This is a genomic window from Microbacterium hibisci (assembly GCF_015278255.1).
Lineage (GTDB): Bacteria > Actinomycetota > Actinomycetes > Actinomycetales > Microbacteriaceae > Microbacterium > Microbacterium hibisci.
The window spans coordinates 1-113,829 of sequence record NZ_JADIJC010000003.1 but is presented as its reverse complement, the minus strand read 5'-3'; the positions used below and the strand labels follow the sequence as shown (position 1 = coordinate 113,829).

The window sequence follows — 113,829 nt, the reverse complement described above, 5'->3', positions numbered from 1 at the left end:
ACGTTCGAATGGGTCGCGGCCTCCCGCTTCCTCGCCGGCCTGCCGCACGGTGCGTACTTCGGCATCGGCGCGCTGGTCGCCGCCGACGTGCTGGGCCCCGGCATGCGGGCGAAGGGCGTCGCGTTCGTGCTGACCGGTCTGACCGTCGCGAACGTCGTCGGAGTGCCGTTGGGGACCTACCTCGGTCAGCAGCTGGGCTGGCGCGCCGCGTTCATGGTCGTGGCGGCGATCTTCGCCGCGGCGACCGTGCTCATCGCGTTCTTCGTCCCCGAGCACCCGGGCGATCCGAGTCGCACCCTGCGGGCCGAGCTCAAGGTCTTCCGCATCGGCCAGGTGTGGCTCGCGCTCGGCGTGGGCGCGATCGGCTTCGGCGGCTTCTTCGCCGTCTACAGCTACATCGCGCCTCTGGTCACCGAGGTCGCCGGGTCTCCGGCGTGGGTGGTGCCGATCGTGCTCGTCGTCATGGGGCTGGGCATGACCGTCGGCAATCTCGTCGGCGGCCACCTGGCCGACGTCGACCTCAAGCGCACGCTCGTCGGCGGCCTGATCGCCCTCGCCGCCGTCCTCGCGCTCCTGGCTGTGACGGCGCAGTGGATCTGGGCCCTCGGCTTCTTCGTCTTCGCCACCGGGCTCGTGGCCTCGGCGCTGAGCCCGACCATTCAGACCCGGCTCATGGACGTCGCGCAGGACAACCAGTCGATCGCGGCAGCGCTCAACCACTCGGCGCTCAACATCGGCAACAGCCTCGGGGCCTTCCTGGGTGGGCTCGTCATCGCGGCGGGACTCGGTTTCCGCGCCCCGGCCTGGGTCGGCGTCGTCCTCGCCGCGGCCGGCCTGGCGCTCGCAGCCGCAAGCCTGCTCGCCGAGCGGCGTCGCGCTGCGGTCGGCGTGTAGCCCCGGCATCCGTCCGATCCTCGCGGGACGATCGCACGCGGCCCGCACCCGCCGCCGCGGATAGAGTGGGCGCGTGTCACCGCCGACGCCGTCCGATCGCGCCCTGCCCGCCGATCGCGCCCTGCCCGCAGATCGCGCCCTGCGCGCCGTCGCGGACTCCGTCGCCGAGTCGCGGACGCGGCGGCCCGAGGACGCGCGCGACCCCGGCATCCCCGTCGCGGCGACGGCCGTGCTGCTGCGGGATGCGGCCGGCGCGCTCGAGGTGCTGATGATCGAGAGGCCCGACCGCGGCTCGTTCGCCGGGGCGTGGGTGTTCCCGGGCGGCAAGCTCGAGGCCGGCGACCGCCGCGCGGGCGACGAGCCCGAAGCCGAGACGGCTCGGCGCGCGGCGGTGCGGGAGACGCAGGAGGAGACGGGCCTCGACCTCGACGCGGACGATCTCGTGACCCTGTCGTGCTGGGACCCGCCCCCGGGGATCGCGCTGCGCATCCGCACGTGGTTCTTCCTCGCGCGCGTCGCGCGCGGAACGCTCGCCCTGGCGCCGGGCGAGGCGGTGGCTGCGGAGTGGTTGCGGCCGTCCGAGGCCCTCGCGCGGCACGGCCGCGGCGAGCTGACCCTGTACCCGCCCACGTGGGTCACCCTCCACGCCCTGGCCGTCCATGCCGACGCGGGGTCGGCCGTCGACGCCGCGCGCCTGGCCGGCGTGCAGCGCTTCGAGACGGTCGCGCGCCGCGGCGGCGACGGACCGATGCTGCTGTGGGAGGGGGACGACGACTACGATCCGGATGCCGCAGCCGCGGCATCCGGATCGCGTCATCGCCTCGAGATCGGCGCCCTGCCCTGGTGCTACCAGCGCACGGGCTGAGCGGCGCTCACGGCTCGATGACCTTCGCCACGCGCACGAGGTCCGCGAACGTGAACTCGCCCGCCGTGTCGCCCATCGTCGGCGCGAACGCGACGTTGAGCATCGACAGCGCGTCACGGCGCAGCATGCGCACGAAGGTGTCGGCGACGATCTTCGCGCCGAGCGGGCCGAGGTGCTCGCCGTCGGCGGCGACCATCGCCTCGCGCAGCACGTAGTACCACAGCGGCGTCTTCTCGAGCAGGAGGCCGTCCGCCTGCTCGAGGACGGCGATCTCGTCGGCGGGCAGGCCGTCGGTCAGCTGTGCGCTGGTGAGCACCGGGACGCCGAGGGCCGCTGCCGTCGCCTGCCCGCTGGGCAGGCCCAGGACCAGTCCTCGCTGGAGGTTCCGCGCCGCGAGCACGCTCATGAGCGCGGTCGTCGTGCCCTTGCCGTCGAGATCCTCCAGGGCACTGGCGAGCACGCTGTCGATCTTGCGGGCGCTGTTGAAGACGGGCACCGGGATGCCCGTCTCGAAGAACGCGTTGAAGTCGACCACCCAGTTGGACCGCACCGGCAGGTGCGGCTCGTGGATGAAGGCGAAGACGTCCGTCATCGGCTTCGTGCGCAGCTCGAAGTTCAGCCAGTAGTCGTCGCGGATCATGCTGTGCCCGAAGCGGTACGCCGCCACGGAGAACTCCACCGGCATCTCGAACCCGCTGCCGATGGGTGCCACGACGTTCGCCACGGCGTCGTCGACGGCCGCCTGCCCGCAGATGCGCGGCAGGAAGTCGTGCACCACCGCCCACTGGTAGTGCAGCGTCGCCTGTCGCTTGGCCTCGACGAACACGTCGCCGCCGAAGCCGTCCGCGACGAGCTTGTCGACGATCGCGTTGTGGAACTTCAGCATCGAGAAGTGCAGCTGCGACACGATGAGGTTCTCGTTGTTGCGCGGGTCGCCGATGATCGCGGTGAGCGCCGTCGTGCGGGGCACGTCGCGGTCGGTGTGCGAGATCATCCCCGCCGCCGCGGCGGCGCCGCCGGGTCCGCCCGGCCCGCTCTGCAGGTTGGTGCCGAGGAGCATGCGGAAGGCGGATGCCGGCTCGCCTGATGCGGGAGCGGCGTAGAGGTAGGCGTCGACCGCCGGCCCGCGGCCGTAGACGCTGTCGAGGTCGAGCATCGGCGAGCGCATGTTGTTGATCACGCGCGCGTCGACGATCGTCGGGGCGTCGAGCGCCGACGACACGTCGAGGGTGATGTCGTGGTCGACGAACTGCCCGACGTACGTGAAGCCCGACGGCGTGGCCGAGTCGTCCGCGGTCTCGCGACCGCTGTTGCCCATCAGGTGGCCGAGCTCCCCGAGCAGGGCGCGCGTGTCGTCGTCGAGCGGCAGACGGCTCTCCTCACGCACCTCCTCGGACGTCAGGTACCCGAACTTGTCGGCGGCGGACGAGAAGACCTCGTGCTGCGGGAAGTAGCCCAGCGAGAACTTCGCGCCGTGGAACCTCCCGATCTCGGGTCGGACGAGTTCAAGGGAGGCGCGGATGTCGATCGGGAGCCGTGCCTGCGCGCGCTCTCCTCCGCCCGGCCCGCGCTCGCGGGTGCCGTTCAGACCCAGTTGCTCTCGCAGAAAGGGCTGCGCGGCGAACGCGTCTTCGGGCGTCTCGGCACCCGCTCTGGTCTCAGTGCTCATTGTTCCCTCCTTGGGACGGTTGGCCCCCTGAAGGAGGGCCGCCCCGAGGGCGGTGATACCGCGGCCGGTCAGTCGGCGAGCCGGTCAGTCGGCGAGGAGGCGACGGATGTGCGCGCCGACGGCGCCGGTCTCGATGAGGAAGCCGTCGTGGCCGAAGTCGCTCGAGAGGACGACGGCGCGGTCGCCGTCGAGCGTGTTGCGGATGCCGCGGGCGATGCGGTGCTGGCCGTCGATCGGGAACAGGCGGTCGCTGTCGATGCCGAGCACGAGCGCCGTCGCGGTCACGCGGGCGAGGGCGTCCTCGACGCCGCCGCGATCGCGGCCGACGTCGTGGGAGTTCATCGCCTCGACGAGCGTGATGTACGAGTTGGCGTCGAAACGCCGCGTGAACTTGTTGCCGTGGAAGTCGAGGTACGACTCCACCGCGAAGCGGCCGCCGTGCCCGAGCGGGCTGACGCCCGACTGCCACGTGCGCTGGAACCGCTGGTTGAGCTCGGTGGGGGAGCGGTAGTTCAGCAGCGCCATGCGGCGGGCGAGGGCGAGCCCGCGCGACGGACCGTCGCCGTCGCCGGCGTCGTAGTACTCCCCGCCCTGGAAGCGCGGGTCGATGCGGATGGCCTCGAGCTGCACCGAGTTGAGGGCGACCTGGTCGGCGGTGTTCACCGGCGGCGACGACAGGATGCCGACCCGCTCGACGCGGTCGGGCAGCATGACCGCCCACTCCAGCGCGTGCATGCCGCCCATCGAGCCGCCGACGACCGCCGCCCACACGTCGATGCCGAGCGCGTCGGCCAGGCGCACCTGCGCGTTCACCTGGTCGCGGATCGTCAGGTAAGGGAAGCGCGAGGCCCATTCGTAGCCGTCGGGCCCGATCGACGCCGGTCCGGTCGACCCCTGGCATCCGCCGAGCATGTTCGGCGCCACCACGAACCAGCGGTCGGTGTCGATCGGCGCGCCGGGGCCGACGATGTCGTCCCACCAGCCGGATGTCGGGTGGCCCGCACCGGCGGGTCCTCGCACGTGGCTGTCGCCGGTGAGGGCGTGGAGCACGAGAACGGCGTTGTCGCGGGCGGCGTTGAGCTCGCCCCACGTCTCGTACGCGAGACGATATGCGGGCAGCTCACGGCCGCCCTCGGTGCGGAAGGCGCCGAAGGCGGCGAAGTGCCGCGCGCCGACCGGGTCGCCGTCGCGCCACGCGCCGGTGGCGGGCGGGCGGCCCAGCAGCAGGCGCGCGTCGGCCTCCGTCACGGGCGCGCTCGGCACCGTGTCTTCGGAGGTCTGCCAGTCCATTGGTCCATTCTCGCCTGAGCGTGCGAGTGCCCGCGGTCTGTTACACGAGCGGTGGCCTCGCGCATCGCGGCCGTGCACCCGCGCATGACAGAATGCGCGCATGTCCAGCGCCGAGCCGTTCATGCCCGCTCACGAGCCTCCCGCGCAGCAGCCGCCGCAGGAGCACGACCTCGATCACGACACCGACGTGCTCTTCGATGCCCAGGATCCCGGTGCGCCCGCGTCGGATCCCGAGCCGTGGCACGCCGACGACGCGGCCGCCACCCTGCCGCGGCCGGTGCCGGGGGAGCACCTCACGGCCGAGCAGCTCTCGGCCGATCTCGGAGCCGACGCGCCGGAATGACGGATGCCCCGTCCCGGCGCAGTGCGCAGGACGAGGCATCCGTTCACCCGAGGAGGAGGGTTCAGGCGCGGGCGGCCTCCGACACGCGCCGGGCGGCCGCGAGCGCCTGCTCGAGGTCTGCCTTGAGGTCGTCGATGTTCTCGAGACCCACCGAGAGGCGCACGAGGCCGGGAGTGACGCCGGTCGTGAGCTGCTGCTCGGGGGTGAGCTGCGAGTGCGTGGTCGACGCGGGGTGGATGACGAGCGAGCGCACGTCGCCGATGTTGGCGAGGTGGCTGAACAGCGTCAGCGAGTTGACGAACGCGCGGCCCGCCTCGACGCCGCCCTTGAGCTCGAACGACAGCACCGCGCCCACGCCCTTCGGCGCGTAGTTGTTCGCGGCGGCGTACCACGGCGACGTCGGCAGGCCCGAGTAGTTGACCGACGCGACGTCGGAGTGGTTCTCGAGCCACTCGGCGATCTCCTGCGCGTTCTGCACGTGGCGCTCCACGCGCAGCGACAGCGTCTCGATGCCCTGGATCAGCAGCCACGCGCTGTTCGGCGAGATGGCCGAGCCGAGGTCGCGCAGCAGCTGCACGCGCGCCTTGATGATGTACGCCAGGCCGTCGCCGACCGCGGCCGTGTACGACGCGCCGTGGTACGAGGGGTCGGGCACGGTCAGCCCGGGGAACTTCTCGACGTTCTTGGACCACTCGAACGTGCCGCCGTCGACGATCACGCCGCCGATGGTCGTGCCGTGGCCGCCGAGGAACTTGGTCGCCGAGTGGACGACGATGTCGGCGCCGTGCTCGAACGGCTTGATGAGGTACGGCGTCGCGATCGTGTTGTCGACGATCAGCGGCACGCCGTTCTCGTGCGCGACGTCGGCGACGCCGCGGATGTCGAGCACGTTGATCTTGGGGTTGCCGATGGTCTCGGCGAAGAACAGCTTCGTGTTCGGACGGACGGCGCGGCGCCACTCCTCGAGGTCGTCCTGGTTCTCGACGAACGTGACCTCGATGCCGAGCTTGGCGAGCGTGTACTTGAAGAGGTTGTAGGTGCCGCCGTAGATCGAGCTCGACGAGACGATGTGGTCGCCGGCCTCGGCGATGTTGAGAACCGCGAACGTGGCCGCGGCCTGGCCGCTGGCGAGCAGGAGTGCGCCGGTGCCGCCCTCGAGCGCGGCGAGGCGCTCTTCCACGACCGCCTGGGTCGGGTTCTGGATGCGCGTGTAGATGTTGCCGAACTCCGCCAGGGCGAACAGGTTGGCCGCGTGATCGGCGTTGTCGAAGACGTACGACGTGGTCTGGTAGATCGGCGTCGCGCGAGCCTTGGTCACCGGGTCGGGCTGAGCCCCCGAGTGGATCTGCTTGGTCTCGAAACGCCAGTTCTCGGGTGCGGACATGGCTTGCTCCTGCGGATTCGGATGCCGGGAGCGTGCCCCCCAGCCGGGTTCGAGAGTACGGACAGGGGCCACTTGTCAACAAAGCGGGGGAAATGTGACGTAACGCGCTCGAGCCCGCGGAATGGGCGGTCGGCGGGCGGATGGGTAGCGTGGACGCCATGGCGAACAGACGTGCGGTGGTGACCGGGGCGAGCTCGGGGATCGGTGAGGCTGCGGTGCGGGCGCTCCGGGCGAGCGGCTGGGATGTGGTGGGGGTCGCGCGGCGCGCCGACCGCCTCGCCGCACTGGAGGCAGACACCGGTGCCGTCGCTTTCGCGGCCGACCTGACCGCCGACGCCGACGTCGAGGCGCTCACGGCGTTCCTGGCCGAATCTGGCCCGCTGCATGCGCTCGTGCACGTCGCCGGCGGCGCCCGCGGCACGGATCGGGTCGAAGACGGTCGCGTCGACGACTGGCAGTGGATGTTCGAGGCCAATGTGCTGTCGGCCCAGCGGCTCGTGGCGGCGCTGCTGCCGCAGCTGCGCCGCGCCGCGGCATCCGACGGTCACGCCGACACGCTCTTCGTGACCTCGACGGCGGCCACGACCGCCTACGCCGGCGGCGCCGGGTACAACGCGGCGAAGGCCGGCGAGGCGATGCTGGCGCACGCCCTTCGGCTCGAGCTGAACGGCGAGCCGATTCGCGTCGTCGAGATCGCGCCGGGGATGGTCTACACGCCCGAATTCACCCTTAACCGCCTCGGCGGCGACAGCGTGGCCGCGGAGCGCGTCTACGAGGGTGTCGAGAACCCGCTGACGGCCGACGATGTCGCCGACGTCATCGCCTACGCGCTGAACGCCCCCGGTCACGTCAACCTCGACCTGGTCACGATGCGGCCGGTGGCGCAGTCGGCGCAGCACCTGCTCGCGCGAGGCCCGCTGCGCACGCGCGGCTCGGGGGAGCTGTGATCCCCACCCGCGGCACGGTCGTCACGTACCCCGCCGGTGAGACGGCGTCGCGCGGAGCGGTGATCCACGTCGCCGACGCCGGGGGAGGACGCAGCGCCGTCGTGCTCGATCGGACGGCCTTCCACCCCGTCGACACGGCGTGGCCCGACCAGCCCGCCGACCGCGGGACGCTGCGCGTCGGCGACGCCGAGCTCGACGTGGTCGACGCGGTCGTGGGCGCGACCCAGGGAGACACCCTCGTGCTCGGTCCCGAGGTGCCGGTGCGCACCGGCACCGAGGGATGGACGTTCGTGGTGGCGCACCTCGTCGAGGGCGACGCGTCAGCGGCCGAAGGCGACCCGGTCGAGGTGATGGTCGACGCCGGCCACCGGGCCGCGCTGTCGGCGGGCCACACGGCGTGCCACCTCGCCTCCCTCGCGCTGGACGCCGCGCTCGCCGGCGCCTGGCGCAAGGACGCCCCGGTCGACGCGCTCGGCGCGCCGGCCTTCGACGCCCTCGCCATCCAGGAGTCGCGGATCGTGCCCGACGGGTCGCGCGACGTGTACCGCGTCGGCAAGTCCCTGCGCCGCAAGGGGTTCGACCCGACGGCGCTCGGCGACCTCGACGGGCTGGCCGCGCGCGTGGACGCCCAGCTGGCCGATTGGATCGCCGCCGGGGGCTCCGTGCGCATCGAGGCCGACGGCGACGCCCTCGCGGACCGCCGCACATGGGTCTGCGAGCTGCCGGGCGCCGCGGCGCGCATCCCGTGCGGCGGCACTCATGTCGCCTCGCTCGGCGAGCTCGCCGCCGCGACCGTGTCGTTCGCCGCGACCGAGGTCGAGGGCGGCCTCGAGCTCGTCATGACCACGACCGTGGAACGCGCCTGACATGGCGCTGACCCTGCCCGAGCTCGCCGAGGCGGGGCTGCTCGATCCCGAGTGGTCCGTCGCGCTGGCCCCCGTCGCGCCCGACATCGCGGCGCTCGGCGAGCGGCTGCGAGCCGAGGTGGTGGCCGGTCGTCACTACCTGCCCGCCGGCGACCGGGTGCTGCGGGCCTTCCAGCGCCCGCTGTCCGACGTCAAGGTGCTGATCGTCGGGCAGGACCCCTACCCGACGCCGGGGCATCCGATCGGCCTCTCGTTCGCCGTCGACGCGCACGTGCGTCCGCTGCCACGGAGCCTGGGCAACATCTACCAGGAGCTCGAGGCCGACCTCGGCGTCCCGCGCGCGGCCCACGGCGACCTGTCGGCGTGGAGCGACCAGGGCGTCATGCTCCTCAACCGTGTGCTGACCGTCGCGCCCGGGGCGCCGGCATCCCACCGCGGCTGGGGCTGGGAGAAGGTCACCGAGCACGCCATCCGCACGCTCGTCGCGCGCGAGCGGCCGCTCGTGGCGATCCTGTGGGGCAGGGATGCCGCCAACCTGCGGCCGCTGCTGGGCTCGACGCCGATCATCGAGTCGGCTCATCCGTCGCCGCTTTCCGCGAGCCGCGGCTTCTTCGGCTCTCGCCCGTTCTCGCGGGCCAACGAACTGCTCGCCCGGCAGGGCGCCGACCCCGTCGACTGGCGGCTGCCCGAGGCAGCGGTCGCCGCGACGGCCTGACCCGGGAGGACTCATGCTCGAGGAGGAATACGACAAGGACCGGCGCCGGCTGCCGAGACACCTTCAGCGGCAGCCCGAGCCGGAGCGGCCGTTCTCGTACGTCATCCGACCGGTCGAGGATCGCGACATCCCCGACATCCGCGAGATCTACAATTACTACGTCACCAACTCCGTCGTGACGTTCGACGAAGACACCTGGTCGGTCGGGCAGTGGCGCAAGAAGCGCGATCACCTCGCCAAGCAGGGACTGCCGTTCCTCGTCGCCGAGTCGCCGAACGGCCAGATCCTCGGGTACGCGCTCGTGCAGCCGATGTCGAGCAAGTCGGCCTACCGGTTCTCGGTCGAGAACTCGATCTATCTCGGCCAGGCGGCCACGGGGAAGGGCCTCGGGCGCGCGCTCCTGGAAGCGCTGATCGCCGCGTGCGAGGAGGCCGGCATCCGTCAGATGGTCGCGGTCATCAGCGACAAGGGCGCCGAGGGGTCGATCGCCCTCCACGAGCGGCTCGGCTTCGTCGAGGTGGGTCGCATGGGCCGGGTCGGCTTCAAGTTCGACCGGTGGCTGGGCACGATCTACATGCAGAAGTCGCTGAACCCGGCGAAGGGCGCCGGAAAGAAGGGCGCCTCGAAGAAGGGCCTGTTCGGCCGCTGACCCTCGCGGGGTTCCGCTCGGTGCTCCGGGACCGGTCGTCGCTCAGCGTCCGGCACGCTCGGGCCCGGCGGTCTGCCTGCTCCAGTCGCGCACCGCATCCACGAGATCGCGCCAGGCGCCGACGACCTCCCGGTCGGGCAGCTCGGCCTCGCGCGGGTCGGCATCCGTCCACGTGGCGCGGATCAGCCACACGAACCCGTCGGGGAGGGGCTCGGAGGGCGCGGGCTCGTCCCACGGGCAGCGGTCGATGAGGGAGATCCACTCGGATGCCTCGGCCTCGGGCGGCTGCGCCGACCAGCGGCGCGTGATGCCGGCGATCCCGCCGGTGCGCGCGACGTCGACCTCCACGGCCGGCGGCGGAATGGCCGAGTCAGTGCTCTGCGGTTCGGGCTCGTTCGTCATCCGGGATCACGCCGACGCCCGTCCACCCTGCGCGGACGGCATCGACCTCCTCCGAGTTCTCACCGTACTCCGACACCGCCGCCGAGAGGGTGGCGCGGGCGAACATCGTGAAGTCGGCGGTCGACGACAGCGTGCCGGCGGTGAGCGTGCGGTACCAGATGAGTCCGGCCCGCTCCCATGCTCGGCCGCCGAGCGTCGTCGCCGTCAGGTAGAACGCGTGGTTGGGGATGCCGGAGTTGATGTGGACGCCGCCGTTGTCGTCGCGCGTCTCGACGAAGTCGCGCATGTGGGCGGGCTGCGGGTCCTTGCCCAGCACGTCGTCGTCGTACGCCGTGCCCGGCTCGGCGAGCGACCGCAGAGCCCGTCCCTGGACGGCGTCGGTGAAGATGCCTTCGCCGATCAGCCACGTCGCGGCGTCGACGGTCTGGCCCGCGCGGTGCTGCTCGGCGAGCGCACCGAAGACGTCGGCGAGCGACTCGTTGAGCGCGCCCGACTGGCCGCGGTAGAGCAGGCCGCCCTCGTCTTCGATGACGCCGTGGGCGAGCTCGTGCGCGATGACGCTGAGCGACCCGGTGAAACCGCGGAAGATCTCGCCGTCGCCGTCGCCGAACACCATGCGCTCGCCGTTCCAGAAGGCGTTGTCGTAGTCGCGGCCGTAGTGGACCGTCGCGAGCAGCGAGCTCCCCGAGCCGTCGATGCTGTCGCGCGCGTACGCGTCCCACCAGAAGTCGTACGTCGACCCGAGCCCGTCGAACGCCTCGTCGACGGCCGCGTCGCCGGTGGCGGGGTCGTCTTCTCCCCGCGCGCGCACGCCCGGGAGCACCTCGCGCTGCTGCGCGTCGGAGATCTCGCGGTCGGGTGCGGGCGTCGCCTCGGCGACCAGTGTGCCCGGCTCCTGGATCGACAGCCGCAGCCGGGAGCGGACCGGACGGTATTCGCGCGGTGCGGCGAGCGTGGCTCGCGCGGCCTCGGCCGCCCGGGCCCAGCCTTCCTCCTGCACGGCGGCGATGCGGGCGAGCAGGTAGGGCGGGACGATTCCGGGGGCCATGCTCCGAACCTATCGGCGGCCGCCGACGCTCGGCGGCGCCGCTCCGGACTCGTCACGCACCGCCGGCGGCGCCGTCCGATTCGATGACGGGGATGGAGGCCAGCAGCCGGCGCGTGTACGACACCTGAGGCTGCAGCAGCACCTTCTCGGTGGGTCCCTCCTCGACGATGCGGCCGTCCTTCATCACGACCACGTCGTCGCACAGGTTCTGCACCACGCCGATGTCGTGCGACACCAGCAGCAGCGTGAGCCCGTCGCGGGCGCGGAGTCCGCCGAGCAGTTCGAGGATCTGCGCGCGCACCGTGACGTCGAGCGCCGAGAGCGGCTCGTCGCCGACGAGCAGCCGCGGCCGGTGCACGATCGCCCGCGCGAGGGCGATGCGCTGCCGCTGCCCACCCGAGAACTCGTGAGGGAAGCGGTCGGCCATGCCGGCCTCGAGCCCGACGTCCTCCAGCACCGCGCGCACGCGGGCGCGGCGATCGCCCTCGATCCCGAGGGCCCACAGCGGCTCGCCCACGATGCGGCCGACGCTCATGCGGGGGTCGAGCGAGGCGTACGGATCCTGGAACACGATGCCGGTCTGCCGGCGCAGCCAGTGCAGCGACCGGGCCGACGCCGCGGCGTCGACCTCGCGGCCGTCGAACTCGACGGTCCCGGCCGTCGGGGTGTCCAGGGCGAGCAGAAGTCGCACCAGCGTGGACTTGCCCGAGCCCGACTCGCCGATGATGCCGACGGCGGAGCCCTCGCGCACGTCGAGGTCGGCGTCCTCGAGGCCGGTCGTGAAGCTGCGTCGCTCGAAGAGCGCCGTCTTCGGGACCGGGTACCGGCGGGTGAGGCCGCGCGCACGGATCAGCAGCGTCATGCGCTCGCCCCCGGTCGCCAGAGAGTCGCGGTCGCGTCGCGGAGCAGTTCCTGCGTGACGACGGATGCCGGAGCCGTCAGCAGCTGCGACACCGGCGCCTGCTCCACCACCCTGCCCCGCTCGAGCACCACACCGTGCGTCGCGATCTGCGACAGCACGGCGAGGTCGTGCGTGATGAACACGAGCGACATCCCGTCGTCGCGCGCCAGCGACAGCAGCAGCTCGAGGATCTCGGCCTGGATCGTCACGTCGAGCGCGGTGGTCGGCTCGTCCGCGATGAGCAGCCGCGGCCGGCACGCGAGGGCCATCGCGATCGCGACGCGCTGCCGCTGGCCGCCGGAGAGCTGGTGCGGGTAGCGCGCGACGATGCGCTCCGGGTGGGGGAGCGCGACGCGCGCAGCCTCGTCGATCGCGCGGGCCGCGGCATCCCGCTTCGACACCCCCTCGTGGATCCGGATGGACTCCGCGATCTGGCGGCCGACCGTGCGGATCGGGTTCAGCGCGGTGCGCGGCTCCTGGAAGACGATGCCGATCTCGTCGCCCCGGAGCTCTGCGAGCTCGCGATCGGAGAGCCCCAGGATCTCCTGCCCGTTCCAGCGGATGCTCCCGCTCGCCGCCGCGCCGTCGGGGAGGAGCCCCAGGATCGCCAGCGCCGTCAGCGACTTGCCCGAGCCCGACTCGCCGATGAGACCCACGCGGGCGCCGTCGGGGACGTCGAACGAGACGCCGTCGACGACGACGCGGTCGCCGATGACCACGGTGAGGTCCTGCACCTCGAGGCTCATTGGTCTCCTCTTCCCGCCGAGGCGGTGCGGGATTCAGCACTCACGAGACCACCTCGGGGATGTGGAGGCGTGCGCGGCGCGTCGCGAACGGGCTGCGCGACAGCGTCGGATCGGTGGCCTCGCGCAGCCCGTCGCCGAGCAGGTTGAGTCCCAGCACCGTGAGCGTGATGGCCAGGCCCGGCCAGACGACCGACAGCGGGTGCACGCCGATGAACTGCTGCAGCTGCGCGAGCAGCAGACCCCACGACGGCTCGGTCACCGGCGCGCCGAAGCCCAGGTACGACAGGCCCGCCTCGGCGAGCACGGCGACCGCCATGCCCCACGACAGCTGCACGATGAACACGGGCGCCACGTTGGGCAGGAGGTGGCGTCCGAGGTTCTGGGCGGAGGTCAGGCCCGACGCCCGGCCGGCGAGCACGAAGTCGCTGTGCAGCACGCGGCGCAGCTCGGGCCGGGTCACCCGTGCGATGTTGACCCCGAAGCCGATGCCGACGGCCCAGATGACGACCCAGAGCGACCCGCCCCATACCGCGGAGATCATCATGGCGATGATGAGCACGGGGAAGGCGATGAGGATGTCGACGAACACCGCCACGGACTCGCGCACCCACCGGACGGTGAGCGCACCGAGCGCCGCGAGCGAGATGCCGATGACGGTGGCGACGAGGCCCGCGCCGATCGCCACGAACACCGTGGTGCGCGCGCCCGCCATGAGGAGGCTCAGGATGTCGCGCCCCGTTCCGTCGGTGCCGAGAAGATGCGGCCAGCCGGGGGGCGCCCAGCGGTTCCCGATGTCGACCTGCTGCGGGTCGAACGGCGTCCAGAAGCGCGCGATCAGAGCGGTGACGGCGACCACCGCGACGACGATGAGCCCGAACCGCCCGGTCGACAGCGCCCACAGCCGGCCGAGCCACGCCCACCGCGACGGGCGTCGCGGTGCGGGCGGGCGCGCGGGCGCGGCATCCGTCATCTCGCCATCGGTCTGTGCGCCGGTCGGACGAGTCATGACGCCTCCCGCTGCCGGGGGTCGATGAGGCGGTGCACGAGGTCGACGACGAAGCCGACGATCAGCACGAACCCGGTGAGCGCGAGCAGCTCGCCCTGCACCTTGGGCAGGTCGCGGGCCGCCACGTCGGCGACCAGCATGCGGCCGATGCCGGGGAGCGAGAAGAGCTGCTCGATGACGACAGCGCCGACGATGATGCCGGCCACCTGCAGGCCCAGGACGGTGATGACCGACAGTCCGACGACGGGCAGCCCGTGCCGGATCAGCGCCTGATCGCGTGTGAGGCCTTTCGCGGCGGCCGTCCGCACGAAGTCCTGTCCGACGGCCTGGAGGGTCGCGCTGCGCACGAAGCGCAGCAGCATGGCGCCCTCGACGATCCCGATCGTGAGCGCGGGAAGGATGAGCGAGCGGAAGGCCGCCCACGGGTCGGCCCAGCCGGAGCGCGGGAATCCCTGCGCGGGCAGCCAGCCGAGCCAGACAGCGAAGACGACGACGAGCATCATCCCCGCCCAGACCACCGGCACCGCCGCGAGCGCCTGCGCGCCGACGCTGAGCCCGGTGCCCGACGGCCGGCCGCGCCGCATCGCCGACAGCACCCCGAGGGGGACGCTGATGATCACGGCGATGAGGAGCGACATGATGCCGAGGGGCACCGTCACCTCGGCCTTCTCCCGCAGCTCGTCCACGACGCTCGAGCCGGTGAGCAGTGACGTGCCGAGATCACCGCGCAGCAGGCCGCCGATCCAGTCGAGGTACTGCTCGGGCAGCGGCCGCTCGAGGCCGAGCTGCTCGCGGAGGGCGTCCCGTTGCTCGGCGGTGCTGCCCACCCCGGCAATGAGGTGGGCGATGTCGCCGGGGAGCACGCGGAGCGTGAGGAAGATCAGCACGCTGGCGACGACGAGCCCGAGCAGAAGCAGGGCGAATCGGGTCAGCGTGTACCGGATCACCCGTTGCTCTTGGCGATCTCGGCGAGGTTCAGGCGCTCGTTCACATTGATCGAGGGCATACCGGTGATGTTAGTGCCGACCGCGACGACCGAGGCCCCGTTGTAGAGCCAGTCCGCGGCGTGGTCCTCCGACACGATGCGCGCGGCCTGCTGGAGCAGGTCGGCCGCCTCGGACTCGTCGGTGGCCGCGAGGGACTCCGCGTACAGCTCCTGCACCTCGGGGTTGTCGTAGGTGAAGTAGTAGTCGGGGTCGGCCCAGTTCTCGAAGTCGTGCGCCTCGGTGTGGAGCACGAAGCTCAGCTCGTAGTCGTGGTTGGTGTAGACGTCGGTGAGCCAGGTCGCGAAATCGACGGAGTCGACCTCGAGGGTGATGCCGACCTCGTCGAGGTCCGACACCAGGATCTGCGGGATCGTCGTCGAGTAGAAGCTCGGGATGGTGAGCGTGAGCTCGAGATCCTCGGCGCCGGCCTCCTCGAGAAGGGCCCGCGCGGCCTCGGGGTCGTACGGCGCGACGTCCGAGAGGTCCTCGTAGCCGGGGTCGAGCTCGGGAATCGGCCCGAACTGCGTCTGGCCCGACGCGAGCGCCTCGATGATGGCGTCGTGGTCGATTGCCTGGCGGATGGCCTGGCGGATGCGCTCGTCCTCGAGCGGGCTGCCCGGCGCCTGGTTGAACGCGAGCGTGCCCTTGTCGGTGGACTGACCCAGCACGAGGGCGAAGTCGCCGTTCGCCTCGACCTGCTCCTGCAGGTTCGCGTCGAAGCCCGTCAGCACGTCGACCTCGCCCGCCAGCGCGGCGTTGAGTGCGGCCTGGTTGTCGGGGATGTAGTCGAACACGACCTCCGCGACCTCGACCTGGTCGCCCCAGTACGACTCGTTGCGCACGAACGTGATGCTGTCGCCTTCACGCCAGTCGTCGAGCACGAAGGGCCCGGTGCCGTTCGCCGCCGTCTGGTAGTCGACGGTGTCGCCCTCTTTGAGGACGATGCCGGCGCGGCCGGTGAGGTTCCACAGCAGCGTCGAGTCGGGGGCGCTGAGCGTGAGGGTGATGTCCTGACCCTCCGCGGTGACCGACGTGACGCCGGCGAGCCGCGCCGAGTCGCGCCACTCCGCGGTGTCGCGGCGGGTGTTGAGCGACCACACGACGTCCTGCGGGGTGAGCGCCTGGCCGTCGTGGAAGGTCACGCCCTCGCGCAGCGTGAACGTGTACGTGAGCCCGTCGGGCGAGACCGTCCAGTCGCTCGCGAGCGACGGCACGATGTCCTGTTCGGGGGTCCGGGCCACGAGACCCTGATAGATGTTGTCGACCAGGATCTGGTCGAGCGCGGCGCCGGCGGTCTGACGGATGTCGAGGTTGCCGGGCTCGAGCACCAGGCGGATCGCCACCGACGCGTCGGGGTCGGGTTCTCCGGTCGCCGTCGGCGTGGCCTCGCCTCCTCCGCCGCTGCACGCGGTGAGCGCGAGAACCCCCGCGGTGAGCAGCGAGGCGGCGACGAGGGTGGTGCGACGGAGCATGGAGGTCCTTTCGGGAGGGTCCTGTGTGCTGTGCGGGTCCGGCTGCGGGGGAGTCGGCTTCGGGCGTCTTTCAGCCTAGGGACATCGTGGCGGCGTGCGGCAATCCGGTACCCGGAACGCAACAGAAGCGTTAATGCTTCCTTCTTCGCCGGGACGACCTCACTGTCCCGTGGCGATCGCGCGCAGGCGCGCGCCGAGTTCGAGCGGGATCTCCTCCTGCACGTTGTGCCCCGACGGGACGACGACGACGGATGCCGCGGGCACGCGCCGCGCGAACTCGCCCGCGTCGGTCGCCGTGACGTAGCCGCGCTCGCCGCGCAGCAGCGTCGTGGGCGCCGTGACGCCCGCAAGGTCTTCCCAGCCGGTCTCGCCGAGGACGGAAGAGACGGCGTCCGGCCCTTCGACGGGCGCGGATGCGGTCGGCTGCAGGGACTCGGGGATCGGACCCGCCGCGGCGGCGGCATTCGCCAGGTGCGCGAAGTGGTGCTTCCACTCCACCCGTCCGTCGGGCCGGATGCGCGAGTTGAAGTACACGCCGCGCGCGGCCTTGCGACGCGTCCCGCCGCCGAGCCCGAACGCCAGCGCCCGGTCCACGAGCTCGTCGCGCGACGCCCAGTCCACGGGGCCGGCGAAGAAGTCGCGGATCTGCGTCGGCCCGGCGTTCGGATCGACGCCGGGCGTGATGTCGATGACGACGAGCTCGCGCACGAGGTCGGGTCGGGTGGCGGCGACCGCCGCCGCCGTCAGCCCGCCGAGGGACTGGCCGACCAGCACCTGAGGCGTGTCGGTCCACGCGTCGATGCCCGCCGCGACGTCGGGGGCGAGCGCGCGCGCGACGTACGCGAGGTCGTCGCGCCACGACGAGTCGCCGTGTCCGGGCAGGTCGATCGCGAGAGCGGGCAGGCCGAGGGACAGCACCGTGGTGTCCCACGTGTGGGCGTTCAGGCCGGCGCCGTGCAGGAACGTCACCACCGGCGCCGCGTCGGGGGTGGCGGCGGGCGCCCAGCGCAGGGCGCTCAGCGTGCGTCCGTCTCGCAGCGCCAGCGTCAGGCGCTCGCCGCGGGGGACCGGGCCGTCGATTCCGGCCTCGGCGGCCTGCTCGGGGAGGAACGAGAACTCGTCGATGGGGTCGCTCACCCGCTCATCATGCCGCACGCCCGACTTCGCCCGCGCCGCCGCCCGCCGCCGTCGGTAGTCTGGCGTCATGACGGCAGAACACCGCGTGCATCTCTCGCGAGCGGCGCGACCCGCCTACCAGGCGCTCTCCGCATTCTCGAAGACCGTGGGCGGCATCGCCAGCGACAACGGCATCGACGACCGGCTCAAAGAGCTCGTGCAGATCCACGCGTCGCAGCTCAACGGCTGCGCCTACTGCGTGCGCGTCCATGTCGAGCGGGCGCTCGCCGCCGGCGTCACCGCCGACGACATCGCGCAGCTGCCGGTGTGGCGCGATTCGGGTGTCTTCTCCGACCGTGAGCGCGCCGGGCTCGAGCTCGCCGAGGCGTACGTCTTCATCCACGACGACGGCGTGCCCGACGAGGTGTACGACCGCGTCGGGGGCGTGCTCAGCGAGAAGGAGTACGTCGCGCTCAGCTGGATCCTGGTCTCCATCAACGCGTTCAACCGCATCGCCATCGCGGGTCGCTACAGCGTGCCGCCGCGCGACGACCTCGCCGGCGAGGACAAGGACGCCGCCGCAGGCGCCGCGTGGTGAGGGGGGAGCGCCCCGACCCGGTGGTGTCGGGGGCCCTCAATCTGCGCGACGTCGGGGGACTCCCCGCGGGCCCGGCGAGCACCCGCTACGGGGTGCTGTTCCGGTCGGGCAATCTCGCGCGCCTCGACGATGCCGGCACGCGGGCTCTCGCCGACCTCCACCTCCGCCGCATCATCGACCTCCGCGCCGACGAGGAGGTCACCCGCGAGCCGAGCCGCATCGCGGGCATCGACGTCGTCACGCAGCGGGTGCCGCTCTTCCTCGGGTCGGTCGAGTCGTTCTTCCGCGACGACATCAGCCTCGCCGAGCTGTACCGGCGCCTGGTCGACGACTCGTCGGAGGGCGTCGTCGCCGTGGTGCGCGGCATCCTCGCGGATCAGCCGGTGCTGGTGCACTGCACAGTCGGCAAGGACCGGACCGGGGTGACGGTCGCGCTGACCCTCGCCGCCGCCGGCGTGGACCTCGACGCGGTGGTCGCCGACTACGCGCGGACGGAGGGGCTCCTGCCCGCCAAGCGCAACCGCCGGGTGATGCAGCTGCTGCGCTCGATGCATCCCGAGGCCGTCCATCTCGAGGACCTGGCGACCCGCTCGCCCGCGCCGGTCATGCAGGCGCTGCTCGAGGATGTCGACCGCCGGTACGGTTCTGCGCAGGAGTATCTGCGCGCGCACGGCCTCGCCGACGACGAGATCGCCGAGCTGCGCCGCGTGCTGGTGGTGCGCGATCCCGCGGGCTGAGGCATCCGTCGCCCCTCGCCGAGGGCGGAAAGCCGTCCTGCAGCGTCACAGAGGGCACTGAGGTTAGGCAACCCTTCATTCGTGGGTATAGTGGAAGGGTCATGTCCCACACCACTCCGCAGCAGACGGTCGCGCACAACGCGTCGGCGTGCCGTGCGTCGCGTCACACGCGCGTGCAGCACCTGATCACGGCCGACGAATCCTCGCTGGCCGAGCTCGAAGCCGTGCTGGCGACGCTGCCCATCTGCTCGACGGGCCGGGTGTTCATCGAGATCCCGGATGCCTCGTGGCAGGCCGACATCGTCGCGCCGAGCCGCATGGTGGTGACGTGGCTCGACCGCTCGCGTCGCTCGGGCGCCCCCGGCACCGGGCGCGGCTGCGCCTCGGGCGAGGCGCTGGCGCGCGCCGTCACCGCGTGGGCCGACGAGATGCTGTGCGCCGAGGACGATGAGACGCGCATCCACCTGCTCGGGGGCTACCTCGGCACCGCCGACATCGTCGATCACCTGGTCGGGCTCGGCATCCGCGCCGAGGCGATCCACACGCCCGAGCGGTACGGGCTCACTACCGCTCGCTGAGTCGCCTGTGAGCGCGCCGGGGCTGCGCGCTCAGGCGGCACCGCGGGGGACGTAGTTGCCCTCGGCGAGGCCCGCCTCGATCTCGAACCGGTTGCGCAGCGGGTTGCGCCCCGCCAGCAGGTACAGCACGGGCATCAGCAGGCCGTAGCGCTGCCACTGACGCTTGTGGACCGACTCGTGGCGCAGCAGCGCCTCGGTGAGCCGGCCGTCGCCGGTGAGGAAGCAGCCGCCGACGCAGGAGCCGCCCCGCGGGAACGTCCAGCGCGGCATGCCGCGGAAGATCCAGAGCCCGTGCCGTCGCTCGATCGGGCCGGTGCTCCACAACGAGCCCCACACCCAGCCGACCGCGCAGGCGTACCAGTAGCCGATGCGGCTGATCGGCGAGTCCAGCAGGAAGGCGGGGATGCGGTCGTCGAAGCGGCGTCCCCGGATCACGGCGCGCTCGGCCGCTGCCCGCCACCCCGGAGGCGGCGTCGGGATCGGGCTCACGCGAGCGCCCCGATCACGCGGAGGATCGCCCCGAGGTCGTCGGTGGCGGCGGAGAGCGACGCGGGGGAGTAGCCGGCGAGCGAGGCGCCCACGAGGGGCACCCGCTCGCGCAGCCGGGCGAGGGCGGTCGTCAGCTCGGCGACCGTCACGCCGAAGGGCTCGGGGTGCGCGTTCCCCGCGATCTCGGCGGGGTCGAGGGCGTCGATGTCGACGTGCACGTACACGGACGCCGCGCCCGTCGCGAGCACCGCCTCGACGAGGGCGTCGGCGTCGCGCAGGTCGTCGACGGTGAGCGAGGTGATCCCGTACTGCGAGACCGCGGCGAGCTCGGCGTCGTCGAAGGAGCGGGCCGCCCCCAGCACCACGCGGTCGGCGGCGACGGCGCCGTCCAGCGAGAGCTCGGGCACGGCGTCGCCGATGACGGCCCGCAGCGCCATGCCCGCGAAGGCGCCGGACGGCGAGGAATCGGGCGAGTTGAGGTCGGGGTGCGCGTCGATCCAGACGACCGCGAGGTCCGGAGACCGGCGCGCGGCGTGGGCGACGGGAGCGAGCGCGATGCCGCAGTCGCCGCCGATGGTGAGCACCGGCTCGTCGGGCGCGGCCGCGGCGTGCGCGACGAGCGCTTCGGTGACCATGCCGTTCACGCGCTGGAGCGCGCTCAGGCGATGGATGCCGCTGCCCAGCGACTCGCCGGCCTCCATCGGCACCTCGAGCACCGTGGTCTTGGCGCGCGGCAGGTCTCCGGCGATCGCCTGCGCGCCGTCGATCAGCTGCATCGCGCGGGATGAGGGGCTGCCCTGCCACTGCGGCACGACGAGGTAGCGGGTCATCCCCTCATCTTCGCGCACACCGGGTGCCGCGGCATCCGTCCCCATCCCTTCCGCCGAGAAACCGCGATGTCGCCGAGGAACCCCATTACCGGCGCCGGGGGCGTGGTCACTCGTCGAGAAGCCGCGATGTCGCCGAAGGGGAGAGGGTCGCGGTCAGGTTGGCGGTGCGAGCGACGGCGGGCACGCGAAGGGCGCCCGGTCCGACGGACCGGGCGCCCTCATACGGAGCGGTGGGCTCAGTTCTCGATCGCGGCCTGCACCGGCTGGCCGGCCTTGATCGCCGCGAGACGCGCCTCGACCTCGGTGAGCTCGCCGACGTCCTCGAGGGCGTTGAACTGGGCGTCGAGCGTCGACGCGGCGAGCTCCTGCTTGCCGGCGGCAAGTGCCTCCTGGCGGCGGACCTTGTCTTCGAACCGGCCGAGCTCGCTCGTCGGGTCGAGCACGTCGATCGACTTGACGGCGTCGTGCACCTTGTTCTGGGCCTCGGCCGTCTTGGCGCGCGCGAGCAGCTCGGACCGCTTGGCCTTCAGCTGCTCGAGCTTCTGCTTCATGCCGTTGAGGCCGTCCTTGAGCTTGGAGACGACCTCGTTCTGCGTCGCGATGGTCGGCGCGATCGCATTCGCCTCGTTCTCCTCGCTGATCTGGCGCTGCAGCGCGATCTTGGCGAGGTTGTCGAACTTGTCGGCGTCGGCGGTGTTGCCGGCCTTGCGCAGCTCGTCGGCCTTGCGGCTCGCCGCGAGCGCCTTGTTGCCCCACTCGGCGGCCGCCTGCACGTCCTCCTGGTGGTCGCGCTCGAGGAGGCGCAGGTTGCCGATGGTCTCGGCGATGGCCGATTCGGCGTCGGCGATCGAGTTCGTGTAGTCGCGCACGAGCTGGTCGAGCATCTTCTGCGGGTCCTCGGCCTGGTCGATCAGGGCGTTGACGTTCGCGCGGATGAGGGTCGAGATGCGACCGAAGATGGACTGCTTCGCCATCGGTTTTCCTTCCTATCGGACTTCAGTTTCGGGTCGTGGGTGCATGGACGGGGGACGGATGCCGCGCCCGCCGCGCGCGGGCGGCTGTGGCGACTCGGTTCAGAAGCGGCCACCTCCTCGGCGCATGCGGGTGCCGCCGCCGCCGAAGCTGCCGGGGCGGAAGCCGCCGCCGGACGAGCGGCCGCCGCCGCCCAGCATGCCACCGAGCCCGCCGCCCATGCCGCCGCCGAACCCGCCGCCGCCGGAGCGGCCGCTGTTCAGCACGGAGTTCAGCACGATGCCGCCGAGCACGGCGCCCAGCATGCCGCCGCCGGACTGTCCGCCGCCCGGCTGTCCGCCGAATATGCCGCCCATGCCGCCGCCGAACGCGCCGACGTCGTTCTGCGCGAGCTGGATCGCCAGGCCGGCGAGCTGGTCGGCGCGCTGCGCCTGCTGCATCGCCTGCTGGGGGTCGCCGGCCTGCAGGGCCTGGGCGCGGGCGAGCGAGGCGCCGGCCTCGGCCAGGCGCGTGCGGGCCTCGGCGCCGACGGCACCGCGGCGGGCGGTGATGTAATCCTCGGCCGCCGACACCTGCGCCTGCGCCTGCATGATCAGCTGGCCGACCACCTGGCGGGCGCGCTGCTCCTGGGCGGCGGCATCCCGCACGCCCTGCACGAGCGTGTCGATCTGCGTGTTGGCCGCTTCGAGGCTCTGCAGCGCCGCGAGCGGTCGCTTGGCGGTGCCGGTCAGCAGGTCGCGCGCGGCGTCGAGCTGCTGGCGCGTCGACGCGATGACCGCTGCGATCCTGCCGTCGCCGTCGGGGAGTGCGGACGCTGCGGCGATGTCGCTCTGCAGCTCGGTGAAGAGGGCCGACGCGGCGCGCTCACCCTCGGCGAGGTCGGTCGCGAGCTTGTCGATCGCGTTCTCGAGAAGGGTCGCCTGGCCGACGGCCTCCTCGGCGGCGCGGATGCCGACGGCGGCCTCGCCCCCGTCTCCGGCGCCGATGGCGGTCTGCGCGGCGGCGAGCTGCTCGTCGGCGAACGCGAGGCGCTGTCGGGCCTGGTCGGGGTTGTCGGCGACGGTCGCGAGCGCCTCGGGTGCATAGGCGGTCTGCAGCGTCTGCAGTCGCTTGGTCGCCTCGTCGAGGGCTGCCGCCGCCTTCTGGCGCTCGTCCTGCACCCGCGCGAGCGCCTCGGGCGCGTTCTGCTCGAGCTTGCGCAGCTCGTCGAACGCCTGGGCCTTCTCGTCCAGGAGCGCGTTGGCGGCCTCGCACAGCGCGATGATGCGCTCGTTCCAGGCGCGCGTGTCGTGTTCGGAGTCGGGCACGTGGTCGTCGAGCTTCTGCTGGAGTCCGAACGCCTCGTCGAGGCTCTGCTGCGCCGTGGCCAGCGCGGCCTCGAACTCGGTGGTGGCGGCGTCGCCGAACTGGGCCTTGGCGAAGGCGAGCTCCTGCGCGCTGGTCTTGAGGGCGTCGTCGGTCTCGACGAGGAGCGACGCGGCGCGGCGCTCGAGGTCCTCGATGCTCGGCAGCGCCGGACCGGTGGGTCCGCCGGTCACCGCGCCGCGCTTGCGGCGTCGCAGGAACATGACCAGCAGCACGATGCCGACGCCGACCACGACGATCACGAGCAGCCAGGTGAACCAGCTCGTGCCGCCGGAGGCCTCCGAGCCGGCGGCGCCCGATCCGCCGCCCTCCGCATCGGTGATCCCGTCGGCGGCGGCGTCCACGGCGCCCAGCCAGTCGTTCTGCGCGAGCGCCGGCTGGATCCGCTGCTGCTCGATGGCGGCGATCTGGTCTTCGGTGAGCGGGCCGTCGGAGTCGGCCGACAGATAGTACTGGCGGGCCTCGGTGGCGACGGCGAGCAGGTACTGGCTGACGCCCAGTCCGTTGTCGGTGGCGGTCTGGTTCGCCCAGTCGGCGGCACCCGAGGGATCGGTGAACTCGTCGACGTAGACGACCCACAGGTCGAGCCCGGTGTCGGCCTTCAGCTGCTCCAGCCGCGTCTGCGCCTCGGACTCCTCGGCAGACGAGAGCACGTCCACCTCGTCGACCACGAACCCCGCGCCGAGGGTGACCGGGGGAGTGGCCACCGCCGCCCCGCCTCCGATCGCCGTGGCCACGACCACCGCAGCGGACGCCAGCGCTGCAGCCCATCGCAGTCGCATCGATCCCCCCTCTGGGATTCGGGTTCCCCTCTCGGCGAGTCTATTCAGCCGCGGGGATACGACGATAGCCCACGCCCCCGGCCGTGGTTGTGTGTTCGCCGAGAACGTACGGTGCGCCCACCGCCCGCGTCAGCGGCGGCGGCGCGGGTCGCTCCGGGTCTGGCGGGCCTGGCGGCGCGGCGGGTGCGGCGCGGGCGCGGGTCGCTCCCGGCCCGGCGGCGCGGCGGCGGGTAGCCTGACGGGTCCGGAGGAGGACCATGGACGATCGCTACGGCGCCGATGTGCTGGCCACGGGCTGGAAGGGCCACGGGGTGCGCGAGCTGCCGCGGGTGGCGGCATCCCGCGATCTCGTCGTCGAGGTCGCCGACGACGGCTTCTGCGGCGCCGTGGTCGGGTGCGCGAGCGGCATGGTCGAGCTCGAGGACCGGCGGGGCCGGCGGCGGCTGTTCCCGCTGGGAGCCGGCTTCCTGATCGACGGACGCGATGTGGTGCTCGAGCGCCCGGTCGCCGCGCCCGCCCACACCGGCCCGAAGCGCACCGCCTCGGGGTCGTTCGCCGCGGCGGACTCACGCGCGCGCGTCGCCCGCGCCAGCCGCATCCTCGTCGAAGGGCGGCACGACGCCGAGCTCGTGGAGCGGGTGTGGGGCGACGACCTGCGGGAGGAGGGTGTCGTCGTGGAGTACCTGCAGGGCATCGACCTGCTGGACGCCGCGCTCGAGGAGGAGCCGCCGTCGGCCGAGCGTCGCTACGGCGTGCTCGTCGATCACCTCGTGCCCGGCTCGAAGGAGTCGCGGATCGCCGACGCGGTCGCACGGGGCCGCCACGGCGCGCACGTGCTCATCGTCGGGCACCCGTGGATCGACGTGTGGCAGTGCGTCACGCCCCGCGCGGTCGGCATCGAGCGGTGGCCCGAGGTGCCCCGCGGCATCGAGTACAAGGTCGGCGTGTGCCGCGCGCTCGGCTGGCCCGCGCGCGACCAGGCCGACATCGCGCGCGCGTGGCAGCGCATCCTCGCGTCGGTGAAGTCCTACCGCGACCTCGAGCCCGCCTTCCTCGGCCGTGTCGAAGAGCTCATCGACTTCGTGACGGTCCCCCAGTAGCCCGCCCCCGCCCCGCCCGCTCCTCCCGCCCCCGCCCCCTTCCGGCCGCGAGAGTACGGCTGGTGGACGAGAGGTAGGGAAGAAACCCGCATCTCGGCGACCAGCTGTACTCTCGCGGAAACGACAGCCCAGGCGGCCTGGGTAGCCTGGAGCGGTGACGAACGCTGCCGCGCCCGCGCCCGAGCCCCGCACCTTCCGCGAGAGGCCGGTGTCGTTCGTGCGGCGCAGCGGGCGGATGTCGGAAGCCCAGGAGCGCGCCTGGACCGAGCTCGCCCCGCACTATGTGATCGAGGTGCCGCGCGATCGCGCCGCCACCAGCATCCTTCCCGACTCGGCGATCGACCCGGTCGAGGTCTGGGGCCGCCCGGCTCCGCTCGTCGCGGAGATCGGCTCGGGCCAGGGCCACGCGATCGTGCACGCCGCCACGACGAACCCCGACACCGACTTCCTCGCCATCGAAGTGTTCCGCGCCGGGCTCGCGCGCACCATGCTCGATGCCGACCGCGCCGGAGCACGCAACCTGCGCCTCGTCGAGGCGAACGCGCCGGAGGTGCTGCAGCACCTGCTGCCCCCGGCATCCGTCGACGAACTGTGGGTCTTCTTCCCCGACCCCTGGCACAAGAAGAAGCACACCAAGCGGCGCCTGGTCGCCGACGGCTTCGCGGCGATCGCCGCCGGGGCGCTGAAGGACGGCGGGATGCTGCGCCTCGCGACGGACTGGGAGGACTACGCGCTGCAGATGCGCGAGGTGCTCTCGGCCGCACCCGAGTTCGACGCCGCGTTCGAAGGGGAGTGGGCCCCGCGATTCGACGGTCGGGTGCTCACGGCGTTCGAGCGCAAGGGCGCGCGCGTGGGGCGCGACATCCGCGATCTCGCCTACCGCCGGGTCGCGCGACCGTGAGCGCGACCCCGCCCGCGACCGTGTCCACGGCGCCCGCCCCGATCCCGTGACGCTCGACCGCTGATCGCCCGATATACCCTGGAGCCGCCGCGCATGCCCGCACACCCCGACCTCGCCCCCGTCCCGGTGGTCCGCGCATGGTCGTGGCGGCTGGTCCCCGCGCTCCTCGTGTGCCTCGCGGCGCCGGCCTTCTTCGTCGTGCGGGTGCCCTGGCTCGGCTGGGCACTGCTCGCGGCCGGGCTTCTGGCGGCACTGCTGGCGGCGCGGACGGATGCCTCGGCCGACCCGATCGCGACCGGCGGCCGCGCCCAGCCGAGCGGTGTCACCGCGGCGGACACCGGCATCCGTCCGCCGTCGCTGCTGCGGGATCTGTCGCTCATCGCGGTCGGCCTGCTCATCGTGAGCGCCATCCCGCTCAAGGCCGAGCTCGACAACCTCGCGATCCTGCGGTTCGCGATCGCGCTCGGGGGAGCGGTGGCGGTGCCGTACGCGATCTCGCGGTGGGTCTACCGCGATCGGGCGATCCGGTTCCCGTGGCGCGGCGGCGGTCGCTGGACGACCTTCCAGTGGACGTGGCTCGTCGGTGTGCTGCTGCTCGCCTGGCTGATCCTGCCGTTCTACTTCATCACGTCGGGCGTCTACCTCAACTGGCCGGTGGTCGACACCCCCGAGCTCATCGCGCGGCTGTTCGTGGGCGTCGGCGCCGTCGGCATCTGGGACGAGCTGTTCTTCATCTGCACGTGCTTCGCGCTGCTGCGCCGGCACTTCCGGTTCTGGCAGGCGAACGTGCTGCAGTCGGTCGTGTTCGTGTCGTTCCTGTGGGAGCTGGGGTACCAGGCGTGGGGGCCGCTCCTCACGATCCCGTTCGCGCTGCTGCAGGGCTTCATCTTCATGAAGACGCGCTCACTCGCGTACGTCGTGACGGTGCACCTGCTCTTCGACGCGGTCGTGTTCCTCGTCCTCGTGCACGCCCACAACCCCGGCATGCTCGACTGGCTCTTCCTGGTCTGAGCCGACGTCGCCCGGAGTGCGCGTCGCCGGCTGCACAGGGGGTGACCAGGCACGTCGGGTAGCCTGGAACGCGGATCCCCGACCGGATCCCCGGACGACGGATCAGTACCCGGTGCGCGACAAGACTGGCCAGGAGGCACAGTCATGTCGTGGGTCATCCTCATCCTCTCGGGCGTGCTCGAAGCTGTGTGGGCCACCGCGCTCGGCAAGACCGAGGGCTTCACCAAGCTCTGGCCGACGGTGGTCTTCGGCGTCTCGCTGGTGCTCAGCATGGGCGGGCTGGCGTGGGCCATGCGCGACATCTCGACCGGCACCGCCTACGCGGTGTGGGTCGGCATCGGCGCGTCGCTGACCGTCGCGTACGCGATGATCACCGGCGACGAGGCCTTCTCGTTCGTCAAGATGCTGCTGATCCTCGGCCTCGTGGGCTGCGTGGTCGGCCTCAAGCTCGTCGGCCACGAGTGATCGTGGCGACGGATGCCGCGACCCGCGCGAATCGCCGGGTCGCGGCATCCGTCGTCTTCCGTCGTTCGCGTTCGGCACCTCGACGGCGCCCGCACCGTGGCGCCGCCCAACCTTCAACCTGACGTCGACATGACTTCTGCGTGAACTCTTGACGAGAGGCGTTCAGGGGAGGACATTCGGTCATGCGACGGCAACGGAGACGCGGAACCCGGAAGGGAACCGGACACGGAAACAGACATCGCACGACGATCCCCCCGGCGCTTCGGCACCGAGGGGATCATCCTGTGCGCCCGGCATCGCCGGGGCTCTCGTACGAAGCCGGAGCCCCGGCGAGGCTCGCGCCGGGCCCGCCGTCGCCTCGTAGTCTGACGACGTGGACTTCAGCCAGTTCCTGAGCACGCCGATCACCTGGTGGCAGGTGCTGTGGGCGGTCGTCGCGCTCGTCGCCGGGTGGATCGCCTCCCGCGTCGCCAAGCGCGCTGTCGTCGACGTGATGGGCCACGTCCCGACGGCGACGCCGGCCGCGACGCGTTTCGCCGCGCGGTTCGTCCAGTACACCCTGCTCCTGCTGGGGCTGGGCATCGCCCTGGCGTTCCTCGGCGCGAACGTGCAGCCGGTGCTCGCGGTCGTGCTGATCCTCGTGGTGGTCGCGGTGCTCGTGCTTCGCGGCGTCGCCGACAATTTCGCCGCGAGCGTGCTCATCGCCACACGCAAGCCCGTCGCGATCGGCGAGGAGATCACCGTCGAGGGACCGGACGGCAACCCGATCACGGGCACCGTCATCGAGCTGAACTCGCGGGCGGTGGTCTTCACCACGCCCGACGGGCGCACCGCGCATGTGCCGAACGCGAAGCTGCTCGCCGAGACCCTCGTCAACAACTCGCGACACGGCGGCCGGCGCAGCGAGGTGCAGGTGCGCGTCGAGCGGGCGGGTGCACCGCTCGCAGACATCACGTCGGCGATGACGGATGCCGCGGCCGCCGCCGACGGCGTGCACGCGGATCCCCGGGCCGGGGTGCTGATCACCGCCGTGTCGGAGGCACGCGTCACCGCCCGTCTGCAGTTCTGGCACGACCCGCTGCGCGGCGTCGGTGCGACCTCGGCGGTGGTCGCGGCGGTGACGGAGGCGCTCGCCGCTCGCGGCTGGCAGGCCACTGTCACCAGCGAGGCGGTCGCCCCGCCGCTGGTGCCCGGCGACCCGCTGTGACGGGGCGACCTCTGCCAGAGTGGGTGTGACGGCCGGATGGACGTGATCGTGGCCGCAGTGATCCAGGAGATCGGATGAAGCGACCTCTCGCCGGGCTGACCGCACGCAACCTCGCCACGGAGCTGTCCGCGGGCGTCACCCTTCTTGCGATCGCAATCCCGCTCAACATCGGCTACGCGCAGATCGCCGGACTGCCGGCCACCGCGGGCCTGTACGCGCTCATCGTGCCGACGATCGTCTACGCGCTCGTGGTCTCGTCGCGTCAGCTCGTCGCCTCGCCGGACGCCGCCGCGGCGGCGCTCGTCGCCTCGTCGATCGGCGGGCTCGCGACCGCCGGCAGTTCCGACTACGCCACGCTGGCGCTGGCGCAGGCGATCATCTGCGGCGTCATGTTCGTGCTGATGGCGGTGTTCAAGCTCGGATTCCTCGCCAACTTCCTCTCGAAGCCGATTCTGATCGGCTTCGTCGGCGGGCTCGCGCTCGACATCCTCGTCAGTCAGATCGCGAAGATGCTCGGCGTGAAGATCGACTCGGGAGGGGAGTTCGTCGACAAGGTCGTCGGCCTCGTGTCGAACGTCGGGACGACCAACGCCTGGTCGCTGGCCATCTCGGCGGTGTCGGTCGCGGTGCTGCTTGCTGGGCAAGAGGTTCCTGAAGGCCGTGCCGTGGGCGCTCGTCGTGCTGATCCTGTCCACGCTGCTCGTGGTGCTGACGGGTCTCGACCAGCGCGGCGTCGACGTGCTGGGCGAGGTGCCCGCCGGCCCGCCGACGCTCACCTGGCCGGTCATCGACTGGCAGATGTGGATGGCGCTCATCCCGTCGGCGATCGCCCTCACCCTCGTCACCACGGCGGAAGGGCTGCTCGTCTCGCGGTCGTACGGCGAGAAGCACGGCTATCCGTTCCACGCCAACCGCGACCTGCTGGCGTTCGGCCTCGGCAACATCGCCGCCGGCGCGCAGGGCAGCTTCTCGATGGGGTCGTCCACGTCGCGGACGGCGGCGATGGACCAGGCAGGCTCGCGCACGCAGCTCCCGTCGCTCGTGCTGGCGGTGGGCACCCTGCTGCTCCTGCTGTTCGGCACGGCGCTGCTGGCCGACATCCCCTCGCCCGCGATCGGCGCCGTGGTCGGGGTCGCGATCCTGCCGCTCCTGGGCATCAGGGAGTTCCGTCAGCTGTGGCGCCAGGACCGCTTCGAGTTCGCCATCGGCGCGGTGTGCTTCCTCGTGACGCTGTTCATCGGCGCGATCCCGGGCATCGTGGTCGCGTTCGTGCTGGCGCTCATCAACCTCGCCAAGCGCGCCGCGAATCCCGCGATCGACGTGCTGGCGGACGACGGCGACCCCAAGGAATCGCTGCTCGAAGACGCTCCCGCCGGCGCCACGACGGCGCCGGGCATCGTCGTGGTGCGCATGGCCGCCCCCCTGTTCTTCGCGAACGGCACGGTGTTCGCGAGCGCCGTCAAGCGCGCGGTGACCGGTGCACAGGGTCCGGTGCGCCACGTGGTCGTCGACATGGAGGCGGTCACCGATGTGGACGTGACCGGCGCCGAGGCCTTCGAGGCGCTGGAGAAGTGGCTCGACGACCAGGGCATCGGTCTGGCGTTCAGCCGGGTGCGGAAGCCGACGCGGCGGCGCCTGGAGGAGCTCGGGCTGCTCTCGGGTCAGACGTTGTTCCCCACCAACCGCGCCGCGGTGGGCGCGCTGAAGGCGGCGGACGGCGGCCCGCGCGACTGACGCGGGGATGCGGCCGGCCCCGCGCGCGTCCGGACGACGCCGCTGGCCGGGGCGCCCGGACGACGCCGCTGGTCGGGGCGCGGCCCGCGGATAGCAGGACCCCCCGAGGGGGTCAAGCCGGTGCGCCGCGACGCGGAGGAGGGTGAGACTGGGGTCATGAGCAGGTGGCGGCGCGTGTTCGGCGTGCCCTTGCTGGTGGTCGCGCTGTGCACCGCCGGGTGCGGTGTCACCGTTCCGACCGACCCCGAGGGCACGCTCGATCACGTGCGCGGCGGGGAGCTGCGTGCGGGCGCGTCGCCGTCGGGGGAGCTGGTCGTCGTCGAGGGCGACGAGGTCGGCGGCAGCCTCGCGGAGCTCGTCGAAGGGCTCGCCGACACGCTCGACGCCGATGTCACGTGGACCGTCGGCAGCGAGGAGGACCTCGTCGACGCGCTGGAGGCGGGCGAGCTCGACGTCGCGATCGGCGGCATGACCGACGCGACGCCGTGGACGCAGCGCGTGGCCGCGACGCGGGGATACGAGTCGATCCGAGGGGCGCACGGGCCGGTCGTGCTGCTGCTGCCGCTCGGTGAGAACGCGTGGCAGGCCGCCCTCGAGGGATACCTCGACAAGGAGGTGGCGCCGTGAAGACCATGGGCCGGACCGATCTGCCGCCCGCGCAGCAGAAGGCGCTGCGCAGCGCCATCCGCTGGGAATGGTTCACCATCGGCTACACGATCGTGACGATCGGTCTGATCGCGCTCGTGGTCGGGGGATCGCAGGCGATGAAGACGGCGTGGATCGAGGACATGCTGTCGCTCATCCCGCAGATCTCGTTCCTCGTCGCGCTCCTGTTCATCCGCCGACGCCCGTCGCGCGCCTTCCCGTTCGGCCTCCACCGGGTGATGGGCGTGGGCCACCTGGTGGCCGGCGTGGCGCTGCTCGCCGTGGGCGGCAATCTGGCCTACGAGGCGATCAGCGGTCTCATCCGCGCGGAGCACCCGTCGATCGGCACGGTGCAGGTCTTCGGCCAGACGGTCTGGCTCGGCTGGTTCATGGTCGCGGTCATGAGCGTGGTCGTGATCGGCCCGTTCTTCTACGGGCACGCCAAGGCCAAGCTGGCGCCCCAGCTGCACAACAAGGTGCTGTACGCGGATGCCGACATGGCCAAGGCCGACTGGACCTCCACGGTCGCGTCGATCGTCGGCGTGCTGGGCGTGGGGATCGGACTCTGGTGGCTCGACGGCGCGGCCGCGCTGTTCATCTCGCTTGGGATCATCTGGGACGGCTGGGGCAACTCGCGCGCGGCCGTGCGGGATCTCATCGATCAGCGTGCTCGCACGGAGGACGACGCCCGTCCGCACCCGCTGATCGCGAGGGTCGCGAATCGCGTCGACGAGTTCCCGTGGGTGCGCGAGAGCGCCGTGCGCATGCGCGACATGGGACAGGTCTTCCACGTCGAGGTCTTCGTCGTGCCCGCCGACGACGAGGTGAGTCTCGCGCACCTCGAGGAGGCGCGCGAGGCGGTCGCCGCGCTCGACTGGAAGGTGCAGGACGTGGTGGTCATCCCCACGTCGTCGCTGCCGGACGAGGCCGAGCCCGCCAAGAACCGGTCGTCGTCGCGCGAGGCGTAGCCGCGGCATCCGCTCGTCGAGTGGGGCGCAGCCGCGGCATCCGCTCGTCACGCGAGGCCCAGCCGCGGCACCCGCTCGCATGCGAGGCGTAGCCGCGGCATCCGCTCGTCGTCAGTTCGTGAGCGGTTCGCCTTCGAACCACGCCTCGTCCGGGACGGGGCCGGGCGCCTCGTCGGGGACCGGCACGATCGCCATCGGCACGCCCGGGCTCACCAGCAGGTGCGCGGCACGCATCATGCCTTCGCCGTCGTTGACCTCCAGCCAGTGAGTGCCCGCGCGCAGGCCCGCCTCGACCTCCTGCAGAAGATCCTCGAGCCGCCGCCCGCCCACGCTGTAGTGCTCTCCGCCGTAGAAGATGTCGATCCGCTTCATGACCGCTCCCGTCGCCTCCCCCATCTCAGCGGGCGCGCGGCGGACGACGAAGCATCTTGACAACGGAATTCCCGAGGCCTACGACGAAGGGGAGGCTCTGCTTCCTCCGCGCGTGGTGTACGCCCTCTCGCGCTCGCCGTCAACCCCTTCGCCCGTGCGTCTCGCCCGCGCCTACCGTGCCACCACCGCCCACTTCTCACCGGGCGGAGGAGGCGATCATGCGCAAGCAGACAAGGACGTGGGCGGCCCTCGGCATCATCTCGGTGCTGGCCGTCACAGGCGCCGGGTGTGCCGTGGGAACGGGTGGCGCGGGCGATGACGACGCGGAATACGACCCGGATGCCGACGTCAGCGGCTCGATGTCGGTGATGGGCTTCTCGGGCGTCGACGAGGTCGCGACCAGTCGGCTCGACTACGCCGAGGAGCAGTTGGGCGAGGTTGAGGTGAGCCTGTCGGAGGGCGAGCTCGATCTGCAGCAGTTCCTCTCGGCGGTCGCGACGGGCGAGCCGCCGGACGTCGTCTACGCCAACCGCGACCAGATCGGCTCCCTCGCCGCCCGCGGTGCCGTCATCCCGCTCGACCGGTGCATCGACGGCGAGGGCATCCCGACCGACGAATACGTGGAGGCGGCGCTGGCGCAGGTCACGCTCGACGGGACGGTGTACGGCATCCCCGAGTTCAACAGCGTGCAGCTGACGATGGCGAACGCCGACCTCCTCTCGGGTGCCGGTCTCACCGTCGAAGACGTGAACGGCTCGGACTGGGACGCGATGAGCGCCGCGAACGAGGCGCTGTCGGTCGCCGAGGGCGGTGACATCCAGGTGATCGGCTTCGACAGCAAGCTGCCCGAGTTCCTGCCGCTGTGGGCCAAGGCCAACGGCGTCGACCTGATCTCGGAAGACGGCAAGACCGCGCAGCTCGACGATCCGGCGGTGGTGGAGGCGCTCGAGTGGGCGGTGTCGATCTACGAGGCTCAGGGCGGGTTCAGTGCCGTCAAGGCCTACCGTGACTCCGCCGACTTCTTCGGCGAGGGCAACCAGTTCGCGACGAGCGTGCTCGGGGCGATGCCCATGGAGCAGTGGTACGTCAACGTGCTCAACGACGTCTCGCCCGATGCGCCGATGGCGTTCGACACCGTCCGCAACCGCGAGGGTGAGACCCTCGCATACGCCTCCGGTTCGGCCTGGGCGATCCCGAGCGGCAGCGCGAACCCCGAGGCGGCGTGCCGGTTCGCGAGGGCCATGACCTCCACCGACGCCTGGCAGGCTGCGGCCGAGGCCCGGCTCGAAGCCCGCGAGGGGGAGGGCAAGCCCTTCACCGGCATCCTCACCGGCAACGCGACGGCCGACGAGATGGTCCGCGAGATGACGACGTCCGGCGGGGAGCCCTGGGACACGGCGGTCGCGAAGATGTACGAGGCGAACGACGCGACGTTCTCGCTTCCGGCGAACCCCGCCGACGCGGAGTTCAAGACGGCGATGTTCGACGCGGTGAACGCGGTGCTCGACGGCAAGAGCACGCCGCAGGAGGCGCTGACGACCGCGCAGGAAGAGGCGCAGTCCGCGCTCGACGAGGCGTGGTCGGAGCTCGAGGCGGAGGAGTGATGGCAGCGCCGACCCTGACCGCTCCGCCGCCGGCGCCGCCGGCCGACCGTTCGCGGGCGCGCCGGCGGGCCAGGCGGCGGTACGTCGGCTCGGCGCTGCTGTTCCTGAGCCCCTGGCTGATCGGCTTCGGTCTGTTCACCGCCTGGCCGCTCATCTACAGCGTCTATCTCTCGCTCACGGACTACGACGTCATCAACAATCCCGAGTTCGTCGGGATGGAGAACTACGTACGGCTCTTCGAAGACCCGAAGATCGCGCTCGCCATCGGCAACACGCTGATCTTCACCGCGGTGCAGGTGCCGCTGTACGTGCTGGTGTCGCTCATGCTCGCGCTCCTGCTCAACCGGGCGGGGCGCAGCTCGGGGTTCTTCCGCACCGTGTTCTACCTGCCCAAGATGACGCCGCCGGTGGCGGTCGGCATCCTCTTCCTCCTGCTCTTCAACGGTCAGAACGGGCTGTTCAACACCGTCCTGGGCTGGTTCGGCATCGACGGGCCATCGTGGACGACGGATGCCGCGTGGGTGAAGCCGGGCCTCATCATCATGAGCCTCTGGACGGTGGGCGCCTCGGTGATCATCCTCTTGGCCGCGCTGCAGGCGGTACCCGACGAGCTCTACGATTCGGCGCGGATGGACGGCGCGGGATTCTGGCGTCAGTCGCTGTCGGTCACGATTCCGATGATCAGCCCGGCCCTCTTCTTCATCATCGTGGTCAACACCATCGCGGGGCTGCAGACCTTCGACGAGGCGTACACCGCGTTCTTCGGTGCCGGCAATACGACCTACAGCAACGACGCCGCGCTGTTCTATGTCATCTATCTGTTCCAGCAGGCGTTCGAGTTCCTTCACATGGGCTACGCGTCCGCGATGGCGTGGGTGCTCTTCGCCGTGATCATGGTCGTCACCGTCATTCAGATCGTGGTGTCGCGCCGCATCGTCTACTACGAGGGGGAGGACCGCTCATGAGCAGGGTGCTGCCGCCCGACCGGTCCACGCCCGACGAGTTGGGTGCCCGTCACCCGAGCGGGCCGATCGACACCGCCGCGACCGGCGGCTCGACGACCGATGTCGACGAGGCCGCGCAGCGGCCGACCTCGACGGCCGGGCGCGCGCGGCGTCGGCGTCGGGTGCGCACCGCGCTCGTCGTCACCGCGCTGTCGCTGCTCGCGGTCGTCTTCGCGTACCCGTTCGTGTGGCTGGTCAGCGCCTCGTTCAAGCCGCGCAGCGAGGTCTTCGACAACAAGCTCATTCCCGAGACCTTCACGCTCGACAACTACGTCCAAGTGTGGGAGACGGCCCCGCTCGCTCTGTGGCTGTGGAACACGCTCCTTGTCACGGTGCTCGCCGCGACCACGGTGACGCTGTCGAGCGCGATGGTGGCGTGGGGCTTCTCCTACTTCCGCTTCCGCGGGCGCGGAGCGCTGTTCGGCGTCGTGCTGGCGACGATGATGCTGCCCGGGGCCGTCACGATGATCCCGACGTTCCTGATCTGGAACGCGCTGGGATTCGTGGGCACGCTCGTCCCCCTGTGGGCGGGCAACATGTTCGGCAGCGCCTTCTACATCTTCCTGCTGCGTCAGTTCATGCTCGGGCTGCCGCGCGAGTTCTTCGAAGCGGCACGCGTGGACGGGGCATCCAACTGGCAGCTGTTCTGGCGCATCGCTCTCCCGCTGAGCAAGCCGGCGCTCGCCGTCACCTTCGTGTTCGAAGTGCAGGCGGTCTGGACCGACCTCATGAGGGCGCTCATCTACCTGCGCGACTCGTCGGACTTCACCGTCCCGCGCGGGCTGAAGTCTCTCGTCGACGCCTTCGGGTTCGGCGGCGAGTGGCACTGGGAGCTCATCGTCACCGCGAGCGTGATCGCGACCGTGCCGATGATCATCGTGTTCTTCCTCGCGCAGCGCCAGATCATCCACGGCATCAGCGCCGGTGGTGTGAAGGGCTGACCCGCTGGTGGGGGGGCGACCGCCGCGTCCAGTCGCCCCTCCACTCAGCCGACGAGGTCGTGCGCGTCTTCGTGCTCGACCGGCGGCAGGGCAGGCTCAGGAACCAGGTACAGCCCGGCCGGCGAATTCGCCGTGTGGGCCAGCGCGTCGATCCATGCCGGGTTCAACTGCGGCTTGCGACTGCCGTAGAACTTGTAGACCAGGGAGCATCGTGGATGCACCCAGATCGTCGTGCGCCCGTCGCCGATGCTGGCATCGTCGCGCCACGTGAAGTGGAACGGCTCTCCGCGTCTCAGCTTGGTCCCGATCACCAGCTGCAGGTGCGCGAGCGTCCTGTCGTCGAAGTCGACCTTGACGGTCCCTTCGTAGATCAGCTTGCCCATGGTGGGCCTCCGTCCGGAGTCTGCCGGCGGCCGGCGCGGTGGGGGTCGCAACGAGGCGGCCGTCGATCAGGCTTCGAGTCCATGGTCCTCCCGGCGACCGCTGGTGGATAGCCCTTGACACCCGGGCTGCGGGGCCCCGCGTGTCCGGATCCGGCCGGGGCTCGGCATCCGATCCCCGCCCGCTGCGCGTTCGAGATCACTCGCCCGAGACCGACGACTGGTGGTGCGGGGCGCCGACCGGCTTCGACTCGCTCGAACCGCGCTGTCGGAGGAAGATCGACAGCGCGATCATCGCCCCCACCGCGAGGAACTCCGACTGCCAGTTCTGGAGCGTCCGGTTCCAGAAGTCGGGTGTGCCGAGGTACTCCGCCCAGGTGATCGCGGGCTGCCCGTGCTCGGCGTTCTCCGAGTTCATCACCACCGTGCCGGCGAGCGACTGCGCCAGCCACGACAGCACGAACACCGTTCCCATCACCAGCAGCAGCGAGTTGGAGAAGATCGTCTGACGGATGCCGCGTGCCCGCGCCCACGAGGGCGAATCAGGTCGTGCGTGCTCGCCGACGAGCTGTTCCTCGTCGGTGCCCGGGCCCTCGTCGCCGGGCTTCTTCGACTCGGGCGATCCCCGCTGGATGAGCCAGATCGTGGCCACGATGAACAGGAAGAACTGCAGGAACTCGGACTGCCAGTTCTCGGCGACGTCCACGACGAACTCGGACGACCCGACGAACGACAGGAATCCTTCCGCGGCCTGACCGTGCTCCTGCAGGCGCTCGTTGTTCTCGAGCCAGCCGGCGACGGACTGGCCGGCCAGTGCCAGCACGAACAGGGCGCCGAAGGCGAGGCTGAGCGCGTTGTCGCGAAGCGGGCGCATGGTCACCGCCCCATCAGCGGGATCGCGATCAGGTACGCCAGTCCGCCGGCGAGCACCACGATCCACGACCAGAAGACGACGGCTTCGCCACGGCGGGCGCCTTCCTCCTCCGGAGTGAAATCCACCATCTCGATCTCCCTTCGCTCAGGCGGTCACCGGTCGATGACATGGTGACCACCATCCGGGGAGACGGGAAGGAGGTTGACAGGCGGTCGCCGAGCGGTCCCGCGAGCCGGCGCGCGGCTATTCCTGCGCGCGTGCGAGAGTGGCCCGGATCGCGTGAGTGGAGATCAGCAGCACATTGAGCGCGGTGCACGCGAACCACACGCCGATCTCTTGATCGCTGTACCGGCTGACCTCGTCCACGGCGATGATGAACAGCCGGAAGGCCACGACGATGCCGACGCCGAAGACCACCCCCCAGAAGGTGCCGGCCCACGCGGTGGCGCGCTCGCTCCGACGCTCGCCCCGGTACGCGGCCGGCAGGAAGTGGGCGATGAGCAGCGTCGCGAACGCGACCAGGGTCCCGCCCACGATGACCGGCATGCCGATCTCGGAGCCGATCTCTCCGGCCCCGCCCTTGCCAGGAACGACCATCACCATGGTGATGCCCACCGCGAGCAAGCCGATGACGACGAGCACGCGCCACACCTTCTGCGCGGTGGTGAGGACGGGGGCGGGGGCGGAGGTCTTCGACATGGCGCTTCCAGTATGGAGGCCAGGGGTGCACTGCCCAGGGGGCACGTCTCCGCGATTCATCCGGCGCCCTGAACGGCCGCCGCAGGCGTAAACGTGAATCGCCGCCAGTTCCCTGGCGGCGATTCCCGCGTCAAGTGCTCCGCATATGCGCGAAGACCTTCGGTGCACGACCTGGTGGTGTGGTGGTGCCCCCGACAGGAATCGAACCTGCGACCTTTGGTACCGGAAACCAACGCTCTATCCCCTGAGCTACGGAGGCGTGCCGATCGAGGTTACCACCCTCGACCGGGTCCGCCCGCCACGTCAGGGCGCGACGGTGGTGTCGTCGTGAGGAGCGTCGGCCACGATGGCCGGCTGCTCCTCGAGGCGCTCGAGAGCGCCCGCGACCCGGTCGGCGAGGTACGCGTGGCCGGCGGTCGACGGGTGATCGCGACCGACGGGGCCGGTGTCGATCACATCGAGGTAGTTGGCCGTCGTGATCCAGTCGTCGGCGATGGGGGAGATGTACCACCAGCCGCGCGCGGCGGCCATCTCGCCGAGGTCGGCGTCGATCTCGCGCGTCGCGCTCTCGACCGGAAGCACCTGGGGTGAGGGGCCGAGGATCACGACGTCGGCGTCGGGGAACTTCGCGGCCAGGGCGTCCCACGCGGCGGTGACCGCCTCGCGGTATCCCGCCGGGTACGCCCGGCGGTCGTTGATCGATCCCTCGACGAGGACGACGTCGGGGGCGAGGGCCGGGTCGAGCGCCGCGATACGCTCGCCGTACGCCGGGCCGTCGATGCCGGGCCTGAGGTAGCCGCTGCCGCGGACGCCGTCGACGACGGTCTCCACGCCGAGCCTGTCGGCCAGCAGGTAGGCGAAGCCCAGCGTGGGCACGTTCGCGGCCGAGCCGTACACCCACGAGTCGCCGAACACGAGCACCCGCGCGCCCTCGTCGAGCGCGAGCGGCGCGGGAGGGACGGATGCCGCGACCTGCGTCTCACCCTCGGCCGCGGCCACTGCGGGCACCGGCTCGGGAGCCGCTCCCCAGGGCCTCAGGACGGCGACCGCGCACACCGCGGCGACGGCCAGCGCGACGCCCAGCAGGGAGAGCCACAACCGCCGTGCTCGGGAGCGGCCGGGCGCGTGCATGAGTAGAGGGTATGTCATCTCCGGACGACCTCCGAACCCGGGGTGCGATCTGGGGAAAACCGGAAGTGGATCCTGAGGTTCTCGCGCACGTCCAGCACACTCACGGCGGCCGCTGGGGAAGACCGCACGAACCGGCCTCGACGGCATGCGAGGATACTTCGGTGCAACGCGTCGTGACCGCTGAGATGGACCTCGAATTGGGGGCATCCGTCGACCTCATCTTCCAGATCGCGGCCGCCCAGGCGGTGCCGATCTCGAGCGAGCAGCTGACGTTCACGCAGGGCGATCGCGTCTATACGCCGACCGAGATCGTCGACCAGTCGGGGAGCCGCCTGCACCGCCTGACGGGCGAGCCCGGGCGCCTCGAGATCCGCTACGAGGCGACCGTCGACGGCCAGGCCGCATCGAGCCGCACGAGCGACCTCGAGGCCATCACCTACCTGCGTCCGAGCCGCTACGCGCAGTCCGACGAGGTGTTCCAGCAGGCGCGCCGCCAGTTCAAGGGCCTGTCGGGGCACGACCTCATCGCGGCGGTGTCGGAGTTCGTCTCGACCAGCACCACGTACACGCCCGGACTCAGCCAGGGCACCGACAGCGCGGTGACGACACTCATGACCGGCCAGGGCGTGTGCCGCGACTACGCCCACGTCGTCATCGCCCTGCTGCGGGCGATGGACATGCCGGCGCGCTACGCGGCGTGCTTCGCGCCGGGCCTGCGCCCCATGGACTTCCACGCCGTGGCCGAGGCCTACCTCGACGGCGCCTGGTACGTGATCGACGCCACCCGCCTCGCGAACCGCAATGCGCTGGTGCGCATCGCGACGGGCCGCGACGCCGCCGACTGCGCCTTCCTGAGCTATCACGGCGGCTACGTCGGCCTCCAGCGCCTGCGGGTCGACGCGTGGGTCGTTCCCGAGTCCGCGACGCTGGAGGGACTCGAGACGCTGCCCCAGGCCGCCGACCCCGCCGCCGACGACTTCGGCGCACTGGTGCAGATCTCCTGACTCCGACGCCGCGCCCCCGCTGGGCGCGAGCCCGAGAGGCGCGGGGACGCGTACGCGGGACGGGTGCGACGCCGGGCAGGCGAGCCGAACGCCCAGGACCGGGCGAATAGACTGGTCCGGCTATGGATCCTGAAGCCCTCTCCGCCGCCCTGCTCGCCGTCGTCGCCCCGCTCGCCGAGGCCCGACGACCCGGTGCGGCCGAAGGGCTGACCGCGGCCGACCTGTCGCTCGAGCGGCCGAAGAACCGCGACCACGGCGACTGGGCCTCGAACGCCGCGCTGAAGCTCGCGAAGGCGGTCGGCGCGAACCCTCGCGAGTTCGCGGCCGAGATCGCCGGCGGACTCGCGGAGGTCGACGGCGTCGCCGACGTCGAGGTCGCCGGTCCCGGCTTCATCAACATCCGATTGGATGCCGCGGCCGCCGGCGCGCTCGCGAAGACCATCGTCGAGGCGGGTGCGGCGTTCGGAACGAACGAGTCGCAGCGCGGCAACAGCATCAACCTCGAGTTCGTCAGCGCGAACCCCACCGGCCCCCTGCACATCGGGCACACCCGCTGGGCGGCCCTGGGAGATTCGATGGCCCGCCTGCTGCTGGCCAGCGGCGCCACGCTCGCCCGCGAGTTCTACATCAACGACGCCGGTGCGCAGATGGAGCGCTTCGGACGCTCCGTGCTCGCCGCGGCCAAGGGCGAGCCCACTCCGGAGGACGGCTACCCGGGCTCCTACATCGACGACCTCGCCGCGCGCGTGCTCGCCGCGGTACCCGAACTGCTGTCGCTGCCGGCGGAGGAGCAGCTCGTCGTGGCGCGCGACCGCGCCTACGAGTTCCAGCTCGGCGACCTGCAGGCGTCGCTCGAGAAGTTCAACGTGCACTTCGACGTCTTCTTCAGCGAGCGGGTCCTCCAGGCGAAGGGCCCCGGTGGCGAGCCCAGCCTCGTGGACGAGGCCGTCGACCGGCTGCGCGAGCAGGGCCACGTGTTCGATGAGGACGGCGCGGTGTGGGTGCGCACCACCGACTTCGGCGACGACCGCGACCGCGTCATCCGCCGCACGAACGGCGAGTACACGTACTTCGCGGCCGACGCGGCGTACTACCTGAACAAGAGCGATCGCGGCTTCCGTCGCAAGATCTACCTGCTCGGGGCCGACCACCACGGCTACATCCACCGCCTCAAGGCGCTCGCGGGTGCGGCGGGCGATGATCCCAACAAGGACATCGAGGTGCTCATCGGGCAGCTCGTATCGATCAACGGCGCCCGCCTCTCCAAGCGCGCCGGCAACATCATCGAACTCGACGACCTGCGGGAGTGGCTCGGCACCGATGCGCTGCGGTACTCGCTCGCGCGGTACCCCGCGGACTCGCCGCTGACGCTCGATCCCGAGATCCTGCGCAAGCGCACCAACGACAACCCGGTCTTCTACGTCCAGTACGCCCACGCCCGCACGCACAACGTCGGACGCAACGCGGCGGCATCCGGTGTCGACCGCTCCGAGTTCGCTCCCGAGCTGCTCACGCACGAGACCGAGTCCGCGCTGCTCGGCGCGCTTCAGGAGTTCCCGCGGGTGGTCGCCTATGCCGCGGAGGTGCTCGAGCCCCATCGCGTCGCGCGCTACCTCGAGGAGCTGGCGGGTCTCTACCACCGCTGGTACGACAACTGCCGCGTGATCCCGCTCGGCGACGAGCCGGTCGAGAGCGTGCACCGCACCCGGCTCTGGCTCAACGACGCCACGGGCCAGGTGCTGCGCAACGGCCTGGACCTCCTCGGCGTCGGCGCCCCGGAGCGGATGTAGTCGTGGCCGCCGGCGACACGCAGCCCACCGAGCCGCTTCCCGACGGGATGGCGGCCGCGCCGGTGCAGCGTCGACGCCGACGGGCGTGGCCCTGGATCGTCGCGTTCGCGATCGTGGCGGTCCTCGCCGTGGTGGCGTGGTTCGCGGCCGAGGCGATCGCGCGCCAGGTCGTGACGAGCGTGGTCCGCGACCAGGTGCGCACGCAGCTGTCGCTGCCGGCCGACCAGCCGATCGACGTCGGCATCGCCGGTGCCGTGATCCCGCAGCTCATCGGCGGCAGCCTCGACGAGCTCACCATCGCGTCCGACGATGTGAGCTTCGGCGGGGTGACCGGTGACGTCACGGTGACCGCCGAGGATGTCGCGGTGCGGGGCACCGGCGAGATGAGCGGTGCGACGGCGACGGTCTCGCTCGACGAGGCGCAGCTGCAGACGCTGCTCGCGACCGTGGAGGACTTCCCCGCCGACAGCGTGGCTCTCGCCGCGCCGAACGTCACGATGTCGCGCGACCTGGAGCTCTTCGGCGTGGCGATCCCCGTCGGCGTCGCGCTCACGCCGTCCGCGGCCGCGGGCGACATCGTGCTCACGCCGGTCTCGCTGCGGCTAGGCGACTCCGAGGTGACCGCCGACGCGCTGCGGGAGCAGTTCGGCGCCGTCACCGACACCGTGCTGCGCGACTGGGACGTCTGCGTCGCCCAGTATCTGCCCGCCGGGGTGACGCTCACGGGCGTGGCCGTGCAGGACGACGTGCTGGTGGCCGACTTCGACGTCGACGGCGCGATCGCCACGGATCCGGCCCTGCAGGAGACGGGCACCTGCGCCTGAGTGCCGCGGCGCGTCATACGGCGCGGGGGCGGGGAGCGGCGTGCCCTAGACTTCTAGCACTGCCAGGCGCGTGACCCCTCCGGCCAGGCACAGCCGCACCCGGAGTCCCGGACGGCCCAGCGTCGAAGCTCCCACCGATTGGTCCACCGTGTCCGCCGACCCGCATACCCGTTCCGTCGCTCCCGCGTGGCTCGAACGCCCCGCCGACGCGAACGGCCTCGCGCCGGCGGTCTGGCCCGAGACCGCGACGCGCGACGACGACGGCGTGCTCGAGCTCGGCGGCATCCCGGTCACCGCGCTGCGCAGCAGATTCGGAACGCCGCTCTACGTCGTCGACGAGGACGAGGTGCGCGCGACCGCCCGGCGCACGCTGGACGCCTTCCGCGCCGCGGCCGCACTGCACGGCGTGCAGGCGCGCGTCTATTACGCCGGCAAGGCGTTCCTCACGACCGAGGTGGTGCGCTGGGTCACCGACGAGGGACTCGCGGTCGACGTGTGCACCGGCGGCGAGCTCGCCGTCGCACTGGCCGCCGGGGCCGATCCGGCGCGACTCGGCTTCCACGGCAACAACAAGTCGATGGCCGAGCTCGAGCGCGCGGTCGAGGTCGGCATCGGGTCGATCGTCATCGACAGCCTGATCGAGATCGAGCGGCTGGCGGCGATCGTCGAGCGGCGCGGCGTGACGCAGGCCGTGCTGCTGCGGGTCAACAGCGGCGTGCACGCCGAGACCCACGACTTCCTCGCGACGGCGCACGAGGATCAGAAATTCGGCTTCACGCTGACGGATGCCGCAGCCGCCGCAGCCCGCATCCGCGAGCTCTCCGGACTCGAGCTCGTCGGCCTCCACTGCCACATCGGCTCGCAGATCTTCGGCACCGCCGGCTTCGAGGAGTCGGCCGCACGAATCGTGGAGCTGCACGCGGAGCTGCGCGAGGGTGGCGAGCTGCCGGTGCTGAACCTCGGCGGCGGCTTCGGCATCGCCTACACGTCGATCGACGACCCGACCCCGATCGAGGCGCTCGCCCTGGGCATCGCCGAAGCCGTGGCTCAGCAGTGCGAGGTGCGCGGCATCCCGGTTCCGAATCTCGCCTTCGAACCCGGCCGCGCCATCGTCGGCCGCGCCGGCGTCACGCTGTACGAGGTCGGCACCACCAAGCCGGTCGAGCTGGAGGGCGGCAACGCGCGGCTCTACGTGAGCGTCGACGGCGGCATGAGCGACAACGCCCGCCCCGCGCTGTACGGCGCGCAGTTCTCGGCGCGCATCGCCTCGCGCGCCAGTGACGCCGCTCCCGCGCTCGTGCGCGTGGTCGGCAAGCACTGCGAGTCGGGCGACGTCGTCGTGGACGCCGAGTATCTGCCGGGCGACGTCTCGCCCGGCGACCTGCTCGCCGTCCCCGCGACCGGTGCCTACTGCTTCTCTCTCTCGAGCAACTACAACTACGTCCCCCGGCCGCCCGTCGTGGCGCTGCGCGGGGGAGAGGCCCGCGTCATCGTGCGCGGAGAGACGATCGACGATCTGCTCTCGCGCGACGCCGGCGTCAGCACCGTGCACGGCGGGCGCGAGCTCGCCGGCGCACCGACGGAAGGGAACGCATGACCGACTACCGCCGCCTCCGCGTCGCACTGCTGGGAGCCGGGGCCGTCGGCTCGCAGGTCGCCTCGCTGCTGCGACAGCACGCCGACGAGCTCGCCGACCGGGCGGGAGCGCGGCTGGAGCTGGTGGGGATCGCGGTCCGCGACGTCGACGCCAAGCGCGACGCCGACCTTCCCAGGGAGCTCTTCACCACCGACGCGGACTCGCTGATCGTGGGCTCCGACATCGTCATCGAGCTCATGGGCGGGATCGAGCCGGCGCGCGCCTACCTGCTGCAGGCCATCAATTCCGGCGCCGACGTGGTGACCGCGAACAAGGCGCTCCTGGCCACCCACGGACCCGAGATCTTCGACGCCGCCGACCAGGTGGGCGCCGAGGTGTACTACGAGGCCGCGGCCGCCGGTGCCATCCCGATCATCCGGCCGCTGCGCGACTCGCTCGCGGGCGACCGTGTGCAGCGGATCATGGGCATCGTCAACGGCACGACCAACTACATCCTCGACCGCATGGACACCGAGGGCGCCGAGTTCGACGACGTGCTCGCCGACGCGCAGCGCCTGGGCTACGCCGAGGCCGACCCGACCGCCGACGTCGAGGGCTACGACGCCGCGCAGAAGGCCGCGATCCTCGCGAGCCTCGCCTTCCACACGACCGTCCCGCTCGACGCCGTGCACCGCGAGGGCATCACGTCGATCGACAAGTCGATGATGGATGCCGCGCGCCACGCCGGCTACGTGATCAAGCTGCTGGCCGTCTGCGAGCGCCTGAACGAGGCATCCGGTGAGTCCATCTCGGTGCGGGTCTACCCGGCGCTGATCGACCGCGCGCACCCGCTGGCGAGCGTGCACGGCGCCAACAACGCCGTGTTCGTGCAGGCCGAGGCTGCGGGCAACCTGATGTTCTACGGCGCGGGTGCCGGCGGCGTCCAGACCGCGTCGGCGGTGCTGGGCGACGTCGTGTCGGCCGCACGACGCCACATCGCGGGCGGTGTCGGGGTCGGCGAGTCGACGCTGGCTAATCTGCCGATCGTCCCGGTGGGCCGCGTCACGACCAGCTACCAGATCACGCTCGAGGTCGACGACCAGCCGGGCGTGCTCGCGACGGTCGCGGGCATTCTGAGCGAGGGCCGCGTCTCGATCGCCACGGTCGAGCAGACCGTGGTCGAGTCGGCCGACGGCGAGAGCGGCGTGGCGCGCCTGGTGATCGGCACCCACAAGGCACTGGAGCAGGACCTCAGCGACACGGTGGAGCGCCTCGCCGCGAGCGGCGTCGTCGAGCGGGTGGTCTCGGTGCTGCGGGTCGAAGGCAACTGAGTTTCGAAGACAACCAGGGTTTCGAAGGAGACTGACATGGCACATGTTTGGCGCGGAGTCCTCCGCGAGTACGCAGACCGACTGGGCGTCACCGAGGCGTCGACCGTCGTCACGCTGGGGGAGGGCGGCACGCCCCTGCTCCCGGCCCCGGCGCTGTCGCGCCGCACCGGCGCGGACGTGTGGGTGAAGTTCGAAGGCATGAACCCCACCGGCTCGTTCAAGGACCGCGGCATGACCGTCGCGGTCTCGCGGGCCATCGAGCACGGCGCCAAGGCCGTCATCTGCGCGTCGACCGGCAACACCTCGGCGTCGGCGGCCGCGTACGCGGCGCACGCCGGCATCACGGCCGCGGTGCTCGTGCCCGAGGGCAAGATCGCGATGGGCAAGCTCAGCCAGGCCGTCGCCCACAACGGCCGCCTCATCCAGATCCGCGGCAACTTCGACGACTGCCTCGAGATCGCGCGCGAGCTGGCCGACAACTACCCCGTGCACCTCGTCAACTCGGTCAACCCCGACCGCATCGACGGGCAGAAGACGGCCGCGTACGAGATCGTCGAGCAGCTGGGCGACGCGCCCGACTTCCACTTCATCCCGGTCGGGAACGCCGGCAACTACACGGCCTACACCCGGGGCTACCGCGAAGAGGCCGAGGCGGGGGTCTCCACCCGCGTGCCGCGCATGTTCGGCTTCCAGGCCGAGGGCTCGGCTCCGCTGGTGCGCGGCGAGATCGTGAAGAACCCCGACACCGTCGCCAGCGCCATCCGCATCGGCAACCCCGCGTCGTGGGATCTCGCGATCGAGGCCCGCGCGGCGACCGACGGCTGGTTCGGAGCGATCGACGACGACCGGATCCTCGCCGCCCAGAAGCTGCTGGCGGGCGAGGTCGGCATCTTCGTCGAGCCCGCGTCGGCGATCAGCGTCGCGGGCCTCCTCGACCGCGTTGAAGCCGGTGTCGTGCCGCAGGGCGCCCGCGTCGTCCTCACGGTCACGGGCCACGGACTCAAGGACCCGCACTGGGCGCTGCGCAACGCCGACGGCTCGGAGGTCGAGCCCACGGTGGTCGACGCGACCACGTCGGAGGTGGCATCCGTTCTCGATCTCGCCCCTGCGGCGGCGACCGCGTGAACGCAGCCGTCGCACCGGCGCCCGGTCCCAGGGCTGTTGTCGGGCGGCGTGTCGTGGTGCGGGTCCCCGCGACGAGCGCCAACCTCGGCCCGGGCTTCGACACGCTCGGCCTCGCGCTGAGCGTGTACGACGAGCTCGACGTCACGGCGCTGCCCGAGGGCGAGCTCGAGATCGAGGTCGAAGGCGCAGGCTCGGCGGACGTCCCCCGCGACGCCTCGCACCTCGTGGTGCGGGCGATCGCGTACGCGTACGAATCGGTCGGACGACGGATGCCGGGACTCCGGCTCCACGCGAAGAACGTCATCCCGCACGGGCGCGGTCTGGGCTCCTCCGGCGCCGCGGTCGTGTCGGGCCTGCTCGCTGCGAAGGGTCTGCTGGAGGGCGACGTCGAGCTCGGTCCCGACGCGCTGCTGCGCCTGGCCACCGAGCTGGAGGGGCACCCCGACAACGTCGCTCCGGCCCTCTTCGGCGGCCTGACGATCGCGTGGGTCGACGAGGACGGCCCGCAGCACAAGAAGCTCCTCGTCCACCGGGGTGTGTCGCCGCTCGTGTTCGTGCCCGGCTTCACGATGTCGACCAAGCTCGCCCGGAGCCTGCAGCCCCTCCACGTGCCCCGCGAGGACGCCGTCTTCAACGTCTCGCGCTCGGCGCTGCTCATCGCTGCCCTGACCCAGAGCCCCGAGCTGCTGCAGGCCGCGACCGAGGACAAGCTGCACCAGAACTACCGAGCGAGCGCGATGCCCGAGACCGACGGGCTCGTCCGTGCACTCCGCGCGGCGGGGTTCGCGGCGGTCGTCTCGGGCGCGGGGCCCAGCGTCCTCGTGCTCGCCGACGGGCCCGGCCGCCGCCTCGAGGCGGCGGCGCTGGCGGCCTCGTCGACCGACACTCCGTGGGAGGCCCTCATGCTCGCCGTCGACTTCAAGGGTGGTACAGTGAGGGAGTACGCGGAGGGTTCCACGTAAGACGTGAATCTGGCCTCCGTCGCAAATCTGCGAAACCACCGCACGGCATTCTGACCTGCCGACGTCCGCTGAGCACCTCGCGGTCCCTCACCCCGTCGGCGGGTGATTCGACAGGCGTGACAACTGATCGAAGAGGCAGATGCCACCGGCAGAGCCGTGCGATCGTGCACAACCGTTCGTATTTCACAAGGGAGAACTCGTGGAGTCCATCTCCGAGATCCACGCCGATGTTCCGGCCGACGAGCGCGCGGAAGCGCCCGAGGGTGCCGAGACCGTCGATGCCGCTGCCGAGGCAGTGGTCGACGAAGTCGTGATCGAGGCCGTCGAGGCCGAGGAAGCCGCCGAAGAGGCCGTGGCCGAAGCGGCCGCCGCCGACGCCGTCGCCGAGGAGGCGGTCATCGAGGCCGTCGTGGCCGAGGCCGTCGCCGAGGAGGCCGTCACCGAGGCCGAGGCTGCGGAGGAGGCCGGTGACCCGGTCGCCGCCGAGACCGCTGAGACCGTGGCCGAGGAAGCCGTCGCCGAGGCGATCGTCGCCGACGCCGTCGCCGAAGAGGCCGTCGCCGAGGCGGTCATCGCCGAGGCCGTCGCTCGGGAGGCGGTCGCCGAGGCCGTCGTCGCCGAGATCGTCGCAGAAGAGGTCGTCGCCGAGGTCACTGCCGAGGCGCCCGCCGAGGCTCCGGCCGCCCCTGCGAAGGCTCCGCGCAAGCGCGCGCCGCGCCGGGCGAAGAGCACCGACGTCGCGCCGGCCGAGCCGGCTGCCGAGGCACCCGCCGACGCGCCGGCCGAGGCACCCGCCGAGGCCGCCCCGGCCGAGGGCGGCGCAGAGGCCGAGGTCGCGGCCTCCGCTCCTGCCGACGCGCCCACCGCCGACACCGACGCAACCGCCGAGACCGCTGAGGGCGGCGAGCAGGCCGCCGAGGGTGAGGGCGCCGAGGCCCCGTCGCGCAGCCGGAGCCGCAGCCGCAGCCGCAGCCGCAACCGCAACGCGCAGGGCGGCCAGAACGCGCAGGGCCAGAACGCTCAGGGCCAGAACGCGCAGGGCGAGAAGACCCAGCACGCCCCGCAGGCTCCCGCCGAGCCGGCGAAGGCCGACGCCGCCGACGACGACCAGCCCGCCCAGGGCAACGGCCGCGGCCGTCAGCGCAACAAGCGCCGCGGCACCCAGACGACCGGCGACGAGTTCGAGACCGAGATCGGCGAGGACGACGTCCTCATTCCGATCGCGGGCATCCTCGACGTACTCGACAACTACGCGTTCGTCCGCACCACGGGCTACCTGCCCGGCCCGAGCGACGTGTACGTCTCGCTCGGCCAGGTCAAGAAGTACAACCTGCGCAAGGGCGACGCCGTCGTCGGCGCGATCAAGCAGCCCCGCGAGGGCGAGCAGTCCAGCCGCCAGAAGTACAACGCGCTGGTCAAGGTCGACGCCGTCAACGGCCTGTCGGTCGACGACGCGGCCACGCGCGTCGAATTCGGCAAGCTCACGCCGCTGTACCCGCAGGAGCGCCTCCGCCTCGAGACGGCCCCCGAGAAGCTGACGCAGCGCATCATCGACCTCGTCGCGCCGATCGGCAAGGGCCAGCGCGGCCTCATCGTCGCGCCCCCGAAGGCGGGCAAGACGATCGTGCTGCAGCAGATCGCCAACGCCATCGCGATCAACAACCCCGAGGTGCACCTCATGGTCGTGCTCGTCGACGAGCGCCCCGAAGAGGTCACCGACATGCAGCGCACGGTGAAGGGCGAGGTCATCGCCTCGACCTTCGACCGTCCCGCCGAGGACCACACCACGGTCGCCGAGCTCGCCATCGAGCGCGCGAAGCGCCTCGTGGAGCTCGGTCGCGACGTGGTCGTGCTGCTCGATTCGATCACCCGCCTGGGTCGCGCGTACAACATCTCGGCGCCGACCTCGGGCCGCGTGCTCACCGGTGGGGTCGACGCGTCCGCGCTGTACCCGCCCAAGCGCTTCTTCGGCGCCGCGCGCAACATCGAGAACGGCGGATCGCTCACGATCCTCGCCACGGCCCTCGTCGAGACCGGCTCCAAGATGGACGACGTCATCTTCGAGGAGTTCAAGGGCACCGGCAACAGTGAGCTGCGCCTGAACCGCCAGCTCGCCGACAAGCGCATCTTCCCGGCGGTCGACGTCAACGCGTCGTCCACGCGCCGCGAAGAGATGCTGCTCTCGGCCGACGAGGTCAAGATCACCTGGAAGCTCCGCCGTGCGCTCGCCGGCCTCGAGCCCCAGCAGGCCCTAGAGGTGGTGCTCGGCAAGCTCAAGGAGACGCAGTCCAACGTCGAGTTCCTGGTGCAGATGCAGAAGTCGATCCCGGCGCCCGCGAACGGGCACGGGGGTGGCCGCAGCCACGATCACGACAACAGCATCCGCTGAGCCGTGTTCGAGTCCGTTCAGGGGCTGATCGACGAGCACCGCGCGGTCCAGGAGGAACTCTCCGACCCCGCGGTGCACGCCGATGCGGCGCGCGCCAAGCGGGTGAACCGGCGCTACGCCGAGCTGTCGCGCATCGTGAAGGCCCACGAGGACTGGGTGGCGGCATCCGACGATCTGGATGCCGCCCGCGAACTGGCGCGTGAGGACGAGGCCTTCGCCGAGGAGGTGCCGGCTCTCGAGGCGAAGCTCACCGAGGCGCAGGAGCGCCTGCGGCGGCTGCTGATCCCGCGCGATCCCGATGACGCGCGCGACGTGATCATGGAGATCAAGCAGGGCGAGGGCGGCGCCGAGTCGGCGCTGTTCGCGGCGGACCTCCTGCGCATGTACCTGCAGTACGCCGCGTCGAAGGGCTGGAAGACCGAGCTGCTCGAGCGCAACGAGTCCGACCTCGGCGGCTACAAGGACGTCCAGGTGGCGATCAAGGGCTCCTCGTCCGATCCCGCGCAGGGCGTCTGGGCGCACCTCAAGTACGAGGGCGGCGTGCACCGCGTGCAGCGTGTGCCGGCGACCGAGTCGCAGGGGCGCATCCACACGTCAACGACCGGTGTGCTCGTGTTCCCCGAGGTCGACGAGCCCGAAGAGATCCACGTCGATCCGAACGACCTGAAGATCGACGTCTTCCGATCGTCCGGGCCCGGCGGGCAGTCGGTGAACACGACGGACTCCGCGGTGCGCATCACCCACGTGCCCACGGGCATCGTGGTGTCGATGCAGAACGAGAAGTCGCAGCTGCAGAACCGCGAGGCGGGCATGCGGGTGCTCCGTGCGCGCCTCCTCGCGAAGCAGCAGGAGGAGCTCGAGGCGGCGGCATCCGACGCCCGCAGGTCGCAGATCCGCGGCATGGACCGCTCCGAGCGCATCCGCACCTACAACTTCCCCGAGAACCGCATCGCCGACCACCGCACCGGGTACAAGGCGTACAACCTCGACCAGGTCATGGACGGCGCGCTCGGCCCCGTGGTCGACGCGGCGATCCAGGCCGACGAGGAGGCGCGTCTGGCCGCCCTCGGCGCCGACGCCTGACGCCCGTGGCGCTTCGCGGAGATCGGATGCCGCGACGCTAGGCTTCGAGCGTGCTGACGCTCCTGATCCGCGCCCTCATCTTCCTGGTGTCGGCGGCGCTCGGCCTCATCGCGGCCGACCTGATCCTCCCGGGCTTCTCCCTGCACTGGGACGACTGGTGGGGGATCGTGCTGGCTGTCGTGATCTTCGCGGTGCTGCAGAGCGTGCTCGCGCCGTGGTTGCTGAAGATCACCCGGCGGCATGCGAACGCGCTCATCGGCGGGATCGGGCTGCTGTCGACGTTCGTCGCGCTCCTCATCGCGGTGCTGATCCCGGCCGCCGGCATCGGCATCGACGGTGCGGTGGCGTGGATCATCGGCACGCTGATCGTCTGGCTCGTGACGGCGCTCGCCACCTGGCTGCTGCCGCCGCTGTTCATCAGGAACAAGGCGCAGGACCGCCGGGCCTGACACTCGAAGCGCACCGAAGATAGGGAATCCTCCCGATCCCGGGGCGGCCACCTCACCGGAAGGCTGGTGGGATGATGGGCGGTATGCAGATCGGCCGGGTGCCCCTCGTCGGCCGCCAGGCGGACCTCGACGCGCTGCGCGCGGAGGTCGACGCCGTCGGTGAGGAGGGCCGCGCCGTCGTCGTGTCGGGTGACGCCGGCATGGGCAAGACGCGCCTGCTGCGTGACTTCGCCGAGGGACTGGACGACGACGTCGTCATCGTGCGCGGCTCCTGTGTCGACTCCGGGTCGGGTCCGGCGCCGCTGACGGCCGTGACCGACCTCCTGCGCGACCTCGTCGATGCGCTCGGCGTCGCAGCCGTGCGCGAGGCGGCGGGTCCGGGCGCTGACGCCCTCGGGGTGCTGGTGCCGGTCCTCGCGGATTCCCCCGACGAGGCGGCGCGTCTCGCGGACGTCGTCGTCGAACTCTTCTCACATCTCGCGCGCATCCACCGGCTGGTCGTCATCATCGAGGACCTGCACTGGGCCGACGGCACCACCGCCGAGATCGCGTCGCGCCTGGTGCGCCGGGCCGCCGCCCTGCCCCTGTTCGTGCTGCTGTCGTACCGCACCGACGACCTCGGGCGGGGGCATCCGCTCCGTCCGGTCCTCGCCGAGCTCGACCGCGCCCGCCTGCTGACCCACCGGCCGCTGGCCCGGCTCACCCCCGCGGAGGTGGCCGCACTCGCCACGGCGGTGCACGGCGACACCCTGCCCGCCGGCGTGCTGAACGACATCGTGGCCCGCAGCGACGGCATCCCGTTCTACGTCGAAGAGCTGGCGAGCTTCTCGGGGCAGCGGCTTCCGATCTCGCTCCGCGACGTGCTCCTGCTGCGCTACGAGCGGCTGGATGCCGAGGCCCGCCGTTTCGCGCGCGTCCTGGCCACGGGCGGGGTCGAGGTCTCCCACCTGGTGCTGCGCGCCGTCTTCGAGGGCGACGAGTCCCTGCTCGAGACCGCGGTGCGCGGCGCCGTGGACGCGCAGGTCGTGGTGATCCGCGACGACGCGTACGCCTTTCGGCACGCCCTCATGCAGGAGGCGGTGTACGCCGAGCTGCTGCCGACCGAGCGCACCCGCCTTCACACCGCCTACGCGGTCGCACTCGAGGACGCCGCTCCCACGGCGAGGGTGCTCGCCGACATCGCGCACCACTGGCGGGCCGCGCACGTGCCCGACCGCGCGCTGGCGGCGGCCGTCGCCGCGCAGCGCGCCGCGAACGTCGCCTCGGCGTGGTCGACGGCTGCCGAGGCGGGGGAGCGCGCGCTGGAGCTGTGGGACGCGGTGCCCGAGGCGGAGGCGGTGAGCGGGGTGACGCGCGTCGAGGTGCTGCGGCGGACCTCCGCAGCGCTCGCCGCCGCGAACCGGAACGACCGGGCTCTCGCCTTCGCGCAGGAGGCCGTGACGCTGTGGCCGGAGGACGACGTGGTCGGTCGCGCCGAGATGTTCGGCGATCTCGCCACCATCCAGTTCCAGGCAGGCGTGTCGGACGGCGAGGAGAGCATCGAGGAGGCGCTCCGGATCCTCGGCGACGACGACCGCCATGACGTCCAGCGGGCGGGGCTGCTGCTCAGCTCGGCGCGGGTGCACATGCTGAACGGCCGGCAGCTGCGCGGCGCCGACGTGGCCGCGCAGGCGCGCGCGACGGCGGAGGCGGCCGCAGCTGACGGCGACCGGGGCGCCGCCGAGATCGTCGCGCAGGGTCTGCTCATCGCGGCCACCTGCCGCGCCAGCATCGGCGACCTCGGCGGCGTCGAGCTGTTCGACGTGGCCCGCGCGCACGCCGACGGCTTCGTCCGGGCGATGATGCGCTACTACATCAACTTCTCGAACACGCTGATGCAGGTCGGCCGATACGACGACGCGGTGTCCATCGCGCGGGAGGGGATGGCGTACGGGCGCTCGCACGTGGCCGACATCGGACCTCTGGCGATGATCGAGGCCAACGTGATCGAGGCGCACATCTACGCCGGGCGGCTCCGCGAGGCGGAGCAGCTGGGGGCCCTCCTCCCGATGGTCGAACCGGGGCTGTACTCGGCATTCCTCCGCGAGCGGCTGGTGTGCCTGGCTATCTGGCGGGGCCGCATCGACGGCGCCGAGGCCGCGCTGGAGGCCGCCCGGCTGGAGCTGGACCGGTTCGGCGCGTACGAGTACCAGACCCGTTACGGCATGGCCTACGACCGCGGGGAGCTCGCGCTCGCCCGCGGCGACGCGCGTGAGGCCTTGACCCATACGCGACTGGCGTGGGAATCCACCGCCGGGGGCGTGCTCGCCCTCCCGCTGACCGCCGTCGCGGCACGCGCGGTCGCGGCGCTCCGCGAGCGCGGCGAGAATGAGGACGTCTCGCCGTACCGCGAGGTGCTGCGCACGTACGCCGACTGGCCGGTCACGCCCCTCTGGGCCGCCGTCTTCGCCGCCGAGCTGGGGGAGGGGCCGTGGTCGCTCGCGACCGACGCGGCCGGGCCGGCCTACATCCGCGCGTACGCGCGCGTACGGCACGGCGAGGCGCTGCTCGCCGACGGCGACCGGACCGCCGCGCGTGAGGCCCTCGCGGCGGCGGCCGCGCACGCCGACGAGCTGGGAGCGGAGGGCCTCGCCGAGCGGGCGCGGAGTGTGATGACGGATGCCGGCCTCGCAGGCGATGCGCCGCGATCGAGGCTGACGGCCCGCGAGGAGCAGGTGCTCGCCCTCGTCGCCGAGGGGCTCAGCAACGGACAGATCGCCGAGCGCCTCTACATCAGCGTCAAGACCGTGTCGGTGCACGTGTCGGCGATCCTGCGCAAGCTCGACGCGCCGTCCCGCACCGCGGCGGCCGCCATCTACCGCCGCAGCGCCGCCTGACGCACGACACGGCCGGGGTGCGGCATCCGTCCCCGCCCTTCAGCGTCAGATGTGGTACTCGGGCGTCGTCAGCAGTGCCCGGGTGTCTTCGCCGGTGCGGCGGAGACGCGGTTTGGCCGGCACGCCGACGAGCACGCTGTCGGCCGGCGCGTCCTTCGTCACGACGGCGTTGGCACCCACGACGGAGCCGGCGCCGACGGTGATGGGCCCGAGGATCTTCGCGCCCGCCCCTACTGCGACGCCATCCTCGATGGTGGGGTGGCGCTTGCCGCCCTCGCGCTGGCGGCCGCCGAGCGTGACGCCGTGGTAGAGCATCACATCGTCGCCGACCTCGGCGGTCTCGCCGATCACGACGCCCATGCCGTGGTCGATGAAGAACCGTCGGCCGATGGTGGCGCCGGGGTGGATCTCGATGCCGGTGAGCCAGCGGGTGATCTGCGATCCGGCGCGCGCGACGAACCGCAGGTCGCGCGTCCAGAGGGCGTGCCACACGCGGTGCGCCCAGATCGCGTGGAGACCGGGGTAGAGGACGGCGATCTCGAGGCCGCCGCGGGCGGCCGGGTCGCGCAGCTTCGCCGCCGCGACGTCTTCGCGCACGCGCGCGAAGAACCCGATGCGCTCGTCGGTCATCTGCTCTCCTCCTCCGGGTCGCGCAGGTGCGCGTACAGCGCCGTGGACAGGTAGCGCTCGCCCGAGTCGGGCACGATCACGACGATGCGCGTACCGGCGGACTCGGGACGCGCGGCGATCTCGAGCGCGGCCGAGACCGCGGCGCCGGCCGACATGCCCGCGAGGATCCCCTCGCGGGTCGCCAGCGCGCGGGCAACCTCGATGGCGTCGTCGAACTCGACGTCGAACACCTCGTCGACGACGGAGCGGTCGAGCACGTCGGGCACGAAGTTGGGACCGATGCCCTGGATGCGGTGGCCCCCGGCGCGGCCCTCCGTGAGCACGGGCGAGTCCTTCGGCTCGACCAGCACGATCTTCACGTCGGGGTTGCGCTGCTTGAGCACCTGCCCGACGCCGGTCACGGTGCCGCCGGTGCCGGAGCCCGCCACGAAGACGTCGACGCGGCCGTCGGTGTCGCGCCAGATCTCCTCGGCGGTCGTCTTGCGGTGGATCGCCGCGTTCGCCGCGTGCTCGAACTGCCGCGCCAGGATCGCCCCCGGAGTCTCGGCCGCGATGCGCTGGGCGGTCTCCACGGCCTCGGTCATGCCCTTGTACGGATCGGTGAGCACCAGCTCGGCGCCGAACGCCTTGAGCAGCGTGCGACGCTCCTTCGACATCGAGGCGGGCATCGTCAGGATCACGCGGTAGCCGCGGGCCGCGCCGATGAGCGCGAGGGCGATGCCGGTGTTGCCGCTCGTCGACTCCACGATGGTGCCGCCGGGAACCAGCTCGCCCGCCTGCTCCGCCGCCTCGACGAGCGCATAGCCCAGGCGGTCCTTGACCGACGAGCCGGGGTTGTAGAACTCGAGCTTGACGAGCACCTCCGCGTGGAGGCCCTCGGCGAGCGCGTTGAGGCGCACGAGCGGCGTCTCGCCGAATGCGGTGGTGATGTCGGGATGGATGCCGGGCACGTGGTGCTCCCTGGAGTCAGGCGGTGCGAGGAAAGACGAAGACGGCGCGCCGGCTCCCGAACGGGTCGGGGTGACCGGCGCGCCGTCGTGACGACTCAATCTTCGCGCAGATCCTCGTACAGCGCGGTCGACAGGTAGCGCTCGCCGAACGAGGGGACGATGACGACGATGTTCTTGCCGGCCGCTTCCGGACGTGCGGCGACCTGGAGGGCCGCCCAGATCGCGGCGCCGGACGAGATGCCCACGAGGATGCCGTCCTGGGTGCCGACGGCGCGCGCGGTCGAGATCGCGTCGGGGAACTCGACGTCGATGACCTCGTCGATGACGCCCTGGTCGAGGATCGGCGGAACGAAGTTGGGCCCGATGCCCTGGATCTTGTGCGGGCCGGGCGTGCCCTTGGTGAGCAGCGGCGAGTCGGCCGGCTCGACAGCGACGACCTTCGCGTTCGGCACGCGCTCCTTGAGCACCTGGCCCACGCCGGTGATGGTGCCGCCGGTGCCGATGCCGGCGACGAAGTAGTCGACCTGGCCGTCGGTGTCGCGGAGGATCTCCTCCGCGGTGGTCTTGCGGTGGACCTCGACGTTCGCCTGGTTCTCGAACTGGCGCGCGAGGATCGCGCCGGGAGTCGCAGCGAGGATCTCCTCGGCCTTCGCGAGAGCGCCCTTCATGCCGCCCGCAGGGTCGGAGAGGACGAGCTCGGCACCGTAGGCCTTCAGGAGCAGGCGGCGCTCGATCGACATCGACGACGGCATCGCCAGGATCACCCGGTAGCCGCGAGCGGCACCGACCATGGCCAGTGCGATGCCGGTGTTGCCGCTGGTGGCCTCGACGATCGTGCCGCCCGGCTTCAGCTCGCCCGATGCCTCGGCGGCGTCGATGATCGCGATGCCCAGGCGGTCCTTGACGCTGGAGGCCGGGTTGTAGAACTCGAGCTTGGCGAGCACGTTGCCGCCGACGCCCTCCGCGACGCGGTTCAGGCGCACCAGCGGCGTGTTGCCGAATGCGGACGTGATGTCGGGATGGATGCCGGTCATGTCGGGGCCTTTCGCGGGTTCTCGGCTGATCGAGCACCAGCCTAGGGGGAGGGTTTTCCTGTGAGTCCTTCTATGACGAAAGCCTGGCCGGGCGCGGGTATCCTGTGCGGCGCATCCCTCCGGAAAGCCCCGGTGGGACGCCGCATCGCCGCGCACCCCGCGCGCCGAGCGCCGGTGTCTCGCGGCCTAGAGTGGATGCGGTCATGCCTTCTCCCGACGAATCCCCCCTGCTCTCCGACGCCCTCGCCCGCGCCGCCGCGCGCCTGACGGCCGCCGGCATCCTCGATCCCGCCGTCGACACGGAGCTGCTCGCCGCGTTCGTGCTGGGCGCGGGCCGCGGAGGAGTGCAGGCGGCCGCGATCCGAGGCGATCGCCTCGGGCCCGAGCACGCCGCCCGGCTCGACGCGCTCGTCGCCCGGCGCGTCACCCGCGAGCCGCTGCAGCACATCACCGGCACGGCGCCGTTCCGGCACCTCGAGCTGCGCGTCGGCCCCGGGGTGTTCGTGCCCCGGCCCGAGACCGAGATGGTCGCGCAGCTGGCGATCGACGCGCTGCGGGCCGCGGCATCCGCTTCTCCGATCGCCGTCGATCTCGGCACCGGCAGCGGCGCGATCGCCCTCGCCCTGGCCACCGAGGTGCCGCACGCACGGGTGTTCGCCGCCGAGAACTCGGTCGACGCGTTCGTGTGGACGAAGGAGAACTTCGCGCTCGTCGACGCCGACAACGCGCAGCTCGCCTTCATCGACCTCGAGCACGCGTTCCCCGAGCTCGACGGCACCGTCTCGGTCGTGGCATCCAATCCGCCGTATGTGCCGGATGCCGCGATCCCGCGTGACCCCGAAGTGCGGTTCTTCGACCCGCCAGCCGCCCTGTACGGGGGAGAGGACGGCCTGGACGTGGTCCGTGTCCTCAGTCGAGTGGGGCTGCGGCTCGCTCACCCCGGCGGGCTGATCGTGATCGAGCACGGCGAGTGGCAGGGGGAGGAGATCCGCGCCATCCTCGGGGCGGACGGCTGGCTCGCTCCGGCCACGCACCCCGACCTCACACTGCGCGACCGCGCCACGACGGCGCTGCGTCCCTGACGTCGTCGCCCGGCTCGCAGGATTCCCGCCGTGGCCCTGACTAAACTGTCGGGCGACATGTCCCCCATCTTCGACTGCCGTGATGAGGCGCAGCTGCTGACCGGCATGCGCCAGGCGCGCCAGGCCATCGGCCGCGGCGAGCTCGTCGTCCTCCCCACCGACACCGTCTACGGCGTCGCCGCGGACGCCTTCGACCACCAGGCCGTCGCGCGCCTGCTGGCCGCCAAGGGGCGCGGGCGCCAGTCGCCGCCGCCCGTGCTCGTCGCCGGCCTCACCACGCTCCGCGCGCTCGTGGCCGAGGTGCCCGAGGCCGTCGAGCGCCTGGTCGAGGCCTTCTGGCCGGGCGGCCTCACGATCGTGCTGCCGTCGCAGCCCTCTCTGTCGTGGGACCTCGGCGACACGCGCGGCACGGTGGCGGTGCGCATGCCCGCCCACCGCATCGCGCTCGAGCTGCTCGAGGAGACCGGCCCGCTCGCCGTCTCGAGCGCCAACCTCACCGGCATGGCCGCCGGCATCACCGCCGAGGACGCAGAGGGCATGCTGAAGGACAGCGTCGCGGTGTACCTCGGCGACGGGCCGTCGAAGACCGGCGTCCCGTCGACCATCATCGATGCGACCAGCCTGGTCGCGGGCGACGAGCCGCGAGTGAAGGTCCTGCGCGAGGGCGCCGTCAGCCGCGCCCAGCTGCGCGACGTGCTCGGCGACCTCCTCGAGCCCGATCCGGGCACCGAGCCGGCCGAGCAGGCGCAGACGGGCGAGCAGCCCGAGGCGGACGCCGCGGCAGACACGGTGGCGGAGACGGATGCCGCGGCAGACACGGTGGCGGAGACGGATGCCGCGGCAGACGCGCCTCCCGTGGCCGCGTCGCCTGCCGCCGAGGCGGCTCCTGCGCGTGAGGCGCCGGAGCCCGAGCGCTCGTGAAGCAGTACGTCTTCATCATCCTCCTCACGGCGGCGGTCACCTTCGTCCTCGCGTGGGCGGTGTGGCGGCTCAGCCTGAAGTACAAGCTGTATCCGGGCATCCGCGAGCGCGACGTGCACACGACGCCGACGCCGCGACTGGGCGGCATCGCGATGTTCATCGGCGTGCTGGCCGCGTTCGCCGTCTCGTCGCAGCATCCGTTCTTCTCGATCGTCTGGGCGCAGCCCGAGCAGATCTACGCGCTGCTCGGTGCCACGGCGCTCATCGTCGTGGTCGGCGTGCTGGACGATCTCTGGGACCTCGACTGGATGATCAAGCTCGGGGCGCAGTTCCTCGCCGCGGGCGTGATCGCCTGGTTCGGGCAGCTGCAGATCTACACGCTGCCGCTGGGCGGCATGACGATCTTCTCGAGCTGGGTCAGCTTCACGCTCACGGTGTTCTCGATCGTCGTGGTCATGAACGCGGTCAACTTCATCGACGGCCTCGACGGGCTCGTGGCGGGCGTCTGCCTCATCGCCAACGTGGTCTTCTTCGCGTACTCGTACATGGTGTTCCGCGACATCGGCGCGAGCACCTACTTCAACCTGTCGTCGCTCATCGCCGCGGTGCTGATCGGGGCGTGCATCGGCTTCCTCCCGCTGAACTGGAGCCCCGCGCGGCTGTTCATGGGCGACGCGGGCGCGCTCATGCTCGGTTTGCTGATGGCGTGCTCGGCCATCGCCATCACCGGCAACTTCGACCCCGCGCTCATCGCCGACAACGACTCGTTCGGCCGTTCGCAGCTGCTGGGTGCATTCATCCCGATCCTGCTGCCCGTGGTCGTCGTGCTCCTGCCGCTGCTGGACTTCGGGCTGGCAGTCGTGCGGCGCATGAGCCGGGGCAAGTCGCCGTTCTCGCCCGACCGCAAGCACCTGCACCACCGCATGCTCGACATGGGCCACAGCGACCGCGACGCGGTCCTCATCTTCTACGCGTGGACGGCGCTGGTCAGCCTCTCGGTGCTGCTCATGTACATCGGCACGACGCTCGAATGGCCCGGCGATTACCTCATCGGCGCGGCCTACGGCCTCGTCGGCATCGCCGCCTGCCTCGTCGTCACCTTCACCCCCTCGCGCCGCCGCGCCGCCGAGCTGGCGCGGGCGCGGCATCCCGAACCCGAACCACAGCCCGATCTCGCGCCCGCACAGGAGGACGCCCGATGAGCAGCACCCCGCACCCCAGCACTCCGAACCCCGGCACGCCGAACGCCCGCACCCCGCTCTCGAGCACCGCGATCCTGCGCACCGTCCTGGTGTGGTCGGGAACCGTGACCGCCGTCCTCGCGGTCGTCGGTGCGATCGTCGGGTTCCTCGTCGCGGGGACCGACGGGCTGTGGAGCGCCCTGGCGGGCGTGCTCATCGCCGCCGTGTTCCTCGGCATCACCGCCGCCAGCATCCTCATCGCGAACCGGTGGTTCGGCGACGCCCTCTACGTGCCGATCTTCTTCGGCATCGTGCTCGGGGGGTGGATCCTGAAGTTCGTCGTGTTCCTCATCGCGCTGTTCGTGCTGCGGGATCAGCCGTGGATCGTCGGCCCGGTGTTCTTCCTCGCCCTCGTGGCGAGCGTGCTCGCCTCGCTCGCGATCGACGTCGTCGTGCTCCTGCGCATGCGCGTGCCGCACGTCAGCGACGTGCAGCTTCCGACCGATCCCGATGCCGGCGACCGCACCGACGCGCCGTCCGGCGCCTGATGCCGGGCCTCGCGGATTCAGGGACCTCACAAGTTTGATAGGCTGATTCCGCGCCCGCCCGCTCACCTTGTGAGCGCTTGCGGAGTGACGCTCACCGACCATCGTCGCAACGGTTCTCGACCGATGCCCCGAAGCTGGAGCCAGCGCTGTTTACTCAAGCTGCGACCCTGATCGCCCCCCTTGCCGCTGATGCGCCCCCGGAGTTCCACGGGCCCTCGATCGACGAGTTCTTCCCCGAGATCCTCTTCGAAGCCTTCGGCGTCATCCCGGTCCACCGGATCCACCTGATCCAGTTCCTCGCGACGATCGCCATCGTGGTGATCTTCTGGCTCGGCACGCGCCGCATGCGCGTGGTGCCCGGCCGCTTCCAGAGCCTGGTCGAGATGGGCCTGGACTTCGTCCGGGTGAACATCGGCGAAGACCTGCTCGGCAAGAAGGACGCCCAGCGATTCCTGCCGATCCTCACCACGATCTTCTTCATGGTGCTGTTCATGAACATCACGGGCATCATCCCGTTCCTGAACATCGCCGGAACGAGCATCATCGCGGTGCCGCTGACGCTGGCCATCGTGAGCTACGTCACCTTCATCTACGCCGGCATCAAGAAGAGCCCCGGGAACTTCTTCAAGAACTCGCTCTTCCCGTCGGGCGTGCCGTGGCCGATCTACATCATCGTCACGCCGATCGAGCTCATCTCGACGTTCATCATCCGTCCGGTGACGCTGACGCTCCGACTCCTCATGAACATGATGGTCGGTCACCTGCTGCTGGTGCTCTTCTTCGCCGCCACGCAGTTCTTCGTCGTCGACCTCGGCGGCTGGTGGACGGCCCTCGGCGCGGGCAGCCTCGCGTTCGGCTTCGTCTTCACCCTGTTCGAAATCCTGGTGGCCGTCCTCCAGGCGTACGTCTTCGCTCTCCTCACCGCGGTCTACATCCAGCTCGCGGTCGCCGAAGAGCACTGAAAGCGGGACGGCCGGAAGGCCGCCCACAACCGAAAGGAAACACCCCCGTGGACGCAACTACGGTTCTCGCAGAGGTCAGCGGCAACGTCGCGACGATGGGCTACGGCCTCGCCGCGATCGGCCCGGCCATCGGCGTGGGCATCGTCGTCGGCAAGACGATCGAGGGCGTCGCCCGCCAGCCCGAGCTCGCCGGCCGCCTGCAGGTGCTCATGTGGATCGGTATCGCCTTCACCGAGGCGCTCGCCTTCATCGGCATCGCGACCTACTTCATCTTCGTCTGATCGCCGATACACAGTCCTAAGGAGACAGGATGCTGAACGCTCTTGTCGCGTACGCCGCGGAAGAGGGAGCGACCCACAACCCGCTCATCCCCGCGTGGTACGACATCATCTGGTCGTCGGTCTGCTTCATCGTCATCCTGATCATCTTCTGGAAGGTGGCCCTTCCCCGGATGAAGAAGCTGCTCGACGAGCGCTCGGCCGCCATCGAGGGCAACATCGCCAAGGCCGATGAGGCTCAGCGCAAGGCCGAGGCGGCGCTCGAGGAGTACACCGCCCAGCTCGCCGACGCGCGCAAGGAAGCCGGCGAGATCCGCGACGCCGCCCGTGAGGACGGCAAGAAGATCGTCGCCGAGGCGAAGGACACCGCTTCGGCGGAAGCCGCTCGCCTCACCTCGACCGCGCACGCGCAGATCGAGGCCGAGCGCCAGACCGCTCTCGTGTCGCTGCGCAGCGAGGTGGGCACGCTCGCCCTCGACCTCGCCGGCGGTGTGATCGGCGAGACGCTGTCCGACGACAAGAAGGCTCAGGCCGTCGTCGACCGCTTCCTCGCGGAGCTCGAGGCGTCCGAAGGGGCGAAGGCGTAATGGGCAGCGCGACCACTCAGGCCCTGGCGGCGACGACGACGGCGCTGAGCGCCGCGTCGGGCGTCGACCTCGACGTCGCCGGCGAGCTGTTCGCCGTGGCGCGCGCCGTGGGCGACTCGTCGCAGCTGAGCGGCGCGCTCGCCGACTCCGCCGCGCCGGTCGAGGCCCGCCGCAAGATCGTCGCGGACGTCTTCGGCCGGGTCGTCAAGCCCACGACGGCGTCGCTGCTGACGACCGCCGTCTCCGAGCGCTGGTCCTCCGCCGACGATCTGATCGACGGGATCGAGGAGCTCGCCGTCCGCGCCGCGGCGGTCGCCGATCGCGGCGCCGACGTCGAGGCCGAGCTCTTCTCGTTCTCGCGCACGGTCGCGGGCAACCCCGAGCTGGAGCTCGCGCTGGGCAGCCGCCTGGGCGACTCCGCCTCGAAGGGCGCACTCGTCGAGACGCTGCTCAAGGGCCGCGCGAGCGCCGGCACGACGCTGATCGCGTCTTCGCTCGTGCAGCAGCCGCGCGAGCGCCGCGTCCGTCAGCTGCTCTCGCGGGCCACCCGACTGGTCGCAGACCAGCGTGGGCGCGCGGTCGCGACGGTCGTCGCGGCCGCTCCGCTGAGCGCCGCGCAGACCGAGCGGCTGACCGCCGCCCTGGCGAAGCGGTACGGCGGCAACGTCTCGCTCAACACGATCGTCGACCCGACGGTCGTGGGCGGCCTCCGCGTGCAGATCGCGGACGACGTGATCGACGCGAGCGTCTCGTCGCGCCTCGCCGACCTCCGTCAGCGGCTCGCCGGCTGACACAGACTTCCCGCACGGTGCCGAGCCACGCGGAGCTTTCGGGGCCGAGGCCCCATGAACGAAGGAAAACAATGGCAGATCTCTCTATCAGCCCCGACGTCATCCGTGACGCGCTGAAGGACTTCGTCGCCGCTTACGAGCCCACCGGGGCAGCGGCCACCGAGGTCGGCACCGTCGTCGACGCCGCTGACGGCATCGCCCATGTCGAGGGCCTGCCCGGCGTCATGGCGAACGAGCTCGTCACGTTCGAGGACGGCACGCAGGGCCTCGCCCTGAACCTGGACGAGCACGAGATCGGTGTGGTCGTCCTCGGGGACTTCGCCGGCATCGAGGCCGGCCAGCAGGTCACGCGCACCGGCGAGGTGCTCTCGGTGCCCGTCGGCGACGGCTACCTGGGCCGCGTCGTCGATCCGCTCGGCAACCCGATCGACGGCCTCGGCCAGATCGCCACGGTCGGCCGCCGCGCCCTCGAGCTGCAGGCGCCCGGCGTCATGCAGCGCAAGTCGGTGCACGAGCCGCTGCAGACCGGCATCAAGGCGATCGACGCGATGATCCCGGTCGGCCGCGGCCAGCGCCAGCTCATCATCGGCGACCGCCAGACCGGCAAGACGGCCATCGCGATCGACACGATCATCAACCAGAAGGCCAACTGGGAGTCGGGCGACGTCACCAAGCAGGTGCGCTGCATCTACGTCGCCATCGGCCAGAAGGGCTCCACGATCGCGGCCGTGAAGGGCGCGCTCGAGGACGCCGGCGCACTGGAGTACACGACGATCGTCGCGGCTCCGGCATCCGACCCCGCGGGCTTCAAGTACCTCGCGCCGTACACCGGCTCGGCCATCGGCCAGCACTGGATGTACGAGGGCAAGCACGTCCTGGTCATCTTCGACGACCTGTCGAAGCAGGCCGAGGCCTACCGCGCCGTGTCGCTCCTGCTGCGCCGCCCGCCGGGCCGCGAGGCCTACCCCGGCGACGTCTTCTACCTGCACTCGCGTCTGCTCGAGCGCTGCGCGAAGCTCTCGGACGAGCTGGGCGCCGGCTCGATGACGGGTCTGCCGATCATCGAGACGAAGGCGAACGACGTCTCGGCGTACATCCCGACCAACGTCATCTCGATCACCGACGGTCAGATCTTCCTCCAGTCCGACCTGTTCAACGCCAACCAGCGTCCCGCGGTCGACGTCGGCATCTCGGTCTCGCGAGTCGGCGGCGACGCTCAGGTCAAGTCGATCAAGAAGGTCTCCGGCACGCTCAAGCTCGAGCTGGCCCAGTACCGCTCGCTCGAGGCGTTCGCGATGTTCGCCTCCGACCTCGACGCCGCTTCGCGTCGTCAGCTCGCCCGCGGTGCGCGACTGACCGAGCTGCTCAAGCAGCCGCAGTACTCGCCGTACCCCGTCGAGGAGCAGGTCGTCTCGATCTGGGCCGGCACCAACGGCAAGCTGGACTCGATCGAGGTCGAGGACGTGCTGGCGTTCGAGCGCGAGCTGCTGGACTACCTGCGTCGCAACACGACGATCCTCGACACGCTGCGCGACACGAACGTCCTCGACGACGACACGGTCGCGGAGCTGACGAAGAAGACCGACGACTTCATCCTCGAGTTCCAGGCCGGCAAGGGCCAGGCCATCGGCAAGCCCGGCCACGAAGAGGTCGCGGCGGCGCAGGCCGACGACGTGAACCAGGAGAAGATCGTCAAGGGCCGCCGCTGAGGCGGGCCTGGGCTAGCAGACATGGGCGCACAACTCCGGGTCTACAAGCAGAAGATCTCTTCTGCTCAGACGACCAAGAAGATCACGAAGGCGATGGAGCTCATCGCGGCTTCGCGCATCCAGAAGGCGATGGCGCGTGTGCGCGCGTCGTCGCCCTTCGCGCGGGCCGTGACGCGTGCCGTCTCCGCCGTGGCGACGCACTCCAACGTCGATCACCCGCTGACCGTCGAACGCGAGACGATCCGCCGCTCAGCGGTCGTGATCTTCTCGTCCGACCGCGGCCTCGCGGGCGCCTTCAACTCGCAGATCCTCCGCGAGGGCCTCGAGCTCGCGCAGCTGCTGCGCGAGGAGGGCCGGGAGCCGGTGTTCTACCTGGTCGGTCGCAAGGCGGTCGGGTACTTCCAGTTCCGTCGCATGGAGGCCGCCGCGGAGTGGACCGGTGACACCGACACGCCGCACTTCAGCACGGCCGAAGAGATCGCTGCCACACTGCTCGACGCGTACGACCGCGGCGGCGAGGAGAACGGCGTCGACGAGATCCACCTCGTCTACAACCGCTTCGTCAGCATGATGACGCAGTCGCCCGAGACGGTGCGACTGCTTCCGCTCGAGGTCGTCGAGGCGGAGGAGTCCTCGTCGGCCGCGGTGTACCCGCTGTACGAGTTCGAGCCCGACGCAGAGACCGTGCTCGACGCGCTCCTGCCGGTGTACATCCAGAGCCGCGTCTTCAACGCCCTCCTGCAGTCGTCGGCCGCGAAGCACGCCGCGACCCAGAAGGCGATGAAGTCGGCCAGCGACAACGCCGACAAGCTCATCACCGACTACACGCGCCTGCGCAACAACGCGCGTCAGGCCGAGATCACGCAGCAGATCGCCGAGATCGTCGGCGGTGCCGACGCCCTCGCGTCGGGCAAGTGATCGCGCACCCAGACCACACGAAAGAGAAGAAGCCATGAGCCTCACCGCTGACAAGACCGAGACGGCGGTCGTCGGGCGCGTCGCCCGCGTCACCGGCCCCGTCGTCGACATCGAGTTCCCGCACGACTCGCTCCCCGACATCTACAACGCGCTGAAGACCACCATCACGATCGGCGGCGACCAGGCCGAGATCACGCTCGAGGTGGCTCAGCACCTCGGCGACGACCTCGTCCGCGCCATCTCGCTCAAGCCGACCGACGGCATGGTCCGCGGCCAGGAGGTGCGCGACACCGGCGGCCCCATCACGGTCCCCGTCGGCGACGTCACCAAGGGCAAGGTGTTCAACGTCACGGGTGACGTGCTGAACGCCGCCGAGGGCGAGACCATCGAGGTCACCGAGCGCTGGGGCATCCACCGCCAGGCGCCCTCGTTCGACCAGCTCGAGTCGAAGACCGAGATGTTCGAGACCGGCATCAAGAGCATCGACCTGCTCACCCCGTACGTGCAGGGTGGCAAGATCGGCCTGTTCGGCGGCGCCGGCGTCGGCAAGACGGTCCTCATCCAGGAGATGATCCAGCGCGTCGCGCAGGACCACGGCGGTGTGTCGGTGTTCGCCGGTGTCGGCGAGCGCACCCGTGAGGGCAACGACCTCATCGGCGAGATGGAGGAGGCGGGCGTCTTCGACAAGACCGCGCTCGTCTTCGGTCAGATGGACGAGCCGCCGGGGACGCGACTGCGCGTCGCCCTGTCGGCCCTCACGATGGCGGAGTACTTCCGCGACGTGCAGAAGCAGGACGTGCTGCTCTTCATCGACAACATCTTCCGCTTCACCCAGGCCGGCTCCGAGGTGTCGACGCTGCTCGGCCGCATGCCCTCCGCGGTGGGCTACCAGCCGAACCTCGCCGACGAGATGGGCATCCTCCAGGAGCGCATCACCTCGACGCGCGGTCACTCGATCACGTCGCTCCAGGCGATCTACGTGCCCGCCGACGACTACACCGACCCGGCGCCGGCAACCACCTTCGCTCACCTCGACGCCACCACGGAGCTGTCGCGCGAGATCGCGTCGAAGGGTCTGTACCCGGCCATCGACCCGCTGACGTCGACGAGCCGCATCCTCGACCCGCGCTACATCGGTGAGGACCACTACCGCGTGGCGACCGCTGTGAAGCAGATCCTCCAGAAGAACAAGGAGCTTCAGGAGATCATCGCGATCCTCGGTGTCGACGAGCTCTCGGAAGAGGACAAGATCGTCGTCGCCCGCGCGCGCCGCATCCAGCAGTTCCTCTCGCAGAACACCTACATGGCGAAGAAGTTCACCGGTGTCGAGGGTTCGACGGTCCCGATCAAGGAGACCATCGAGTCGTTCGACGCGATCGTCAAGGGCGAGTTCGACCACGTGGCCGAGCAGGCGTTCTTCAACGTCGGCGGCATCTCCGACGTCGAAGAGCAGTGGGCGCGCATCCAGAAGGAGAACGGCTGATCATGCCGCTCAACGTGAGCCTCGTCTCCGCGGATGCGGAGGTCTGGTCGGGGGAGGCATCGCTCGTCGTCGCCAAGACGGTCGAGGGCGAGATCGGCTTCATGACCGGTCACGAGCCCGTGCTCGCGATCCTCGCCGAGGGCCAGGTGCGCATCACCCAGACCTCGGGCACGAAGATCGTCGCCAACGCGCAGGACGGCTTCCTGTCGATGGAAGGCGACGACCTCACGATCGTGGCCGGAAACGCCGCGCTGATCTCCTGATCCACCGCTTGTCCCACTCGGCCGATCCCTTCGGGGGTCGGCCGAGTGCTTTTCCTCCTCGCCGCACCCGGCCTCATTCCGGAGAATCATGCTGATCCTGCTGCCGCCGTCCGAGACCAAGAGGTCGGGCGGGCGAGGTGCTCCACTGGACACGAGTCGGCTCGCCCTGCCGGCGCTCGCGCCGCACCGCGACACGGTCGTCGACGCAATCGTGGCGCTGTCTGCCGACGAGGACGACGCCGCCCGCGTCCTCAAGCTCGGCCCCACACAGCGCGGTGAGGTCGCCGTGAACGCGGCGCTGCGCGACGCGCCGACGATGCCGGCGATCGACCGCTACACCGGCGTGCTGTACGACGCGCTGGGCGCGGCATCCGTCTCCACCGCCGGCCGGCGCTGGCTGGGAGCCCACGTGCTCCTGCATTCCGCACCGTTCGGCCCGGTCGGCGCCCTCGACCCGATCCCCGCGTACCGCCTCGGCGCGTCGACCGCGCTTCCGGGCGTGCCACCGCTGCGCCGGCTGTGGGCCGCCGATGTGACAGCGGCCTTCGCGGCGATGCAGCCCCGGTTCGTGCTCGACCTCCGGTCTGAGGCTTACGTGGCGCTCGGCCCGGTGCCCGCTGACGTGCCGTCGCGGTACGTCCGCGTCGTGAGCGAAGGCGCCGACGGCACGGTGCGCGCGCTCAACCACTTCAACAAGCATGCCAAAGGGGCACTCGTCCGGCGGCTGGCGGAGGAGCGCCCGCGGATCTCGTCGGCGGCGGGTTTCGTGCGATGGGCGGATGCCGCTGGCCTGCGCGTGCGCGAGTCCGGCGTGGGCGAACTCGAGCTCTACGCGTGACGGTCAGCGCCGCGTGTGCTGCGCGGTGCGCTCGGTGTTCTCGGCGATGGCGATCAGCGCCACCACTGCCTCAATGACGAAGCGGAGCAGGATGATCGAGAGGAACGTGATCACGGGCACCACGATGACCGTCGCGATCAACCCGCTGATCCCCGCTCCGACGTTGAGCCACATCACCGAGATCGCGCTCCAGATGCCGCCGACGAAGTAGACGATGAAGCCGATGCCGATCGCGATGAGCCCGACGAGGTAGAAGACGCTCGCGAGGCGGCGGGTGATGAACGTGCGGAACGACAGGTCGAAGAGCGCGGAGAAGAACCCCCTGCCCACGTCGGACGCCTCGCCGCGGACGGGGGGAACGCCGGTGTCGTCGGGATCGGCGGCGCGGGCGGCCTCCGCTGCGGACTGCGGGGGCAGCGGCGGCGGGGTGGAAGCGGAGGGAGTCGGATCTGTCATGGCGGCCCTTCGGTCGAGTTGTGCTCAGGCTATCCACACCGCGGCGAGGGGGCCATCCCCCCGAAACGGCGTCAATGCTGACGGTCAGCTGGGAGCGTCGCTAGCATGTGTCCAGCGGAGCAGGGGTTCCGCGGTCGCGTCCCGACGCGACGCCCATCGACTCTCTCGGAGGTCGCTTCACCATGGATTACAACGACGGCGGCGGGCTCGGGGCGCTCATCGCGTTCTGGCTGATCATCGGACCGTTCCTCCTCCTGCTCGCCCTCGCCGGGTACATCATCGGCGCCTGGTTCCTCATGAAGGTGTTCGACAAGGCGGGTGTACAGGGGCGCTGGCGCGCATGGGTACCGGTCTACAACTCGATGGTGGCGGCCAAGCTGGGCGATCTGTCGCCCTGGGTCATGCTGGGGGCGATGCTGATCGCGGGCTTCCTGGGACAGATCCCCGGCATCGGGTGGATCCTCAGCCTCGTCGGCCTGGCGGCCTGGGTTCTCGCCGGCTGGCGCATCGGCGCGAAGCTCGGCAAGGAGTGGCCGCTGCTGCTGCTGTGGCTCATCCCCGGGATCGGCACGCTCATCTGGCTCGGCATCCTCGCGTTCGGCAGCTCGCGCTGGAACCCGAACATCACGCCGTCGCCGTGGCGCAACTCGTTCCTCAAGGACACCACCGTGTGGCAGGGAATCCCGGTGCAGCCCGATCAGAACGTGGCTCAGGCGGGTCCCGGAGCAGGCTACCCGCCGGCGGCGCCCGGCTACGGTGCGCCCGCCGGCTACCAGCCGCCCGCCGGCTACACGCCGCCCCCCGCTCCTGCCGCGGGCTACGACGCGCCGCCGGCACCGCCCGCCGGCTACACGCCGCCGCCCGCACCGCCTGCTCCGGCCGCGCCCGCCGCACCGCCGGCCGGCGCCGAGCCGCCCGCGCCGCCGGCGGCGGAACCGCCGGTCGCCCAGCCGCCGGCGGCGGAACCGCCGGTCGCGCCGCCCCCGGTCACGGAGCCTCCGGCCACCGAGCCGCCCGCCGGCGAACCGCCGGCGACCGAGCCGCCCGCCACGCCGCCGGCACCCGGCACCCCGCGGCCGTAGTACCCGCCTCGACAGCCCCTCGCCCTGCGGCGGGGGGCTGTCGCGTGCGGCCGGGGTCGCGGCATCCGTCACCCGGCTAACGTGGAGGCATGACCTCGACTGTTCCGCTGCGCCGGGTGGGCGCGTCCGGCCTCCTCGTCTCCGCCGTCGGCCTCGGCTGCAATAATTTCGGCCGGCCCGGCACCCGCACCGAGACCATCGACGGGACGCGATCCGTTCTCGACGCGGCGATCGACGCCGGCGTGACCTTCCTCGACACCGCCGACATGTACGGCGGCGAGCCCGGCCTGTCGGAGACGCTGATGGGGGAGGCGCTCAAGGGCCGCCGGGACGAGGTCACGCTGGCGACGAAGTTCGGCCACCCGGGTCGCGATATGGGGTACCCGCCCTCGGGCGCGAAGGCCTCGCGGTCGTACGTGCGACGTGCGGTCGAGGCATCCCTCACGCGTCTGCAGACCGAGTGGATCGACCTCTATCAGCTGCACGTGCCCGACGACGAGACCCCGCTGGAAGAGACGCTCGAGGTGCTGAGCGATCTGGTGCGCGAGGGCAAGGTGCGCTACATCGGCCACTCCAACTTCTCGGGCTGGCAGATCGCCGAGGGGCACTTCACCGCGCTGATGCGCCACGGCGTGCCGTTCGTCTCGGCGCAGAACGAGTACAGCCTTCTCTCGCGGGGTTCCGAAACGGACGTGCTGCCCGCCGTGCGGCGCTACGGCCTCGGCTTCTTCCCCTACTTCCCGCTGTACAACGGTCTGCTGACCGGCAAGTTCACGCGGGATGCCGCGCCCTCCGACACCCGGATCATCCGCCAGCGGCGCCACCTCTACGACGACGCGCCCTGGGACGCCCTCGAGGCGTACCAGGCGTTCTGCGACGAGCGCGGCATCACCATGCTGGAGGCGACCTTCGGCTGGCTGCTGGCCCAGCCGGCGCTGTCGAGCGTGATCGCCGGCGCCACATCGCCCGAGCAGGTGCAGGCCAACGCGGCGGCCGCGACGGCGTGGACGCCGGGGGCGGCCGATCTCGAGGCGATCGACGGGTTCTTCCCGCCGCTGTCCGCCGCCTGACGCTGCTCGGGCGGGCCCGGACGCTCGCTCGGGCGAGTTCGCCGACGGCGTAGGGTGCGGCTTGTCGGTGGGACGCGTGCAGGCGTAGCGTCGCTATCCGTGCGCGGTCCGCGGGAGCGGAGGTCTCCGCGCTCGAAAGGACCGCCGTGCTCGGCAAGCTCCTGGTGCGCTATCTCCGACCCGCCTGGCCCCTCATCGTCGCCGTCGTCGTCTTCCAGCTCGCACAGTCGATCGCGTCGCTGTGGCTGCCGACGCTGAACGCCGACATCATCGACAACGGGGTCGTCACCGGCCACATCCCGTACATCTGGTCCACCGGCGGCGTGATGCTGATCGTGAGCCTGGTGCAGGTCGTCTGCGCGATCGTCGCGGTCTACTTCGGCTCGCGGCTCGCGATGGGGATGGGCCGCGACCTGCGCGGCGATCTCTTCCACCGCGTGGTGGCGTTCTCGCAGCGCGAGGTCGGCCAGTTCGGCGCACCGTCGCTCATCACCCGCAACACCAACGACGTGCAGCAGGTGCAGATGCTGGTGCAGGTGTCGGCGACGCTGATGATCTCGGCTCCGATGCTGGCGATCGGCGGCGTCATCATGGCCGTCAGCCAGGACGCCGGGCTCTCGTGGCTGATGGCGGTCTCGATCCCGGTGCTCCTCGTCATCGTCGGACTGATCGTGTGGCGCATGGTGCCGGCCTTCACCCAGATGCAGGCGCGCATCGACCGCGTGAACCAGATCATGCGCGAGCAGCTGACCGGAATCCGCGTCGTGCGCGCGTTCGTGCGCGAGCGCCATGAACGGGCACGCTTCGAGACGGCGAGCGACGACGTCAAAGACACCGCGCTGCGCGCCGGCAACCTGATGGCGCTGATGTTCCCGGCGGTCATGCTCGTCATGAACGTCTCGAGCGTCGCGGTCATCTGGTTCGGCGCGTTCCAGGTGCAGGAGAACGGCGTGCAGATCGGCACGCTCTTCGCCTTCCTCACCTACCTCATGCAGATCCTCATGGGCGTCATGATGGCGACCTTCATGTTCGTGATGATCCCGCGGGCCGCGGTCTGTGCGAACCGCATCGGCGAGGTGCTCGAGACGGCGCCGTCGGTGTCGGCACCGCGGGCTGCGGCATCCGCTCCGGCCCCTGCCGGGCGCATCGAGTTCGACCACGTCGACTTCGCGTACCCCGGCGCCGAGGAGGCCGTGCTCCACGACCTGACGTTCGCGGTCGAGCCGGGCACCACGACGGCGGTGATCGGCTCGACGGGGTCGGGCAAGACGACCCTCGTGAGCCTGGTGCCGCGGCTGTTCGACGTGACGGCCGGAAGCGTGCGCGTCGACGGCGTCGACGTGCGCGACTACGATCCCGACGAGCTGTGGACACGGGTCGGGCTCGTGCCGCAGCGCGCGTTCCTCTTCTCGGGCACGATCGCGTCCAATCTCCGCTACGGCGACCACGACGCCACCGACGAACAGCTGTGGCAGGCGCTCGAGCTCGCGCAGGCGGCGGACTTCGTCCGCGCCCTGCCGGAGGCACTCGACGCGCCCATCTCCCAGGGCGGCACGAACCTCTCGGGCGGCCAGCGTCAGCGGATGGCGATCGCCCGTGCGCTCGTCAAGCGCCCTGAGGTCTACATCTTCGACGACTCGTTCTCGGCGCTGGATCTGCGGACGGATGCCGCGCTCCGCCGCGCACTCGACACGCACCTGCCCGACGCGACGCGACTCGTCGTCGCGCAGCGGGTCTCGACCATCCAGCACGCCGATCAGATCGTCGTGATCGACCACGGCCGCGTCGTCGGGATCGGTCGGCATGACGACCTGGTCGACACGTGCGAGACGTATCGCGAGATCGTCGAGTCGCAGCTCGCAGCGGAGGCGGCGGCATGAGCGGCCAGACGCGCGGCGCGCAGCGGATGCCGATGCAGCGCGGCCCGATGGGGCAGGCCTCTGGCGGCGAGAAGGCGCAGAACTTCGGTCCGAGCGCGCGACGCCTGCTGGCGACGCTCCGCGCCGACATGCCGCAGCTGATCGTCGTGCTCGTATTCAGCATCCTGTCGGTCACCCTCTCGGTGATCGGCCCGAAGCTGCTCGGCGAAGGCACGAACGTCGTCTTCGCGGGCTTCCTCTCCCTGCAGATGCCGCCGGGCATGACCAAGCAGCAGGTCGTCGACCAGCTCGTCGCCTCGGGCAACCAGGACCAGGCGAACATGATCGCGGCCATGGACTTCGTGCCCGGCGCCGGGATCGACTTCGAGCAGCTCGCGCGCATCCTCGCGCTCGTCCTGGCCGTGTATGTCTTCGCGAGCATCTTCGGGTGGCTGCAGGCGCGCATCCTCAACGGCGTCGTGCAGCGGGCGATGCACCGCCTCCGCATGCAGGTGGAAGACAAGGTGCACCGCCTGCCCCTGTCGTACTTCGACCGCGTGCAGCGGGGCGAGCTGCTCAGCCGCGTGACGAACGACGTCGACAACATCGGGCAGACCATGCAGCAGACGCTGTCGCAGGTGGTCATCTCGCTGCTGACGGTGATCGGCGTGCTGACGATGATGTTCCTCATCTCGCCGCTGCTCGCGGTCATCGCCCTCGTGACCATTCCGCTCACGATCGTCATCACGGTGCTCGTGGCCAAGCGCTCGCAGAAGCTCTTCGTGCAGCAGTGGAAGACGACGGGCGTCTTGAACGCGCGGGTGGAGGAGACGTTCTCGGGTCACTCGGTCGTCAAGGTGTTCGGCCACCAGCGCGAGGTCGAGGCGGACTTCCGCGCCGAGAACGACGAGCTCTACCGGGCGAGCTTCGGCGCGCAGTTCCTGTCGGGCGTGATCATGCCGGCCATGATGTTCGTCGGCAACCTGGTCTACGTCGCGATCGCGGTCGTCGGCGGGCTGCAGGTCGCGGCGGGGCTCATGTCGATCGGCGACGTGCAGGCCTTCATCCAGTACTCGCGCCAGTTCACGCAACCGCTCAGCCAGCTCGGCTCGATGGCGAACCTGCTCCAGTCGGGCGTGGCGAGCGCCGAGCGCGTCTTCGAGCTGCTCGACGAGGAGGAGCAGACGCCGGACGACGACCCGGCCGAGACCGCGCCCGACTCGGCGAGCAGCCTCGAGTTCGAGGACGTCTCGTTCCGGTACGTCGCCGACAAGCCGCTGATCGACGAGCTGACGCTCGCGGCGCGGCCGGGCAGCACAGTGGCGATCGTCGGTCCGACCGGCGCCGGCAAGACGACGCTGGTGAATCTCATCATGCGCTTCTACGACGCCGACGCCGGCCGGATCACGCTCGACGGCGTCGACACGCGACGCATGACGCGGGACGACCTGCGGGCGCGCACGGGCATGGTGCTGCAGGACACCTGGCTGTTCGCCGGGACGATCCGGGAGAACATCGCCTACGGGCGCCCCGGCGCGTCCGACGAGGAGCTGGTCGCCGCGGCCACCGCCGCGTACGTCGACCGGTTCGTGCACGCTCTGCCCGACGGATACGACACGATGCTCGACGACGAGGCGAGCAACCTCAGCGTCGGCGAGCGGCAGCTCGTGACGATCGCGCGGGCCTTCCTCGCCGATCCGCGCATCCTCATCCTCGACGAGGCGACGTCGTCGGTCGACACGCGCACCGAGCTGCTCATTCAGCGCGCGATGTCGCGGCTGCGGGAGGATCGCACGGCCTTCGTCATCGCGCACCGGCTGTCGACCATCCGCGACGCCGACCTCATCCTCGTGATGGAGGACGGCGCGATCGTCGAGCAGGGCTCGCATGACGAGCTGCTCGCGGTCAAGGGCGCGTACTGGCGTCTGTACAACGCGCAGTTCGAGGGCGCCGTGGACGACGATGAGGCGGTGCCGGTGCCGTCGGTGCCGCTCGCACCCCCGCCGACGACGGCGCAGATCGTGGTCGAAGCGCTCGCGGAGTCGGAGGACGCCGTCGACTGACCCACTAGTATGTGAGGACGCGGGGGCGAAGGGCTCCGGCGTCATCCGACGGGGAGGACAGGGCGTGCCCGAGGTATCCACCCAGTCGATCGATGTTCCGGTCCCCGGTGGCGTGCTCGAACTCTCGTGGGCCGCGGTCACCGACACCGGTCGCCGGCGCGAGGTGAACCAGGACGCAGTGTTCGCCGCGTATCCGCTGTTCGTCGTCGCCGACGGCATGGGCGGCCATGTGGGCGGCGAGATCGCCAGCGCGAGCACCATCGACCGGCTGCGCGCCGTCGCCGACAGCGGTCACGTCAACCCCAAGTCGATCGAGAAGGCGCTCGCGCGCGCCGTCAAGGACATCGCGTCGCACCCTGAGGCCACCGACGACGGCACGGGGACGACCGTGACCGGCGTCTTCCTCGACACGTCGGGGGATGCCGCGCACTGGGTCACCCTCAACATCGGCGATTCGCGCGTCTATCTGGTGCGCGACGGCGCCATCGCGCAGGTCACGACCGACCACTCGGTCGTGCAGGAGCTCGTCGCCGCCGGCCGGCTGAGCCCCGAAGAGGCCGAGAACCACCCGTACGGAAACGTCATCACGCGCGCGGTCGGACCCAGCGAGGGCGTCAAGCCTGACTACGTCCGCCTGGATGTGGCGCAGGGCGACCGGTTCGTGATCTGCTCGGACGGGCTCACCAAGGAGCTCACCGACTACGGCATCCGGCACTTCCTCGAGGAGAACGCCGATCCCGCCGACGCGGCCTCCGCGATGATGGAGGCGGCGCTCGAGAACGGCGGGCGCGACAACATCACGATCATCGTCCTGGACGTGGGACGCCCGGCCGGGTCGGCCGACGAGGCCGCGAGCGACGAGGATTCCGCGGCCGACGAGGCAGCAACCGACGAGGACTGATCCGGTGCCTCGGCCGCCCGGCGCGGCCGCCCGGCGCGCGTCGGAGGCCGCTTCCTCCACAGGTGGGGGAGTGGCGTCGGCTTTCCACGGATCCGCGTCGGCGCGTGTGGGCTTGTCGCCGCTGACGCTGGACTGGGCGCATGCGTTCGACCGCTCGCCTGTCAGCCCGCCCCACCGCTCCGCGCGCGGCTGTCGCGGGAACGGACCGCGCCGCGGGGCTCGATCTCGGGGCGGGCCGCCGCGCGGCGGGGCTCGATGCCGCGGCGGGGCGCGTTGTGGGGCTCGATGCCGCGGTCGGGCCCGACCGCGCCGTGCGGCCTGACACATCGGTCGGGCTGGATGCCGCCGAGGGGCTCGACGACGAACCGCTGACGCTCCCGCCGGCCTGGGTGCCGCCGTCGCGGCCGCCGCTTCCACTGGTCGCCGCCATCGTGCCCGTCGTCGGTGCGGTCGTCCTCTGGCTCGTCACCGGCTCGATGTTCGCGCTGTGGTTCGCGCTGCTCGGCCCGCTCATCGCCGGTGCGACCGTGCTGGATGCCCGGCGCGGCGCGAAGCGCGACGCCCGGCGAGCCGCCACCGACGCCGCACATGCGCGCGAGCGCGTCGCCGCTGCGGTCGCCGCCCGCCATCGCACCGAACGGGTGCTGCTGCAGGCCCGGCATCCCGACGTGCTGCGCATGGTCATGAAAGACGGCGACATCTGGCGCGGCGGTCGCCCCGAGTCGATCACGGTCGGCGAGGGCGATCGTTCCAGCGCGGTGCGCGTCACGGGAGGAGAGGGGGATCCGGATGCCGCCGACCTCCGTCGCCGGGCGGCTCGGCTCGCGGCGGCGCCGGTGACGGTGCCGCTCAGGGCGGGCGTCGCCGTGGTCGGCGGTGACACGCTCGCCGGCGGCGTGCAGCGGGCGCTCGTGCTGCAGCTGTGCCTGGCGTACCCGCCCGGTGAGCTGCGCATCGTCGGGCCGCTGGGTCGCGGCCTGGAGTGGGCGCAGGGCCTCCCTCACCGCGACGCGCGGGCGGGGATCGGCGTGGCGATCCTCGAGCCCGGCCAGCTCGTTCCCTCCGACGCCGAGGTGGTCATCGCCCGGTGCCGGCCGGGTGAGCCCGTGCCGCCGCGCTGCGAGGCGGTGCTGACGGTGGCCTCGCCCGGCGTCGCCCGTGTGGAGCACGCGGGCGAGTCCCGCAGGATCGGCGTCGAAGCGGTCTCGCGCGAGCAGGCGCACGAGATCGCGGCCGAACTCTCTGACCGAGCCGAGCGCAGCCTCGGGCTCATGCGGGACGGCGGCGAGCCCATCGATCTCGCTCCGCTGCTCACGGCGGTCCCCTCGGTGAGCGGGGGACTGCCGGCGGCGATCGGCGTTGCGAACGGTCAGCCGGCCCTGGTCGATCTGGTCTCGGACGGACCGCACGCCGTGGTCGCCGGCGTCACGGGCTCGGGCAAGAGCGAGCTGCTCATCACCTGGATCCTGGCGCTGTGCGCGACCCGCTCGACCGACGATGTGACGTTCCTCCTCGCCGATTTCAAGGGCGGCACCGCCTTCGACGGCCTTGCGGGCGTTCCGCACGTGACCGGCGTCATCACGGATCTCGACGGATCCGGTGCGCGTCGGGCCATGGACAGCCTCCGCGCGGAGCTGCGCCGGCGCGAAGCCGCCATCGCCGCCGCGGGCGCCCGCGACATCCTCGACCCCCGGGTCCGCCTGCCACGATTGGTGGTGGTCGTCGATGAGTTCGCCGCGCTGCTGGCCGATCATCCCGAACTCCATGCGCTCTTCGCCGACGTGGCCGCCCGCGGCCGCGCGCTCGGCATCCACCTCATTCTCGGCACACAGCGGGCGGCAGGTGTGATCCGCGACAACCTCCTCGCCAATTGCCCCCTTCGTGTGAGCCTCCGCGTGACCGACCCCGCCGACAGCCGCGCGCTGCTCGGCACGGACGATGCCGCACGCCTGCCGGGCGGAGCGGCCGGTCGCGGCGTCGCGCTGGTGCGGCGGGCGGGGGACGCGGCGCCCGAGCACGTGCGGATCGCACTGTCGAGCGCAGACGATGTGGCCGCGGCCGCGCTGCGCGCCGGACACCGTGCACCGGTGCGCCCGTGGCTGCCCGCCCTTCCGTCGCGGGTGACCATCGATGAGCTGCGAGCGCGCGCGGCGTTGAGCGAGTTCGCTGCGGGACCGGGGGAGTACCTGCTCGGGGTCGCCGACGAGCCCGAGCGCCAGCGCCAGCCGGTGGTCGGGATCGCACCGCGGGATCGTGCGCTGCTGGTGCTCGGCGGGCCGGGATCAGGGGTGTCGAACACGCTCGACCTCGTGGAAGCGCAGTCGCACAGCGCCGCGGTGCGCGTGCCGGCCGATCCCGAGGGGCTGTGGGACGCCGTCGCGGCTCTTCATGAGTCGCTCCCGGTGCCTGCGACCGCGGTGCTCTTCGATGATCTCGACGCGGTGGCGCTGCGGCTGCCGCCCGAGTACGCGCATGTCGTCCTGGAGCGTGTCGAAGGAGTCGTGCGCCGCGCGGGAGCGGCGGGAGTCCTTGTGGTCGGGGGAGCGCACCGGATGACCGGCCCGGTGTCGCGGCTCGCCGAGCTCTTCACGCGCCGGCTCGTGCTCCCATACCCGAGCCGTATGGACCACGTGGCGGCCGGCGGAGACGCCGCGGGGTTCGACTCCGCGGCGCCGGCCGGGCGAGGCCTGCTCGACGGACGCTGCGTGCAGATCGCGCTCGCGCCCGCCGCGGCGGGCGGTCGCTCCGCCGGTGCCGGCGGCGAGGGGCGGACACCCGAGCGGCCGTGGACGCCGCGGGCCGGGGTGACCGGGTTCATCGCACGCAGATCGCCCGGGGCCCGGCGGGCGCTCGCGGCGTGGGAGGGCGACGGCGCGCGCGTGCTCGCGGTCGACGACTACGTGGCCGACCCGGCATCCGCCGCCGGGGGTCCGGCGGTCGTCACGGGCGAACCCGACGACTGGCAGCGGCACTGGCGTCTGCTGGCCGACCTTCGCGGCGACCACGATCTGGTCGTCGACACGAGCTGTGCGGCGGAGCTCCGCGCGCTGGCGGGGTTCCGCGGCGTGCCGCCCTACTGCGATCCCGCGCGACCCCGCGCCTGGCTGGTCTCGGCGGGAGCCGACCCCGTCCGCATTGTCCTCCCGGACTCCGATGTCCGGCCGAACCGTCGGGCCGAGGCGTTGACCGACCCTCGCCCCGGCACCTAGCGTCGCTCTGTGGCTACTTCCCCGATCGACCTCCAACGGCCGGACGGCAAGGGGCTGGCAGCAAGGACGCTCGGGCTATGGGGCTCGACCGTCATCGGCCTGGCCTCCACCGCACCGGTCTACTCCCTCGTCGCGACGCTCGGATGGGTGGTGCTGGCCGTCGGCGCCCAGGCGCCGATCGCCTTCGTCATCGCGTTCATCCCGATGCTGTTCATCGCGTTCGCCTACCGCGAGCTCAACAACGACGTCCCCGACTGCGGCACGACATTCACGTGGGGCACCAAGGCCTTCGGCCCCTGGGTCGGCTGGATGGGCGGCTGGGGCGTCGCGGTCGCGGGCATGGTCGTGCTCGCCAATCTCGCGCAGATCGGCGGCATCTACCTGTGGGCGCTCGTCGACGGAGTGGTCGGCAGTCCCGAGGATGCGCTGCTGTCCGACAACGTGCCGCTCGTCACCGCGACCGGCGTCGTGTTCATCCTCGCGATGACCTGGGTCAGCTGGCGCGGGGTCGAGATCGGCGAGCGGATCCAGAACATCTTGCTCGGCATCCAGTACCTCGCGCTGGTGATCTTCGTCATCGCCGCACTGTGGCAGTTCTTCGCAGGCACCGCCCCGAACCCCACGCCGTTCGACTGGTCGTGGTTCAACCCGGTGGCATTCACCGACTGGCACGGGTTCACCGAGGCGGTGCTGCTCGCGCTGTTCATCTACTGGGGCTGGGACACATGCCTCGCCCTCAACGAGGAGACGAAGGATCCCAAGCGCATCCCCGGCCGCGCGGCGCTGCTGACCTGCGTGATCCTCCTCGTCACCTACGTCAGCGTGACGGTGGCAGCCATGATGTACGCCGGTCTCGGCGAGGACGGCACGGGCCTGGGCAACGAGGCGAACGCCGACGACTTCTTCCTCGCCATCAAGGACGGACTGCTCGGCCCGTTCGGCTGGGTGCTCGTGGTGGCCGTCCTGATCTCGGCGGTCTCGTCGACGCAGACCACGATCCTGCCGACCGCGCGCGGCACGCTCGCGATGGCGGCGTACCGGGCACTCCCTCGACGCTTCATGACGGTGCACCCGCAGTACAAGACGCCGTCGTTCTCCACGATCGTCATGGGCATCGTCGCGAGCGTCTACTACGTCGGCATGACCCTCATCAGCGACAACATCCTGCAGGACTCGATCCTGTCGCTCGGGCTCGCGATCGCGTTCTACTACGCCATCACCGGCTTCGCCTGCGTGTGGTACTTCCGCAAGGACCTGTTCACGTCGGGACGCAACCTGCTCTACCGGGGCATCCTGCCGCTGCTGGGCGCGCTCATGCTGACCTACGCGTTCATCCAGTCCGCGATCGACATGTACGACGTCGACTACGGCTACACGGTGCTGCTCGGCATCGGCGGGACGTTCGTTCTCGGCATCGGGTCACTCGCGCTCGGTGTGGTGCTGATGGTGCTGTGGTTCCTCTTCCCGGGCTCGAAGCCGTTCTTCCGCGGCGAGAGCCTCAACCGCGAGACGCCGGTCCTCGTTCCCGAGGACCCCGCCGAGTTCAGCCGGTCCATCGACGGAGGCCTGGTCTGACCGGTCGAGAGCGCTGATCCCCGCGCCGTAGGCGCTCCCGTCATGGCCCGAGGTGCGCCCCGCACCCGACGTCGTACGCCTCGCGCAGCCACGACTCCACCGTGCCGTCGAACTCGCTCTCGTCGGCGAGGCGGAACTGGTGCACGTAGAGGCGCCGGCCGTACGGCGAAGCGCCCAGGATGCGCGGGTCGGGCGGCAGCTCGCGCATGAGGTCGAAGTAGCCGCGTATGCCGTGCTGCAGCGGCCGCGCACGGGCGAAGCCCCGCCGCGGTCCGCGGAACGTGATCGTGGTCTTCGAGACGGCGTGCGTCACTGGTCCGAACGAGGCGATGAGCTCGTCGATGCGGTGCCACAGCCGCACCGCCCCGGGGTCGGCATCCGTCAGATGGTCTTCCACGGTCCACACGCGCTCGTCGGCCATGGTCCCAGTGTGCTCCGGCGCGGATGTCCGGGGGCCGGTCTCAGGCCAGCGCCGCCTCGAGCGGGGCGAGCTCGAGCTCGTGCGCCGTGGCCACGCCGGCGTTGACGACGGCGCCGCCGACGGTGTTGAGGCCGCCTGCCAGGGCGGCATCGGCCCGCAGCGCCTCCTTCCAGCCGCGGCGCGCGATCTGCCGGATGTACGGAAGGGTGGCGTTCGTCAGTGCCGAAGTCGACGTGTTCGGCACGGCGCCCGGCATGTTCGCCACGCAGTAGAAGACGCTGCCGTGCACCGGGAACGTGGGGTCGGCGTGGGTGGTCGGATGCGTGTCCTCGAAGCATCCGCCCTGGTCGACGGCGATGTCGACCAGCACCGAACCGGGGCGCATGCGCGACACCATGTCGTTGGTCACGAGCTTGGGGGCCTTGGCGCCGGGGATCAGGACCGAGCCGATCACGAGATCCGACGCCACGACGGCGCGGTCGAGGTCGAGCGGGTTGGAGGCCGCCGTCTTGACCCGACCCTGGAAGTGGTCGTCGAGGTAGCGCAGGCGCTGCACGTTGGTGTCGAAGACGGTCACGTCGGCGCCCATGCCGACCGCGATCACCGCGGCGTTGGCGCCGGCGACGCCGCCGCCGATCACGGTGACGGTCGCCGGCCGCGTGCCGGGAACACCCGACATGAGCAGGCCGAGGCCGCCTGCCGAACGCATGAGCGTTCCGGCGCCGACGGTGGGCGCGAGTCGTCCGGCGACCTCGCTCATGGGGGCCAGCAGCGGCAGGCCGCCGCCGGCGAGCTGCACGGTCTCGTAGGCGATCGCGGTGACGCCGTCGGCGACGAGACGCTCGGTGAGCGGTCGGTCGGCCGCGAGATGCAGGTAGGTGAACAGCACGAGGTCGTCGCGGAAGTAGCCGTACTCGCCGGCGATCGGCTCCTTGACCTTGAGCAGCAGTTCGGCGCGGGCCCAGACCTCGGCGGCGTCGTCGAGGAGCACCGCGCCCGCAGCCTCGTACTCGGCATCCGGCATCGACGATCCCTCGCCCGCTCCGCGCTGCACGAAGACCTCATGGCCGGCCGCCACGAGATCGTGCACGCCCGCAGGGGTGAGGGCGACCCGATACTCGTTGTTCTTGACCTCGGTGGGGACGCTGATCCTCATCGTGTGATCCTTTCCGCTCCGCCGTTGGAGCGCTCGGGCTCCTCGTGGGAGCGCCTCTAGAAAGCGGGGCGGATGGCCCCGACATCCTGCCCGCCGCCGGTGACGGTGAGCGGAAGCTTCGAGAAGGTGTCAGCCACGTCCGCCGACGCGAGGGCGCCGTGGCGCTCGAGCAGTCTCAGCGCGACGGCCGTGGCAGCCCGCCCGCTGCCGTCGAGCATCTTCAGCGCAACGGTGGTGCCGTCGGGCGCCACCATGATCATCACGCCTTCGGCGCCGCCCTTGGCGAAGACACCGAGGCGCTCGATCGCGATCGTGTCGGCGCGACCCGGGCCGTCGATCGTCCACGGCGCAGCGCGCACGGCTTCGACGAGCGCGCCGGCGCTGCGATGGAGGGCGAAGGGCGAGGTGGTCGAGGAATTGCCGATGCGGTGGATGGCCCGCGCGAGGCCGAACAGGGTCATCGCGTAGACGGGGGCGCCGCAGCCGTCGATCGCGGTCGCGGCGACCTTCTCGCCGATGAGACGCTCGATGGTCTCGCGGATGAGGAGCTGCACCGGGTGCTCCGGCGACAGATAGCCCTCCGGCTCCCAGCCGTTCACGACACAGGTGAGGAGCATCGTCGCGTGCTTGCCCGAGCAGTTCATGCGGATCCGCGCCGGCTGCCGAAGCTCGCGCACCAGTTCGTCGCGCGTCGCGGTGTCGCTCGGCCAGGCGGCGGGGCATCCGAGATCGTCCTCGCCCAGCTGCGCCTGCGCGAGGATCTCGCGGACGACCGCGACGTGGCGGTCGGTGCCCGAGTGGCTGGCGGTGGCGAGTCCGAGTCGCTCGCCCTCGAGCGGAGCGCCCGCAGACAGGCACGCGAGGGCCTGCAGCGGCTTGAGGCTCGAACGGGGGAGGATCAGCGACGACGGATCGCCGAGCTTCTCGGCGACCGTGCCGTCGGCGGCCAGGACGATGGCGATTCCGGAGTGACGTGACTCCACGAAACCGCTGCGTTCGACGACGGCGAGCTCGACGGCGTCGGCTGCGGCGAAGGTCTGCGGCACCCCGCCAGCCTACCGCCGCGGACGAGCCCGCCCTGCATGACAGACTGTGCTCATGTGGGGCGAGCATCGATACTCCGTCCGGACCACGTGGACCGGCGATCGGGGCACCGGCACCTCCGGCTACCGCGACTACGACCGCGCAGTGACCATCGCGATCGACGGGAAGCCCGCCCTCCTCGCGTCGTCCGACAAGCCGTTCCGCGGCGACGCGTCGCGGTGGAACCCCGAGGACATGCTGCTCGCCGCCCTCAGCGAGTGCCACCTGCTGTCGTATCTCCACGCCTGCGTGCAGGCGGGCGTCGTGGTGGTCGGGTATGAGGACGAAGCCTCAGGTCTCATGGTCGAAGACGGCCGCGGCGGCGGCGCCTTCCGCGAAGTGGTGCTGCGGCCGCGAGTGACCGTCGCGGACGCGTCGATGACGGATGCCGCGACCGCCGCCCACGCGCAGGCGCACGAGTGGTGCTTCATCGCGAACTCGGTGAACTTCCCCGTCCGCCACGAGCCCACGACCCTGGTCGCTTCCCCCGGTCGCTGAGCGAGCTCGCGAGTCGGAGCGCGCGTCAGCGGCGCTCGTGCGGGAGCACCTGCCTGATGCGGTCGATGGGATTCTGCGCGGGCACCTCGTTGTAGGCGTTCGCGAGCTCCTGGCCCGACAGGGCGTGGATGGCCGACATGATCTCGTCGGTGGCGAGACGGCGCGCCTTGCCGGACGACGCCGGGCCGTGGTGAGCCAGATCGAGCGGCTCGCCGAACTTCACCGTGATGCGGTGCTTGATCGACGGCGCCTTCGCGCCGACCGGCATGACCTTGTCGGTGCCGATCAGCCCGACTGGCACGACCGGTGCGCCGGTCTGCAGGGCGAGGAAGGCGACCCCGGTGCGGCCCTTGTAGAGGCGGCCGTCGAGCGACCGCGTGCCCTCGGGGTACAGCGCGACCGCGCTGCCCTCCTCGAGCAGCGTTCGCTGCTGGTCGAGCGCGTCGAGCGCCGCCTGGCCCGCGCCCCGGTGCACGGGGATCGCGCCGATGGCGGTGAAGAACCACCGCGATGCCGGCTTCTCGAAGTAGCTGGCCTTGGCCAGGAAGTGCACCGGTCGCGGCGCAGCGACCGGAATCGCGATCGAGTCGATGAACGACAGGTGGTTGCTGGCGAAGATGACGGGGCCGGTGCGGGGCACGTTCCCCTTGCCGTCGATCCGCGGCCGGTAGATCACGCGGGCCAGCGGGGTGATCAGCGACCGGCCGAGGACGTAGGTGGCGCCCATCCGCCGCGGTGGCAGCGCCTCGTCCAGCGGCATCTCGTCCGCGGTGTCGTCGGCGCCGGGAACGAGGTCGGAAGTCACCCGTAGAGGGTACTCCCGATCGCATTCCGCTCGCGGCATAGCCGCTTCTCAGGGCGAACGGAGGAAAGATGCGAAAGGATGGGGTGTCCCTTCACTCGATCAGAGGTTGTCTTCGTGCGCATTCGTCCGCTCGCCGCCCTGTCCGTCGCCGCCCTGTCGGCCCTGGTGCTGGCAGGGTGCTCAGCTGCGCAGGATGCAGAACCGACTCCGTCGGCCAGCGGGGCCGTCGACCTATGCGATGCGCAGGTCGCTTCGGGCTCAGCATCCGAATCCATCACTGTCGAGGGTGAGCCTGGCGAGCTGTCGACGGCGGCGTTCGAGACACCGCTCGAGATCAATGAACTGCAAAGCACTCCCATCGTCGAGGCTGAGGGCGATCCGCTCGAGAACGGCCAGTACGTCAACTTCGCCCTGTCCGCGTTCAGCGCCGAGACGGGAGAAGAGCTCGGTGCGCTCGGATACACGCCGGGCGAGATCCTGCCGCAACCAATCAGCGCCGCCACCCCCGTCGGTCAGATCGCCGGCTGCGCCGCGCCCGGCTCGCGATTCGTTGCCACCTTCCCCGCTACAGATCAGGCTCCCGGGCAGGTCTATGTGCTCGACATCCTGAGCGTCACGCCCACCTCCGCGTGGGGCGAGGAGCAGGAGCCGGTCGACGGAATGCCGGCCGTCGAATTGGCTGACGACGGGACGCCCAGCGTCGAGATTCCTAGTGGCGATGCGCCCTCGGAGATCCAGATCGAGGTGCTGAAGAAGGGCGATGGCATCACGGTCGAACCAGGCGACACGACTCTCCTGCAGTACTACGGTGTCGATTGGGAGACAGGGGAAAGCTTCGATGCGTCGTGGACGAACGGCGCGCCGTACTCCCTCTCAGGCAACCAGTATGTGCCGGGCTTCGTTCAAGCGCTCGAGGGTCAGGCGGTCGGCTCACAGGTGCTCGTGGTCATCCCGCCGGCACTCGCATACGGCGAAGAGGGATCCAGCGACCACGAGCTGGCGGGCAAGACCCTCGTGTTCGTGATCGACATCCTGGCGACCCAGCACGCCGCTCAGCAGTAGTCCGAGACGCCCGCATCCGGCCCGGCGATAGGCTGGCCGGATGCGGCGCGTCCTCATCCTCGGCTCGACAGGTTCCATCGGCACGCAGGCTCTCGACGTCGTCCGCGCGAACCCGCGACGGTTCGAGGTCGTGGGGCTGGCGGCCGGCTCCGACCGGGAGACCCTCGCCGCACAGGCCGCCGAGTTCGGCGTCGAGAGCACTGCGCTCGGTGCCGTCGAGGCTGAGCAGCTCGTGCGAGACGTCGAGGCCGACGTCGTGCTCAACGGCATCACGGGCTCGGTGGGCCTCGGTCCGACCCTGGCGGCGCTCGAGACCGGCCGCACTCTGGCCCTGGCCAACAAGGAGTCGCTGATCGTCGGCGGTGACCTCGTCACCGCGCTGGCTCGTCCGGGTCAGATCGTGCCGGTCGACTCCGAGCACTCCGCCATCGCGCAGGCGCTGCGAGCCGGCGCGCGCGACGAGGTGCGACGCCTCGTGCTGACCGCATCGGGCGGTCCGTTCCGCGGCCGCAGCCGCGCATCGCTCGAGAGCGTCACGCCGTCCGAGGCGCTCGCTCATCCCACGTGGGACATGGGCCGGGTCGTCACCACGAACTCCGCGACCCTCGTCAACAAGGGGCTGGAGGTCATCGAAGCCCACCTCCTCTTCGGGGTGCCGTACTCCGAGATCGACGTGGTCGTGCATCCGCAGTCGATCGTGCACTCGATGGTCGAGTTCGTCGACGGCTCGACGATCGCCCAGGCGTCGCCGCCCGACATGCGCCTGCCCATCTCACTCGGCCTCGACTGGCCCAGCCGGGTCGCGGGGGTGGGGCGGCCGCTCGACTGGACGGCGGCGACATCGTGGACCTTCGAGCCGCTCGACGACGCCGCCTTCCCCGCGGTACGGCTCGCGAAGCAGGTCGGCCGCGCCGCCGGCACCTACCCGGCCGTCTTCAACGCCGCCAACGAGCAGGCGGTCGACGCGTTCCACGAGGGCCGGCTGAGCTTCCTCGGCATCGTCGACACGGTCGCCCGCGTGGTCGACGCGCACGAGGCGCCCGAGACCCTCACCCGCGAGGCGCTCGCCGACGCCGAGGACTGGGCGCGCCGCACGGCCGACAAGGCCATCGCCGCGGCATCCTGAATCCCCTGCTTCGTGGCGTCCTCATCCGACGACCTGCGTGGCGTCTCCTCAATTGAGGACGATCGCCCGGATGCTGATCCAGATCGCCGAGAACCTCCGCATGTCGGCAACCGTCCTCGATTGAGGAGCGATCGACGCATGCCCTAGATCGAGGAGCGATCGACGGGCGAGGGACGCAGGGCTGTGGTCTGCGAGCGGGGTCAGGCCTCGGGATAGACCGGGCGCAGGGGATCGGATGCCGGGGTCTCGTGCTCCGGGTACGGCACCGCCCAGTGCGGCTCGGGCACGGGCCAGCCGGCCTCGCGGAGCGCGCGCCGGGCGAGCTCGCGGGCCGAGTACGGCGTGCGGACGCCGCGGATGTCGCGATAGTCCTGGTGCCCGGGCCCGGCCCAGAGGATCGCGTCACCGTCGCCGACGAGCGCGACCGCCTCGATGATGGCGCGCTCGGGCGGGGAGTACTCGTGGATCTCGGCCTCGGGCTGCGCGCGGCGCGCGCCCTCGATGAGGGTGGCGCGGATCGAATCGGGATCCTCGTGGCGCGGGTGGTGGTCTGTGATGACCAGGATGTCGCTGCCCTCGACGCCGGTGCGGCCCATGTCGTGCCGCTTCGTGGCGTCGCGGTCGCCGTCGGCGCCGAACAGCATGACCACCTTGCCGGGCGTCACGCGGCGCACGGCAGCGAGCGTCTTCTCGAACGCGTCGGGGGAGTGCCCGAAGTCCACGTACACGGCGGGGCCGGTCTCGCCCGAGACGAGCTCCGTGCGCCCGGGCAGGTAGGCCTCGATGCGGCTGCCGTCCAGCGCCGCCACGAGCCGCTCCCACGCGTAGCCGCCCTCGAGGATCATGACGATCGCGAGTCCGGCGTTGGCCGCCATGTGCCGCCCGATCACGGGGACGAGCGTGGTCAGGCTGCGCCCGTCGAGCGCGGTGAGCCGGAACTCTGTTCCCACCGGTCGCTCGTCGAGGATCTCGACGACCCAGTCCGCGGTGGCCGCGGCGTCCGGGTCGGCGGCCAGCACCGGCGTGCCCACCGTCACGGTCGGCACCTCGCTGCGCGAGACGACCTCGGCGCCGGACGCCGAGTCGACGCACACGACGGCGCGGCGCGCGCGGTCGGGGCGGAACAGCGGCAGCTTGGCCTCGAAGTACTCCCGCATGTCGGCATAGTCGTCGAGGTGGTCGTGCGTGAGGTTGGTGAAGCCGGCGACGTCGAACACGATGCCGTCGACGCGGCGGCGGCTGAGCGCCTGCGCGCTCACCTCGACGGCGACGGCCTCGACGCCCCGCTCGCGCATGAGGGCGAGGAGCGCGTGCATCTCGTACGCCTCGGGGGTGGTCAGCCGCGACACGATGACCTGCCCGGCGATGTGCCGCTCGGCGGTCGACGACAGGCCCGTCGTCACGCCGAGCTGCCCGAGGATGCCTTCGAGCAGGTGCGAGACGCTCGTCTTGCCGTTGGTCCCGGTCGTGCCGAACAGCGTCGGCAAGTCGTCGTCGCGCCCCGTGCTGTATACCCACGCCGACAGGTCGCCGAGGATCGCGCGCGGGTTCTCGACCAGGATCACCGGCAGGCCGCTCTCGGCGGCGGCGTCGGCTCCGGCGGCATCCGTCACCACCGCGACCGCGCCCTTCTCGGCGGCTGTCGCGGCGAACTCGGCACCGTGCCGGTTGACACCCTGCACGGCGACGAAGACGTCTCCGGGGCGCAGGTCGGCGGTCGCGAGGGTCAGTCCGGTGAGGCTGACGCCCGCCACGTCTCCGCGGACGTCGACGGCGAAGATCGTCGCGAGATCGGCGAGGTCGTGAGTCGGCGGCGCGTCGGGGCGGAGTACCGGGGGCAGGTTGGAGGGCGCGTCGGTCGGCATGGCGCATCCATCTTCGCACGGAGGATTTCGCCGGGCCGTCCGGCCGGGATGCCGCGGGTTCGAATCGCGCACTTTGCCGTCATTCCCCTCCGGGAACCGCAAAGTGCGCGATTCGAAGGCGGTCAGGCCTTACGGCGGCCGCGCACCAGCACGACCACGAGGGCCGCGATCCCTGCGGCGAGTCCGCCGGCGGCGAGCCAGCGCGCAACGGGGTCGGAGGACGGGACGGATGCCGCATCCTCTGTTGCGGCCGCCGCATCACCGCCGTCGGGCGAGGCATGGTCCGCATCCTCAGTGCCGGCCTCCGCGTGCTCCGCGTCGGCGTCGGCGACCGCGCCGACCTCGACCACGGGGGCCGGGGCGTCGAGGTCGTGAGGGTCTTCGCCGTCTTCCGCGATCTGCGTCCACGCGGTCTCGCCCGTGACGCACGTCTGCGTCACCGGGAAGGCGATCGTGGTGTCGGCGGCGTCCTCGGTGAACAGCGCGTCCATCGACACGGTGGCCTTCAGCCCGTTCTCGACCGGCCGGTCGGCGGTGTACACGACGCGCGTCGCCACGCCGTCGGCACCGAGATCGCGCGTGATCGTCCAGCCGGCCTGGACCACCGGCGTGACATTGCCGACGCCCTCGGGGATGTCCACGGCGAGGGCGGTCGTGGGGGAGCCTTCGCAGCCGTGCGAGAACGAGAACGTGAGCGTGGCGGTGCTCCCGGCCGACACCGCGCCCGGGTCGACGTGCACGTGGGCGGAGGCCGCGAGAGGCGCCGCGACGGCGAGGGCGAGACCGGCGGTGACGCCGATCAGGGCGCGGCGGGTCGAGCGCGAGCGGAGGGAGGGGGTGGAGGTCATGTCTGGTCTTTCGTCTTTCGTCAGGGTCGTCGGCGTGAAACGGCCGATCGGAGCGTGGCGGCGGCGCGCGCACGCGAGTGGGATCCGGTCCGCGCAGCAGCGCGGCCGGTGACGTGCGGCGTCGGGCGCCGCTCAGACGAGAACGGGTGGTCCGCGGCGGGAGAGGTCCGAGAGGACGATCCGCGGCGCGACCCGGCCGGTGCGGCCGGGCGAGACGAGGAGCCGAGGGAGGGAAGCGGGGCGGGCGACACTGCGCGCACGCGCGAACACGGAACGGATGCCGCGTCCCAGGGCTCGCAGCATCCGCTCGCCGCCGTGCAGCGCGAAGACGGTCGCGACGGCCGCAAGCACGTGCGCGAGGAGCATCGGGGCGTCCGGGAGGACGACGCCGGCGAGGTCGCCGCCCAGGTGCGTCACGTGATGCCCGTGGAGGGCGGCCGGGTCGGCGGCGGCGGTGAGCGCGAACGCGCCGTGGAAGAGCGCCTGACTCGCCAGCACGGTGGCGCCCAGCCGCCACGCCGACGGACGGCGGCCGACGAGGGCGACCGCGAACGGCGATGCCAGGATGCCGACGGCGGCCACGAGAGCGGGCGAGGGGGCTCCGCCGCCCGCGAGCGTGTGCGCAGTGGCGGCGACGACCGTCGCGACCCACGCCGCAGCAGTGCCGCGCAGGGCGCGCACGTGGCGTGGGGTCACGGTTCCTCCTCGCCTCGAGCCTACGGGAGGCCGCGGTCGCGTCAGCGACAGCCGTCACACCCAACTCAAAGCCTGGCGCGGGTACCGTGAGCGTGTGGAGATCCTCGCGTTCGTCATCGGAGTCGCCCTCATGGTCGTGGGCCTCGCCGTGTCGATCGCGCTGCACGAGCTCGGCCACCTGTGGCCCGCGAAGAAGTTCGGCGTGCGCGTCGGCCAGTACATGGTCGGGTTCGGCCCGACCCTGTGGTCGCGGCGGCGCAACGGGACCGAGTACGGGGTGAAGGCGATCCCGCTGGGCGGTTACATCTCGATGGCCGGCATGTACCCGCCGTCGCCCAAGGCCCAGACCCGCGGTGGCCGCGCCGCCGGCGGCTTCTTCGCCACGATGGTGCAGGACGCGCGCGACGCCAACGACGAGACGGTCCACGGCGAGGACGACACCCACGTCTTCTACCGCCTGCCGATCTGGAAGCGCATCGTCGTCATGCTCGGCGGACCCGTGATGAACCTGCTGTTCGCGGTGGTGCTGTTCACGATCTTGCTCAGCGGCATCGGGGTGCAGACGGCGACGACCGAGGTCGCGCGCCTGTCGGAGTGCGTCCCGACGACGAGCGCCACGGAGTGCACCGACTCGTCCGCGCCGGCGCCGGCCGAGGCCGCCGGCATCCAGCCGGGCGATGTCATCGTGTCGATCGACGGCGAACCGGTCGCCGACTTCGACGAGGCCTACGAGATCATCCGCTCGTCCCCGGGGCAGCAGCTGACCTTCGTCATCGAACGCGACGGCGCCGAGCAGACGCTGCAGATCACCCCCGCGACCATCGAGGGCGAGGTCGCGGCCTCCGACGGCACGACGACCACCCAGGAAGTCGGCTTCATCGGCGTCGGCCCCACCGTGGAGTACGTGCGTCAGCCGATCGGGGCGGGTGTGCAGATGACCGCGCAGAACGTGCAGGCGGTGGTCGGGATCATCTGGCAGCTTCCCGCCAAGGTGTGGCAGACCGGCGTCGACCTGGTCACCGGCCAGGAGCGCGATCCGAACGGCCCGCTCAGCATCGTCGGCGCCAGCCGGCTCTCGGGTGAGGTCGCCGCCGCGGACTCGCCGATCCTCAACCGCGTCGCCGGCTTCCTGTCGCTGCTGGCGTCGCTGAACATCGCCCTGTTCGTCTTCAACATGATCCCGCTGCTGCCGCTGGACGGCGGGCACATCGCGGTGGCGCTGTGGGAGGGCATCAAGCGCGCCTGGGCGAAGCTCTTCCGGCGTCCGCCCCCGAAGCCGGTCGACGCCACGAAACTCGTGCCGCTCACCTTCGCGGTGTTCGTCGCGCTGCTCGTGATGGGCGGCGTGCTGATCCTCGCCGACCTCTTCAACCCGGTCTCGCTCTTCTGACGCGGCCCGCGGAAACCGCGTCGGACTCGCGCGGGCGTCGCGGCGCGCACCCGTGGCGGGCGTCCGCCGAGATTTCTCGGCGACGCGTGTCGAAAACGGTCTTGTCCGTTCGCTGTAGGGGTGCAACGGTTCCACTGACGAAAGGACCACGACCGTGAAGTACGTCATCATGTTCACCTCGACCCCCGAGCTCGACGCCGCGGTGCCGGAGGAGCGCGCGCAAGAGGTCTACGGGCGCATCTACGAGTGGTTCGGCGCGAACGCCGACAAGATCGACGACTCGGGCGCGGAGCTGCACCCGGTGACGACCGCGACGACGGTCCGCTCCGGAGACGGCGGTCCCGTCGTCGTCGACGGCCCGTTCTCGGAAGCGAAGGAGGTCATCGGAGGCTTCAGCGTGATCGACGTCCCCGACTTGGACGCCGCGATCGACCTGGTGAAGACCTGGCCCTCGCTCGAACTGCCCGGCGTCGCCGTCGAGATCCGGCCGATGGTGGTCGACTACACCCAATTCGAGTGATGTCCGGAACGGATGCCGCGGCCCCGCGCGACCCGGAACCACCGGGCAGCGCCGGGGTCGCGGCATCCGATCGCCTCCTCGCCTCGGTCGTCCGCGAGGAGTCCGCGCGCATCACGGCGGCGCTCACGGTCTCGTTCGGCAGCTTCGACGTCGCCGAGGAGGCCGTCGCCCAGGCGGTGGAGGAGGCGCTGACCGCCTGGCGGACGCGGGGAATCCCGCCGAAGCCCGGCGCGTGGCTGATGCAGGCGGCCCGTCACAACGCGCTCGACCGGGTACGGCGGGAGCGCGTGCTGCGCGACCGAGTCCTCACGGACAGTGCGCTGCGGCGCGGGCCGGCGACCGGCGCGGAAGGCGGCCCGGCGGACGAGCGGCTGCCGCTGCTGTTCGGCTGCTGCCACCCCGCGCTCGCGCCGGACGCGCAGCTGGCCTTGACGCTCCGCGCCGTGTGCGGCCTCACTACCGCTCAGATCGCCCGCGCGACCTTCTCGACGGAGACCGCGACCGGGCAGCGGATCTCGCGGGCCAAGCGGAAGATCGCCGAGAGCGGCATCCCGCTGCGAGTGCCGGAGGGACCCGATGCCGCCGCGCGACTCGACCTCGTGCTGACGATCGTCTCGGTGATGTACAACGAGGCGCACTTCGTGGCGGGTGCCGACGCCGACGCCGACCGGGATCTCGCCGACGACGCGCTGTGGCTCGCGTGCGTCGTCGCCGACGCGCTGCCTCGGGCCGCCGAAGCGCATGGGCTCCACGCGCTGCTGCAGTTCCACCGCGCCCGCGAATCGGCGCGGTCGGTCGACGGCGAGCTGGTGCTGCTCGCCGACCAGGACCGGGCCCGGTGGGATCCAGCCCTGCTCGCCGGGGCGCACACGGCGCTCGAGCGGGCCGCACGGCTGCGGCGGCCGGGTCGCTGGCAGCTCCACGCGGCGATCGCGGCGTGCCACGCGGATGCCGCCGACGCGGCGTCGACCGACTGGCTCCAGGTGCTGACCCTCTACGACATGCTGCTCGCGTACGACCGGTCGCCGGTGGTGCGGCTCAACCGGGCCGTCGCGCTCGCGCGCGTCGAGGGCCCGGCCGTCGCGCTCGCCGAGGTCGACGAGCTCGAGCAGCCACTGGCATCGCGCTCGCACCTGTGGCACGCGGTGCGGGCGTCGCTGCTGCGCGATCTCGGCCGCGACGACGAGGCGCTCGCCGCCGACCTGCGCGCCCTCGAGCTCACGGCCAACGAGGCCGAGCGACGCCTGCTCAACGGACGCGTCGCGCGCTGAGCCGCGGCATCCGTCGTCCCCTGTCGGTTCGGGGCGGGCGGCGTGCATTCGGGGCGCGCCGCATGCGCCCGGGCGCACGCAACATGCCCCGAACCCTCGAGAGAGGGCGGACGGATGCCGGATTCTCAGGCGGGGACGGGGGTGAGCGCCTGCTCGACCAGGCGCTGCAGAGTCGTCATGCCGTCACGCGACAGGATCGACTCCAGGTGTCCCTGCACCGACGCGAAGCCGGGACCCCTCAGCGCGTAGACGTCGCCGGACGCGTCGGCGGCGATCTCGGCGTCACCGGCGCGCGCGGTGCCGGGCTCCACGTGCGCGGTGAAGGTGTTGTAGAACCCGATGGACGCAGGGGTGCCGAAGACGTCGACGGACTTCTGCAGACCCTGGTGCGGGGCGTCGAGGGGCGCGAGGCCGATGCCGAACGAGTCCGCGAGGATCTGGTGGCTGAGGCACACGGCGAGCAGGGGACGGCCGGCGTCGCGTCGCCGCGCCACGACCTCGCGCATGCGGCGGATGCGGGGGCTCGACGTGTCGCGCGGGTCGCCCGGACCGGGACCCGACACGAGCAGCTCGGCGGCGTCGATCTGGGCGTCGGTCACCCGGCTCCACGGCGCGATCTCGACGTCGAGGCCGAGGTGGCGCAGCTGATGGGCGAGCATCGTGGTGAAGCGGTCCTCGGCATCGACGACGAGCGCCGACCGGCCGGTGAACGGCCCGGGCTCGTCCGCCCCCTGCGGATTCAGCCAGAACTCGGCGAGCCGTGCGTTGCGCGAAGCGAGCAGCTCGGCGATGCCGGGGTCGTCGGCCAGACGGCGCGGGGCCGGGGCCGGGGCGTCCTCGTCGATGACCTCGGGCGCCGGCTCCGCGCGCGGCGCGGCCGCGACAGCGACGGCGGCTTCCGCCGCCGCGTCGCGCGGCACGGCGCCGATCGCGCCGAGCACGCCCGCGGCCTTGCCGTGGGTCTCGCCGACCTCGCCATACGGGTCGGAGTGACGCACGAGCGTCGCGCCGACGGGCACGCGCAGCCGGCCGCCTTCGAGGTATGCGGTGCGGATGAGGATCGGGGCGTCGAGGTCGTGGGTGGGCTCGCCGGCGGCGAGCGTCAGCCGCGGCGTGAACAGCGCCGCCACGCCCGAGTAGTAGCCGCGCGGAGTCGTCTCGTGCCGCGTGATGACGGTGCACGCGTTCTGCATCGGCGAGCCGGTCACCGTGGGAGCGAACATCGTCTCGCGGAGGATCTCGCGCGGGTCGAGCCGGCTGCGGCCGCGCAGGACGTACTCGGTGTGCGTGAGGCGCGACATCTCCTTGAGGTGCGGACCGGTGATGCGTCCGCCGTCAGAGCACACGGCGCTCATCATCTTGAGCTCCTCGTCGACGACCATGAAGAGCTCTTCGGTCTCCTTCGTCGAGCGGAGGAACTCGCTGAGCGTCTCGGGGGTCGCGCCACCCGCGGGGTGGCGGAAGGTGCCCGAGATCGGGTTCATCGTCACGACGCCGTCGCGTGCGCTGACGTGCGCCTCGGGGCTGGCGCCCACCGCCACGTGACCGGGCGTGACGACCGCGAACGTCCAGTACGCGCCCCGCTCGTGCTCGAGGAGGGCCCGGAACCAGGTCAGGGCGGCGGTCGCGGCATCCGTCTTCACGCCCGCTGTGAAGTCGCGACGGATCACGAAGTTGGCGCCCTCGCCGCGCCCGATCTCGTCGGCGATGACGCGGCGGACGATGTCGGCGTACTCCTCGTCCGCGATGTCGAAGCCGGCGCCGTCCAGCGCGACGGGCGCGGTCGGCAGCTGCGCGAGCGCTTCGTCGCGCGGGATCGACACGCGCTCGGCGACGATCAGGCAGCGCAGGGGAGCGCCGTCGTCGTGGCATTCGAATCCGCGCTCGCGCACCTGGCGGAACGGCACCAGAGCGAGGACCTCGCGAGGGCTTCCCGACTCGTCGGTCAGCGGGATGTCGGCCAGCAGCTCGACGTCGACCACGTCGCCGGTGAGCAGTTCGACGGTCGCGCCGTCGCGGGCGATGAGGGCGAACGGGATGCCGCGATCGGCGATCTCGCGGAGCGTGGGGTGGGCGGGCCCGGTCATGGCTGTGGGTCTTTCGTCGTGGGGGAGGCGTCCCTTACGAAAAAGAAAACCGCCCCGGGGGCGGTCTGAGTCGCGCAAGAACCCACCGCCTATGCGGTGAGCCACCAGGAGAGGTGCGCGGACATGCGCCGAACCTACCACACGCCCCGCGGCGCGCTGCCGCTCGCCGACGTCACGAACCGTGCGGGGCCCAGCGCCGCGAGCGCGCTGCGCGCGCCGCCCGCCGGGCCGTCAGACCTGCCGGGCGCGCTCGAGCATCTGCGCGCCGTGGCGCCACCCGACGGTCTCGTACCCGACCACCACCACCGCGGGCGCGCACGCGATGAAGAGCAGCCCCACGCCCAGCGAGGCGCCCAGCATGACGGCGATGACGCCCGCCGCCAGCGCGGCCACCGACCCGAGGTAGAGCCAGATGTGGAACGGGTCGAACTGCATGACCGTGAGCGCGTAGATGCCGAAGAGGAACGTCTCGTAGACCAGCACGGGGATCGCGATCCAGAGCACGGCGAAGGTGGCGCCGACGTGGGCATGGTGCGAGATGACGTTGGCGGCGACGTGGAGGCCGGCGCCGACGCCGACCAGCGAGCCGAAGATGAAGAAGTGCAGATAGCCCCACGGGAATCCGCGCCAGCGATGCCGCTCCAGCACGTCGCCGAACGGGAGCACGAAGTAGTTCCACCACATGCCGAACGCGAGCGCTGTCCCGCCGAACGCGATGAGCGCGGCCTCCAGCGACCAGTCATGCTCCTCGACCACGGCCGAGATGGCGAGGATCGTGCCGAGGATCACCTCGCCCAGCGTGATGATGACCAGCAACCCGTAGCGCTCGGCGATGTGGTGCGGATGCCACGGCGTCGGGCCGAACCGGGTTTCGGCGAAGAGCGGACCCGCGAGCTCGAACAGGATCAGGATCGCCGTGAAGACGAGCGTGATGCCGACGGGCATGCTGAGGAAGATCAGCGCGATCCAGCCGAGCTGCGCGATCGAGATGTTGACGATGTAGGCGAGCGCCGTCTTGCGGCGCGCCTCGTCATGCCGCGCGACCCGTACCCACAGCGCGATCGTCGCGACGCGCATGACGACATAGCCCGCCACGACGACGGTGTTGTCGAGATAGTGCCCCTCGTCTATCGAATGGAAGACGTCGGGCACGCCCAGTGCCACCACGATGACGCCGATCATCACCACGAGCGTCGAGATGCGGAAGTAGATGTCGTCGGTGTCGTACGCCGAGGCGAGCCACGAGTAGTTGATCCAGGCCCAGGTGACGGCGAACGTCATGAACGGAAAGGCGATGAGCGCCGTCGAGAGATGGCCGAGCTCGAGGAAGTGGGCCGCCTGCGACGAGATCTGGCTGAACGCGACGACGAACGTCAGATCGAACAGCAGCTCCAGCGGTGTCGCTGCCCGGTGGGCCTCGTCGGGGTCCCGCCCGGTCATGCGTCCGAGGTGGTGGCTCAGGCTCATGCCCGGAAGATACACCGTCCGCCCGGCGGACTTGAAAGCGAGCGGATGCCGCGGCTCGCGGCATCCGTCATCGCTCGCGGCTTGGCCGCCACCGCTCGGAGCCGACGGTCAGATCGGCCGCGTAGGCTGGAGCCGTGCCAGCCGTGAATCTCGGGATGCCCAAGGTCCCCGAAACGCTCGCCCCCCGCCGCAAGACGCGCCAGATCAAGGTCGGCAAGGTGCTGGTCGGCGGCGATGCTCCCGTCAGCGTCCAGTCGATGACCACGACGCCGACCACGAACATCAACGCGACGCTGCAGCAGATCGCCGAGCTCACGGCGTCGGGCTGCGAGATCGTGCGCGTCGCCGTGCCGTCGCAGGACGACGCCGACGTGCTGCACATCATCGCGGCGAAGAGCCAGATCCCGGTGATCGCCGACATCCACTTCCAGCCGAAGTACGTCTTCCAGGCGATCGACGCCGGCTGCGGCGCGGTGCGGGTGAACCCCGGCAACATCCGCAAGTTCGACGACCAGGTGGGCGCGATCGCGGCCGCTGCCAAGGCCGCAGGCGTCTCGCTGCGCATCGGCGTCAACGCGGGCTCGCTCGATCGCCGGCTGCTCGAGAAGTACGGCAAGGCCACTCCCGAGGCGCTCGTGGAGAGCGCCGTGTGGGAGGCGTCCCTCTTCGAGGAGCACGACTTCCACGACTTCAAGATCTCGGTCAAGCACAACGACCCGATCGTCATGGTGAAGGCCTACCGGCTGCTCGCCGAGCGGGGCGACTGGCCCCTCCACCTCGGCGTGACTGAGGCGGGCCCGGCCTTCCAGGGCACGATCAAGTCCGCGACCGCGTTCGGCATCCTGCTCGCAGAGGGCATCGGCGACACGATCCGCGTCTCGCTGTCGGCGCCGCCCGCCGAAGAGGTCAAGGTCGGACACCAGATCCTGCAGTCGCTGAACCTGCGCGAGCGCAAGCTCGAGATCGTCTCGTGCCCGTCGTGCGGCCGCGCGCAGGTCGACGTCTACACGCTCGCCGACAACGTCACCGAGGGTCTGAAGGACATGACCGTGCCGCTGCGCGTCGCGGTCATGGGCTGCGTCGTCAACGGCCCGGGCGAGGCGCGCGAGGCCGACCTCGGTGTCGCCTCCGGCAACGGCAAGGGCCAGATCTTCGTGAAGGGACAGGTCATCAAGACCGTGCCCGAGGCCGACATCGTCGCCACCCTCATCGAAGAGGCGAACCGGATCGCCGACGAGATGGGTCCCGGCGCGCCCGTCGGCACCGCGCAGGTCGTCACCTCCTGATGACCCTCGGCCGGCTGTCGGCCGCGCAGCGCGCCCTCGTGGGCGCGTGGCTGCCCGAGGTCGAGGTCGTCGCGGACCTCAGCTGGAACCAGGGGGAGAACACCGTCCTGCACGTGCGGCACGGCGGACGCGACCTGATCGTCAAGGCGGGCGGTGACACCGACCACCACCTCGGTCGCGAGCTCGACGCGCACGAGGGCGGGTTCGTCACAGCGTGGGCGCGGGAAGGGCATGCGGCCCACCTCGTGCATGCCGACCGCGCGGCGCGCGTGCTCGTGCTCGAGCGGCTGCCCGGGGATCTCGTCTTTCGCACGCCCGCCGCCCTCGATCCCTGCGTCCATCGTCGCGCCGGAGAGCTTCTGCGCGAGTTCCACGCGCAGGCCGCGCGGCCGTCGCAGGGGACGGATGCCGCGGCCACCCGCCGCGCGCTCGCCTGGCTCGACGGGGACCACGCGGTGCCGACAGACGTCGAGGCGCGGGTGCGGGCGGGGCTCGCGGCGATTCCTCCGGTCGAAGCCGACCTCGTCCCGACGCACGGCGACTGGCAGCCGCGCAACTGGCTCGTGGACCACGGGTCGGTGCGGGTGATCGACTTCGGCCGGTTCGCCTTCCGCCCCGCGGCGAGCGACTTCACGCGACTGGCCGCGCAGGAGTGGCGCGAGAGTCCGGCGTGCGAGGCGGCGTTCTTCGACGGCTACGGCGACGATCCACGGACTTCTGCGCACTGGAACCTCATGCGGCTGCGCGAGGCGGTCGGCACTGCCTGCTGGGCGCACCAGGTCGGTGACGCGGAGTTCGAGGCGCAGGGGCATCGCATGATCGCCGAAGCTCTCGCCGACATCGAGGCGGGCTGAGCCGCTCCGAGACGTCGACGCTGCGCACATAATCGGAGATCTGACGCGACACGCCGGGTCGCGGCATCCGTCCTCCGGCGTGTCGGCGGATTCTTCCGATTCTGTGCACGGCGACGCACACCCCGACCCTGGGCGCATCGAGGCGTGCCGCGGCATGGCATGATCCGAGAGTGCCCCTCGACCGGATCGCCGTCATCTCCGACGTCCACGGGAACCTGACCGCCCTCGAAGCGGTGCTGGCCGACATCGGCGCCCGCGGCATCACCCGCATCGTGAACCTCGGCGACAACATCGGCAAGGGGCCCCGCGGCGCCGCGACGACGGAGCGGCTGCGCGAGGCGTGCGAGGTCAACATCCGCGGCAACTGGGACGACTTCATCGGCAGAATCGGCGAACACGAGCCCGAAGAGATGCGCTGGTGGCGCGACGAGCTGTCGGTCGCGCAGCGCGAGTGGCTCGGCGGGCTGCCGTTCAGCCACGACCTCGTCATGAGCGGACGCCGGATCCGTCTCTTCCACGCCTCGGCCGAGAGCCCCCATGTGCGGGTGCGGTTCCGCCACACCGACGAGGAGTTCGACGGCATGTTCCGGGCCACGGAGATGACGGGCGACGGCCCCGAGCCGACGGTGGTCGGCTACGGCGACGTCCACGATGCCTATATCCACTCGCACGACGGGCGCACGTTGTTCAACGCGGGAAGCGTCGGCAACCCCCTCGACGAGCCGACGCCGAGCTACGTGATCCTGGAGGGCGTCCTCGGCGCGACCGAGCCCGCCCCGTTCGAGGTGCGCTTCGTCCGCGTGCCCTACGACGTCGAGGCAGAGGTGGCCGTCGCGGAGCGTCTCGGCATGCCCCAGCGCGCCGTGTGGGCCGTCGAGCTGCGCACCGCGGTGTTCCGCGGCAGGCAGGCGCGATGACCGCCGATCGCGCCTCTGCTCCACCCGAGGCCGCTGCGCCGCTGTCGCGCCCCGTCATCGCCGGCATCGTGACCGCGCTGGTCGGGGTCACGAGCTCGTTCGCCGTGGTGCTCACCGGCCTCGACGCGGTCGGTGCGTCGCGGGCGCAGGCGGCCAGCGGCCTGCTGGTGCTGTGCGTCACGATGGGGGTCTCGGCGATCATCCTCGCGTGGCGGTACCGGATGCCGATCACCGTCGCCTGGTCGACGCCCGGCGCCGCCGTGCTCGCCGCCACCGGTGCGGTCGAAGGCGGCTGGCCCGCCGCCGTCGGCGCGTTCCTCGTGACCGCGGCGCTCATCCTCCTGACCGCGCTGTGGCCGCAGCTGGGCCGCCTCATCGCACGGATCCCGCCGTCGATCGCCCAGGCGATGCTCGCCGGCGTGCTGCTGCCGCTGTGCCTCGCACCCGTCACGGGACTGGTCGCCAATCCGTGGGGCGTGATCCCCGTCCTGCTCACGTGGCTGGTGTTCGTGCGGGTCGCGCCGCGCTGGGCGGTTCCGCTCGCGTTCGTGGCGGCATCCGTCGTCGTGGCGGTGGACGTCGCCGTCACGGGCGCCGCGCTCGACCCGGCCCTGCTCGTGCCGCGGCTCGAGTTCACAGCGCCGACCTTCACGCTCGGCGCCGTCGTCGGACTCGCGCTGCCGCTCTTCCTCGTCACCATGGCCTCACAGAACGTGCCCGGCATCGCGATCATGCGCAGCTTCGGCTACGAGGTGCCGTGGCGTCCCGCGATGCTGGTGACGGGCGTGGGCACCGCGCTGGGCGCGACCGCGGGAGGCCACGCCATCAACCTCGCGGCCATCAGCGCCGCCCTCGCGGCCGCGCCCGACGCCGACCCGGATCCGAAGCGGCGCTGGGTGGCGGGCGTGTCGACGGGTGCGAGCGGCATCGTGCTCGGCGGGCTCTCGGCGGCACTGGTCGCGCTGGTGGTCGTGGCGCCGGAGGCCGTCATCCCCGCCGTCGCCGGCATCGCGCTGTTCGGCGCCTTCGGCTCTGCCGTGCAGCAGGCGATCGACGATCCGGGGGAGCGGCTGCCGGCGGTCGTCACCTTCCTCGTCGCAGCATCGGGCGTCGCGATCGCGGGGGTCAGCGCCGCGTTCTGGGCGCTGATCGCGGGGCTCGTGGTGCGCGAGGTGCTCCACCTCGGCCGTCGGTCGCGCTGACGCCTGCCGTGCCGTCGAGCCCGGCGCGTGTCAGTGCAGCGTGCCGCCGGGCACCACGGCGTCGGCGGTGACCTCGAGGCTCGTGCGCACCGCGATCTCGAGCGCGGCGGCGATGTCGGCGATCGGCAGGGTCGCGGCGTCGGGTGACGGCGCGTGCTCGGCGGACCACGGGACGTGCACGAATCCGGCACGGGTTCCGGATGCCGCGGCCTCGAGCGCGGTGAAGAACACGTGGTTGCAGACGAATGTGCCTGCCGAGTACGACAGCTCTGCGGGGACGCCGGCCGCAGTGAGGCGGCGGGCGATCTCCTTGACCGGCAGGGTCGCGAAGTGCGCCGACGGCGCCCCGGTCACGCTCTGCTCGTCGATCGGCTGGGCGCCGTCGTTGTCGGGGATGCGGGCGTCGACGAGATTGACGGCGACGCGCTCGATCGCGATCCGCGCACGCCCGCCCGCGAGCCCGGCCGCGATGACGACGTCGGGGCGGTGCGTGGCCATGAGCTCGCGGAGGCGAGCCTGCGCGCCGGTGAACGTGACGGGCAGCACCGCCGTGACGAGGTTCTCGGGCCCGTTCCAACGCGCGGCCACGAGGTGGACCGCTTCGCCGGACGGGTTCGCGGCGTCGCCGCCGAACGGCTCGAATCCGGTCAGCAGCGCGGTGGTCGTCACCCCTCCAGGCTAGGCGGTCGCCTCCAGCACCACGGCGCCGGTGGCGATGTCGGCACGCACGAGCCGCAGCCGGACGGTCTCGCCCGGTGCGGTGTCGAGACCGGCGACCTTCGCCGCGACCGGCGGGTCGGAGAGCTGCACGCGCGCGCCGTCCTCCCGGCGGCCGAGCACGACGGCCTCGAACACGCGCCCTTCCTGCCCCGCGAGAAGCGCTGCCTCCACTCGGTCGAGCGTCGCGGCGTCGAGCCGGTTGGCGACGCCGTCACTGCGCGCCATGGTCTTCGGGAGCGATGCCAGCCCTTCGCGCGCCCACCCGGGGATCTCTCGGCCGTTCGCGAGCGCCTCGCAGATGACGAGCGACCACCGGTCCACCAGCCGGCGCAGGGGAGCGGTGACGTGGGCGTAGGGCGCGCCGATCGCCGCCTGCAGCGGATCGTCGGGCGGCGTGCCGTCGAACGCCTCGTAGCCCGCGCCCCGGAAGAGTCCGGCCGCCGCGTCCAGGATCGCGAGTGCCGCCGGCGACTCGCGGTGGAGCCCGCGCAGGTAGTCGCCGTAGCGGACGCCGTCCTCCCACGGAATGCCCAGCGCCACCGTCTGCCGCCGGAACGCGGCGACGTCGTCGGGTTCGGCGGCCGGCATCGTGCGGAGGATGCCGATGCTGCCGCGCAGCATGATGTCGGCCGCGGCCATGCCGGTGAGGAGCGAGACCTGGGCGTTCCAGTCCTCGATCGCCAGCGGCGCGTCGCGCTCCAGCCGGTAGCCGCCGTCGTCGGCGACGATGCGCGTCTCGGGAACGTTCAGGCTCGCGCCGCCGCGCTCCGACTCGCGCTCGAGCCGGAGGGCGCCGAACCAGGCGAGGGCGTCGAGGCTCGGCGGCGCCGTGCCCGCGTCCACGGCCGCCTGCGCGTCGGCGTAGGTCCACTGCGTCCGCGACCGGATGACCGCGCGCCGGAGCGTGACCTCCACCGGCTGCGCGCCGTCGTCGAGCACGAACCGCCACACGAACGCGCGCCGGTCGAGACCGGGGAGGAGCGACGCGGCATCCTCGCTGAGCACGACAGGGTGCAAGGGGATGCGGCCGTCCGCGGCGTAGAGGGTCTGCCCGCGCCGCCGGGCCTCCTCGTCGACCGCACCGCCGGGCGCCACGAACGCCGGCAGGTCGGCGATCGCGTAGTGCAGCACCGCGCCCGTGGCGGTGCGCTCGAGGTGCAGCGCCTGGTCGAGGTCGGTCGAGCCGGCGGGGTCGATCGTCAGGAACTCCACCTCGCGCAGATCGTGCAGACCCGACGCCGACGGGTCGACGGCCACCTCCACGGCGGAGCGCCGCGCCTCGGCGTCCGCGTCGGGAGGGAAAGCGGTGGGCAGTTCGAGATCCTGACGCAGCGTCGCGAGCGATTCGACCAGCTCGTCGTGGGCGCGGGCGGGGACCAGTCGAGGGCGGCGTGCAGGCACCCGATCAGTGTAGGCAGGGTGCTCGCCGCGTCACCCGCGAGCCGCGCGCGAGGACGCACGCCGGACGCGGCATCCGCTCGTCCTAGACTTGACCCTCGTGGTCACCCGTCTGTCGCACTTCTTCCTCCGCACGCTCCGTGAAGACCCCGCCGACGCCGAGGTCACGAGCCACCGGCTGCTCGTGCGCGCCGGCTACATCCGGCGGGCCGCGCCGGGCGTCTTCACGTGGCTGCCGCTGGGCCTGAAGGTCAAGGCGAAGATCGAAGCGGTCATCCGCGACGAGATGACGAACGCCGGTGCGTACGAGGTGCACTTCCCCGCGCTTCTTCCTCGCGAGCCCTACGAGGCCTCGGGCCGCTGGACCTCGTACGGCGACGGCATCTTCCGCCTGCAGGACCGCAAGGGCGCCGACTACCTCCTCGCCCCGACGCACGAGGAGATGTTCACCCTCCTCGTGAAGGACATGTACTCGTCGTACAAGGACCTGCCGCTGACGATCTACCAGATCCAGGACAAGTACCGCGACGAGGCGCGCCCGCGCGCCGGCCTCCTGCGCGGACGCGAGTTCACGATGAAGGACGCGTACTCGTTCGACTACACGGACGAGGGACAGGATGCCTCGTACCAGTCGCAGCGCGACGCGTACGAGCGGATCTTCCAGAAGCTCGGGCTCGAGTACGTCATCGTCGCCGCCGACAACGGCCTGATGGGCGGTGCGCGCTCGGAGGAGTTCCTGCACCCGACCTCCGTCGGCGAAGACACGTTCGTCCGCTCGGCCGGCGGCTACGCCGCGAACGTCGAGGCCTACACGACGACCCCGCCCGAGCCGATCTCCTTCGACGGGCTCGGTGCGCCGGTCATCTTCGACTCGCCGAACACCCCCACGATCCAGACGCTCGTCGACCACTCGAACGCGCACCTCGACGCCCCCGCGCCCGGCATCGCCGGACCGGCGACCGCCGAGGCGACCCAGTGGACCGCGGCGCACACGCTCAAGAACGTCGTGCTCGCGCTCACGCACCTCGACGGCACACGCGAACTGGTCATCGTGGGCCTCCCCGGCGACCGCGACATCGACGACAAGCGGGCGGAGGTCGCCTTCGCACCCGCCGCGGTGGAGGCCGCGACCGAGCAGGACTTCGAGAAGCACCCGCTACTGGTGAAGGGCTACATCGGCCCGTGGTCCGAGACCGGCGCGGTGCTCGGCGAGGAGTCTGCGACCGGCATCCGCTACCTGCTCGACCCGCGCGTGGTCGACGGCACGGCCTGGGTGACCGGGGCGAACATCGACCAGAAGCACGTGCACACGCTCGTCGCCGGGCGCGACTTCACCGGCGACGGCTTCATCGAGGTGGCGAACGTGCGCCCCGGCGACCCGGCTCCCGACGGCTCGGGGCCGGTCGAGCTCGCGCGCGGCATGGAGATCGGGCACGTCTTCCAGCTCGGTCGCTTCTTCGCCGAGACGCTCGGGCTCAAGGTGCTCGACGAGAACGGCAAGCTCGTGACCGTCACGATGGGCTCCTACGGCATCGGCGTGACGCGCATCCTCGCGATCATCGCCGAGCTCAACAACGACGAGAAGGGCCTCATCTGGCCCGCTTCGGTCGCGCCGTTCGATGTGCACGTCGTCGCGACGGGCCGTGAGTCCGTCGTCTTCGAAGTCGCCGAGCAGCTGTCGGCCGACCTCGAAGCGGCGCGGCTGGACGTGCTCTACGACGATCGCTTCAAGGTGTCGCCCGGCGTGAAGTTCGGCGACGCGGAGCTCGTGGGCGTGCCGCAGATCGTCATCGTCGGTCGCGGCGCGGCCGAGGGCCAGGTCGAGCTCTGGGACCGTCGCACGGGGGACCGCGAGACCCTCCCCGTCGCCGACGTGGTCGCACGCCTCACTGCGCGCTGAGCGGTCGGCCTCGGCCAGCGGTCGCGTGCGCGCGTCCCGAATGCCGCGCGGACGTGGCAACGTGGGGGGCATGACCCACAGCGCCGCAGTGCCGCCCGAAGTGACCGAGGACCTGCGACGGATCCTGTCCGACGCCGGGATCAGCCAGAACGCCGATCTCGTGGCGCGCATCCTCGCGACCGGGGTGGGGCTGGGCCTGGACGGAGCCGGCCGGCTCGATCTCAAGATCGCGAGCTCGGCGCTGACCGAGATGCGGGCGGCCTTCCAGCTGTTCGATCCCTACGAGGACGTGCCCAAGGCGACGATCTTCGGGTCTGCGCGCACGCTGCCCGACGACGCGCTCTATCGGCAGGCGTCCGAGGTGGCGGCCGCTCTCGCCGAGCACGGCTGGATGGTCGTGACCGGCGCGGGCCCCGGCATCATGCAGGCCGCCGCCGAGGGCGCCGGTCCGCACAGCTCGCTCGGCGTCTCGATCCGGCTGCCCTTCGAGGAGAAGCCCAACGCGATCGTCGGCGCGAACGCCCGCAACGTCGCGATGAAGTACTTCTTCACGCGCAAGCTCATGCTCGTCAAGGAGTCGCGGGGCTTCGTCTGCGTCCCGGGCGGGTTCGGCACGCTCGACGAGATGTTCGAGCTGCTCACCCTGCAGCAGACCGGCAAGGCCGACCCCACGCCCATCGTGCTGCTCGACGCGCCCGGCGGAAGCTTCTGGTCGGGCCTGCGCCGCTTCGTCGACGACTACCTGCTGCCGTCCGGCGTCATCTCCGAGGGCGACTTCGATCGCGTCCTCGTCACCGATTCCGTCGAGGCGGCCGTCGCCGAGCTGACCGGCTTCTACCGCAACTACGACTCGCTGCGGTGGGTGGGCAAGCGTCTGGTGCTGAGGCTGAAGGCGACGCCGACGGATGCCGAGGGCGCGGCGTTGAACGCCGCGTTCGGGTTCCTGCTGGCCGAAGGCGAGATCGAGCTGCGGGGACCGCTGACCGTCGAGCGCGAGGACGACGACCGCGTCGACCTGCCCCGGCTGGTGCTGCGCCTCAACCAGTTCCGCGTCGGCGAGCTGTACCGGCTCATCGCCGCGATCAACGCACTGGAGTCCGCACCGCCCGCCTCCTGACCTCGCTCGCGCGTGCGCCGAGCACGCGCCCCGCAGCCGCGGTCGCGGCATCCGTCCTCCCATGAGGCCGTTCTCATCTTCTCGTCGCCCGCCGTTCACCCGCGGTTACCGGGGCGGTCGCGGCGCGCGATCAGGCTGGCGCCACCCCGACACACGCCGTTGTGCACGCAGAGAGGACGCCCGTGAGCATCGTCGAAGGATTCCGCCGTTCCCTTCCCCTGGCCGACCACGCGCGAGGCAAGCGCCTCGCCGTCACCTGCCAGCTCAAGTGCGCGAATGCGTGCCTCGGACCGGAGTGCAACTCATCGCACAACGAGACGTTCCAGGAGGTCGCGGCGGCCGCGCTGTCGCGCCGCGCGCTGCTGGGCCTGGGCGCGGCGGGCGCCGTCGCCATCGCCGTCGGCGGCATGCGGGGTCAGACGCCCCTCTCCGGACCCGGCTCGTCGGGCGTCGGTGGAGCGGGCGCCGCGTTCGCCCGCCCGGTCAACGGCAGCCTCGCGTTCGACGCGATCTCGCCCGTGAACCGCTTCGTCGACGACTTCGTCGTGCCGTCCGGCTACACGTGGCAGCCGATCATCCGCTGGGGCGACCCGCTGTTCTCGAACGCCCCGGTGTTCGACTTCACCGCGCAGACGCCGGCCGCGCAGGCCCTGCAGTTCGGGTACAACAGCGACTACCTCGACATCGTCGCCGACCCGAGCGGCAAGACCGGCGTGCTGGTCAACAACCACGAGTACTGCAACCCGAACATCATGTTCGCGCCGTCGTCCGACCCGGCCGAGCTGCAGCGCCGTGGCGACATCTTCAAGGCGGCCCAGGGCATGTCGGTCGTCGAGATCACGCGCAAGCGCACGGGCGCGCCGTGGTCGTACGTGGTCGACGGCAAGCGCAATCGCCGCATCACCGTCGAGACGGTGTTCGAGCTCACCGGCCCGGCCGCGGGCAGCGACCTCGTGAAGACCGCCGCCGACCCCGAGGGTCGCTGGGTGCACGGTACGCTCGGCAACTGCGCCGGCGGCACGACCCCGTGGGGCACCATCCTCTCGGGCGAGGAGAACTTCAACGGCTACTTCGCGTGGGCGGCCGACACACCCGCGCAGAAGCGCTACCAGTCGACGTCGTCGACCGTGACCGAGACGGGCTGGGAGAAGTACGACCCGCGCTTCGACGCGCACAACCCGGACTACGTCAACGAGCCCAACCGCTTCGGCTACATCGTCGAGATCGACCCGCAGGACCCGACGTCGACGCCCCGCAAGCACACGGCGATGGGCCGCTTCAAGCACGAGGGCGCGAACGTCATCGTCGCCGAGGACGGCCGCGTGGTCGCCTACATGGGTGACGACGAGCGCAACGACTACCTCTACAAGTTCGTCTCGAAGAACAAGATCTCGGGCTCGCGCAAGAAGAACCTCGAGCTGCTGAGCGAGGGCGACCTCTACGTCGCGAAGTTCACCGGCAACTCGCCCGCCCGTGAGATCACCGGCACCGGTGCCCTGCCCGCCGACGGCAAGTTCGACGGTGGCGGGGAGTGGAAGGCCCTCACGCAGAACGGACAGTCGGTCGTCCCCGGCTTCACGACGGAGGAGGTGCTCGTCTACACGCGTCTGGCCGCCGACGCGTTGGGCGCCACCAAGATGGACCGTCCCGAGGACGTGGAGCCCAACCCCAAGACCGGCAAGGTCTACCTGGCCCTGACCAACAACTCGGCGCGCTCGGCCGCCACGCTCGACGAGGCGAACCCCGTCACCGGCAACCGCTACGGTCACGTCATCGAGATCACCGAGACGGCCGGGCAGTCCGGTACCCAGTTCGGCTGGAGCATCCTGCTCCTCTGCGGCGACCCGGCGGTCTTCGCGAACTCGTACTTCGCCGGGTTCCCGAAGGAGCTCGTGTCGCCGATCTCGTGCCCCGACAACGTCGCCTTCGACTCGGCGGGAAACCTGTGGGTCTCGACCGACGGCGCGCCGAGCACGATCGGCTACAACGACGGCCTGTTCCTGGTTCCGCTGGAGGGCGCCGAGCGCGGCCACGTGCAGCAGTTCCTGGCCGTGCCCCGCGAGGCCGAGACCTGCGGTCCGGTGATCCACGACCGCGAGGGCATGGTGTTCGTCGCGGTGCAGCACCCGGGTGAGGGCGGCTCCGTCGCGGCTCCGACCTCGCTGTTCCCCGACTACGGCTCGGCGCAGCCGGGTGATGTGCCGAACGCGCCGCGGCCATCGGTGGTGCAGGTCTACCGCGCCTGATCCGACGACGCTCACGCAGACGCCGCGCTCCCTCTCCGAGGGGGCGCGGCGTCTTGGGGCCTGAGGACGCGGCGTCCTCGGGGCCTGAGGACGCGGCGTCGCGGGGTGTCAGCAGCTCACTCGGCCGTGCGACATGGTGTCGTCGGGGGTGTCGCGGGTGACGAGCGCCTTCAGCATGCCCGCGGCGGTGACGAGCTTGCCGTGCTTCGGCTCCCAGAACTCGCACTCGACGGGCGTCACGCGCAGCAGCACGATGCCGGGGGTGTCGAGGCCGTCCTCGAACCAGATGTCGAGGCTGGGGGAGTAGAGCTCCTTCATCTTCGCCTCGTCGCGGACCACCTCGGCGCGCCCGGCCACGGAGACGTAGCGGTGGCCCTTCGAGTCGAGGTACGCCAGTCCCACGTCGTGCTGCGGGTCGGCCTGCGACTCGGCGACCTTGCTCGTGCCGGCCAGGGTGAAGAACCAGATGTCGCCGGCGTCGTCCATCTGCCGCGTGCTCATCGGGCGGCTGACCAGGTTCCCGGCCGCGTCCCGGGTCGTCAGCATCGTGAAGTCGATGTCTTCGACCAGCTCCTTGACCCGGGCGATCGCCTCCGGACCGGTCACGAGGTCTTCCTCTGCGTTCGTCATGCTTCCACGGTCGTTGCCGCCGAGCGGCTTCGCCAGGCCATTGACAGGACGGATGCCGCCACCCAACCGGCCGGCCACGCTCGGAACGCAGCCGCTTCGGCGGTCCCGCTCACATCCGTGCGAAGCGTGCGCGGGCGACCGTGAAGACCGCGTAAGCGAGGAAGCCCAGGCCGACCACCCATGCCAGGACCGGACCCAGCGGCAGGTTCAGCAGCGCATCCACGGCGCCGTCGAGCCCGCCGGCGGTGTCGGCGTCGTCGTCGATCGCGGCGACGACGAGAAGCACGCCGATGATCGTGAGCGCCACGCCCTTCGCGACGAACCCCACGACACCGAGCACGACGACGCCGCGACCGAGTGCGCCGTCGGGTGTCTCGATCCGGCTGCGGAAGCTGCGGCGAACTCCCATGACGACGAAGGTCACGCCCCCGATGCCGATCCCCACACCGATGAGGGCGAGCAGGATCGGCCCGCCGGGAACCTGGAGCAGGCTGGCGCTCGCGTCTTCGGTGGTCTGCTCGGCGTCGGGCCGGGCGCCGATGGCGATCGCGGCCGAGATGAGCCCCAGCACTACGAAGACGAGCGCCTGCCCCCATTCCGCGAAACGACGGCCCCACTTGCGCGCGGCGCCCTTCGCGTCACCGGACCGGTCGTGCGCGAGCAGACCCTCCGCGGCATGCCACACGCCGAGCGCGAACAGTCCGATGGCGATCAGCCACAGCAGCACGAAGCCGGCAGGAGCGCCGGCGACGGCCTTCATGGCGCCCGCCTGGTCGCCCTCGGCACGTCCGCCGGAGGCGATCACGAGCACGATGATGCCGATCAGCGCGTGGATGATGCCGTTCGCCACGTACCCGGCGCGCGCCACCACCTCGAAGCCCGGGTGGGACTCGGCGTCGCGGGCGAGCTGCTTGGCGTTCGCCTTGACGCTCTCCCGGCTCATCACCCCCTCACGGTAGACCGGGCGCCGAAGGGCGGCGGGGACTTGACGCGCGACAGGCGGCCTGGCATGGCGCCGGGCGCGATCGAGCGCCCGCGGTCCTGATCGCGCCTCGGCTCAGTTCCGCCACAGGGCGCCCGCCTATCATGGGGCGGATGATCCGGGAGGCCCCTCGCCAGCCCGCGACGGGGTGGAGCGTGGTGCCGCGCCTCGTGCGCGGGGCGCCGCCGGCCGTGCTGGTCGTGGTCGGGGCTCTCTCGCTGCTGGTGGGGCTGCTCATCGTGACGAGGCCGCTCACCTCGCTCGTCCTGCTCACGGTCTACGTCGGGCTGAGCGCCGTCTTCTCTGGATTCGCGCGCATGTTCGCGGCGCCGGAGACGCCGCTGTGGTCACGCGTCGCGTTCGGTGCGGCGTGGATGCTCCTGGGGCTGGCGATCCTGCTCGGCCTCGGCCGCACCCTCGAGCTGCTGCCCCAGATCATCGCGATCCTCCTCCTGCTCGGCGGCCTCGCGTCGTTCTACGACGCGGTGGCGGGCGGCACCGTGAGCCAGCGGGTGCTGGCGGGCGTGTGGGGCGGCGCGCAGATCGCGTTCGGCATCCTGTCGTTCGCGTGGCCCGACGTCACGGTGCTCGTGGTCGCGGTCGTCTTCGGGCTGCGCACCATCGTCTTCGGCGCGGCGATGCTGGTGCGCGCCGTGCGCGCGTTCGTCGAGGGCGGGCGCTCGGTGCCGGCCGCGGGCCGCCGCGCTGACGACGAAGGGGAGACGGCCGGACCGGCGCCCCGCCGCGGCAGGGCGCGCGCCGCCTGGCTCGCGGCGGGCCGGTACGTCCTCGCCGTGCTGCTGGTCGCACTCGCCGCCGGCGGCTGGTGGGCGAACTCGTGGCTCGAGGACGGTGCGCAGGTCGTCGACGCCTTCTACGATCCGCCGGCCGTCGTCCCCTACGAGCACGGACGGCTGATCCGCGCCGACGACTTCTCGGGTCAGAAGCCCGCCGGTGCCGACGTGAAGCGGATCCTCTACACCACGCGCGACGCCGGAGGTCAGCCGGCGGTCGCCAGCGCGCTGGTCATCGTGCCGCAGGACCCTCCCCCGGGGCCGCGGCCTGTCGTCCTCTGGAACCACGGCACGACCGGGGTCGCCCGGGGCTGCGCGCCGAGTCTGCGCGACGCCTCCGCGACGAAGTGGGCGATCCCCGGACTCGACGAGGCGATCGCGCGCGGCTGGGTGGTCGTCGCGTCCGACTACTCGGGCCAGGGTGCACCGGGCGTCTTCCCGTACCTCATCGGTCGCGGAGAGGCACGCTCCTCGCTCGACGCCGCGATCGCGGCGCGCGAGCTCGACGGCGTCACGCTGTCGAGCCGCACCGCGGTCTGGGGGCACTCGCAGGGAGGGCACGCGGCGCTGTGGACGTCGCAGATCGCGGGCGACTACGCGCCCGAGCTGGATGTCCGCGGCACGGCCGTGCTGGCACCCGCCGCCGAGCCCGTCGAACTGGCGGAGGAGCTCACCGGCGGCGATGCGAACGCCCTGCTGTCCATCCTCATCTCGTGGGTGCTGGTGCCGTACGCCGACACCTACGAGGACGTCGACCTGACCCGCTACATCGCACCGGGATCGGAGGCGATCGTCCGCGAGATGACCCAGCGGTGTCCCACCGAACCCGGGGTGATCGTGTCGGTGGCGACGGCGCTGGGCGTGTCGGAGGACCGTCCGCTCTTCGTCGGCGACCTCACGGAGGGCGCACTCGGCCGCCGTCTCGCCGACAACACGCCCACCGGCCCGTGGTCGCAGCCGATCCTCATCGCGTGGGGCGACGAGGACGAGGTGATCCCGCCGCACCTTCAGCACCAGTTCGTGGACCGGCTCTGCGCCGACGGCAACCAGGTGCGCCGTCTCGAGTACCGGGGCTACGACCACCTGCGGACCCTGCTCCCGGGCTCGCACTTCGTGCCTGTCCTCCTCACGTGGACCGACGCCCGTCTCAACCGCGCCGCCACCCACGTCGACGACTGCGGGTCGTTGTAGCGACGACGCGCAGCCCGCCCCGCTACGGCGCCCCGTGGGCCTCGGGGTCTCCCTGCACCGCGGGATGCGGCATCCGGTAATGTTGGAGGGTTCCGGCGCGGCGACGCGCCGGTGAGAGCTGAATACGGAGGCCATTGTGGACATCGATCTCGGACTGCTGCGGACCGTCGAGCGCGAGAAGGAGATCCCCTTCGACGAGCTCGTGCGGATCATCGAACAGGCGATCCTGACCGCCTACGCGAAGCACACCTCGCCCACGGGCGAGCTGCCGGAGGGCGCCCGCGCGGAGCTCGACCGCAAGACGGGTCACGTCGCCGTCTTCATCCCCCTTCTCGATGACGAGGGCGCCGTCGTCGGCGAGGAGGAATCGACCCCCGAGGACTTCGGCCGCATCGCCGCCTTCGCCGCGAAGCAGGTCATCAGTCAGCGTCTCCGCGACATCGCCGACGACGCCGTGCTGGGCGAGTTCCGCGGCAAGGAGGGCGACATCGTCGCCGGCATCGTGCAGCAGGGGCCCAACCCGCGCATGGTGCACGTCGACCTCGGCACGGTCGAGGCGATCCTCCCGCCCGAGGAGCAGGTGCCCGGTGAGGACTACGCGCACGGTTCGCGCCTGCGCGTGTACGTCACGTCGGTCGCGAAGGGCGCCAAGGGGCCGGCGATCACCGTCTCGCGCACGCACCCGGGCCTCGTCCGCAAGCTGTTCGCGCTCGAGGTGCCCGAGATCCCCGCGGGTCTGGTCGAGATCGTGTCGCTCGCGCGCGAGGCCGGCCACCGCACGAAGATCGCGGTGAAGGCCAACGACCCGTCGATCAACGCCAAGGGCGCCTGCATCGGCGAGCTCGGCCGTCGCGTGCGGGCCGTGACCGAGGAGCTCGGCGGCGAGAAGATCGACATCGTCGACTACGACCCCGAGCTCGCGAAGTTCGTCGCCAACGCGCTGTCGCCGGCGAAGGTGACGTCGAGCTTCGTGCTGGATGCCTCGAACAAGGCCGTGCGCGCGCTCGTGCCCGACTATCAGCTGTCGCTGGCGATCGGCAAGGAGGGCCAGAACGCCCGCCTCGCCGCCAAGCTGACCGGCGCCAAGATCGACATCCAGCCCGACAGCATCCTCGAGGAGGGCTGACCCGGCGCAGCCCCCCAGCCCGTCGGTGTACCATGGAACCTGTACGAACGTGCGTCGGATGCCGCACGCGTGCTCCCCGGTCCGCCCTCCTCAGGGTGGTTTCCATCGATTCCGTCCTCGTCCCCGACGAGCGCGCGTCGATGCCCGGAAGGGGCGCGTGGGTGCACGAGACGCGCGAGTGCGTGGATGCCGCCATCCGGCGTCGCGCCTTCGTGCGGGCATTGCGTGTGTCAGGCCCGCTTGACACGCAGACCATCGAAGAGCACATCCAGCGAAAAGGCTGAACGGCTATGGAAACAAAGTGAACGGCTCGAAATGAGACCCGTCCGCGATTAACGGTCTGCCCTGTCTGGGTGGACCCAGACAGGAGAATTTGTGGCTGCCAAACCACGCGTGCACGAGATCGCTTCCGAGCTCGGCGTCGACAGCAAGGTCGCGCTCGAGAAGCTGAAGGCGCTCGGCGAGTACGTCAAGAGCCCCTCGTCCACCATCGAACCCCCTGTGGCGCGCAAGCTGCGCGCCGCGCTCGAGGCCGACGGCGCGGGCAAGTCCGCTGACGCGGCTCCCGCGTCGGCGAAGCCCGCTGCCGCGACGCCCGCGGCCAAGCCCGGCGCGCCCGCGGCACGGCCCGGTCCGGCTGCGAAGCCCGGTCCGGCGCGTCCGGCTGCCCCGGCGGCTCCCGGGAC

The 113,829-nt window shown here is 71.4% G+C and carries 106 protein-coding genes, 1 tRNA gene, 2 pseudogenes and 1 riboswitch (1 of these 110 only partly in view); of the genes and pseudogenes, 70 read left to right on the top strand and 39 right to left on the bottom strand.

Going from position 1 to position 113,829, the window contains the following annotated elements; all coding sequences use genetic code 11:
- Both IM770_RS07415 and IM770_RS07410 read left to right on the top strand, forming a co-directional pair.
- Positions 1-894, top strand: partial view of an MFS transporter gene (locus IM770_RS07415; protein WP_203580671.1) — the 3' portion only. The gene continues 291 nt to the left of window position 1, outside the view; 894 of the gene's 1,185 nt are visible here — the last part of the coding sequence; the start codon falls outside the window, past its left edge; it ends in the stop codon at positions 892-894.
- 73 nt (positions 895-967) lie between these two features.
- On the top strand, positions 968-1,759 hold the full coding sequence (locus IM770_RS07410) for an NUDIX hydrolase (RefSeq protein WP_307785398.1): 792 nt from the start codon (positions 968-970) through the stop codon (positions 1,757-1,759).
- Between the two features lie 7 nt (positions 1,760-1,766).
- Here IM770_RS07410 and IM770_RS07405 read toward each other — a convergent pair whose 3' ends face one another.
- Both IM770_RS07405 and metX read right to left on the bottom strand, forming a co-directional pair.
- The gene (locus IM770_RS07405) at positions 1,767-3,428 is read right to left on the bottom strand and encodes a peroxidase family protein (protein ID WP_203580501.1); all 1,662 of its coding nucleotides are present in this window, start codon (positions 3,426-3,428) and stop codon (positions 1,767-1,769) included.
- Between the two features lie 84 nt (positions 3,429-3,512).
- The gene (metX, locus tag IM770_RS07400; protein WP_203580500.1) at positions 3,513-4,718 is read right to left on the bottom strand and encodes a homoserine O-acetyltransferase MetX; all 1,206 of its coding nucleotides are present in this window, start codon (positions 4,716-4,718) and stop codon (positions 3,513-3,515) included.
- A 100-nt stretch (positions 4,719-4,818) separates the two neighbouring features.
- On the opposite strand from metX, the gene IM770_RS07395 reads away from it, so the two are divergent.
- A complete protein-coding gene (locus IM770_RS07395) occupies positions 4,819-5,061 on the top strand; it encodes a hypothetical protein (RefSeq protein WP_203580499.1) in 243 nt (80 codons plus the stop codon).
- A gap of 61 nt (positions 5,062-5,122) precedes the next feature.
- Here the strand turns inward: IM770_RS07395 and IM770_RS07390 are convergent, their stop codons facing one another.
- Positions 5,123-6,445: a bifunctional o-acetylhomoserine/o-acetylserine sulfhydrylase gene (locus IM770_RS07390; RefSeq protein ID WP_203580498.1), complete on the bottom strand. Its 1,323-nt coding sequence runs from the start codon at positions 6,443-6,445 to the stop codon at positions 5,123-5,125.
- A 158-nt stretch (positions 6,446-6,603) separates the two neighbouring features.
- Between IM770_RS07390 and IM770_RS07385 the strand changes: the two genes are divergently transcribed.
- From IM770_RS07385 to IM770_RS07370, 4 genes are read left to right on the top strand one after another with little or no spacing between them, the layout of a single operon-like run.
- Positions 6,604-7,392 carry an SDR family oxidoreductase gene (locus IM770_RS07385; RefSeq protein WP_203580497.1) on the top strand — a complete coding sequence of 263 codons (789 nt, stop codon included), beginning with the start codon at positions 6,604-6,606 and terminating at the stop codon, positions 7,390-7,392.
- The gene (locus IM770_RS07380; protein ID WP_203580496.1) at positions 7,389-8,258 is read left to right on the top strand and encodes an alanyl-tRNA editing protein; all 870 of its coding nucleotides are present in this window, start codon (positions 7,389-7,391) and stop codon (positions 8,256-8,258) included. The genes IM770_RS07385 and IM770_RS07380 overlap by 4 nt, the downstream gene beginning before the upstream one ends.
- Position 8,259: 1 nt before the next feature.
- A complete protein-coding gene (locus IM770_RS07375; RefSeq protein ID WP_203580495.1) occupies positions 8,260-8,973 on the top strand; it encodes a uracil-DNA glycosylase in 714 nt (237 codons plus the stop codon).
- Between the two features lie 13 nt (positions 8,974-8,986).
- Positions 8,987-9,622 (top strand): GNAT family N-acetyltransferase, encoded by a 636-nt coding sequence (locus tag IM770_RS07370; protein ID WP_203580494.1) that lies wholly within the window; start codon positions 8,987-8,989, stop codon positions 9,620-9,622.
- A 42-nt stretch (positions 9,623-9,664) separates the two neighbouring features.
- Here IM770_RS07370 and IM770_RS07365 read toward each other — a convergent pair whose 3' ends face one another.
- The 8 genes from IM770_RS07365 to IM770_RS07330 form a co-directional block, all read right to left on the bottom strand.
- Positions 9,665-10,024 carry a protealysin inhibitor emfourin gene (locus IM770_RS07365; RefSeq protein WP_239065902.1) on the bottom strand — a complete coding sequence of 120 codons (360 nt, stop codon included), beginning with the start codon at positions 10,022-10,024 and terminating at the stop codon, positions 9,665-9,667.
- On the bottom strand, positions 9,993-11,072 hold the full coding sequence (locus IM770_RS07360; protein WP_203580493.1) for a M4 family metallopeptidase: 1,080 nt from the start codon (positions 11,070-11,072) through the stop codon (positions 9,993-9,995). Before IM770_RS07360 ends, IM770_RS07365 begins: the two co-directional genes overlap by 32 nt.
- 52 nt (positions 11,073-11,124) lie before the next feature.
- Positions 11,125-11,934 carry an ABC transporter ATP-binding protein gene (locus IM770_RS07355; RefSeq protein WP_203580492.1) on the bottom strand — a complete coding sequence of 270 codons (810 nt, stop codon included), beginning with the start codon at positions 11,932-11,934 and terminating at the stop codon, positions 11,125-11,127.
- The gene (locus tag IM770_RS07350; RefSeq protein WP_203580491.1) at positions 11,931-12,719 is read right to left on the bottom strand and encodes an ATP-binding cassette domain-containing protein; all 789 of its coding nucleotides are present in this window, start codon (positions 12,717-12,719) and stop codon (positions 11,931-11,933) included. The genes IM770_RS07355 and IM770_RS07350 overlap by 4 nt, the downstream gene beginning before the upstream one ends.
- Before the next feature lie 40 nt (positions 12,720-12,759).
- Complete coding sequence (locus IM770_RS07345) at positions 12,760-13,689, bottom strand: ABC transporter permease (RefSeq protein ID WP_203580668.1); 930 nt, start codon at positions 13,687-13,689, stop codon at positions 12,760-12,762.
- Between the two features lie 32 nt (positions 13,690-13,721).
- Positions 13,722-14,672 carry an ABC transporter permease gene (locus IM770_RS07340; RefSeq protein ID WP_203580490.1) on the bottom strand — a complete coding sequence of 317 codons (951 nt, stop codon included), beginning with the start codon at positions 14,670-14,672 and terminating at the stop codon, positions 13,722-13,724.
- Positions 14,669-16,183: an ABC transporter substrate-binding protein gene (locus IM770_RS07335; protein ID WP_203580489.1), complete on the bottom strand. Its 1,515-nt coding sequence runs from the start codon at positions 16,181-16,183 to the stop codon at positions 14,669-14,671. Before IM770_RS07335 ends, IM770_RS07340 begins: the two co-directional genes overlap by 4 nt.
- 159 nt (positions 16,184-16,342) lie before the next feature.
- Complete coding sequence (locus tag IM770_RS07330) at positions 16,343-17,320, bottom strand: alpha/beta fold hydrolase (RefSeq protein WP_307785397.1); 978 nt, start codon at positions 17,318-17,320, stop codon at positions 16,343-16,345.
- A gap of 67 nt (positions 17,321-17,387) precedes the next feature.
- On the opposite strand from IM770_RS07330, the gene IM770_RS07325 reads away from it, so the two are divergent.
- The 3 genes from IM770_RS07325 (at position 17,388) to IM770_RS07315 (ending at position 19,212) form a co-directional block, all read left to right on the top strand.
- The gene (locus IM770_RS07325) at positions 17,388-17,897 is read left to right on the top strand and encodes a carboxymuconolactone decarboxylase family protein (RefSeq protein ID WP_203580487.1); all 510 of its coding nucleotides are present in this window, start codon (positions 17,388-17,390) and stop codon (positions 17,895-17,897) included.
- Positions 17,894-18,634 (top strand): tyrosine-protein phosphatase, encoded by a 741-nt coding sequence (locus tag IM770_RS07320; RefSeq protein ID WP_203580486.1) that lies wholly within the window; start codon positions 17,894-17,896, stop codon positions 18,632-18,634. Before IM770_RS07325 ends, IM770_RS07320 begins: the two co-directional genes overlap by 4 nt.
- Positions 18,635-18,735: 101 nt before the next feature.
- Positions 18,736-19,212, top strand: coding sequence for an SIP domain-containing protein (locus IM770_RS07315; RefSeq protein WP_203580485.1), 477 nt, complete (start codon positions 18,736-18,738; stop codon positions 19,210-19,212).
- 30 nt (positions 19,213-19,242) lie between these two features.
- Here IM770_RS07315 and IM770_RS07310 read toward each other — a convergent pair whose 3' ends face one another.
- The 4 genes from IM770_RS07310 to IM770_RS07295 form a co-directional block, all read right to left on the bottom strand.
- Positions 19,243-19,701 (bottom strand): Fe-S oxidoreductase, encoded by a 459-nt coding sequence (locus tag IM770_RS07310; RefSeq protein ID WP_203580484.1) that lies wholly within the window; start codon positions 19,699-19,701, stop codon positions 19,243-19,245.
- Positions 19,698-20,531: an arginase family protein gene (locus IM770_RS07305; RefSeq protein ID WP_203580483.1), complete on the bottom strand. Its 834-nt coding sequence runs from the start codon at positions 20,529-20,531 to the stop codon at positions 19,698-19,700. Before IM770_RS07305 ends, IM770_RS07310 begins: the two co-directional genes overlap by 4 nt.
- Before the next feature lie 236 nt (positions 20,532-20,767).
- Positions 20,768-21,505 (bottom strand): PspA/IM30 family protein, encoded by a 738-nt coding sequence (locus IM770_RS07300; RefSeq protein WP_203580482.1) that lies wholly within the window; start codon positions 21,503-21,505, stop codon positions 20,768-20,770.
- 99 nt (positions 21,506-21,604) lie between these two features.
- The gene (locus IM770_RS07295; RefSeq protein WP_203580481.1) at positions 21,605-23,650 is read right to left on the bottom strand and encodes a TPM domain-containing protein; all 2,046 of its coding nucleotides are present in this window, start codon (positions 23,648-23,650) and stop codon (positions 21,605-21,607) included.
- A gap of 257 nt (positions 23,651-23,907) precedes the next feature.
- Here IM770_RS07295 and IM770_RS07290 point away from each other — a divergent pair, with 257 nt between their 5' ends.
- From IM770_RS07290 to IM770_RS07255, 9 genes and pseudogenes are all read left to right on the top strand, one after another.
- A complete protein-coding gene (locus tag IM770_RS07290; RefSeq protein ID WP_203580480.1) occupies positions 23,908-24,750 on the top strand; it encodes a DUF3097 domain-containing protein in 843 nt (280 codons plus the stop codon).
- Between the two features lie 154 nt (positions 24,751-24,904).
- A complete protein-coding gene (trmB, locus tag IM770_RS07285; RefSeq protein ID WP_203580479.1) occupies positions 24,905-25,651 on the top strand; it encodes a tRNA (guanosine(46)-N7)-methyltransferase TrmB in 747 nt (248 codons plus the stop codon).
- Between the two features lie 93 nt (positions 25,652-25,744).
- The gene (locus IM770_RS07280) at positions 25,745-26,662 is read left to right on the top strand and encodes a CPBP family intramembrane glutamic endopeptidase (protein ID WP_203580478.1); all 918 of its coding nucleotides are present in this window, start codon (positions 25,745-25,747) and stop codon (positions 26,660-26,662) included.
- A gap of 68 nt (positions 26,663-26,730) precedes the next feature.
- A riboswitch (guanidine-III (ykkC-III) riboswitch) is annotated at positions 26,731-26,796 on the top strand.
- 10 nt (positions 26,797-26,806) lie between these two features.
- Complete coding sequence (locus IM770_RS07275; protein ID WP_203580477.1) at positions 26,807-27,127, top strand: DMT family transporter; 321 nt, start codon at positions 26,807-26,809, stop codon at positions 27,125-27,127.
- A 373-nt stretch (positions 27,128-27,500) separates the two neighbouring features.
- Positions 27,501-28,334 (top strand): mechanosensitive ion channel domain-containing protein, encoded by an 834-nt coding sequence (locus IM770_RS07270; protein ID WP_203580476.1) that lies wholly within the window; start codon positions 27,501-27,503, stop codon positions 28,332-28,334.
- A gap of 74 nt (positions 28,335-28,408) precedes the next feature.
- Positions 28,409-29,522: pseudogene (locus IM770_RS07265) on the top strand (SulP family inorganic anion transporter); the annotation flags it as partial.
- 222 nt (positions 29,523-29,744) lie between these two features.
- The gene (locus IM770_RS17895) at positions 29,745-30,068 is read left to right on the top strand and encodes a sodium-independent anion transporter (RefSeq protein WP_239065931.1); all 324 of its coding nucleotides are present in this window, start codon (positions 29,745-29,747) and stop codon (positions 30,066-30,068) included.
- Positions 30,069-30,224: 156 nt separating this feature from the next.
- A complete protein-coding gene (locus tag IM770_RS07260; protein WP_203580475.1) occupies positions 30,225-30,695 on the top strand; it encodes a transglycosylase SLT domain-containing protein in 471 nt (156 codons plus the stop codon).
- Positions 30,696-30,700: 5 nt separating this feature from the next.
- A complete protein-coding gene (locus tag IM770_RS07255) occupies positions 30,701-31,681 on the top strand; it encodes a cation diffusion facilitator family transporter (RefSeq protein ID WP_203580667.1) in 981 nt (326 codons plus the stop codon).
- 111 nt (positions 31,682-31,792) lie between these two features.
- Here the strand turns inward: IM770_RS07255 and IM770_RS07250 are convergent, their stop codons facing one another.
- Complete coding sequence (locus tag IM770_RS07250) at positions 31,793-32,053, bottom strand: hypothetical protein (protein WP_203580474.1); 261 nt, start codon at positions 32,051-32,053, stop codon at positions 31,793-31,795.
- Between the two features lie 218 nt (positions 32,054-32,271).
- Here IM770_RS07250 and IM770_RS07245 point away from each other — a divergent pair, with 218 nt between their 5' ends.
- From IM770_RS07245 to IM770_RS07235, 3 genes are read left to right on the top strand one after another with little or no spacing between them, the layout of a single operon-like run.
- Positions 32,272-33,657 carry an ABC transporter substrate-binding protein gene (locus IM770_RS07245; RefSeq protein WP_203580473.1) on the top strand — a complete coding sequence of 462 codons (1,386 nt, stop codon included), beginning with the start codon at positions 32,272-32,274 and terminating at the stop codon, positions 33,655-33,657.
- The gene (locus IM770_RS07240; protein ID WP_203580472.1) at positions 33,657-34,622 is read left to right on the top strand and encodes a carbohydrate ABC transporter permease; all 966 of its coding nucleotides are present in this window, start codon (positions 33,657-33,659) and stop codon (positions 34,620-34,622) included. Before IM770_RS07245 ends, IM770_RS07240 begins: the two co-directional genes overlap by 1 nt.
- Positions 34,619-35,602, top strand: a complete 984-nt coding sequence (locus IM770_RS07235) for a carbohydrate ABC transporter permease (protein WP_203580471.1) — start codon at positions 34,619-34,621, stop codon at positions 35,600-35,602. Before IM770_RS07240 ends, IM770_RS07235 begins: the two co-directional genes overlap by 4 nt.
- A 44-nt stretch (positions 35,603-35,646) precedes the next feature.
- On the opposite strand, the gene IM770_RS07230 is transcribed toward IM770_RS07235, so the two are convergent.
- From IM770_RS07230 to IM770_RS07210, 6 genes are all read right to left on the bottom strand, one after another.
- Positions 35,647-35,985 (bottom strand): DUF7882 family protein, encoded by a 339-nt coding sequence (locus IM770_RS07230; protein ID WP_203580470.1) that lies wholly within the window; start codon positions 35,983-35,985, stop codon positions 35,647-35,649.
- Between the two features lie 196 nt (positions 35,986-36,181).
- Positions 36,182-36,856 carry a DUF6766 family protein gene (locus tag IM770_RS07225; RefSeq protein WP_203580666.1) on the bottom strand — a complete coding sequence of 225 codons (675 nt, stop codon included), beginning with the start codon at positions 36,854-36,856 and terminating at the stop codon, positions 36,182-36,184.
- A 2-nt stretch (positions 36,857-36,858) separates the two neighbouring features.
- Positions 36,859-36,984 carry a hypothetical protein gene (locus tag IM770_RS18045; RefSeq protein ID WP_275403138.1) on the bottom strand — a complete coding sequence of 42 codons (126 nt, stop codon included), beginning with the start codon at positions 36,982-36,984 and terminating at the stop codon, positions 36,859-36,861.
- A gap of 115 nt (positions 36,985-37,099) precedes the next feature.
- On the bottom strand, positions 37,100-37,555 hold the full coding sequence (locus IM770_RS07220; protein WP_203580469.1) for a hypothetical protein: 456 nt from the start codon (positions 37,553-37,555) through the stop codon (positions 37,100-37,102).
- 183 nt (positions 37,556-37,738) lie between these two features.
- Positions 37,739-37,814: transfer RNA gene (locus IM770_RS07215), tRNA-Arg, on the bottom strand.
- A 44-nt stretch (positions 37,815-37,858) separates the two neighbouring features.
- Positions 37,859-38,686, bottom strand: coding sequence for an SGNH/GDSL hydrolase family protein (locus tag IM770_RS07210; RefSeq protein ID WP_239065901.1), 828 nt, complete (start codon positions 38,684-38,686; stop codon positions 37,859-37,861).
- 161 nt (positions 38,687-38,847) lie between these two features.
- Here IM770_RS07210 and IM770_RS07205 point away from each other — a divergent pair, with 161 nt between their 5' ends.
- The 11 genes from IM770_RS07205 (at position 38,848) to IM770_RS07155 (ending at position 54,095) form a co-directional block, all read left to right on the top strand.
- Positions 38,848-39,690, top strand: coding sequence for a transglutaminase-like domain-containing protein (locus IM770_RS07205; protein WP_307785396.1), 843 nt, complete (start codon positions 38,848-38,850; stop codon positions 39,688-39,690).
- 122 nt (positions 39,691-39,812) lie between these two features.
- Positions 39,813-41,480 carry an arginine--tRNA ligase gene (gene argS, locus IM770_RS07200; RefSeq protein ID WP_203580467.1) on the top strand — a complete coding sequence of 556 codons (1,668 nt, stop codon included), beginning with the start codon at positions 39,813-39,815 and terminating at the stop codon, positions 41,478-41,480.
- Between the two features lie 2 nt (positions 41,481-41,482).
- On the top strand, positions 41,483-42,304 hold the full coding sequence (locus IM770_RS07195; protein ID WP_203580466.1) for an LmeA family phospholipid-binding protein: 822 nt from the start codon (positions 41,483-41,485) through the stop codon (positions 42,302-42,304).
- 148 nt (positions 42,305-42,452) lie between these two features.
- Entirely contained in the window at positions 42,453-43,901 is a 1,449-nt protein-coding gene (gene lysA / locus IM770_RS07190) for a diaminopimelate decarboxylase (RefSeq protein WP_203580465.1), read from the top strand.
- Positions 43,898-45,211 carry a homoserine dehydrogenase gene (locus IM770_RS07185; RefSeq protein WP_203580464.1) on the top strand — a complete coding sequence of 438 codons (1,314 nt, stop codon included), beginning with the start codon at positions 43,898-43,900 and terminating at the stop codon, positions 45,209-45,211. Before lysA ends, IM770_RS07185 begins: the two co-directional genes overlap by 4 nt.
- Positions 45,212-45,247: 36 nt before the next feature.
- Complete coding sequence (gene thrC, locus IM770_RS07180) at positions 45,248-46,336, top strand: threonine synthase (protein WP_203580463.1); 1,089 nt, start codon at positions 45,248-45,250, stop codon at positions 46,334-46,336.
- The gene (gene thrB, locus IM770_RS07175; RefSeq protein ID WP_203580462.1) at positions 46,333-47,298 is read left to right on the top strand and encodes a homoserine kinase; all 966 of its coding nucleotides are present in this window, start codon (positions 46,333-46,335) and stop codon (positions 47,296-47,298) included. The genes thrC and thrB overlap by 4 nt, the downstream gene beginning before the upstream one ends.
- Positions 47,299-47,497: 199 nt before the next feature.
- Entirely contained in the window at positions 47,498-49,687 is a 2,190-nt protein-coding gene (gene rho, locus IM770_RS07170; RefSeq protein WP_203580461.1) for a transcription termination factor Rho, read from the top strand.
- A 3-nt stretch (positions 49,688-49,690) separates the two neighbouring features.
- Entirely contained in the window at positions 49,691-50,770 is a 1,080-nt protein-coding gene (prfA, locus tag IM770_RS07165; protein ID WP_203580460.1) for a peptide chain release factor 1, read from the top strand.
- Positions 50,771-50,820: 50 nt separating this feature from the next.
- Complete coding sequence (locus tag IM770_RS07160) at positions 50,821-51,219, top strand: phage holin family protein (protein ID WP_203580459.1); 399 nt, start codon at positions 50,821-50,823, stop codon at positions 51,217-51,219.
- A gap of 83 nt (positions 51,220-51,302) precedes the next feature.
- Positions 51,303-54,095 (top strand): helix-turn-helix transcriptional regulator, encoded by a 2,793-nt coding sequence (locus tag IM770_RS07155; protein ID WP_203580458.1) that lies wholly within the window; start codon positions 51,303-51,305, stop codon positions 54,093-54,095.
- Positions 54,096-54,140: 45 nt separating this feature from the next.
- Here the strand turns inward: IM770_RS07155 and epsC are convergent, their stop codons facing one another.
- From epsC to cysK (IM770_RS07140), 3 genes are all read right to left on the bottom strand, one after another.
- Positions 54,141-54,725: a serine O-acetyltransferase EpsC gene (gene epsC, locus IM770_RS07150; protein ID WP_203580457.1), complete on the bottom strand. Its 585-nt coding sequence runs from the start codon at positions 54,723-54,725 to the stop codon at positions 54,141-54,143.
- The gene (gene cysK / locus IM770_RS07145; protein ID WP_203580456.1) at positions 54,722-55,675 is read right to left on the bottom strand and encodes a cysteine synthase A; all 954 of its coding nucleotides are present in this window, start codon (positions 55,673-55,675) and stop codon (positions 54,722-54,724) included. The genes epsC and cysK (IM770_RS07145) overlap by 4 nt, the downstream gene beginning before the upstream one ends.
- Positions 55,676-55,770: 95 nt before the next feature.
- Positions 55,771-56,709 carry a cysteine synthase A gene (cysK, locus tag IM770_RS07140; RefSeq protein WP_203580455.1) on the bottom strand — a complete coding sequence of 313 codons (939 nt, stop codon included), beginning with the start codon at positions 56,707-56,709 and terminating at the stop codon, positions 55,771-55,773.
- A 203-nt stretch (positions 56,710-56,912) separates the two neighbouring features.
- On the opposite strand from cysK (IM770_RS07140), the gene prmC reads away from it, so the two are divergent.
- The 13 genes and pseudogenes from prmC to IM770_RS07075 all read left to right on the top strand — a co-directional run bounded on the left by prmC (position 56,913) and on the right by IM770_RS07075 (position 68,270).
- Entirely contained in the window at positions 56,913-57,791 is an 879-nt protein-coding gene (gene prmC / locus IM770_RS07135) for a peptide chain release factor N(5)-glutamine methyltransferase (RefSeq protein WP_203580454.1), read from the top strand.
- Between the two features lie 57 nt (positions 57,792-57,848).
- A pseudogene (locus IM770_RS07130) lies at positions 57,849-58,514 on the top strand (L-threonylcarbamoyladenylate synthase); the annotation flags it as partial.
- Positions 58,515-58,708: 194 nt separating this feature from the next.
- Positions 58,709-59,914, top strand: a complete 1,206-nt coding sequence (locus IM770_RS07125; protein WP_307785395.1) for an MraY family glycosyltransferase — start codon at positions 58,709-58,711, stop codon at positions 59,912-59,914.
- The gene (locus tag IM770_RS07120) at positions 59,911-60,441 is read left to right on the top strand and encodes a Cg1360 family ATP-synthase-associated protein (RefSeq protein WP_203580452.1); all 531 of its coding nucleotides are present in this window, start codon (positions 59,911-59,913) and stop codon (positions 60,439-60,441) included. The genes IM770_RS07125 and IM770_RS07120 overlap by 4 nt, the downstream gene beginning before the upstream one ends.
- A gap of 167 nt (positions 60,442-60,608) precedes the next feature.
- Complete coding sequence (gene atpB / locus IM770_RS07115; RefSeq protein WP_239065927.1) at positions 60,609-61,403, top strand: F0F1 ATP synthase subunit A; 795 nt, start codon at positions 60,609-60,611, stop codon at positions 61,401-61,403.
- A gap of 47 nt (positions 61,404-61,450) precedes the next feature.
- Positions 61,451-61,684, top strand: coding sequence for an ATP synthase F0 subunit C (gene atpE / locus IM770_RS07110; protein WP_109210051.1), 234 nt, complete (start codon positions 61,451-61,453; stop codon positions 61,682-61,684).
- Between the two features lie 29 nt (positions 61,685-61,713).
- Positions 61,714-62,268 carry a F0F1 ATP synthase subunit B gene (locus IM770_RS07105; protein WP_203580451.1) on the top strand — a complete coding sequence of 185 codons (555 nt, stop codon included), beginning with the start codon at positions 61,714-61,716 and terminating at the stop codon, positions 62,266-62,268.
- Positions 62,268-63,059: a F0F1 ATP synthase subunit delta gene (locus IM770_RS07100; RefSeq protein WP_203580450.1), complete on the top strand. Its 792-nt coding sequence runs from the start codon at positions 62,268-62,270 to the stop codon at positions 63,057-63,059. The genes IM770_RS07105 and IM770_RS07100 overlap by 1 nt, the downstream gene beginning before the upstream one ends.
- A gap of 71 nt (positions 63,060-63,130) precedes the next feature.
- On the top strand, positions 63,131-64,768 hold the full coding sequence (gene atpA, locus IM770_RS07095) for a F0F1 ATP synthase subunit alpha (protein ID WP_203580449.1): 1,638 nt from the start codon (positions 63,131-63,133) through the stop codon (positions 64,766-64,768).
- A 21-nt stretch (positions 64,769-64,789) separates the two neighbouring features.
- Positions 64,790-65,686 carry a F0F1 ATP synthase subunit gamma gene (locus IM770_RS07090; protein WP_203580448.1) on the top strand — a complete coding sequence of 299 codons (897 nt, stop codon included), beginning with the start codon at positions 64,790-64,792 and terminating at the stop codon, positions 65,684-65,686.
- Positions 65,687-65,720: 34 nt separating this feature from the next.
- Positions 65,721-67,169 carry a F0F1 ATP synthase subunit beta gene (gene atpD / locus IM770_RS07085; RefSeq protein WP_203580447.1) on the top strand — a complete coding sequence of 483 codons (1,449 nt, stop codon included), beginning with the start codon at positions 65,721-65,723 and terminating at the stop codon, positions 67,167-67,169.
- Positions 67,170-67,171: 2 nt separating this feature from the next.
- Positions 67,172-67,432 carry a F0F1 ATP synthase subunit epsilon gene (locus IM770_RS07080; RefSeq protein ID WP_203580446.1) on the top strand — a complete coding sequence of 87 codons (261 nt, stop codon included), beginning with the start codon at positions 67,172-67,174 and terminating at the stop codon, positions 67,430-67,432.
- A gap of 88 nt (positions 67,433-67,520) precedes the next feature.
- Positions 67,521-68,270 (top strand): YaaA family protein, encoded by a 750-nt coding sequence (locus IM770_RS07075; protein WP_203580445.1) that lies wholly within the window; start codon positions 67,521-67,523, stop codon positions 68,268-68,270.
- Between the two features lie 3 nt (positions 68,271-68,273).
- On the opposite strand, the gene IM770_RS07070 is transcribed toward IM770_RS07075, so the two are convergent.
- Positions 68,274-68,726 (bottom strand): DUF4282 domain-containing protein, encoded by a 453-nt coding sequence (locus tag IM770_RS07070; RefSeq protein WP_203580444.1) that lies wholly within the window; start codon positions 68,724-68,726, stop codon positions 68,274-68,276.
- A 182-nt stretch (positions 68,727-68,908) separates the two neighbouring features.
- On the opposite strand from IM770_RS07070, the gene IM770_RS07065 reads away from it, so the two are divergent.
- The 7 genes from IM770_RS07065 (at position 68,909) to IM770_RS07035 (ending at position 80,485) form a co-directional block, all read left to right on the top strand.
- Positions 68,909-69,808 (top strand): large exoprotein, encoded by a 900-nt coding sequence (locus IM770_RS07065; RefSeq protein WP_203580443.1) that lies wholly within the window; start codon positions 68,909-68,911, stop codon positions 69,806-69,808.
- 89 nt (positions 69,809-69,897) lie between these two features.
- Positions 69,898-70,878, top strand: coding sequence for an aldo/keto reductase (locus tag IM770_RS07060; protein ID WP_203580442.1), 981 nt, complete (start codon positions 69,898-69,900; stop codon positions 70,876-70,878).
- A gap of 146 nt (positions 70,879-71,024) precedes the next feature.
- Positions 71,025-72,758, top strand: a complete 1,734-nt coding sequence (locus tag IM770_RS07055) for an ABC transporter ATP-binding protein (protein ID WP_203580441.1) — start codon at positions 71,025-71,027, stop codon at positions 72,756-72,758.
- A complete protein-coding gene (locus IM770_RS07050) occupies positions 72,755-74,800 on the top strand; it encodes an ABC transporter ATP-binding protein (RefSeq protein WP_203580440.1) in 2,046 nt (681 codons plus the stop codon). The genes IM770_RS07055 and IM770_RS07050 overlap by 4 nt, the downstream gene beginning before the upstream one ends.
- Positions 74,801-74,864: 64 nt before the next feature.
- Positions 74,865-75,701, top strand: coding sequence for a PP2C family protein-serine/threonine phosphatase (locus tag IM770_RS07045; RefSeq protein WP_203580439.1), 837 nt, complete (start codon positions 74,865-74,867; stop codon positions 75,699-75,701).
- Positions 75,702-75,841: 140 nt separating this feature from the next.
- On the top strand, positions 75,842-78,910 hold the full coding sequence (locus tag IM770_RS07040; protein ID WP_203580438.1) for an FtsK/SpoIIIE domain-containing protein: 3,069 nt from the start codon (positions 75,842-75,844) through the stop codon (positions 78,908-78,910).
- A gap of 9 nt (positions 78,911-78,919) precedes the next feature.
- Complete coding sequence (locus IM770_RS07035) at positions 78,920-80,485, top strand: APC family permease (protein ID WP_203580437.1); 1,566 nt, start codon at positions 78,920-78,922, stop codon at positions 80,483-80,485.
- A 40-nt stretch (positions 80,486-80,525) separates the two neighbouring features.
- Here IM770_RS07035 and IM770_RS07030 read toward each other — a convergent pair whose 3' ends face one another.
- The 3 genes from IM770_RS07030 to IM770_RS07020 are packed head-to-tail and all read right to left on the bottom strand — an operon-like array spanning position 80,526 to position 83,108.
- Complete coding sequence (locus IM770_RS07030; protein WP_203580436.1) at positions 80,526-80,906, bottom strand: DUF5655 domain-containing protein; 381 nt, start codon at positions 80,904-80,906, stop codon at positions 80,526-80,528.
- 40 nt (positions 80,907-80,946) lie between these two features.
- A complete protein-coding gene (ald, locus tag IM770_RS07025; protein WP_203580435.1) occupies positions 80,947-82,062 on the bottom strand; it encodes an alanine dehydrogenase in 1,116 nt (371 codons plus the stop codon).
- Positions 82,063-82,118: 56 nt separating this feature from the next.
- On the bottom strand, positions 82,119-83,108 hold the full coding sequence (locus tag IM770_RS07020; protein ID WP_203580434.1) for an asparaginase: 990 nt from the start codon (positions 83,106-83,108) through the stop codon (positions 82,119-82,121).
- Between the two features lie 52 nt (positions 83,109-83,160).
- On the opposite strand from IM770_RS07020, the gene IM770_RS07015 reads away from it, so the two are divergent.
- Entirely contained in the window at positions 83,161-83,643 is a 483-nt protein-coding gene (locus IM770_RS07015) for an OsmC family protein (RefSeq protein ID WP_203580433.1), read from the top strand.
- Between the two features lie 25 nt (positions 83,644-83,668).
- Here the strand turns inward: IM770_RS07015 and IM770_RS07010 are convergent, their stop codons facing one another.
- A complete protein-coding gene (locus IM770_RS07010; protein ID WP_239065923.1) occupies positions 83,669-84,403 on the bottom strand; it encodes a lysophospholipid acyltransferase family protein in 735 nt (244 codons plus the stop codon).
- A gap of 159 nt (positions 84,404-84,562) precedes the next feature.
- Between IM770_RS07010 and IM770_RS07005 the strand changes: the two genes are divergently transcribed.
- Together IM770_RS07005 and dxr are read left to right on the top strand one after the other, a co-directional pair.
- On the top strand, positions 84,563-85,510 hold the full coding sequence (locus IM770_RS07005; protein WP_203580431.1) for an FKBP-type peptidyl-prolyl cis-trans isomerase: 948 nt from the start codon (positions 84,563-84,565) through the stop codon (positions 85,508-85,510).
- Between the two features lie 40 nt (positions 85,511-85,550).
- Complete coding sequence (dxr, locus tag IM770_RS07000; RefSeq protein ID WP_203580430.1) at positions 85,551-86,636, top strand: 1-deoxy-D-xylulose-5-phosphate reductoisomerase; 1,086 nt, start codon at positions 85,551-85,553, stop codon at positions 86,634-86,636.
- Positions 86,637-86,836: 200 nt separating this feature from the next.
- On the opposite strand, the gene IM770_RS06995 is transcribed toward dxr, so the two are convergent.
- The 3 genes from IM770_RS06995 to IM770_RS06985 form a co-directional block, all read right to left on the bottom strand.
- Positions 86,837-88,501 carry a Mur ligase family protein gene (locus IM770_RS06995; protein ID WP_203580429.1) on the bottom strand — a complete coding sequence of 555 codons (1,665 nt, stop codon included), beginning with the start codon at positions 88,499-88,501 and terminating at the stop codon, positions 86,837-86,839.
- A gap of 122 nt (positions 88,502-88,623) precedes the next feature.
- Positions 88,624-89,349: a YcnI family protein gene (locus IM770_RS06990; protein WP_203580428.1), complete on the bottom strand. Its 726-nt coding sequence runs from the start codon at positions 89,347-89,349 to the stop codon at positions 88,624-88,626.
- Between the two features lie 132 nt (positions 89,350-89,481).
- Positions 89,482-90,045, bottom strand: a complete 564-nt coding sequence (locus IM770_RS06985; protein ID WP_203580427.1) for a hypothetical protein — start codon at positions 90,043-90,045, stop codon at positions 89,482-89,484.
- 94 nt (positions 90,046-90,139) lie between these two features.
- On the opposite strand from IM770_RS06985, the gene IM770_RS06980 reads away from it, so the two are divergent.
- The 3 genes from IM770_RS06980 to IM770_RS06970 all read left to right on the top strand — a co-directional run bounded on the left by IM770_RS06980 (position 90,140) and on the right by IM770_RS06970 (position 93,226).
- Entirely contained in the window at positions 90,140-91,435 is a 1,296-nt protein-coding gene (locus IM770_RS06980; RefSeq protein WP_203580426.1) for a M50 family metallopeptidase, read from the top strand.
- 154 nt (positions 91,436-91,589) lie between these two features.
- A complete protein-coding gene (locus tag IM770_RS06975) occupies positions 91,590-91,955 on the top strand; it encodes a YciI family protein (protein WP_203580425.1) in 366 nt (121 codons plus the stop codon).
- Positions 91,955-93,226, top strand: coding sequence for an RNA polymerase sigma factor (locus IM770_RS06970; protein WP_203580424.1), 1,272 nt, complete (start codon positions 91,955-91,957; stop codon positions 93,224-93,226). The genes IM770_RS06975 and IM770_RS06970 overlap by 1 nt, the downstream gene beginning before the upstream one ends.
- A 125-nt stretch (positions 93,227-93,351) precedes the next feature.
- On the opposite strand, the gene IM770_RS06965 is transcribed toward IM770_RS06970, so the two are convergent.
- Together IM770_RS06965 and IM770_RS06960 are read right to left on the bottom strand one after the other, a co-directional pair.
- Positions 93,352-95,313, bottom strand: a complete 1,962-nt coding sequence (locus IM770_RS06965) for an anthranilate synthase family protein (RefSeq protein WP_203580423.1) — start codon at positions 95,311-95,313, stop codon at positions 93,352-93,354.
- Positions 95,314-95,544: 231 nt separating this feature from the next.
- Positions 95,545-96,780, bottom strand: coding sequence for a low temperature requirement protein A (locus tag IM770_RS06960; protein ID WP_203580422.1), 1,236 nt, complete (start codon positions 96,778-96,780; stop codon positions 95,545-95,547).
- Between the two features lie 134 nt (positions 96,781-96,914).
- Here IM770_RS06960 and ispG point away from each other — a divergent pair, with 134 nt between their 5' ends.
- From ispG to IM770_RS06940, 4 genes are all read left to right on the top strand, one after another.
- Positions 96,915-98,066, top strand: coding sequence for a flavodoxin-dependent (E)-4-hydroxy-3-methylbut-2-enyl-diphosphate synthase (ispG, locus tag IM770_RS06955; protein WP_203580421.1), 1,152 nt, complete (start codon positions 96,915-96,917; stop codon positions 98,064-98,066).
- Positions 98,066-98,920, top strand: a complete 855-nt coding sequence (locus IM770_RS06950) for a phosphotransferase (protein ID WP_203580420.1) — start codon at positions 98,066-98,068, stop codon at positions 98,918-98,920. Before ispG ends, IM770_RS06950 begins: the two co-directional genes overlap by 1 nt.
- 170 nt (positions 98,921-99,090) lie before the next feature.
- On the top strand, positions 99,091-99,837 hold the full coding sequence (locus IM770_RS06945) for a metallophosphoesterase family protein (protein WP_203580419.1): 747 nt from the start codon (positions 99,091-99,093) through the stop codon (positions 99,835-99,837).
- Positions 99,834-101,039, top strand: coding sequence for a benzoate/H(+) symporter BenE family transporter (locus tag IM770_RS06940; RefSeq protein WP_203580418.1), 1,206 nt, complete (start codon positions 99,834-99,836; stop codon positions 101,037-101,039). Before IM770_RS06945 ends, IM770_RS06940 begins: the two co-directional genes overlap by 4 nt.
- A 30-nt stretch (positions 101,040-101,069) precedes the next feature.
- Here the strand turns inward: IM770_RS06940 and pcp are convergent, their stop codons facing one another.
- Together pcp and IM770_RS06930 are read right to left on the bottom strand one after the other, a co-directional pair.
- Complete coding sequence (pcp, locus tag IM770_RS06935; protein WP_203580417.1) at positions 101,070-101,708, bottom strand: pyroglutamyl-peptidase I; 639 nt, start codon at positions 101,706-101,708, stop codon at positions 101,070-101,072.
- A 9-nt stretch (positions 101,709-101,717) separates the two neighbouring features.
- Positions 101,718-103,160, bottom strand: coding sequence for an RNB domain-containing ribonuclease (locus IM770_RS06930; RefSeq protein WP_203580416.1), 1,443 nt, complete (start codon positions 103,158-103,160; stop codon positions 101,718-101,720).
- 97 nt (positions 103,161-103,257) lie between these two features.
- Between IM770_RS06930 and IM770_RS06925 the strand changes: the two genes are divergently transcribed.
- The 3 genes from IM770_RS06925 (at position 103,258) to IM770_RS06915 (ending at position 108,420) form a co-directional block, all read left to right on the top strand.
- Positions 103,258-105,057 carry a proline--tRNA ligase gene (locus tag IM770_RS06925; RefSeq protein ID WP_203580415.1) on the top strand — a complete coding sequence of 600 codons (1,800 nt, stop codon included), beginning with the start codon at positions 103,258-103,260 and terminating at the stop codon, positions 105,055-105,057.
- Positions 105,058-105,127: 70 nt separating this feature from the next.
- The gene (locus IM770_RS06920; RefSeq protein WP_203580414.1) at positions 105,128-106,174 is read left to right on the top strand and encodes an LOG family protein; all 1,047 of its coding nucleotides are present in this window, start codon (positions 105,128-105,130) and stop codon (positions 106,172-106,174) included.
- A gap of 182 nt (positions 106,175-106,356) precedes the next feature.
- Positions 106,357-108,420 (top strand): PhoX family protein, encoded by a 2,064-nt coding sequence (locus IM770_RS06915; RefSeq protein WP_203580413.1) that lies wholly within the window; start codon positions 106,357-106,359, stop codon positions 108,418-108,420.
- Positions 108,421-108,528: 108 nt separating this feature from the next.
- Here the strand turns inward: IM770_RS06915 and IM770_RS06910 are convergent, their stop codons facing one another.
- Positions 108,529-109,050 carry a pyridoxamine 5'-phosphate oxidase family protein gene (locus IM770_RS06910; protein ID WP_203580412.1) on the bottom strand — a complete coding sequence of 174 codons (522 nt, stop codon included), beginning with the start codon at positions 109,048-109,050 and terminating at the stop codon, positions 108,529-108,531.
- Positions 109,051-109,159: 109 nt separating this feature from the next.
- Complete coding sequence (locus tag IM770_RS06905) at positions 109,160-109,993, bottom strand: DUF1206 domain-containing protein (protein ID WP_203580411.1); 834 nt, start codon at positions 109,991-109,993, stop codon at positions 109,160-109,162.
- A 152-nt stretch (positions 109,994-110,145) separates the two neighbouring features.
- Between IM770_RS06905 and IM770_RS06900 the strand changes: the two genes are divergently transcribed.
- The 4 genes from IM770_RS06900 to IM770_RS06885 form a co-directional block, all read left to right on the top strand.
- Entirely contained in the window at positions 110,146-112,017 is a 1,872-nt protein-coding gene (locus tag IM770_RS06900) for a lipase family protein (protein ID WP_239065898.1), read from the top strand.
- Positions 112,018-112,153: 136 nt separating this feature from the next.
- Complete coding sequence (gene nusA, locus IM770_RS06895) at positions 112,154-113,143, top strand: transcription termination factor NusA (protein ID WP_203580409.1); 990 nt, start codon at positions 112,154-112,156, stop codon at positions 113,141-113,143.
- Positions 113,144-113,175: 32 nt separating this feature from the next.
- Entirely contained in the window at positions 113,176-113,427 is a 252-nt protein-coding gene (locus tag IM770_RS06890; RefSeq protein ID WP_203580408.1) for a YlxR family protein, read from the top strand.
- Between the two features lie 91 nt (positions 113,428-113,518).
- Positions 113,519-113,829: translation initiation factor IF-2 N-terminal domain-containing protein (locus IM770_RS06885; RefSeq protein ID WP_307785394.1), on the top strand; the 311-nt coding region annotated here is incomplete at its 3' end.

Bases quoted from the DNA above. Each gene is read 5' to 3' on its own strand.
- IM770_RS07405 (WP_203580501.1), bottom strand. From the start codon at position 3,428: ATGAGCACTGAGACCAGAGCGGGTGCCGAGACGCCCGAAGACGCGTTC.
- metX (WP_203580500.1), bottom strand. From the start codon at position 4,718: ATGGACTGGCAGACCTCCGAAGACACGGTGCCGAGCGCGCCCGTGACG.
- IM770_RS07395 (WP_203580499.1), top strand. From the start codon at position 4,819: ATGTCCAGCGCCGAGCCGTTCATGCCCGCTCACGAGCCTCCCGCGCAG.
- IM770_RS07390 (WP_203580498.1), bottom strand. From the start codon at position 6,445: ATGTCCGCACCCGAGAACTGGCGTTTCGAGACCAAGCAGATCCACTCG.
- IM770_RS07385 (WP_203580497.1), top strand. From the start codon at position 6,604: ATGGCGAACAGACGTGCGGTGGTGACCGGGGCGAGCTCGGGGATCGGT.
- IM770_RS07375 (WP_203580495.1), top strand. From the start codon at position 8,260: ATGGCGCTGACCCTGCCCGAGCTCGCCGAGGCGGGGCTGCTCGATCCC.
- IM770_RS07370 (WP_203580494.1), top strand. From the start codon at position 8,987: ATGCTCGAGGAGGAATACGACAAGGACCGGCGCCGGCTGCCGAGACAC.
- IM770_RS07365 (WP_239065902.1), bottom strand. From the start codon at position 10,024: ATGACGAACGAGCCCGAACCGCAGAGCACTGACTCGGCCATTCCGCCG.
- IM770_RS07360 (WP_203580493.1), bottom strand. From the start codon at position 11,072: ATGGCCCCCGGAATCGTCCCGCCCTACCTGCTCGCCCGCATCGCCGCC.
- IM770_RS07355 (WP_203580492.1), bottom strand. From the start codon at position 11,934: ATGACGCTGCTGATCCGTGCGCGCGGCCTCACCCGCCGGTACCCGGTC.
- IM770_RS07350 (WP_203580491.1), bottom strand. From the start codon at position 12,719: ATGAGCCTCGAGGTGCAGGACCTCACCGTGGTCATCGGCGACCGCGTC.
- IM770_RS07345 (WP_203580668.1), bottom strand. From the start codon at position 13,689: ATGACGGATGCCGCGCCCGCGCGCCCGCCCGCACCGCGACGCCCGTCG.
- IM770_RS07335 (WP_203580489.1), bottom strand. From the start codon at position 16,183: ATGCTCCGTCGCACCACCCTCGTCGCCGCCTCGCTGCTCACCGCGGGG.
- IM770_RS07325 (WP_203580487.1), top strand. From the start codon at position 17,388: ATGACGGCAGAACACCGCGTGCATCTCTCGCGAGCGGCGCGACCCGCC.
- IM770_RS07315 (WP_203580485.1), top strand. From the start codon at position 18,736: ATGTCCCACACCACTCCGCAGCAGACGGTCGCGCACAACGCGTCGGCG.
- IM770_RS07305 (WP_203580483.1), bottom strand. From the start codon at position 20,531: ATGACCCGCTACCTCGTCGTGCCGCAGTGGCAGGGCAGCCCCTCATCC.
- IM770_RS07300 (WP_203580482.1), bottom strand. From the start codon at position 21,505: ATGGCGAAGCAGTCCATCTTCGGTCGCATCTCGACCCTCATCCGCGCG.
- IM770_RS07295 (WP_203580481.1), bottom strand. From the start codon at position 23,650: ATGCGACTGCGATGGGCTGCAGCGCTGGCGTCCGCTGCGGTGGTCGTG.
- IM770_RS07290 (WP_203580480.1), top strand. From the start codon at position 23,908: ATGGACGATCGCTACGGCGCCGATGTGCTGGCCACGGGCTGGAAGGGC.
- IM770_RS07280 (WP_203580478.1), top strand. From the start codon at position 25,745: ATGCCCGCACACCCCGACCTCGCCCCCGTCCCGGTGGTCCGCGCATGG.
- IM770_RS07275 (WP_203580477.1), top strand. From the start codon at position 26,807: ATGTCGTGGGTCATCCTCATCCTCTCGGGCGTGCTCGAAGCTGTGTGG.
- IM770_RS17895 (WP_239065931.1), top strand. From the start codon at position 29,745: ATGGCCGCCCCCCTGTTCTTCGCGAACGGCACGGTGTTCGCGAGCGCC.
- IM770_RS07260 (WP_203580475.1), top strand. From the start codon at position 30,225: ATGAGCAGGTGGCGGCGCGTGTTCGGCGTGCCCTTGCTGGTGGTCGCG.
- IM770_RS07255 (WP_203580667.1), top strand. From the start codon at position 30,701: ATGGGCCGGACCGATCTGCCGCCCGCGCAGCAGAAGGCGCTGCGCAGC.
- IM770_RS07250 (WP_203580474.1), bottom strand. From the start codon at position 32,053: ATGAAGCGGATCGACATCTTCTACGGCGGAGAGCACTACAGCGTGGGC.
- IM770_RS07245 (WP_203580473.1), top strand. From the start codon at position 32,272: ATGCGCAAGCAGACAAGGACGTGGGCGGCCCTCGGCATCATCTCGGTG.
- IM770_RS07240 (WP_203580472.1), top strand. From the start codon at position 33,657: ATGGCAGCGCCGACCCTGACCGCTCCGCCGCCGGCGCCGCCGGCCGAC.
- IM770_RS07235 (WP_203580471.1), top strand. From the start codon at position 34,619: ATGAGCAGGGTGCTGCCGCCCGACCGGTCCACGCCCGACGAGTTGGGT.
- IM770_RS07230 (WP_203580470.1), bottom strand. From the start codon at position 35,985: ATGGGCAAGCTGATCTACGAAGGGACCGTCAAGGTCGACTTCGACGAC.
- IM770_RS07225 (WP_203580666.1), bottom strand. From the start codon at position 36,856: ATGCGCCCGCTTCGCGACAACGCGCTCAGCCTCGCCTTCGGCGCCCTG.
- IM770_RS18045 (WP_275403138.1), bottom strand. From the start codon at position 36,984: ATGGTGGATTTCACTCCGGAGGAGGAAGGCGCCCGCCGTGGCGAAGCC.
- IM770_RS07220 (WP_203580469.1), bottom strand. From the start codon at position 37,555: ATGTCGAAGACCTCCGCCCCCGCCCCCGTCCTCACCACCGCGCAGAAG.
- IM770_RS07210 (WP_239065901.1), bottom strand. From the start codon at position 38,686: ATGCACGCGCCCGGCCGCTCCCGAGCACGGCGGTTGTGGCTCTCCCTG.
- argS (WP_203580467.1), top strand. From the start codon at position 39,813: ATGGATCCTGAAGCCCTCTCCGCCGCCCTGCTCGCCGTCGTCGCCCCG.
- IM770_RS07185 (WP_203580464.1), top strand. From the start codon at position 43,898: ATGACCGACTACCGCCGCCTCCGCGTCGCACTGCTGGGAGCCGGGGCC.
- thrC (WP_203580463.1), top strand. From the start codon at position 45,248: ATGGCACATGTTTGGCGCGGAGTCCTCCGCGAGTACGCAGACCGACTG.
- IM770_RS07155 (WP_203580458.1), top strand. From the start codon at position 51,303: ATGCAGATCGGCCGGGTGCCCCTCGTCGGCCGCCAGGCGGACCTCGAC.
- epsC (WP_203580457.1), bottom strand. From the start codon at position 54,725: ATGACCGACGAGCGCATCGGGTTCTTCGCGCGCGTGCGCGAAGACGTC.
- cysK (WP_203580455.1), bottom strand. From the start codon at position 56,709: ATGACCGGCATCCATCCCGACATCACGTCCGCATTCGGCAACACGCCG.
- prmC (WP_203580454.1), top strand. From the start codon at position 56,913: ATGCCTTCTCCCGACGAATCCCCCCTGCTCTCCGACGCCCTCGCCCGC.
- IM770_RS07120 (WP_203580452.1), top strand. From the start codon at position 59,911: ATGAGCAGCACCCCGCACCCCAGCACTCCGAACCCCGGCACGCCGAAC.
- IM770_RS07105 (WP_203580451.1), top strand. From the start codon at position 61,714: ATGCTGAACGCTCTTGTCGCGTACGCCGCGGAAGAGGGAGCGACCCAC.
- IM770_RS07100 (WP_203580450.1), top strand. From the start codon at position 62,268: ATGGGCAGCGCGACCACTCAGGCCCTGGCGGCGACGACGACGGCGCTG.
- atpA (WP_203580449.1), top strand. From the start codon at position 63,131: ATGGCAGATCTCTCTATCAGCCCCGACGTCATCCGTGACGCGCTGAAG.
- IM770_RS07090 (WP_203580448.1), top strand. From the start codon at position 64,790: ATGGGCGCACAACTCCGGGTCTACAAGCAGAAGATCTCTTCTGCTCAG.
- atpD (WP_203580447.1), top strand. From the start codon at position 65,721: ATGAGCCTCACCGCTGACAAGACCGAGACGGCGGTCGTCGGGCGCGTC.
- IM770_RS07080 (WP_203580446.1), top strand. From the start codon at position 67,172: ATGCCGCTCAACGTGAGCCTCGTCTCCGCGGATGCGGAGGTCTGGTCG.
- IM770_RS07075 (WP_203580445.1), top strand. From the start codon at position 67,521: ATGCTGATCCTGCTGCCGCCGTCCGAGACCAAGAGGTCGGGCGGGCGA.
- IM770_RS07070 (WP_203580444.1), bottom strand. From the start codon at position 68,726: ATGACAGATCCGACTCCCTCCGCTTCCACCCCGCCGCCGCTGCCCCCG.
- IM770_RS07065 (WP_203580443.1), top strand. From the start codon at position 68,909: ATGGATTACAACGACGGCGGCGGGCTCGGGGCGCTCATCGCGTTCTGG.
- IM770_RS07060 (WP_203580442.1), top strand. From the start codon at position 69,898: ATGACCTCGACTGTTCCGCTGCGCCGGGTGGGCGCGTCCGGCCTCCTC.
- IM770_RS07050 (WP_203580440.1), top strand. From the start codon at position 72,755: ATGAGCGGCCAGACGCGCGGCGCGCAGCGGATGCCGATGCAGCGCGGC.
- IM770_RS07040 (WP_203580438.1), top strand. From the start codon at position 75,842: ATGCGTTCGACCGCTCGCCTGTCAGCCCGCCCCACCGCTCCGCGCGCG.
- IM770_RS07030 (WP_203580436.1), bottom strand. From the start codon at position 80,906: ATGGCCGACGAGCGCGTGTGGACCGTGGAAGACCATCTGACGGATGCC.
- ald (WP_203580435.1), bottom strand. From the start codon at position 82,062: ATGAGGATCAGCGTCCCCACCGAGGTCAAGAACAACGAGTATCGGGTC.
- IM770_RS07015 (WP_203580433.1), top strand. From the start codon at position 83,161: ATGTGGGGCGAGCATCGATACTCCGTCCGGACCACGTGGACCGGCGAT.
- IM770_RS07010 (WP_239065923.1), bottom strand. From the start codon at position 84,403: ATGCCGCTGGACGAGGCGCTGCCACCGCGGCGGATGGGCGCCACCTAC.
- dxr (WP_203580430.1), top strand. From the start codon at position 85,551: ATGCGGCGCGTCCTCATCCTCGGCTCGACAGGTTCCATCGGCACGCAG.
- IM770_RS06995 (WP_203580429.1), bottom strand. From the start codon at position 88,501: ATGCCGACCGACGCGCCCTCCAACCTGCCCCCGGTACTCCGCCCCGAC.
- IM770_RS06990 (WP_203580428.1), bottom strand. From the start codon at position 89,349: ATGACCTCCACCCCCTCCCTCCGCTCGCGCTCGACCCGCCGCGCCCTG.
- IM770_RS06970 (WP_203580424.1), top strand. From the start codon at position 91,955: ATGTCCGGAACGGATGCCGCGGCCCCGCGCGACCCGGAACCACCGGGC.
- IM770_RS06965 (WP_203580423.1), bottom strand. From the start codon at position 95,313: ATGACCGGGCCCGCCCACCCCACGCTCCGCGAGATCGCCGATCGCGGC.
- IM770_RS06960 (WP_203580422.1), bottom strand. From the start codon at position 96,780: ATGAGCCTGAGCCACCACCTCGGACGCATGACCGGGCGGGACCCCGAC.
- IM770_RS06950 (WP_203580420.1), top strand. From the start codon at position 98,066: ATGACCCTCGGCCGGCTGTCGGCCGCGCAGCGCGCCCTCGTGGGCGCG.
- IM770_RS06940 (WP_203580418.1), top strand. From the start codon at position 99,834: ATGACCGCCGATCGCGCCTCTGCTCCACCCGAGGCCGCTGCGCCGCTG.
- IM770_RS06920 (WP_203580414.1), top strand. From the start codon at position 105,128: ATGACCCACAGCGCCGCAGTGCCGCCCGAAGTGACCGAGGACCTGCGA.
- IM770_RS06910 (WP_203580412.1), bottom strand. From the start codon at position 109,050: ATGACGAACGCAGAGGAAGACCTCGTGACCGGTCCGGAGGCGATCGCC.
- IM770_RS06905 (WP_203580411.1), bottom strand. From the start codon at position 109,993: ATGAGCCGGGAGAGCGTCAAGGCGAACGCCAAGCAGCTCGCCCGCGAC.
- IM770_RS06900 (WP_239065898.1), top strand. From the start codon at position 110,146: ATGATCCGGGAGGCCCCTCGCCAGCCCGCGACGGGGTGGAGCGTGGTG.
- IM770_RS06890 (WP_203580408.1), top strand. From the start codon at position 113,176: ATGGAACCTGTACGAACGTGCGTCGGATGCCGCACGCGTGCTCCCCGG.